Genomic DNA, 113,722 nt, shown 5'->3' with positions numbered 1-113,722 from the left:
ATAGGTGCGGACGGCGATCTTGGCGGGCGGCCCGGATACGCGACCGGTGCGCAGATCGAAACATGACTCGTGCAAAGGACATTCGACCGTGCAGTGCTCGACCCACCCATCCGCGAGGGACGCGTCCTGGTGTGTGCAGGTGTCATCGATCGCGAACAAGCCCTCGTCGGTATGGAATACCGCGATCGGCGTTCCGCCGTCCGGCCGCACGGTGGCCACCTCGCCGACCGGTAGGTCCGCGAGGCGTGCGACGAACAGTTCGGTCCCGGCGGCGGGGTGCTTCGCAAGGGATTCCATCAACCCTCCATGAGTTGCTTAGAGCGCAACAGATATCGCGATACGCAACAGTGTGCGACACGGCCGAGTCGGCGTCAAGCCCCCGAATAGCCCTGTTGACACGTGGTTTCCCGCGGTTGACAGCATGCCGTGACGGGTGGACTATTTGTTGCGTAATACGAATTCGTTGCGCTACTAGCAACAACGGAGGCACCCTTTGGCTCACCCGAAAGTCGTCATCATCGGAGCCGGGATCGTCGGGGCATCGCTGGCCGACGAAATGACCGCCCGTGGCTGGGCCGATATCACCGTGCTCGACCGGGGGCCGCTGTTCACGACCGGCGGATCCACCTCGCACGCACCGGGTTTGGTGTTCCAGACCAATCCGTCGAAGACGATGACCGAGTTCGCCCGCTACACCACCGAAAAGTTCGGCGCACTCGATCATCCGGCGGGACGCGCGTTCGATCCGGTCGGCGGACTGGAGGTGGCCACCACGCCGGAGCGCTGGCGGGATCTGCACCGCAAATTCGGCTGGGCGCAGTCGTGGGGTATCGCGGGGCGCCTGCTGGACGCGTCCGAATGTGCCGCTCTGTATCCACTGCTCGATGCCGACCATGTTATCGGCGGATTCCACACTCCCGCAGATGGTTTGGCGAAAGCGGTGCGTGCGGTCGAAGCGCAGGCGCGGTCCGCGATGGCCCGCGGCGCACGGTTCCTGCCCAACCAGGAGGTGCTCGGCATCGCCGAGAGCGGTGGGCGAGTGGCGGGAGTGCGGACGGCCGACGGCGTCATCGCCGCGGACATCGTCGTCTGTGCGGCCGGGTTCTGGGGTGCGGAGCTGGCGAAGCAAGTCGGGCTGGTGCTGCCGTTGGTGCCGATGGCGCATCAGTACGCCAAGACCGGATCGCTGGCGGCACTAGCGGACCGCGCCGCCGCAGCGCGCCTGCCGATCCTGCGCCATCAGGATCAGGACCTCTACTTTCGCGTACACGACGACCGGATCGGCATCGGCTACTACGGTCACCGGCCGATGCCGGTCGACATGTCGACCCTGGCATCGGCCACCGCGGGCGCGGCGATGCCGTCGATGCTGCCGTTCACCGATGCCGACTTCGCCCCTGCCTGGCGCGAGTCCATGGAATTGCTGCCCGCGCTGGGTGATTCGAAACCGGAGGAGGGATTCAACGGGATATTCTCCTTCACCCCCGACGGTTTCTCGATCATGGGCGAGCACCGGGATCTCGCGGGTTTCTGGGTTGCCGAGGCCGTGTGGGTCACCCATTCGGCCGGCGTCGCGAAAGCGACCGCCGAATGGATCATCGACGGTGCGCCGAGTACCGACGTGCACGAGTGCGATCTCTATCGCTTCGAAGACGTCGCGCGCAGCGGGCAATTCATCATGGAGACCAGTTCGCAGGCCTTCGTCGAGGTCTACGACATCATCCACCCACACCAATATCGCACCGCGTTGCGTGGTCTGCGCACCAGTCCCTTCTACGCCAGGCAACAGGAGTTGGGCGCGTTCTTTTTCGAGGGCGGCGGCTGGGAGCGGCCCGCGTGGTACGAGGCCAATGCCGCACTGACGCAACGAGTTCGCGACGAGGGATTACCGTTTCCGGACCGGGACGACTGGTCGAGTAAGTTTTGGTCGCCGATCTCCATCGCCGAGGCGCGCTGGACCAGGGAACGCGTCGCGATGTTCGATATGACACCGCTGACCCGATACGAGATGGCCGGTCCCGGCGCGCTCGACCTACTGCAGCGGCTCACCACGAACAACGTGGACAAGAGCGTCGGTTCGGTCACCTACACGCTGCTCCTCGACGAAACCGGCGGTATCCGTAGCGATCTCACCGTTGCCCGGCTCGGTGCGCAACGATTCCAAGTGGGTGCCAACGGGCCGATGGATTTCGACTGGTTCACCCGCCACCTGCCCGCCGACGGCTCGGTGACGCTGCGCGACATCACCGGCAGCACCTGCTGTGTCGGCGTCTGGGGGCCGAACGCGCGGGACCTGGTGCAGCCCTTGTGTTCCGACGATCTGGCGCATCAGTCGTTCAAGTACTTCCGCGCGCTGCGCACCTATCTCGGCCCCATTCCGGTCACCCTGCTGCGAGTGTCCTACGTCGGTGAACTCGGCTGGGAGATCTACACCACCGCCGAATACGGCAGCGCGCTGTGGGATCTGCTATGGGAAGCGGGCAGCGCCTACCAGGTCATCGCGGCGGGCCGCATCGCGTTCAACAGCCTGCGCATCGAAAAGGCCTACCGTAGTTGGGGAACCGACATGACCGCGGAACACCTGCCGGTGGCGGCGGGTCTCGACTTCGCGGTGCGGATGACCAAGCCCGATTTCGTCGGCAAGGCCGCGCTGGAACAGGCCGAGCCGCCGGCAAAGATCCTGCGCAGCATTGTCTTCGAGAGCCCATCGGCCGTTGTCCTAGGCAAAGAGCCGGTCTATGTTTACGGCCGGTACGGGGGATATGTGACCAGTGCGGGCTATTCGGCCACCATCGGACGCTGCATCGCCTACGCGTGGCTGCCCGCGTCCGTCGTCGTGGGCGACGCGGTCGAGGTCGAGTACCTCGGCGCCCGCCACATCGCGACCGTGCACGCCGAGCCGGTGGTCGATCCCGAGATGTCCAGGATCCGGAGGTAGTGACATGGCTACGGCGACAAAGGGATACGACGTCATCGTGATCGGCGTCGGCGGCATGGGCAGTGCCGCCGCCTATCATCTCGCGGCGCGCGGACAGCGGGTGCTCGGACTGGAGAAGTACACCCCCGCGCACAACCGCGGCTCGAGCCACGGCGGCTCCCGCATCATCCGCCAGTCGTATTTCGAAGACCCTGCCTACGTTCCGTTGTTGCTGCGCTCGTACGAGCTCTGGGCGAAGCTGGCCGCCGATGCCGACCGCGAAGTCGTCCGGCTCACCGGCGGCCTGTATCTCGGCCCGCCGGACAGCCTGACGGTCGCGGGCAGCCTGCGGGCGAGCCGGGAATGGTCACTGCCACATGTGGTCCTCGACGCTGCCGAGATCCGGCGACGCTTTCCGAATTTCACCCCCGCCGACGACGACATCGCGGTGTACGAGTCCAACGGCGGGTTCGCCCGACCGGAGCTGACGGTGCAGGCACACATCGACCTGGCACTGCGCGCCGGTGCGACGCTGTCGTTCGGCGAGGAGGTATTGGGCTGGGCCGAAACCGCTTCCGGCGTAACGGTGACGACCGCCAGGGCCACCTATCATGCGGAACAGCTCGTGATCTGCCCCGGAGCATGGGCGCCACAGTTGTTGGCGGACTTCGGAATTCCCATCACCATCGAACGTCAGGTGCTGTACTGGCTCGATCCGATCGGCGGCACCTCGGCCTTCGAGGACCAGCCGATCTACATCGCGGAGGACGACTCCGGCGCACAGATCTACGGCTTCCCCGCCATCGATGGCCCTGCGGGCGGCGTCAAGATGGCGTTCTTCCGCAAGGGCATCGTCTGCACCCCGGACACCGTCGATCGCGTCGTGCACCCACACGAGATCGAGGAAATGCGGGATAGGGTCGCCGCCCTGCTCCCGGCGCTGGCCGGTCCCTGCGTCCACACGGCCACCTGCATGTACTCCAACACCCCCGACGAGCACTTCGTCATCGCCCGCCACCCCGGCGGCACCCGCGTCACCATCGCCTGCGGCTTCTCCGGCCACGGCTTCAAGTTCGTCCCGGTGGTAGGGGAGATCCTGGCCGACCTGGTCATCGACGCGACCACCGAGCACCCCATCGCACTTTTCAACCCGCAGAGGCTGGTGACCAGTGAGAACAGCACCGCATAACGACGCCGGTGGTCCGACGGCGGACATGCCGGTGACGTCACCGGCCCTGATCCCGACTCTCGGCGGCAAGTGGTACGTCGACGACGGCATATTCGCGGCCGAACAGGAACAGCTCTTCGAGCGAATGTGGTTCTGCGCCATCAGAACCGGTGACCTCGGCCAGGCCGGTCAGTTCAAACGGGTGCAGGTCGGCCGCGAAAGCGTGCTGATCGTGCGCGGCCGCGACGGTGCGTTGCGCGCCTTCCTGAACATTTGCCGCCATCGCGGCGCGATGCTGTGCACCGAGGATCAGGGTCAGGTGCGCCGCAACCTGCAATGCCCGTACCACGCCTGGACCTACGGGCTCGACGGCAAGTTGCTCGCCGCACCCAATATGGCCGCGCTGAAGGACGCCACCGGAGCCGACATTGATCGGGTCGCCTACGGCCTGGTCCCGGTCGCCCTGCGGGAATGGCTCGGCTACGCCTGGGTCTGCCTGGCCGACGAGCCTCCGGTCTTCGAGCACGAGGTGATGGGCGCGGTCACCGAACGCCTCGGCGACCCGGCCGCGATCGACGCCTACGAGATCGACACCCTCGAGGTGGGCCGCCGAGTCGTCTACGACGTCGCCGCGAACTGGAAGCTCATCGTGGAGAACTTCATGGAGTGCTACCACTGCGCGACCATCCACCCTGAGCTCACCGAGGTATTGCCCGAATTCGCGCAGGGCCTGGCCGCACAGGTGTTCGTCGGCCACGGCGCGGAATTCGGCGCCGATATCGCCGGATTCACCGTCGACGGCTCGCCGGGTTTCGATCGGCTGCCTGGGGTTACGCCGGAACAGGACCGTCGCTACTTCGCCATCACCATCCGGCCGACGGTTTTCGTCAATCTGGTCCCGGACCACATTATTTTCCACCGGATGTTCCCCGTGTCCGCGGACCGCACTATCGTCGAGTGCGATTGGTTGTACACCAAGGATGTGATCGCCGCGGGACGAGATGTGTCCCGTTCTGTCGAATTGTTCCACCGGGTGAACGAGCAGGATTTCGCGGCATGCGAGCGAACGCAACCCACAATGTCGTCGCGCGCCTACCGTAAGGGCGGGGTGCTGGTGCCCGCCGAGCATCACATCGCGGAGTTCCACGAGTGGTTGTCCTGTCGTATCGGTGACGTGAGGTGACGTGAGATGAATGGTGATCCGGATCTGCTCATCGGCGGTCGATGGACGCATGCCGCCGACGGTGGGGTGCGGCAGATCATCGACCCGGCCCATGGCGCCGTCGTGGCGACGGTGGACGAGGCAACGCCGGACGACGCGCGCGACGCCGTTGCCGCCGCGCGCACGACCTTCGACGAGGGGAGCTGGGCGGCGACGCCGGTCGCCGAACGGTCGGCGTTGCTGTTGCGGATCGCCGACCTGCTTGCCCGCGACAAGGACCGGCTGGCCAGGCTGGAGACGGCCGACACCGGAAAGACGTTGGTGGAGAGCGAGATAGACATCGACGATGTCATCTCGGTGTTCCGCTATTACGCGAACGCGGTTGCGGTGCAGGCGGACCGGCTGATCGATGTGGGCGACCCGGCGGTGATCAGCCGGGTGGTGCGTGAGCCGATCGGGGTGTGCGTGCTCATCGCGCCGTGGAACTACCCGCTGCTGCAGATGTCGTGGAAGGTGGCGCCCGCGCTGGCCGCCGGCTGCACCATGGTGCTCAAGCCGAGCGAGGTGACCCCGCTGACCACGATCGAGTTCGCGCGGCTCGCCGAGGAGGCCGGGGTGCCCGCCGGGGTGCTCAACCTGGTACAGGGCAGCGGCGCGGTGCTCGGTACGGCGCTCACCGGCAACCCCGACGTCGACTTCATCTCGTTCACCGGCGGCCTGGCCACCGGCCGGACGATCAGCAGGGTCGCCGCCGAGCACGTCACCAAGGTGGCGGTGGAGCTCGGCGGCAAGAACCCGCACATCGTGTTCGCCGACGCCGACTGGGAAAGCGCCGTCGACCACGTGCTGACCGGCGTGTTCCTGCACTCCGGTCAGGTCTGCTCGGCGGGCACCCGGTTGATCGTCGAGGAATCCATCGCCGAGGACTTCGTGGCCGAGCTGGCCGGTCGCGCCGAACGGATCCGGGTCGGCCCCGGCCTCGACCCGGCAAGCGAGACCGGCCCCATGGTCTCCGAGGAACACCGCGCGAAGGTGGAAGCCTATGTCGCGCTGGGTATCTCGGAGGGCGCGAAACTGGTGACCGGCGGCACCCGGCCGAGTGACCCGGCCTTGCGGGACGGAAGTTACTACCTGCCAACGATTTTCGACAGGTGCGACCGATCGATGCGCATCGTGCAGGAGGAGACCTTCGGCCCGATCCTCACGGTGGAGCGATTCAGCACCGAGGCCGAGGCGATCCGGCTCGGCAACGACACCGAATACGGCCTCGCCGCCGGTGTGCGCACCTCGGATTCGGCCCGCGGCGAGCGGGTGGTGCGCGCGCTGCGGCACGGCACGGTATGGCTCAACGACTTCGGCTATTACACCGCCGGTGCGGAATGGGGCGGGTTCAAGAAGTCCGGCAACGGACGCGAACTCGGCCCCACCGGCCTGGCCGAATATCAAGAAATCAAACACATTTGGCACAACACGGCACCTAAGCCGGCGGAGTGGTTCAAGGGCGTCTGATCGTTTGTTACACAATCTCGGCCGGACAGCCCGTACGGCCGCCCGCGGAAGGCACGGTTAGCAATGGTGGTCAAAGAATCCGGCGTGTCCGACGACAGCGGAATGGAGGATTTCGGCTATAAGGAATCCCTGGACCGCAGTATCGGAAAATTCGCCAGCTTCGCGGCGGGGGTCAGCTATATCTCGATCCTCACCGGTACGTTTCAGCTGTTCTATTTCGGTTTCCACAGCGCGGGTCCCGCATATCTGTGGTCGTGGCCGATCGTTTTCGTCGGGCAGCTGGCCGTCGCACTGTGTTTCATGGAGCTCGCGGCGCGCTATCCGGTGGCCGGGTCGGTATACAACTGGTCCAAATCGCTCGGCAGCAGAATCGTCGGCTGGTCGTCGGGCTGGTTGATGCTGACCGCCTCGATCGTGACGCTGGCCGCGGTCGTGCTCGCGCTCCAGCTGAACCTGCCACGGTTGTGGAGCGGTTTCCAGATCATCGGGGACGGCAGTGGCGAATACGACTACGCCACCAACGCGGTGCTGCTCGGCACGATCATGATCGTGTTCACCACCACGATCAACGCGCTCGGCGTCCGGCTGATGGCGATGATCAACAGTGCCGGCGTCTTCATCGAGCTCATCGCCGCGGTACTGATCGCGATCATCCTGGCGGCCAACGCGACTCGCGGTCCGCAGGTGTTCTTCTCCACCCACGGCTACGGCGCGGGTGCGTCCGGCGGCTACCTCGGCGCGTTCCTGGTGGCCTCGCTCGCCTCCGGCTACGTGATGTACGGCTTCGACACCGCGAGTTCGCTCGGCGAGGAGACGGTGGAGCCGCGGCGCACCGCGCCAAAGGCCATCCTGCGCGCGGTGCTCGCGTCGTTCGTCATCGGCGGCGCGATCCTGGCCTTCGCGGTGATGGCGGCGCCCGATCTCGACGATCCGCAGATCGGTAGCTCCAGCGGTGGCCTGCAATACATTGTCGAACAGGTGATGTGGGGTCCGCTCGGCACGATCTTCCTGTGCTGCATCGTGATCGCGGTGACGGTGTGTTCGCTCGCCGTGCACACCGCCGCCATCCGGCTGACCTTCGCGATGGCCCGCGACAACGCGCTGCCCTTCGGCGAGAAGCTCGCTCGCGTGCACCCCAAGACCCAGACGCCGGTGGTGCCCGCCATCCTGATCGGGGTGCTCGCCGCGCTGATCCTGGTGGTCAATATCGGCCAGCCGAAGATCTTCACGGTGCTCACCTCGATCGCGATCATCATGATCTACCTGGCCTACCTGATGGTGACCGGGCCGATGCTGAAGAAGCGGTTCCAGGGTCAGTGGCCGCCGAAAGAGCTTGCGGCGGGCGGCTATTTCACGATGGGTCGCTGGGGGATGCTGGTCAATATCATCGCCGTGGTGTGGGGCGTCGGGATGGCGACGAACCTGGCCTGGCCGCGCGAATCCGTATATGGCACACCCTGGTACAACACCTGGGGCGCGTTCATCTACATCGGCGTGATCCTCGGCGCCGGGCTCGCCTGGTATGGGATCAAGGGACGCAAGCGAATCGGCACTCTGGCGTCACACGCAGTGGAGGTGCGCGGCAATGTCTGACACGGTGTTCGACTATGTGATCGCGGGCGGCGGGACGGCCGGGTGTGTGCTCGCCGCCCGGCTCAGCGAGGATCCGGGCGTCTCGGTGTGCCTGCTGGAGGCGGGCCCGTCCGATGTGGGTGATCGCGCCATCCTCGAACTCGCGCAGTGGATGCATCTGCTCGACTCCGGCTACGACTGGGACTATCCGGTCGAACCGCAGGAACGCGGGAACAGCTATCTGCGCCATGCCCGCGCGAAGGTGCTCGGCGGATGTTCCTCGCACAACTCGTGTATCGCGTTCTGGCCGCCCGCGGAGAATCTGGACGAGTGGGCGGCGCTCGGCGCGAAGGGCTGGGGCGCGGCCGACGTGCTGCCCTACGTCACCCGGCTGGAGAACAACGACGCGCCCGGCGATCAGCACAGTCGCAGCGGCCCGGTCCGGCTGCGCGACGTGCCGCCGGACGACCCGTGCGGCGTCGCGGTACTCGCGGCGGCAGCGGCGGTCGGATTGCCGACCGTGCAATTCAATCGAGGTGCCACCGTACGCAACGGGGCGGGCTGGTTCCAGATCAACGCGGCCGAGGACGGCACGCGCATGTCGACATCGCATGCCTACTTGCATCCCGTGCTGGATTCGCGCCCGAATCTGGAGGTGCGCACCGGCTGCTGGGTCAGCGAGATCCTGTTCGACGAGGCGCACGGCGCGACCGGTGTGCGGTATCAACGTCCCGATGGCATCGGCTATGACACGGCCTCCGCGCGGCGAGAGGTCATCGTCACCGCCGGAGCCATCGATACGCCGAAGTTGTTGCTGCTGTCCGGGATCGGGCCCGCCGACCACCTGCGCGAGATCGGCATTCCGGTGCTTGTCGACGCGCCCGGCGTGGGAGCAAACCTGGACGACCACGTGGAAGGGCTGGTGTTCTGGGACGCCGCCCGGCCCATGGTGCAGACCTCGACGCAGTGGTGGGAGATCGGCCTTTTCGCCACGACCGACGACGCATTGCGCGTGCCGGACGTGATGATGCACTACGGCAGCGTGCCGTTCGACATGAACACCCTGCGCCGCGGCTACCCGACCACCGACAACGGCTTCTGCCTGACGCCCAATGTCACACAGGGCCGCTCGCGCGGCACGGTCCGGTTGCGCAGTCGCGACTTCCGGGACCGGCCGAAGGTCGACCCCCGCTACTTCACCGACCCGGACGGTCACGACGAGCGGGTCATGCTCGCCGGCGTCCGGCTGGCCCGCAAGATCGCCGAGCAGGCACCGCTGCGGGAGTGGATCGCCGCGGAACTCGCGCCGGGACCGGACGCGACGACCGACGACGAGCTGATCAGCTATATCCACGCCACCCACAACACCGTCTACCACCCGGCCGCCACGGCACGAATGGGCGCGGTCGACGACCCGATGGCGGTGCTCGATCCCGAGCTGCGGGTGAAGGGAGTGTCGCGACTGCGGGTGGTGGACGCGTCCGCGATGCCGAAATTGCCCGCGGTGAACCCGAACATTACTGTCATGGCCATGGCCGAGAAATGCGCGGATCTCCTCCGGACCACGTGAGCCGCAGATGCCTGCGGAGGGCGAACTAGCGGCGTTCCTCGGCGGGCACGCACCGTTCCAGTCGATGTCGGCCGCCGAGCTCGACCGCCTCGCCGCGGCGTCGTCGCTGCACGACTTCGCGGGGGGCACGGTGATCAGCGACTACTCGACGCAGGTGCCCGACGACATCTGGATGGTGCGGACCGGCCGAGTCATCCTGCGTCGCAGCGGTCCTGACGCCGCCACGTCACCGCAGTCCGACGACGGCCGCACGCTCGACACCATCGAGGGCGGTGGGATCTTCGGCTATGTGCCGCTGCTGACCGGCGGCAGTGCCGAATTCGTCGCGCTGGCAGCCGAAACCAGCGTGCTGATCCGATTGCCCGGCGAGCTCGTCCGCACCCAGTTCGCGCAACCGGACGGGCTGGCGTTTCTGGCATCATCGGCGTGGAAGACGGTGTCCGGCAACCGAACCCCGATGGCGCAGGTGCTCGGCGCTCGTCCGGCGGGTGAACTCGTCACGGCGGCCGCGGTTTTCGTGACACCGGACACCAGCGTTCGCGACGCGGTGATCCGGATGACCGAGCGGCACATCTCGTCGGTGTTGATCCGGTTGCCCGACGGCGACTTCGGCATCTTCACCGATCAGGACCTGCGCGTGAAGGTGGTGGCGGCAGGGCTGTCGGTGGACGTGCCGATCGCGCAGGCGATGAGTGCGCCGGCCCGGCGGGTTAGCGCGGACCTACCCGCCGAGACCGTGCTGATGGAGATGCTGGAGGCCGGGCTGCGGCATATGCCGGTGGTCTCCCGGCGCGGCGAGGTACTCGGCGTGCTCGACGACTCTGAGCTGCTTGCGGCCTCGGCGCGGCAAAGCTTCGTGCTGCGCCGCGCGATCGGTGCGGCCACGAACGCGACCCAGCTGCAGCGAGCCGCTCGCGACATTCCGGGCACGACGGTCGATCTGTTCCGCAACGGGACCAAGGCGTCGGCGACGAGCGGCATTCTCTCCGTCGTCATCGACTCGGTGATCCGCAAGGCCCTCGAGCTGGCGCTCGCCGAATCCGCCGACGCGCCGAGCGTCGGGTTCGCCTGGTTGACCCTCGGCAGTATCGCCCGGCGCGAGGCGATGCCGTCCTCGGACGTGGACAGCGCGCTGTCCTGGGCCGACGAATTGTCCACCGCCAGTGACCAACTGCGGGCGATCGCCGAGCGGACGCACGCCATTCTGGACGCGTGCGGGTTACCCGCGGACAGCAACGGGGCGATCGCCGCGAAACCGAAATTCGCGCGGTCCCGGTCGGATTGGACGAAGGCGGCGGCACGCTGGCTGGATGATCCGCTGATCGATCGAGGATTGGTCATGTCGTCGCTGCTGATCGACGGGCGGGTGGTCTGGGGTGATCCCGCGCTGCACGCGGTGCCCGTTGCATTCGGCCGGATGCGGGCCGACTACCCGAACGCGTTGCGGCTGCAGTTGCTCGACGCGTTGTCCGGGCGGGTGCGGGCGCGGTCGCTGCGGGATGTGCTGGCCCGGCGCGGCGGCACGTTCGATCTGAAGAGTCACGCGCTGGTCCCCATCGTCAACCTCGCCCGGTGGGGCGGGCTGGCGGCCGGGGTGACCGCCGCGACGACGCCGGTGCGGTTGGCCGCCGCCGCGTCCGCCGGTGTCATCGCCGAGCGCGATGCGGCGGTGCTCACCGAGGTGTTCGTCATGCTGCAGCGCATGCGGATGGTGCATCAGGTCGAGCAACTGTCCGCGGGGCACCGGCCGGGCGATATCGTGCTGATGCCGGAATTGTCGCCGTTGAATCGGAGCCTGCTCAACGACGCGTTGCGCGAGATCGCGGCCGTGCAGCGACGCGTTCGAGGTATCGCGATCACCTCGGCTTAGAATGACGGCGTCATGGCGAAACAGGATGGTGAGGACACGAGCCGGACCGCTGCGGTGCAGTCGGTCGACCGCGCGTTGCTGGTGATGGAGATCATCGCCAAGCTGGGCCAGGCCGGCGTCACGGAGATCGCCGCCGAACTGGGTGTGCACAAATCTACCGTCTCCCGGCTGATCGCCGTGCTGGAATCGCGCGGTTACGTCGAGCAACTCTCCGACCGCGGCAAGTACCGGCTCGGCTTTTCCATCGTCCGGCTGGCCGGATCCACCAGCGCGCAGGTCGATCTCGTCGGACAGAGCCAGGACGCGTGCAACGCGCTGGCCGCCGAGACGGGGGAGACCACGAATATCGCTGTGCTGGACGGTAATCGGATCATCAACATCGTGGAGGCGGCAGGCACCGGCTCGATCGCGCTGCGGTCCTGGGTCGGGCAGAGTTGTCCGGCGCACGCCACCTCCAGCGGCAAGGTGCTGCTGTCCGGTCTCGAACCGGCGGCGCTGCGCAAGCAGGTCGGCCCGAAGTTGGAGGCATATACCGCCAACACCCTGACCAAGGTCGCTGATCTCGCGGCGCAGTTGGTGGCGGTCCGGGAGCACGGATGGGCAAGTGTGCGTGAGGAATTGGAGATCGGGCTGAACGCTGTCGCCGCCCCCGTCTTCGACAGTAGCGGGGTGATCGTTGCGGCACTGAGCGTTTCGGGGCCGTCCTATCGGCTCGGTCCCGAGCGCTTCGCGCCGACGGCCGAACTGGCGATCGCGAGTGCCGTGGACATCAGCCATCGGCTGGGCTACTTCGGTTGACCAGCTGGGGTACTGTTCGCCATTGACAACGTGCGCGAGCGCCGACGATACTGAGTCGCGTGTCGCGCAGTTGTTGCGCTATACGCAACAACTAGCTGTATCCGACAACTGAATAAGCCGCACACGCAGCGGGAGATCTCCATCCAGGCGATGGAGAGCCGAAGGAGCAACACCTCCCGGGAATCTCTCAGGCCCAGTACCGCCGCGCATAAGGCAACTCTGAAAAGTAGTGCACCACCACGCACTCGCCGACGGGGCAAACGCGTAACGCGTGAATCTCTCAGGCCCTAGGACAGAGCGGGAGGAGCCACACCCAACGCATCCGCGTCGACGAAAGGCTCCCCATGGCTGATCCTGGCTCTGCCCTCCGCACCGAACTCGACGTCTCGCTGCGCGAATTCGACCCGGTCGTCGCCGCGCTTGTCGATCAGGAGACCAACCGCCAGCAGCGCGGACTGGAAATGATCGCCTCGGAGAACTACGCGCCGCTCGCGGTGATGCAGGCCCAGGGCACGGTGCTCACCAACAAGTACGCCGAGGGCTACCCCGGACGCCGCTATTACGGCGGCTGCGAGTACGTGGACGAAATCGAAACGCTGGCCATCGAGCGGCTGCGCGCGCTGTTCGGCGCCGAATACGTCAACGTGCAACCACATTCGGGGGCGCAGGCGAACGCGGCGGTGATGCACGCGCTGCTGCGTGCCGGTGACGGCATCCTCGGGTTGGCGCTCGACCACGGTGGTCACCTCACCCACGGTATGCAGGCCAACTTCTCCGGGCGGCTGTATGACGTTGCGGCATACCATGTTCGGGCCGATGACCAGCTGGTCGACATGGCGGAGGTGGCGCGGCTCGCCCGCGAGCATCGGCCGAAACTGATCATCGCGGGCTGGTCGGCCTACCCTCGGCACCTCGACTTCGCCGAATTCCGGCGGATCGCCGACGAAGTCGGCGCGTACCTGATGGTCGACATGGCGCACTTCGCCGGACTGGTTGCGGCCGGGCTGCATCCCTCGCCGGTGCCGCACGCGCACGTCGTCACCTCGACCACCCACAAGACGCTGGGTGGCCCGCGCGGTGGATTCATCCTCGCCACAGCGGATTTGGGCAAGAAGCTGGATTCGGCGGTCTTTCCCGGGCAGCAGGGCGGACCGCTCGAGCATGTCATCGCCGCGAAGGCGGTCGCGTTCAAGATGGCGGCCGAACCGGCGTTCCGTGAGCGGCAGGAGAGCACGCTCATCGGCGCGCGCGTGCTCGCCGACCGGCTGCTGGCGCCGGACTGCCGGGCCGCGGGCATCGGCGTGGTCAGCGGCGGCACCGATGTGCACCTGGTGCTCGTCGACCTGCGCGCTGCCGAACTGGACGGCAAGCAGGCCGAGGATCTGCTGCAAACCTTGGGAATCACGGTCAACCGCAACGCGATTCCGTTCGATCCGCGTCCGCCGATGATCAGTTCCGGGCTGCGGATCGGCACGCCCGCGCTGGCCGCGCGCGGCTTCGACACCGCCGCGTTCGCCGAGGTCGCCGACATCATCGCGACAGCCCTGTGCGGTGCTGCGAACGCCGCGGCGCTGACCGCGCGGGTGGACGCGCTGGCCCAACGGTTCCCGCTGTACCTCGGGCTGCGGAATCCGGCGTGACGATCAGCGTCTTCGACCTGTTCCGGGTCGGTATCGGGCCGTCGAGTTCGCACACGGTGGGGCCGATGCGGGCCGCGGCCGCGTTCGTCGAGCGACTGAAGGACGCCGACGTGCTGCACGGCACGGCCGCGATCCGGGTTCAGCTGTACGGTTCGCTCGGCGCGACCGGGCGCGGCCACGGCACGGTCGATGCGGTGGTGGCCGGGTTGTCCGGTGCGCAACCGGAGACCATCGACCCGGACGCGTTGACCGCCACCGTCACCGCGGCGCGGGCCACCGGCCGGTTGTATCTCGGTGGCGTGCAGTCGATCGGGTTCGGCGTCGACAGCGACATCGAACTGCTCGGGCTCACGCGGTTGGCGTTCCACACCAACGGGATGCTGTTCAGCGCGCGCGATGCGGCGGGGCGGGTATTGCTCGAGCGCCAATACTTCTCGGTCGGTGGCGGTTTCGTCGTCGACGAGGAGCAAATCGACGGGCGCGCCGTCGAAGCGCCGGTCGCGGTCGCGTATCCGTTCCGTTCGGCCGACGAGCTGCTCGCGATCACCGCCGCGACCGGGCTGTCCATCAGCTCGGTGGTGCTGGCCAACGAAATGTCTTGGCGCAGTGCGGATCAGGTTCGCGCGGACCTGCTCGACATCTGGCATGTCATGCGGCGCTGCGTCGAACGCGGAATGTCGACGGGCGGAGTGCTGCCGGGCAGCCTGCGGGTGCGACGACGCGCCGCGACACTGTTCGAGCGCCTCGCTACCGAAGCCGAGGAGAACGATCCGCTGCGCGCGATGGAATGGGTCACGCTGTACGCGATGGCGGTCAACGAGGAGAACGCCGCGGGCGGCCGCGTCGTCACCGCGCCAACCAATGGCGCCGCGGGCATCATTCCCGCTGTGCTGCACTACATTCAGCGTTTCATCACCGGCAACGAGGACAGCGTCGTCGAATTCCTGCTGACCGCGGGCGCCATCGGCCAACTGATGAAGGAGAACGCGTCGATCTCCGGCGCCGAAGTCGGCTGCCAGGGCGAGGTCGGCTCCGCCTGCGCCATGGCCGCCGCCGGACTCGCCGCCGTGCTCGGCGGCACACCACAGCAGATCGAGAACGCCGCCGAAATCGGCATGGAACACAACCTAGGCTTAACCTGCGACCCCATCGGCGGCCTAGTCCAAATCCCCTGCATCGAACGCAACGGGATAGCCGCCGTCAAAGCAATCACCGCCGCCCGCATGGCAATCCGCGGCGACGGCATCCACCACGTATCCCTGGACCAGGTAATCCAAACCATGCGCGCCACCGGCGCCGACATGCTCGACAAATACAAGGAAACCTCCCGAGGCGGCCTAGCCGTAGCCGTCGTCGAATGCTGACCCCCGCAAATCAGCGGGTCGGAAAGCGGATTATTCGATCGTCGCCGGGGCGGATGTCGCCGCGGCCGTCGGTGTTGGAGGTGGTGAGCCACAGGGCGCCGTCCGGTGCGACCTGTACGGTGCGCAGCCTGCCGTAGCGGTCACGTAGTTGTGCGGAAGGCGTGCCGAGGGTGCCGTCTGCTTTCTGCGGGATAGTCCACAGTCGTTCGCCGCGTAATGCCGCGACATACAGCGTGTTCGCGGTGATCGCTAGGCCGGAGGGCGAGGCCTCGCTGGTGGGCCAGGTGATCAGCGGATTGGTGTACCGGCCGCCATGGGTGTCGCCTTTGCCCTCGACGACGGGCCAGCCGTAGTTGCGATTCGGCTGGATCAGATTGATTTCGTCATAGGTGTCCTGGCCGAATTCGGTCGCATAGAGTCGCCCGGTCGCATCCCACGCCAGGCCCTGCACGTTGCGGTGACCGAGGGTGTATACCGGGGAATTCGGGGTCGGGTTTCCGGGCGCGGGTTTCCCGTCGGCGTCCAGTCGGAGAATCTTGCCATTGGAACTCGCCGGATCTTGCGCTCGACTCGACTGTCCGGCGTCGCCGACTCCGACATAGAGCATGCCGTCCGGCCCGAAGGCGATCCGGCCGCCATTGTGAATAGTGGCCTTCGCGATTCCCTTGAAGATCACCTCCGGCTGCCCGTCGAGGCGAAATCGCACAATCCGATTGTCGCCGCTGGCGGTGAAATATGCGTAGACGTAACCATTTTCGGCGTACTTCGGCGATACCGCGATGCCGAGCAGTCCACCCTCGCCACGTGCCACCACGCCCGGGACCCGATAAGCCTGCGTGGGTTTGGCGCCGGGCGTCAGCCGCAAGATCACCCCGGTATCGCGCTGCGCGACCAGTGCGTCACCTCCCGGCAGGAACGTCAGCCCCCATGGCACGGCTATATCGCGAGCCAGCTCCTCGGGGGCGTTGAGGTCCGGGGCTCCAGCGGAAATGACCGGCTGCGCGAAAGAACTGGGCAAGGCAACGAAAACGGTTGCCGCTAAAGCGATCACGGCGGCACCGGCGAATCGTGCCGCACTCCGAAGTGCCGAAGTCATACCCAAGTAGACCCCCATCCAGGTGGTCAACTCGACTGGAGAACGACTGGGGAAGACGCCGCGAAGCCGGACGGGTCAATGCTTTCGTGGTTGCCCAGGCGCGGCCGCGTTTCAGGGCTGGGGGTCGGGGACGATTACGACTTTGCCGGTGACGGTGCCGGATTCGGCGAGGGCGAGGGCCTCCGCGGCCTGGCTCAGTGGGATTCGGGCGGCCACCTGGGCGCGCAGCGTGCCGTTGGCGGCGAGGTCGAGGACCTTGCCGAGGTCTTCGGCGAGGTGGTTGCGGAACCGGGTCAGGTTCCGCTTGCCCGCCCAGATGTTGTAGAAATGCGCGTTTCGCTTGTTGGGCAGCGCGTTCCACAGCATCAGCTGACCGAACAGCTTCAACACGGGCAGTCGCGAGTTGCCTTCGTCGTTCTTGGTCGAGGCGGTACCGTAGGCCACCAGCGTGCCGTGCGGCGCGAGCAACTCGAACGAATCGACGATGCCGGGGCCGCCCACGTGATCGAATACCGCGTCGACGCCCTGCGGCGCCAGCGCCCGAACCTGCTGTGCCACATCGCCGCGATAGTCGATCGGGCTGGCGCCGAGCGCCTCGACCACCTCCGCGTTGCGCGCCGAGGCCGAACCGATCACCCGGATACCGGCGGCCCGAGCCAGCTGCACCAAGGTCGAGCCGACGCCACCGTTGGCGCCGTGCACGAAAATGGTCTGACCCCGCTCGACCTTCGCGATCCGGTGCAGCAGCTGCCACGCCGTGATCCCGTTCACCACAAAGGTTTCCGCCTCGGCCGGATCGAGCGCCGACGGCACCGCGATGAGGTCCGCGGCGTCGAGCACGATGTGGCTGCTCCAGCCGCCGATCTTGGTCAAGGCGGCGACGCGACGCCCGATCAACGCCCGGTCGACCGCGGGGCCGATCTCGGTGACCGTCCCGACCAGGTCGTAGCCGGGCACGAAGGGGAACGCCGGCTGATCGTAGTACTTACCGCGACGCATCTGCTGCTCGGCGAACGAGACGCCGGAGGCTTCGACACGGACCAGGGCCTGGCCGGGTCCGAGGGCCGGCAGCTGACGCTGGGTGACCTGCAGGCCTTCGGGTGCTACCTGGCCGGGCAGGACGATCTCGACTGCGGTGGTGGTGCTCATCGGAACTCCTAGTGTGTGACTGGTCAGTCACTCTGTGGGTTGAAAAAGCGCCCTGCGGTCGGGGCTCGAAAGATCTAGTGCGGATGGCGCATGCCGTCGGTGAGGATGGCGGCCCAGTCGCCATCCTTTTTGTCCAGTTCGAGGGTGACGATGAGGTGGCAGAGCTGTCCGTAGGCCAGGAAACGTTGGACGGCACTGTCTTCGGCGCCGGAACGCGTCTTGGCGAAGTTCGTCACCCGGGCGAGTCCTCGGCGCATCGCGTCCGCGATCTCTGGGATATCCGCTGCCGACTGGGCGTGTACCTGCAGCATCAGCAGGCTCTTGTCCGCGATCAGCTGCGCATAAGCGCCGCCCATCGCATACAGGATCTCGTCCGGGCTCGCACCGTCGGCGCGGGCCGCGCCGGCCGACAGGGCCTGCTCGACCAGTTCGAAGCAGCGGTCGATGGCCGCGACGAACAGGGCGATCTTGCCCGGGAACAGCTTGAAGACGTAGGCGGGCGAGATCGTCGCCTTCGCGGCCACGTTGTTGATCGGCGTGCCGTGGTAGCCGGTGCGTGCGAACTCGGTGATCGCCGCATCGACGACCGCGTCCCGTCGAATCTCCGAGGTGGAGAGTGTCGCTCCGCGCTTTGTCATGTGAGTGACTGTACACTCACTCTTGAATCGCCGTCAACCGCCAGTATCGAATCCGCCCGGGAAGGGGCCGAATGTGCTGGTAGCGCAAGAATGTTCGGCCAAGGGTGGTTAGCGGGAGGCTCGTCCTCGATAGCCCCACACGGCCAGCAGCACCCCGGCGATCAGCACGATCGGGCCGATGATCGACCAGGTGACGGTGTCGCTCATAGGGCTGCCCGAGACGACGCCGAAGCCCTGCAACGACCAGAGGAGTCCGGCGAGTCCGATGATCACGCCGAGTGCGACGAGAATGGGGCTGCGCATAAGGCTGCCTTTCGTTGCGCCGCTCAGTCCATTGCCAGGATAGTCGGTGGATAGTGGAGAGGTGCCCATAGTGGAGAGTCCCGATCCCGAGCGCCTCGGCGCGCCAGTAGGGCGGCGGGTGGTGTTCGGACTGCTTGCCGCCGGTGCCGCCGGCGTGCTCGGCGGGACATATATACAGAAGGGGCTCTCGGCCGTGCTCGGCCCGATCGGCAACCGCGATCCGACCGGCCTGGTCGGACTTTTCCCGCTGGGCAACACCTTTCGCTTCTACTCCGTCACCGGCAGCGTCCCGAACCGCGACGCGAGCGACTATCGGCTCGACATCACCGGCCTGGTCGACGCGCCGCAAAGCTACACGCTCGGTGATCTGCGGGCGATGCCGCAGCAGGAACTGGTGCGCGACTTCCAATGCGTCACCGGGTGGCGGGTGCCCGAGGTGCGTTGGCGCGGTGTCCGGCTCGCCGATCTACTCGACGACGCCGGAGTGAGCGGTACCGCGAAGGCGGTGCGATTCACCTCCTTCGACGGCACGTACTCCGAAAGCCTCACGCTCGAGCAGGCCCGGCGCGCCGACGTGCTCGTCGCGCTGGAGATGCTCGACGCCCCGGTCACCCACGACCACGGCGGCCCGGTTCGCCTCTACGTGGCACCCATGTACGGCTACAAGAGCTGCAAGTGGCTCTCCGGAATCGAGCTGACCAAAGACGTCGTCCCCGGCTACTGGGAGCATCGGGGCTACTCCATCGACGGATGGGTCGGCCAGTCGAACGGGCGCGGCGATGATCCCACCGGCTGACCCGACCGAGCGCGACTTGCCTCGCTTCAGCCGCGCCGAGCGCTGGGTGCATTGGCTGACCGGTGTGCTGGTCCTGATCTGCATTCTCACCGCGGCGATCTTGTACAACGGCTCGCTCGCGGTCCTGGTCGGTAACCGCCACATCGTCGAAATCATCCACGTATATTGCGGTTTCGCGCTGCCCGTGCCGATCGTTGTCGGTCTGGCCTCCCGCGCTTACCGTGCCGACCTGTCCAGACTCAACCGCTTCACCCGCGCCGACTGGTTGTGGCTCCGTTTCAAGGGCCGCCGCCTGTCCGGGGAAGAGGTCGGCAAGTTCAACGCGGGCCAGAAACTCAACGCCGCGCTGAGCGCAGGATCGATCTTCGTACTCCTCGGCACCGGCGTGATCATGTTCTTCCCGGACTGGACCCGTCTGGCATGGCGTACCGGCGCGACATTGATGCACGACTGGTTCGCCCTTGCCTTCGGCATCCTGGTCGTCGGCCACCTCATGTACGCGCTGCGCGACGCGGAAGCGATGCGCGGCATGCTCACCGGGAAAGTCAGGCGGAGCTGGGCGGAGCAAGAGCACGTGCGGTGGGCGGACGAGGACGCCGAGTAACGCGGTCAGGATCTGGTGCCGGTGCGGCGGGAGCGGGCGTGGTGAGTGGCATCGCGGGTGAGGGTGAGGATGTGGTCGAGCAGGCCGGGGCTTACGCCCGCCGACGCGGTCGCGTACCGGGACGTGTCGGTGTAGGCGCCGCCCGCCATGAGATTGTGTTTGCCGCGAAAAGTTAGTAGCGCGTTCATGATTCGGATCGCGCCGTCCATCGCATCGGCGACCCTGGTGGCCGGTGGACCGGTGGGGCGGTCGAATTCGCGGACGAGTCGAGTGATCAGCGAGGGGGAGCCCTCGGTCTGCTCGAACAACCGGCGCCATTGGGGCAGGCCGTATTTCACGAGATCATGCTGGAAATAGCGAAGGTCGGCGTCGCCGCGGTCGGCGGACCACACGAGGTGGTCGATCAGGTACAGCGGAACGTGAACTGGTGCGGGGCCGTAATATTGGCGGTCGGCGACGGTCACGTCCGTCATGAACGGGCCCAGTTGGGCGGCATAGAATTCGACCGGGTCGACATTGCGATAGACGTCGTTCATCACCTCCGGCAAGGTCTCCAACTGGTCCGCTGCCGCGTGACAGATCTCGCCGAAGGCGGTGTCGCTCGGCCGTAATTCGGCCGATCCCGCGAGCATCGGAGCGATTTCATCGATCAGCAAGGTGCTGACGCGAACGGCATCGATCAGCACGTTCTCCTGACGGTCGCCGAGGAACATGCGCTGACGCTTGCCTGGCGGGTTCCAGACGCCGTAGTGCAGCACCGTGTCGCGCGGGACCATGTCCACCGAGAGCCCCCACGCCAGCAGCGTGTCGGTGGCTTCGGGTACCGCTTCGAGCGGCTCGACGCCGTGCCGCTGCAGCGACGAGAGGAACATCCCGGCATCCCGCATTGCCGCGAGCCGGTCGGGCACCTCCAGGAGTTCCACCTCGCGGGCACGCCACACCAATTGCCGAAACGACTTGGCGAGTTCGCGCACATCGGCGGCGGCGTTCATTGCGGGCAAGTTCGCCAGCAATGCGTCGGCGGACAGCGGATCTCGGTGCGCAACCTGGTGGCATGACGATTCATCGAGGCGTATCGAGCGAGCTCCGCTACTACCTGGATCAATGTGCGCGGACGGTCGTGACCGCTTTCTCAGGGCTGGCATCGGGTCCTATCTTGTTCTGCGAGTCAGCGTGCCTCGCAGGTGGTGGTGCTGGATGCCGTCACCGTCGTGCGGTCCGAAGCGATTGTGTAGCAAGGCAAACAAACATCCCATGAGTTGTCAATAATTGCTTGGGCAAACTTCTGGTAAACGAATTAGATGAAAGGTCTGGATATCCCCAGACGACTGGGGAAGTCGCGGTGGTTATGTTCGCTTGAACTGGACGTGTGACCATTAAGCGCGTTATCGGTTCACGTGAGCGGAGATGCCAATGCGCGGAGTCATGAGAACGGCGATGGCCGGCGCGCGATGGGCGGTGGGGGCCGCGGTGGCGGTGATCGGGTGCGCGGGCATGGTTGCGCTTCCGGCCCCGGCGCAGTCCGCTCCGGCGGGGCCTTCGATCAGCAGGCTTCAGGCCGAGGGGAGCTATCTCGTCGACGCGCTCGGGCGCAAGGTGTTGCTGCACGGGGTCAACAACGTCGACAAGCAGGCGCCGTATATCGAACCCGGCGATGGCTTCACGTTGACCGATGCGGACGCGACTCTGCTTGCGGGACATGGGTTCAATACCGTGCGCCTCGGTGTGAGTTTCGACGGGTTGATGCCGACGCGCGGCGTCGTCGACACGGCCTATCTCGATCGCATCGGCTCGGTGATCGATACGCTTGCGGCACATGGCATTTACACCTTGCTCGACAACCATCAGGACGGACTGTCGAAGATCTGGGGCGGCAACGGTTTCCCGGAATGGTCGCTGCGATCGCGCCCGGCCGTCTGGGAACCGAACCCAGGTTTTCCGCTGTACTACCTGATGCCGAGCATGAACCGGGGCTGGGATGAGGTGTGGGACAACAGCAATGGTGTGCTCGACTATCTCGGCACGGCGCTGGCGGCGCTGACCGCGAAGGTCAACGGGCGCGCAGGTGTGCTCGGCATCGAGCTGATGAACGAGCCGTGGCCCGGCTCGGCGTTCCACACCTGCTTCCCGAACGGTTGCCCCGGCTTCGACACCAAATATCAAGCGGCCATGCAAAAACTGACCGACGCGGTCCGCGCCCGCAATACCGGCATCCCGGTGTTCTGGGAGCCGAACGTGACCTGGAACGAGACCATGCCGTCGAACCTCGGCAAGAACCCGCCGATCACTTCACCCGGCATCGTCTTCGCCCCGCACGACTACTGCATCCCCAGCCAACTGGCGATCTACCTCGGCCTCCCCGAACAGCTACGCGGACTCTGCCCGGTGCAGCAGGACAAAACCTGGGGCAACATCGACGCCTTCACCCACCGAACCGGAATCCCCACTCTGGTCACCGAATTCGGTGATGGCGACGCCACAGTGCTACGCAACACCCTGGTCCGAGCCGACGAACGATTCATCGGCTGGCAATACTGGCACTACGCCTCCACCTTCGGACCGGGCGCCCCCAAACCCGACCCGTTCCTCGGCGACATCGGCCGCGACCTGGTCCGCACCTACCCCCGAGCCACCGCGGGCACCCCCGGCCGATTCGTCTTCGACTCCGCCACCGGCGATTTCGCCTACACCTACACCCCGAAACCCACTTCCGCCCCAACCGAAATCTACGTCTCCGACCTGCACTACCCGAACGGCTACGAGGTCCGCGTCGACGGCGGCACCGTCACCTCGGCCGCCGGAGCGCGAATAGTCACCGTCGAAGGCAACGGCTCCGCATCGGTCACCGTGCGTATCAACAGGCCAGGGTCGGCGGGAGCCAAGCTGGTCCCGTAGTCTCCGGCGGGATCCGGCGAGGGTGGCACGGTGGAACGACGGATCGCTCGCCACAGGGTGCGGTAGAAGTCGAGGTAGCTGCGTTCGACGTGGAGTGCGTGCTGGCGGACCTCGTCGTGGCGGGCGGGTAAATGGTTGAGGGGGACCGACATTGCGGCGTGGTGTTCGATGTGCAGGTTGTTGCCGTTGGTGAACCAGGTGCTCAGGCGGCTGCCGCGGATGGAGCGGGTGTTGCGGAGGACGTCGGTGGTGGCGGGGTCGCAGAGGAGGTGTTCAGGGAGTTCCACGAGGAAGTGCATCGGGACGGCGAACAGCAAGGGGAGCAGCCAGATTCGCAGGACGAGGTCGTGCTGGCCGGTTGCCGCGATGGCAATGACGGCAAGCAGGAGCGCGCCAAGGATCTGGTGTTCGGTGATGGCTCGGCGGCGCATGGTCACGCTGATGTCGCCGTGTTCGTAGCGCCAGCGTCCGGTCGAGGCACGCAGCACGTCGCGCAGGACAAAGACAATTCGCGCGTAGTCGAACATGCCGCGCAGCAGTAGCCCAATGGTGAGCGGCTTACGGGTATCGAAACCGAAGAACTCGGTGTCCCTTGGGGTTCCGAGGTATCGATGGTGCTGTAGGTGACGGACGCGATAGTTGGTGTACACCACCAACAGCGGCAGGCCGAGCGGCACGCCGACCAGTCGATGCGGCCACGCGGCGCGAAAAGCGGAGTGGTGCAATGCTTGATGCTGCAACTCGACGGCGTGGGTGTACATGGCCGCCAACAGCAGCACCCCGGCGATCAGCGCCAGCGGCTCCGGCCGCAGCGCGAGGACGACGCCGAGCGCGGTGAGCACGGCGAGTAGGGCCAGTTTGCCGAAGAAGACGCGCTCGTCGGCAGCGGTGGTCCGGGCGCGGGCGAACAGCAGGCCCGAAGCGGGGTGGGTCATCTGACCTTCTCGACTTGGCTCAGCGGCCGCTGAGCAGGACGACATGGGTACCGCTGAGGGCGGTGTCTCGGGCATGGCCGAGCAGTCCGGCGAGGGCGACGGCACCGGAGGGCGTCGGCCGGGCACCGTGCTCGGCCAGCAGATCCCGGGCGGCGAGCAGTTCGGTGTCGTCGGCCCCGAACACCGCGCCACCGGTCTCGGCCACCGCGGCCATCGCCTCGGGACCCTGCAGTGCGTGCCAATTGACCAGCGGCTGATTGTGATCGGTGGTGACGACGCCGTCGGCGGGCAGCATCTGGTATTCGCCGGGCCAACTGGTCACCACGGGATTGTTGGCGGCGGAACCGACGCCGTTGATCGGCACCGACCAGCCGAGAGCGCGCAGCTGCCGGTGCACCGCGATGATGGTGGTGCCGTTGCCGACCGGAATCCACAGTGCGGCAGGCGGTTCGGGCAGCGCGGTGCGCAGGGCGTGCACGACGACACCGTGCCCCTCGAATACCGCGTCCACGTACGGGCCGTCCACGTTTCCGTCGATCGAACCCTCGGCGCGGGCGAGGATGCGGGATTCGTCGACGGCGTCCTCATAGGTACCGGGAACCAGGTGCACGTCGGCGCCCGCCTCCCGCATGAACGCCCCGCCATCGCTCCATCCGGTGGGCAGCACGACGGTGCAGGCGATGTCGGCCGCGGCGCACGCCATGGCCATGGCGCGGCCGTAGTTGCCGCACGTCGCGATGACGACCCGCCGGTAGCCCTCGGCGAGAGCACGGGCGACGACCGCGCGGGCGGCCGGTTCCTTGTGACTGCCTGAGGCGTAACGGGTTTCGTCTTTGATCAGGATCCGAGTTCCTGGCACGAGCGCACCGGCGTCGATGAGCGGCGTGGCATACGCGTCGGTCGGCGCGGTGGTCGGGGGTGAGGCGGGCACGGTCGGCCTTTCAGCGGAGAAGTTGAGCGTCGGCAAGGCGTTGCAGGTCGTCGCGCGAGTCGATCTCGGCGGGTGGCAGGGCGTCGGGCAGGTGGTCTTCGAGCAGGCGCAGGTGGGTGTCGAGCCAGCCGCGCACCGCCCAGGCGAGTTGCAGCAGCCCGCTGAGGACCACGAGCAGCGCCAAGCCGCGGCCTGGACCGACCCCGATGAGCTGGCCGACGGTCCCGGCGAGCGGGCCGCCCGGCTCGAGCAGCGGCTGCACGTGGCGTTCCGCGAGCGGGCCGACCAGCAGGTAGCCGAGCGGCATGGTCAGCATCATCACGGTGATGAAGATGGACAGCACCCTGCCCTGCAGTTCGAAGCCGACCTTGGTCTGCACCACGGCAATCCAGTGCCCCTCGGCCAGCGATTCGCCGAACGTCAACAGGAACATGCCCGCGATCACGAAGGCGGGGGAGCTGCCGAGCCCGACGACGGTCATGCCGAGGCTGCCGATGCCCATGAAGATGATCAACCCGTTGGTCCGGCGCACGGTGCCGCCCCACAGGCCCATCACGAGACTTCCGGCGAGGCCGCCGAATCCGCCTGCGCCCAGGGCGATTCCGAGCACCGCAGGCGACTGCTCGAGCAGCAGCATCGGTGTGATGACGGCGAAGCCGAGGGTGTAGAACGCGTGGTCGATGACGAAAAAGCGCAGCGCGGCCCGCATGCCGGGACGGCGGGTGATGTAGCGCCAGCCATTGACGATCTCGCTGCGGAACGTCTCCTCCCGGCGGTGGAACATCAGATTCGGGAACCGGACCAGCAGCAGGGTCGCGACGCCGACGGTGAAAGTCAGCATGTCCAGCAGGATTACGCCCGCGATCCCGATCAGCCCGATCAGCCCGGCCCCGAGCATCGGCGCGAACACCAGCCCGACACCGACGCCGAGTTGGCTGATGCCGTTGGCGTGTCCGAGATATCGCTTGGGCACGAGTTGGGCGACGGCGGCGAGATAGGCGGGCCGTTGGAAGGCTCCCGCGATAGAGGTGACCGTGACGGCGAGAAATATCTGCCACAGTCGCAGACCGCCGGTAAACACCAGCGCCGCAAGGACACTCATCGCGAGGGCGGCGGCACCGTCGCTGATCAGCAGCACCCGGCGTCGATCCCAGCGGTCGGCGGCGGCCCCGGCGATCGGACTGACCAGGATGCCAGGCAAGAGTCCGATGGCGTTGACCACGGCGAAGTCGGTGATCGACCCGGTCTGCTGGAATACCCAGATGCTGAGCACCAGGGCACTGAGCCCGCTGCCGACCATGGAGATGAACTGACCGAGCGCGACAAGGGCGAACTTGGACAGGCTGGGTGGCGGCCCGGCGGCCGGAACAGGCACCGGTGCAACGGGTTCGCTGTCCCGCTCGGCGAAACCGACCAGCGCCTCAGCCAACGGTTCCGCGTGACTTTTCACGAAGAAGTGCCCGGCTCTCGGCAGCACGGCCAGCTCGAGCGGACCATCGCTGAAATGCCGCCACTCGTGATGGCGTTCCGTGTAGTGCTCGGTGACCCGGTCCTTGGCACCGACCACCGCAAGCACCGGAGTGCGCAGCGCAGGCCGTGGATCGGTATACGCGGCGGTGAAGTACTCCTCGGCGTCGCGGGCATCGTGGCGGACATTGCGCAGCACGAAAGCCTGCTGGTCCGCGTCCTCGATGTCGACGAAGCCACCCCGGCCGCGCAGATAGGTCAGGTATTCGCGATCGGAGGTGAGCCGGTCGGTCGGCACGAGCCGGTAGAACCAGTCGAAAAATCGGCCGGGCAGCCGCGCGGTGGGGAACCCCGCACCGAGTGCGACACCGATGAGCTCGATACCGGCGGCCTCGGCTTGCCTGGCAAGTTCAACCGTCGCCGCGACGCCGAGACAGTGCCCGTACAACAGAATCGGCCCGGCGATCGCGGGCAGTTCGGCCAGCACGCGCTCGGCGACCGCCGCGGCGGGCAGCAACTCCTCGTCCGGGCGGGCGCGATCGTGCCCGGGCAGTTCCACCGCGTAGAGCGCCCAGTGCGCCGGAAGCGCCTCGGCCAGTGGCTGATAGGCGATGGCGCTGCCACCGGAGTACGGCACCGCGACCACCGTAATGCCCTCGGCGGTGGCGTCGGAGTCGGTGAGCCGGTGCAACATTCGGCGTTCGGCGACCGCACCGGGGGAGCGCTCGGCGAGCAACGCGGCCAATCGCCGAACCGTCGGATGCTGGTAGAGCTCGATCAGCGCGGGCGCGGGCTCGATCCGCCGGATTACCTGCAGTGCCTTGAACGAATCACCGCCGAGCGCGAAAAACGTGTCGTCGATCCCGAATTCGCCGACGCCGAGCACATCGCTCCACACCGCCGCGATGTGCCGCTCGGTCGGGGTGCGCGGCGCGGGACCGGCACTCGATCCGAGGTCATCGGGCGGTGCCGGGAGCCGAGGGCGATCGAGCTTCGCGTTCGGTGTCAGCGGCAGGGCGGTCAACGTCAGGACGCGCGCGGGCACCATGTGCGTCGGCAACTCGGCGGCGAGTGCGTCGCGGATAGCCGCCTCGTCGGCGTCGGTGCCGTCGCGGGTGACGACGTAACCGATCAGCCGGGCGAGCCCCGATGGCGGCGGGTGCAGGGCGACCGCGCACGCGACCACCTCGGGCAATGCGCCGAGCGCCGCCTCGATCTCGCCGATCTCGACCCGGTAGCCGTTGACCTTCACCTGCCCGTCGAGCCTGCCGAGGAACTCGACCTGCCCGCCGAGCCGCCAGCGCGCGGCATCGCCGGTGCGATACATCCGCGCCCCGAGCTCGGGTGCGAACGGATCGGTGACGAACCGCTCGGCGGTCAGCTCGGGCCGCTCGTGATAGCCCGGCGTGACGCCGGCACCACCGAGGTACAGCTCGCCGACGATCCCGGCGGGCACCGGTTCGCGATGCTCGTCGAGGACGTAGACCCTGTTGTTGGCGAACGGGATTCCGATCGGCAGCGGGGCATTGCCGGGCAGGTGATCCACCGTCCCGGCGAACCACACGTTGTCGACGCTGACCTCGGTGACGCCGTACGCGTTGACGACCGAGTTCGCCGGCCCGACGAGGCGTTGCGCAAGCGCGTACTCGCGGACCCGCCACTCGTCACCGCCGCCGATGAGCACGCGGACGAAATCGAGCCGCTGCCCGATCTGTTCGACATGGGTCAGCAGCGTGCGCAATACCGCGGGGACCAGTTCGGTGCATTGCACGCCCTCGGACCGCATCAACTCATACAGGTCGGCGGGATCGAGCAGCGTCTCCCTCGGCACGATCACCAGTCGGCCCCCGGTGGTCAACGCGCGCAACGTCTCACCGACGAACATGTCGAACGAGAAGCTGGCCGCCTGCTGGTACGTCCACTCCGGGCGCAGCTCGTAGGCGTGCCGCCACATTCCCACCGCGTGCACCAGGTTGCCGTGGTTCACCACCACACCCTTGGGTTTGCCGGTGGAGCCGGAGGTGTAGATGAGATAGGCGGGGTCGTCCGCAGTGTTGCGCAGCGGGAGATCGTGGCTGTCAGAAGGGGTTTCGTCGGTCAGGTAGGCGTCGTCGATGACAAGTTTCGCGCCACAGTCGGCGAGCATGTAGTCGAGCCGGTCCCGCGGGTACGTCGGGTCGAGTGGCACGTACGCCGCACCGGCTTTGAGTACCGCCCACATCGCGGTGAACAGCTCGAAGCCGCGATCGAGGCGGATTGCCACCCGCTCCCGCGGCGCGACGCCGTCAGCACACAGCCGCCGGGCGAGCCGGTTGGCTCGCTGGTTCAGCTCGCCGTAGCTGATGGTGCTGTCGCGGAAGGTGAGCGCCGCAGCGTCCGGAGTTGTTGCGGCACAGTGCTCGAACAGCTGGTGAATGGTCGTCGCATCGATCTGGGGGTGAGCGCTGTCGTTCCATTCGTGCACGATCCGATGGCGTTCGGCCTCGGTGAGCAGCGGGAGCCGGGTGATCGGGACGACCGGGTTGTCGACGGCGGCGGTCAGCACGGTCAGCAGGTGGCCGAGCAACGCCGTTATCCGTGCGGCATCGAACAATTCGGTCGCGTAGTCGATGCTCAGTATCGCGCCATCAACCGGGAAATCCAGCCCGACAGCGAGATCCATCATCGTCGCCGCGGGTGCCAGTTCGCCCGCGTACCTGACGGAGGGATCGCCGAGCTCCGGAGTGTTGTGCACGGTCAGCATGACCGGGCTGAGCCGATTCCGGTTCCCACTGCCCGGACGGGCCAGTGCGGCAATCAGATCCGGCAAGGCCAGCTCTTGATGCTCCAGGTCGAGCAGCACCGCGTCGCGCGCTCGGTCGATGAGTTCGTCGAACGTCGGATCACCGGAAACGTCGCCGCGCATCGGCAAAATATTCAGCAGCGGACCGACCACCGCTTCCGAACCACTCGCGGTCCGGCAGGCGACCGGGGACAGCACGGTGATGTCGGTTCGGCGCGTGTAGCGCGACAGCACGGTCTGCACACTTGCCAGCAGTGCCATGAACAGGCTCGCTCGCCGACCTTGCGCGTAGGTCCGGAGTCGATCGAGCAGCTCGGGATCGACGCGGGCGCAAACCCGTGCCGCCGCGAAGGATCGGGCCACCGGCCGCGGCCGGTCGGCGGGCAGCTCCAGGTCGAGATCGGCGTCGTCGAAGCGTGCTTGCCAGTAGGCGGTCAACGACGGATCGGACTTCGCGACGGCGGCTCGGGCGACCAGATCCGGCAGCGGCGTCGCGGCGGGCAAGCCGCTGCCGCCGCCGGTGCGCGCGGCGCGATACAGCTGTGCGAGTTCGGCCCCGACGACGCCCGCCGACCAGCCGTCGAACGCGAGATGATGCACGACGAGCACCACCTCGGCGGCACCGACCAGGAATGCCCGGGCGATCGGACCGTGCCGCAGATCGATGCCGTCGGTGTCCGGCGCGGCTTCGATCAGCGGGATGGTCGCCGCGGCATCGATCACCATGCTCGGTTCCGAACCGTCGTCCGGGAAACGGGATCTGAGCATCGGATGGCGACGGGCGAGCTCGGCGAGCGCGCGGGTGAGCGGCGCGGCCTCGACTGGTTCGTTCCATCGATACCGGATACCGAGGGTGTGCGCGGGCAGCCCGGCGCACACCTGCTCGGCGGCCCAGAAGTCACGTTGCCACGGGCTCAGCGGCAGCGGCACGTTCTCCGGCAAGGCCGTGCTCGGACCCGCGTCCGTAGCGATACGCCGATCCAGCCGGGCCGCGACCGCGACCACCGTTGGCTCCGCGTACAACTCGCGCAAGGTGAGCTCGACACCGTGTTCATGGCGCAGCGCGGCACAAAGGCGCACGGCGCTGAGCGAATCGCCACCGAGAGTGAGGAAGTCGTCGTCCGCCCCGCTGACCGGAACGCCGAGCAGCGACTCCCACAGCGTCGCGATCGTCGCCTGGTCCGCTGTGCCCGTCCACGGCGGCTTGGTGTTTTCCACCATCGGCACCAGGGCGGCGCGATCGATCTTGCCCTGCGGGGTCAACGGAAACCGCACGTGCCGAACGAGTTCGGCGGGTACGAGGTAAGCGGGCAAGCTCGCCCGCAGAGACGTTCGCACCGCGGCCAGGTCGGTGTCGAGTGCGGTCAGCACGTGGCCGATCAGCACCGGCAACCCGGCCCGCTCATGGACCGACACGATGGCGTCATCGATGGCGGGCAGCGCCCGTAGGGCCGCCTCGATATCGCCCGGCTCGACCCGGAACCCGCGAATCTTTACCTGATCATCCAGCCTGCCAAGGTATTCCAGCTGACCGTCGCGCCACCGGACGCGATCGCCGGTCCGGTATTCCGTGCCGTCGGGTCCGGGCCGGAATCGTTCGGCGGTCAGTTCTGGCCGGTTCAGATAACCGTCGGCGACCATTCGGCCGCCGATCAGCAGTTCGCCGGTCGAGGCCGGATCGCCGTCGGCATCGATAACGCGACAGGTCACGCCGTCCAGCGGCGTGCCGATCGGTACCGCGTCGCCGACCCACCTGGTCAGGTCCGCGACTGTCGCGACGACGGTGGTTTCGGTGGGGCCGTAGGTGTTCAGCAGCCGCGTCGCCGCACCGGCCACCGACTGCCAGCGCCGCACCGCATCGGGTCGCGCCGCCTCGCCACCGATGATGGTCAGCCGGACCGTCGCGGGCAGCACGGCCTCGCCGTGATCGAGTGCGGCGACCAATTCGTGCCAGTATGCCGTCGGCAGGTCGAGCACGGTGACCCCGAGCGCCGCGCAGCGGTCGAGGAACAGATCCGGTCTGCTGATCATGTCGTCGTCCCGAATTACCACGGCCGCACCGCAACTCAGCGCCGGGAACAGCTCCTCGACGCTGGCATCGAAACTCAACGACGCGAACTGCAGCACCCGATCATCGGCACCGAGCCCGTACCGGTCGATCGCGGCCGCGCAGAAGCCCGCGAGCGCCCGCCGCGACACCAGCACACCCTTCGGCCGCCCGGTGGTCCCCGACGTGAAGATCACGTAGGCAATGCCGGGCTGCGCCGCGCCGGCCGCCAACGCGACCACACCGTCCGCGGTCAGCAGCGCGGCGGGCCGGGCATCGTCGATCATTGCCGCCAGCCGGGCCGCCGGATACGCCGGATCCAGCGGCACATACGCCGCTCCCGCGCGGAGCGTGCCCAGGATCGAGACCACGGCCGCCCGGCTACGGGCCAGCTGCACACCCACCCGGTCACCGGCTCGAACTCCGTTGGCGCGCAAGCACTCCGCGAAGTCGTCGGCCAGCTCGGCCAGCTCGGCATAGGTCAGCGTGCCGTCGCCATCGATGAGTGCCGCCGCTCCCGGCTGCCTATTCACCTGCTCAGCAAAGGACTCCCACATCCCGTCATTCACATCGGATCGGAATGCCTCACCGGCAGCACTCACCGGATCTCCTCGCCTCGGTCGAACTCCGGGGCAGATGTTATGGCCAGCGGGGGCGAGGCACGCGGCACCGAAGGCCGCGGTGATGTTTCGATGACGTCCGTTTCCGGAAAGGTCAGCGCGGGCGCCGCACCGATGATCGAACGATGACGGCGCAGGTCCGTGGTGCGCGGCACTCGATCGACTATTAATTCACACGTCATTCATTGGTCCGGTGCCGGATGTTAATCCCTTGGCGACCAACGGGATCGGCCGGTCGGTTCGGTACGGTGGTTGACGTGAGGCCTGCCGTCGGCGGCTCACGGGCGGGCGCGATCGATCCCGGTCGCGATTAGCAGGGAGGGCGGCATGGCCGACACTGAGGCGCAGGACCGGATCGAGACGGTGGGCGGGGACTTCTTCCGCGACCCGCAGGTGTATTACCGGCGCTGGCGTGAGCGGGGACCGGTGCTGCGGGTGCAGTTTTCCGAGGGCATGCCGCAGTGGGTGGTCATCGGATACGCCGAGGGCCGGGCGGTGCTCGCCGATCCTCGCCTGCACAAGAGCATCGCCGGGATCGTCGAGGTGATGCGCAAGAAAGATCCCTCGGTACCACAGGATTCGCTGGGAATGGCACTCAGCGGACACATGCTCAACTCGGATCCGCCCGACCACACCCGGCTGCGCAAGATGGTCAACAAGGCCTTCACCACTCGGCGGGTAGCGGCGCTGCGGCCGCGTATCGAAGAGATCACCGCCGGCCTGCTCGATCGGATGGCCGAGCACGACGAGGTCGATCTGCTGGCGGCTTTCGCGATTCCGTTGCCGGTCACCGTGATCTGTGAACTACTCGGCGTGCCCTTCGCGGACCGGGAGGACTTCCAGCGGTGGACGAAGGTGATGGTCGGGGTTGGCAGCGACCTGGCGGAGCGGACGCGCTGCACGGCCGAGATGTCGGAGTATCTGGCCGCGCTGGTGCAGACGAAACGGATCGATCCGGGCGATGATCTGCTCTCCGGGCTGACCCAAACGCGCGAGGACGGTGACCAGCTCACCGAGCAGGAACTGATCGCGATGGCGTTCCTGCTGCTGATCGCGGGCCACGAGACCACCGTGAACCTCATCGCCAACGGGACATATGCTTTGCTGCGCAACAAGTCTCAGTTCGACGCGCTACGCGATGACCCGGCGGGTGTGCCCGCCGCGGTGGAGGAATTCCTTCGCTTCGGCAGCCCCGTCGACTGGGCGACCGTGCGCTACACCACCGAACCGATCCTGGTCGGCGACACCGAAATCCCGGCCGACGAGTTCGTGTACGTCGCGCTCGCCGCCGCGAACCGCGACCCCGCCCGCTACCGCGACCCCGAGAACCTCGACCTCACCGGCGACACCGCAGGCCATCTGGCCTTCGGCCACGGCATCCACTTCTGCGTCGGTGCCCCACTGGCCCGCGTGGAAGCAGAAATAGCGTTTACCGCACTCCTGCAACGATTCCCGGAACTCTCGCTGGCGCCGCGCAGCGACCCGCTGCGCTGGCAACCCAGCCTGCTGATCCGCGGTCTCGTCGAGTTGCCTGTCCTGCTGCGTCAGGCCTGAGGCTCACGGCGGGGGCGTGACGGCCAGATACACACTGCTCCACAGTTGTGCCGCATTGGCTTCGGTCACGTCCCCCTCGGTGGCCCCGAAGGGCGCGATCCGGTATCGATCGTCCTCGAAACGCCAACTCCACAGCTCGGAGTTCGCCATCGACTCGGCGGCGTCGATCACCTGCCACAGACTGTGCTGGGCGGCCAGCAGGTGGTCCCGGACGGGCTGGGGTAGGTCGGTGCGGCCGAGTTGGCGCCCGAGACCGCTTGCGAGCGCGGCCTGTACCCAGGACCAGACCACGGTGCCGTGGTAGTCGTGGTTGGTGAATCGCGCCTGGAGGCCGGGGTCGGCGAAGACTGGATCGGCCACCACCAGCCCCGCCCCGGTCATCAGCCCGAGTGGGAACGGCCGGAACAGGGTGCCGACCTGCTTGTCGAGGGCCTCGGGTGGCGGGGAGCCGAACAGCAGGTCGAAGGTGTCGTCGGAATGCAGGATCGGAATGGGTGTGCCGTTGGCGTCGAGGGCGACGGCGGGGAACGTGACCGGGCCCTGGTCGAGCGCGGCGAGCGCGGCTTGGGCGGGTACACCGATCTTCGCGGAGTAGGAATCTATTGCCGCCCTTGCCTGTTCGGCGTCGCGGGTCACCGTGAACAGCCGAGGCGCTTCAGCACGCCAGGTCTTCGCCGCGGCGGCCGTGTCGGACAACTGGATTCGGTCGTCGGCGCTGAGGAACGGATCGAGTGCCCCGCTGTCGAGCAGCCGGGCGGTCGCTTCGAGGGCGGCGGGCGCGAGAATGGCGTTGACGTCGTAGGGATAGCGGCCGCCGCCGAGACCGATTCCGCTGTCCCGCCATTGGCCCGCGTCGTGCCCGTCCTGCAAGGCGATCAGGTTGCCGTACCGAGGGTCGTGTGCGAAAGCCGCTGTGCTCGAAGCTACGAGGCGCAGATTGCGGACAAGTTCCTGGCCGATCGACGAGTTGTCCAGGGGCGCGCGCAGGTAGGCGAAGGCCCGTTCGACGCCCGCTGGATCGTCGAGCAGATGGGCGGCGACAACCGGTGCAAGCAGGAAGTTTTCGTCGACCATGCTGTAGTCGAATATCGGTGCGTCGCTGAGTGTCCCGTTTTCGCGCTGATGGGTGAGCATCGCGAATTCCGAGACGGCCTCTTCATGGGCGACCTGCCCCTGCGGGCCTAGTCGGGCCAGCACGGAGCGAATACCTGCTTCGATCGCCTCGGGGGCAAGTACCGGCTTCAACAGCATCATCGATATCAGGGTGTCGCGGCCGAAATAGGTGTTGAAGCGCCATGATCCGGCGAGGAACTTTTCCCGGTAGCTGAGGAAGGTGAGAGTGTTCTTCGCGGCGTCCAGCTTTCGCTCCCGGCCGTTCAGCAGCGCGGTCCCGGATAGTGCGGTAAGGGGAGTGTCGCCGGTCGCCGCGGTGACGCGGAGCTTGATCCGGCCGTCCGCCCCGGCGGTGATCGTTCCCGCCGGTGTCACCGCGCCGTCGAGGACGTCGAGGCGGAGAAGATAGCCGGGCGCGCCGTCGAGGCGGTCTCGCGCCCACGTCACCGTGTTGCCCGAGGCTGCCGGTGCGACCACGAGTTCGGCGGGCACCAGTGCGTACTGGTCGTAGTCGCGTAGCACGCGGACGTTGGACAGCACCGCCTGCTTGGGCGTCAGACTCGGCGCGGTGATCGCGGCTTCGAACTCTATCCCGGACAGGGGGCGGTCGCGAGAGTCCCTGGCGGCCTTCGCTTTCGGCGGCGATTCGATCAGCCAATCGGCCGGTTCCGCGAGTGGTCCGAACCACACCCCGGTACCGCTGTTCCCGGCGGGGAAAGCCGTCAGGATGCGTGAATTTCGCCCCGAACGCAGCAGCAGGTGTGCCGCGGTGTCGCCGTCGCGGATCAGGTAGTTCTGATTCAGTCCCTCGTTCACCTCGAAGCGGAAAGCCGTGTCGTGTGCTTGCGCAGCGCATCCGCTGGCGAGGAGCAACAGCAACACGACACATAGGGCAGTACGTTCGAAGCGGGACGGAGTAGGGCGTTCGACGGTCTGTACTGCCGCGCCATGCCGCATGACATATCCCTTCCGCACGTACCGCACTCTGCTGGGACCGGTTCAAATTATCGCCGATCGGCGGCGGCCGTGGTGGAGTGTCGGGTATGACGGATGAGAAACGAACGGCGGGAGTCCTGGCCGGGATTGTGGTGGCGGACTTCGGTCGGATCCTGGCCGCGCCGTATCTGACGATGATGCTGGCCGATCTGGGGGCTGACGTCATAAAAGTGGAGCGGCCTGGAGCGGGGGATGACACTCGGGGTTGGGGGCCGCCATTCGCAGGTGGGCAAGCTACCTATTTTCAGTCGGTGAATCGGAACAAGACGTCGGTCGCCCTGGATTTGCGGAGTGAGGAGGGGCAGCGGTACGCGCGGGAGTTGGTGCGACGGGCCGACATCGTGGTGGAGAACTTTCGTCCGGGGACGATGGCAAAGTTCGGGCTGTCGTACGAGGAAGCGCGACGGATCAATCCGGGACTGATCTATTGCTCGTTGTCCGCGTTCGGCGGGGGCACGGGTGCCGAATTGCCGGGTTACGATCTGTTGATTCAGGCCGCGGGTGGGTTGATGAGCATTACGGGGGATGGGAAGCCGACGAAGACCGGGGTGGCGGTGGTCGATGTGCTCGCCGGACTGCACGCGGCGGTGGGAGTTCTTGCGGCGCTTCGGCATCGGGAGGCGACGGGCGAGGGACAGCTGGTCGAGGTGAATCTGCTGTCGAGTCTGCTTGCGGGCATGGTGAATCAGAGCACGGCCTACGCGCTGGCCGATGTCGTGCCGACCGCTCTCGGGAACCGGCATCCGTCCATCGCGCCGTACGAGGTCTTCGCCACTGCGGACCGGCCGCTGGCGGTCGCGGTGGGTAGCGATGGTCAATTCGTCTCGCTGTGCCGCGCCATCGGAGCCGAGCACCTGGTCGAGGATCCGCGATTCATCGACAACACCACGCGGGTCGCGCATGTCGAGGTGCTGGCGGTGGAACTCGGTGGCATCTTGACCACCAGGTCCGCGGCCGACTGGGCGGCGCTACTTACTCCGCTCGGAGTCCCGTGTGGGCCCGTCAACGACATGGCCGGAGCGTTCGCGCTGGCCGACAGTTTGGGGCTGCGGACGCGCATCCCCCCGGAGACCGGCTTGCCGCCGCTGGTCGCGAGCCCGATCACGTTGTCACGCAACCCCGTTCGCTATGCCAGTGCGCCACCCGAGCTGGGCTCGGGAACCGATCGGATCCGCGCCTGGCTGGACGAGGCATCCGCGGGATGATCGAACATCAAGCACTCGTGGGTGTTCCGCGGTTGGGAATCAGTGCGCGCTGACGGCGACCGGAAGACGGGTCGCCATCCGCTTCGCCAACAGGATCACCACGTGGGCACGCAGCATCCCGATCGTGCCCGCGCAGGTGTCCGCTCGAGCCATGGCCGCGTAGTCGTGCACGTTATCCGGATCGCTCAGGAGTTCATCGAGTTCCATTCCGGCCCTGGCTTGTTCGAGGGTGAGTGCCCGATCGGGCAGCCAGCTCAACCGCCACGCCGCGCGTCCTCGGTCGGTCACGCGGGAGGCACGTTCGGGACTTGCATCACTGGTGATCGACCACTCGGTGAAGTAGAGCGCCATGACAAACTCCTCTAGGCGGCATCGTCGAATTCGCAGCGCTGGTTCAGCTTTCGCGTGCGCTGTCGATAGACGGGAAGCTCGAGGCGAGCAGCCTTATTCGGTCTATCTCGTCGGTCTCGACAGGTTGTCGATCCCAGATCCAAGGTAGGACTTGCCGACGCGATCCACGACTCATGTGCCACATTCTAAAAGCGAGTTCAGATAGCGTTAACTGGCATATCACAACCGATCACGGCGCGATCACATGCGGATCATGGTCGACCAGGGCTGATGTGTGCAGTCGGCGTTGTAGGGGAGGTTGTGGTGGGCGTCCTTGCGCCGTCGCTGCTCATCAGCGAGCCTTGCCGGTCGATGGACGCGCGGGGAGTGTTGTCCGTCCTGGTGGCGAACTGGTGCCGATCTGAGTATTAGCCGTCAGGTGGCCAGGGCCATCGGAATAGTATGCCCGGTGGATGTATGTTTACGAATTTCCCGCCCGCTCTGAGCATTCCGGCCACCGAGATAAAGCGCAGAACGGAATAGAGTTCTCCGTCTCCAACGGCTATTTCATTCGGGGAGGGAGACAGACGCTCGATATCCGGGGCAGTGTTCGAGATCGCCGTCGCGGGAACAGGTGAGGAGCCAGTACAGGTAGTGGCGGGCGGTCTCGAGTTCGCGCATGCGGTTGTCGATGGCCGTGATGTGGGTGGTGACGGTGGCGCGCCAGTCGGGGGTACTGGATCGGGCGGTGAGCAAGGTGGCGATCTCGTCGAGGCTCATCAGGCCGGTGGTTTGCCATTGCTTGATCAGGGCGATGCGATAGAGCTGGTCCTGGTCGTAGCAGCGACGGCCACCACGGCGGTGCGTGGTGAGCAATCCCCGGCGTTCCCAGTAGTGCAGCGTGGACAGCGGGATATCGAAGTGGTCCACGACGGTGGCGATGGGTGTCAGCTGCGGCATTCTCCTAGTTGACCTCAACTCGGGTTGAACAGGCAAGGTAAGCCTTGGCTTTGTTAGATCAACCTGGAGGACGAGACATGCCACTAGAGCCGTATTCGATCACCGCGGCGGCCCGCGCATTACGTGCGGGGGAGACGTCGAGCGTCGCGCTCATCGAGTCCGCGATAGCGCAGGCCGACCGGCACGACAGCGAACTGGGGGTCTATCTCGCCCGGTTCGACGAGTCGGCCAGGCGGCAGGCGCGGCGAGCCGACGCGGAGCGGGCCCGCGGTCTCGAGCGCGGCGTGCTGCACGGCATTCCGGTCGCGGTGAAGGACACCATCGCGGTGGCCGACGGCGACACCACCGCGCAGAGTGTGGTGCATGACCGCGCGTGGGGCGCGGGTCGAGACGCGCCGGTGGTCGCGAGGTTGCGCGAGGCGGGCGCGATCATCACCGGCAAGACCACGACAATGGAGTTCGCCTGTGGCGTACCGGATTCGACCGAGCCCTTCCCGTTGCCGCGGAATCCGTGGGATCCGAGTCGGTGGGCGGGCGGCTCTAGTTCCGGCACGGCCAGCGGAATCGCCGCGGGACTGTTTCCCGCGGGCCTCGGCTCGGACACGGCGGGCAGCATTCGGATGCCCGCGGCGTTCTGCGGTGTCACGGGTCTGCTGCCGACCTTCGGCCGCGTACCGAAATCTGGTTGTGTGCCACTAGGTTACAGCGTGGACCGGGTCGGACCGCTGGCCCGTACCGCGGCGGACTGTGCGGCGCTGCTCGCGGTGATCGCAGGTCCGCACCCGAGCGACCCCGACAGTGCCATCGCGCCCGCCGACGGCCGATCGATCAATGAGTTCAAGGCCGGGCCGATGCTCTCCGGACTGCGTATCGGGGTGGTGCGTCAAGGGCATTTCCCCGCAGGCTCCGATCCTGGACTGGGTGACGTATTCGATTGCGCGATAGGCGTTTTCGTGAGCATTGGTGCCGACGTCGAAGAGATCGTCCTGCCGTACCTGGCGGAAACCATCATGGCGACGTTCGTGATCGTCACTTGTGAAGGGCTCGCCTACCATCGCGCCGTGCTGGCTGACCGATGGGACGACTATTTCGTGGCATCACGCGGATTGCTGGCCAAAGGCGCGTTGGTGTCGGGCGCCGATTATGTTCAGGCCCAACGGGTCCGGCGCGTCGCACAGGACGCGATCGGCGAGCTGTTCGGTCGGTTCGACGCGGTGGTCTGCCCGACGGCGTCCGTCGGTGCGCCGCGATTCGACGAACTGGTCGATGCGACAGGGTTCCAGGATGACGCAGGCTTGTTCGGGAAGTTGCATACCCCCTACTGGAACGGCCTCGGCAATCCGGTGCTGGCGCTACCGATGGGTTTGGGCGCGACCGGACTGCCGCTGTCGCTGCAGATCGCCGGGCCCGCGTTCGGCGAGGCGATGATCCTGCGGATCGGCGACGCCTTCCAGCAGCACACCGAATGGCACCGGCAACTGCCGCCTTGCTACCGGAGGGCGGCAGCGGTATGAACGAGTCGGACATCATCCGGACGCTGCTCGACGCCGCCGGTCTACCGGCGAGCAAGGCCGAAATAGCCGGGCTAGCAACAACGTATCTCGCATATCGGGCCGCTATCGACGCACTCTATGTCGTGCCCGCCGCACAATACGCCGACCCCGCGACGCGGTTTCACGCGGCGGCGCGGCTCGCGGAGTGGGGCCGATGAGCGCGTACGCAACAGCGGCGGATCGGGCGCGCGGCCGAATCGAACGGTGGGAACCGCGGCGGCTGGTGCTGATCCTGGCCTGCATCGGATCGTTCTCCGTCGTGCTGGACGCCACCATCGTTTCGGTTACCCTGCCTGATCTGCGTGCCGATCTGGGCTTCTCGCCTGCCGCGCTGCCATGGGCGGTGAATGCCTACACCCTCGCCTTCGCGGGTTGCCTGCTTTTCGGCGGGCGCTGCGCGGACGTCTTCGGCCGGCGCCGGATCATGCTCGTCGGGATGGGGATTTTCACCGTCGCCCGAGTGGCCGTCGGGCTCGCGGACGCACCGGCGTTCTTGCTTGCCGGGCGGGCGGCGCAGGGTGTTGGCGGCGCGCTGCTGATGCCGGTGACATTGTCCATGCTGACAACGACTTTCGTGGATCCGTCGGCTCGCGCCCGCGCGTTGGCCATGTGGAGCGCGGTGGGTGCCGCCGGTGCCGCGAGCGGTCCGGTGATCGGCGGCCTACTCACCCAGCTGGCTGGCTGGCGCTGGGTGTTCTTCGTGCTCGCGCCACTGGGCGTCATCGGCATGATCGGCGCGTTTCTCATACTGCCCCGGCAAGTTTCGGGGACCACCCGCTCGCGACTGGACATAGTCGGCGCGCTGCTGGTCACCGCGGGCATCACCGGTGTGGTGCTGGCGATCATGCGCTCGGCGGCCGTCGGCTGGACTGACCACGCCGTGCTCGGCTCCCTACTGGGCGGATTCGCGCTGATCGGCATCTTCGCGATCCACCAAACACGCTGGGCCGCAGACCCGATCCTGCCGTTCCGCATCTTCCGAATTCGCTCGGTCAGTAGCGCGAACGCGGTGATGTTCCTGTTCGGAACCGGCTTCCTCGCCAGCCCGGTACTGCTGTCACTGTATTTACAAGATGTGCAAGGCTATTCGCCCCTACTGGCGGGCGTTGGCTACCTGCCGGTCGGTGCGGCGATGATCGCTGGTTCACGATCAGCGGGCTGGTTGACGGTCAGACTGGGCGCACGCAATGCGACCATGTCGAGTTGTGTCATCGGCACTGTGGGCCTGCTCTGCACGGCCGCCTGCATCGCCCTCGACGCGTCATATCTATGGACGGTCCTATTCTCGGGCGGGATCCTCGGCTACGGCACCGCAGCCGCCTTCACTCCCCTCACCGTCGCCGCGACCGACGGAGTTCCCCCCGACCGCAGCGGCCTCGCCGCCGGAGTCCTCAACACCGTCCGCCAAACCAGCGGCGCAGTCGGTCTAGCCGCACTGAGCACAATAGCCCTAACCGCAGGCTACGCAGCAAGTTTCGCCGCCAGCGCCACCTGCCTAGCCGCCGCAACCCTCGCCGGAACAATCACCATGCCCCGCCACCCCCGCCCAGCCCAAAATGCCGTCGGATAGGTGTGTGCGGCGGCTTGTCAGCGCAAGTCAGTAATGAGGTGGAAGCGTTGGAGGACTACGGTGGTTTCGTCGGTGACGGTGAAGGTGTTGTCGTTCAGTGAGTTTCGCATTTCTGGGCTGTGCCAGTAGGTTTCGTGGACTGCTCGCCAGGCGGCGAGGGTGGTGAAACCTTCGCCCTCGTCGATGGCGTGGGCGAGGTCGACGTCGGCGAGTCGGGCTAGGCGGACGTGGGTTACTTCGATGATCGCGATCCGGCGGTCGTTCGAATCGACTACTGCCGCAAGTGAACCGACTTCTGGGAGTGGGTCGCCGCAGTGCTCGTAGTCGGCGAGTATGCCGGTGGTGGAGGTTTTGGATCCGTCGAGGATCGCGGCTACGAGCTGATCGCGTAGGGGGCCGGGGAATGCGAACTCGGCTTTTGGGAGGGCGCGCGGGTCGGTTGGCATGCGGTAACTCTATGGCGGTGTTGTTAATGGTCCGCGTTTTCGGGGGAGGAGACGTCGATTCGGCTGCTGATATTGCCGCGCAATGGCAGGAAAGTTCCGTCGCGGAGGGATTGTTCGATGTCTTCGAGAGAATGGCCTTTTGTTTCGGGGACGAAGAAGTAGACGAAGATCAGCGACAGTAGGTTGAAGACGGCGTACATGACGAAGGCGGGGCCTAGGCCGAGGGTGTCGATGGTGGTCAGTGCGGTGAGGGTGAGGATGAGGTTGGAGCCCCAGAGGGCGACGGCGTGCAGACTGGTCGCGCGGTCGCGGATGCTCAGCGGGTAGAGCTCGGAACCGAGTAGCCAGCCGACCACCTGTAGTCCGGCGGCGTTGCACGCCATGTACGCGAGCATCAAGGCGAGGGTGAGGAAGCGGTTCGGGTGCGCGGTGAGGATGAAGAGCAGGCCGAAGCCGAAGAGGAACAGGGTGGCGCCGGGAATGAGCGTCAGCATCAACCGGCGGCGGCCGACCTTGTCGACGAGGCGTTCGCCGACCGCGGTGAAGATCAGGTAGACGGCGGCGATGCCGAGGCCGGACCAGACGACCAGTCCGGTACTGAAACCCGCTGCGCTGCCGAGGATGGTGTGCGAGTAGTAGATCATCATCTCCAGCCCGGACAGCTGGGTGAAGGCGGCGATGCCGAGGCCCGCGACCAGGGCCGGGCGGGCCCAGCGCTGGGTCAGATTCGCCCAGCCGCCGCGGGACTGCTGCTGTTCCTGCTGGGAGATGGCCCAGATCTGCAGTGTTTCGTCGACGGCGGCCGAGCGGTTCGGGCGCATCCAGCGCAGCACCACCCTGGCCTTGCCGACCGTGCCGTTCTCGATGAGCCACCGTGGTGTCTCCGGCAGTTGCAGCATGGCCGCGGCCAGCACGAGTGCCGGGATCACCGCGATGCCGATCATCCAGCGCCAGTTGTCGCTCGCCTCGACGGTGTTTTCCGAGGCGGCGACCACGCTCACCAGGTTGGCGAGAAAGATGCCGACGCCGATCGCGATGTTGAAGAAGGTCACCATCGCGCCACGGCGGTGTGGTGGCGCGAGTTCGGCGATGTAGGTGGGCACGATCTGTGAGCAGGCGCCGACCGCGAGGCCGAGGAACAGCCGGCAGACGGTCATCATCCACGCGTCCACCGCGAGCGCGCAGGCGATGACACCCACCGCGAAGACGCAGGCGATGATGAAGATGGTCTTGCGGCGGCCAAGCGTTTTCGACAGCGAACCACCGACCAGCGCGCCGACCACCGCGCCGAGCAGGATCGCGGCGGTGAGGATCTCCTGCCGGGAGTGGTCGATGCCCCACTGCGCCGACATCTTGGGCAGCGCGCCGGAGATGATCCCGGTGTCGTAGCCGTAGAGCATGCCGCCGAGCGCGGCGAACAATGCCACGATGATGACATTGCGGTCGGCGTTCTGATTTTCGTCGGCCGTCGGTTTCTCGGGTGCCGAGACAACCATCTCGTAGCCATCGAGGTTGCGACGGCGCAGCCGCGGAATGAAACTCCTGCGTCTGGTTATCGTCGTATTCTCGGTGGGCATCGTTCCAGTTGATAGTGCTGGAAGAGGTCGCGCAAACTAAGCGGTCTTATTTGTGAACAGAATTACGTTCCGGTTTGAAAAGTTTGGTCGTGGCCGCACGGCCTGCTGATCGTGTCCGGCCTCGGCCATCGATCGGGCGGCGTCGGCGGCGCGCTCGAACGGGGAGGTCAGATCGTCGCCGACCAGCGGGATTCGGCCGACCTTGCGGCCGACATCGCCGAGGCTGTCGGCCATCCCGCTGCCCGCGCCCTCGAGCTTCTGGCCGGGAACGGCGAGCTTTTGCACGAGGTCGTGCAGCCAGAGCGCGGCCGTGATCGAGCCGTAAACCCACGCCGCCACCAGCAGATCCGTGACCAATTGTCGGGCGACGACGGGAGCCCGATCGGCGTAAATCTTCACGGGTTCAGAATGCTCGGTCCGTTGAGTGAAAACAGGGCTTTCGAGTTCGGCCGGAGCGGGCGAGGCTGTACCGGAATCTGCTACGCGCTGTGCGTCCGACGACGAGGAGTTCGCTGATGACCATTCGGTCGCTGGACGACGCGCTAGGTGCGGTCACCGACCTCGCGCCCATCGCGCGGCAGTACAGCCAGAAGGCCGAGGACGCCCGCGATCTTCCGGCCGAGGTGGTCGACGCCATCACGGCCGCTGGCCTGTGGAGCGTGTTCACGCCGACCGGCGCCGGCGGCAGCGGCCTGATCGGGCTCGACGAGGCATTCGAGATCATCCGGGCGGTCGCGTACGCGGACACCAGCACAGCGTGGAGCCTGTTCATCTGCGCGACGACACCGGCCATCGTGGCGTCGAAATTGCCCGCGGACGGCATTGCCGAGGTGTTGGCCGACGGGATCGGTCCGATGTCGCTCGTCTTCGGCCCGAACGGTCGCAGCAGTCCTGCCGAAGGCGGGGTGCGGGTGACCGGACGGTGGCCCTTCGCCAGCGGAATCGGTTACGCCGGTTGGGTTATGGCGAACACTGTGCTGCTCGACGAAGACGGCGCGCCGAAACCTGGCCTCGGGGGGTCGCCTGAACTCCTCTCGGTCGTGGTGCCCGCCGAGCAGGTGAGCATCATCGACGACTGGCATGTGGCGGGCCTACGCGGCACGGGCTCAATGAGTTTCGCGCTCGACGACGTCTATGTGCCCGCGCGCCGCACCTTTCCGTTCTTCGCGCCGAGTCGCCTCGCGGCGCCGAAGTATCGGCTCCCGCTGTTCAGTCTGCTCGCGCCGGGGTTCGCCGCTGTCGCGGTCGGCGCGGCCGAGCATGCCCTCGACGAGGTCCTTGCCGTGCTGCCGACTCGCGTCGGCCCGCCCAAGTTCCAGCCCGCGTCCGAAGACCCGGTCATCCAGCGAACGATCGGACGCGCACAAGCCGCGATCCGCGCCGCCCGCGAGTCGACGCGGGCCGTGTTCGACACCTACGTCGACCGGCGGCTGCGCGGCGAGGACCTGAGCGGGTTGCCGGTTGCCGAGCGGTCCGAGCTGCACCAGCAAGCCTTGTGGGCCGCCAGCACCTGCCGCGACACCGTCGACGAACTCTTCCGAATCGCCGGTGCGAGCGCGATTTACGAATCGAGCCCGATCCAGCGGATCTGGCGCGATATCAACGTGCTCAACCAGCATCTGTATCTGCGCGACATCCAGCACGAGAACGCGGGCAAGCTCGCCCTCGGTATCGAGGTGGTGAGCCCGACGATCTGAGTTGTCAGAGCGTGCCTCGGCGCGCCGATCGCCACAGGTCGACCTCGCCGTCGTCGTCGAGCAGGCGGTCGATGTCGGTGAGTTCGTCGGTGCTGAAGTCGAGGGTGCCCAGCGCCGCGACGTTCTGCTCGAGCTGCTCGGTGGTGGACGCGCCGATCACCAGCGAGGTGACCCGCTCGTCGCGCAGCGCCCAGGCCAGCGCCAGCTGGGCCAGCGTCTGCCCGCGCTTGTCGGCGATGGTGTTCAGCTTGCGCAGGCGCTCGATCATCTCGGGGGTGAGCAACTCGTTTTGGAACGACTTATCTTGCGCGGCACGTGATTCCGGCGGAATGCCGTCGAGGTACTTCGAGGTGAGCAGGCCTTGCGCGAGCGCGGTGAATCCGATGACGCCGAAACCTGCCTCGGTGGCGGCGTCGAGCAGGCCCTCGGTCTCGATCCAGCGGTTGAGCATCGAGTAGGACGGCTGGTGGATGAGCAGCGGGGTGCCGAGGTCGCGCAATAGTTTCGCCATCGTCAGCGCATCCGGTGCGGTGTACGAGGAAATCCCTACGTACAGCGCTTTGCCTTGGCGGACAGCGGTATTCAGCGCCGCCGCGGTTTCCTCCAGCGGCGTCGTCGGATCGAACCGGTGCGAGTAGAAGATGTCGACGTAGTCGAGTCCGAGCCGGGTCAGTGATTGGTCGAGGGAGGCGAGCACGTACTTGCGTGAGCCGCCGCCCTGTCCGTACGGCCCTGGCCACATGTCCCATCCGGCTTTGGTGGAGATGATGAGTTCGTCGCGATACGCCGCGAGATCCTCGCGCAGGATGCGCCCGGCATTGATCTCCGCCGATCCGTAGGGCGGGCCGTAGTTGTTCGCCAAGTCGAAGTGGGTGATGCCCAGATCGAAAGCACGCAGGGCGATTTCGCGGTGGATGAGGTAGGGGCGGTCGTCGCCGAAGTTGTGCCAGAAACCCAGCGAGAGCAGCGGCAGGTCGAGACCGGATCGGCCCGAGCGGCGGTAGTTCATCGTGCCCTCGTACCTGGTCGGTTCCGGAACGTATGTCATGCGGACCTCCTCGTCCTGGCGAAATCGGTTGTACGGACAGCTAATTCGGTCGGGGCGCCAGCAGATCCGCGACGAGAGTGTCCACCAGTCCGCGGGGGATGGGCGACCCCGTCAATGCGCGATAGACGATCGGGCCGACGAGCGCGTCGATGGTGGCGTCGGGGCTCAGTCGCGGGGTGATCGCACCGGCGTCGATGGCGCGCACGAGCAGATCGCGTTCCAGTGCGCGGCGTGGACCGAGGTAGCGCTCGTGAAAACTCTTGGCGGTGCCGGGATCATGCTGCGCCTGGGCGATGAGCGCGAGCAGGACCTTGCCTGCCGGGTCGTGGGTGACGAATCGCGCGAAGGCGCGGAGGTAGTCCCGGATGCCTTCCGCTGTCGGCGTTTCCGTCGGGATCGGTAGGTGTTTGCCGGTGTCCTCGATGAGCGTGTCCAGGAGAATCTCGACCTTCGAGGGCCACCAGCGGTAGATCGTCTGCTTGGCGACCCCGGCCCGCCGCGCGATGGCCTCGACGGTGAGCGCGGCGAAGCCGTGTTCGACGAGCAGATCGTCCGCGGCGTGCAGCACCGCCAGGCGGGCGGTCTCGTCGCGCCGGGGACCGGAGCGCGGCCGCTGCGAGGGGGTGCTCGTTGCTGGCATGCGACACACAATACCCATCGGCCGCTGCCATGCGATAGCCTAGACGCGACGTCTAGTCTAGAAAAAGTATTCGCACGTAGAAGGAGTTTTTGTGTCCGACACATCACAGCGCCGAGCCCTCGTCATCGGAGCCTCCCGTGGGCTGGGGCTGGTCCTCGCCAACGAACTCGCCGGCCGTGGTTGGCAGGTCATCGCCACGGCACGCCGGGGCGGCGGCGAGCTGCAAGCTAATGCCGAGGCATCGAACGGGCGGCTTCGGGTCGAGTCGCTGGAGATGACCAGCGTCGAAGAGGTGGCCGCGCTGCGCGAGCGGCTGGCGGGCACTCGACTCGATCTGCTCTTCGTCAACGCCGCCATCGATCGCGGCGATCTGCCGATCGGTGCGGTGCCGACCGACATGTTCACCGAAGTGATGATCACCAACGCGCTGAGCCCGCTGCGTGCCGTCGAGGCCTTACGCGATCTCGTCGCGCCCGGCGGCACCGTCGCGGTCATGTCCTCTGAGCAGGGCAGCATTTCGCAGAACACCGAGGAAGGATACGAGCTCTACAAGGCGAGCAAGGCCGCGCTCAACCAGCTGATGCGCAGTTACGCCACCCGCAACGCCGACGACGGGCAGACCAAGCTGCTCATCGACCCCGGCCACAACCAGACCCAGCTCGGCGGACCCGACGCGCCGCTCAGTCCCAAGGAGAGCATCCCGCTCGTCGTCGATGTCCTGGAAGCGCAGGCGGGCGCGCCCGGCCTGCAGTTCCTCGACCGCCACGGCGAGATCGTCCCCTGGTAATGCCCGCGCTCAGCTGAGGGTTCGTTCCCCAGTTATTCCTCAGTCGAGATGGCTGCTCAAATGTGGTTCCTTGGTTAGGAATTCGACAGACCGAAGATCGGCACGCGCCGTCCGGCGATCGAATTCGCGAACCACTCGAGGAGCTCCGTCATGCCCTTGTTACGACGCATGTTCGCAATCATGCTCGGCGCGTTCATTATTGCCGCGATGTCGGTCGGCGTCGGCTCGGCCGCGCCGACCGAGGAACGCGAAGTGTTCTCGCCGGACGGCACGATCAGCAGGGTTGTCACGCCGGTACCCGACGCGTCGCCTGCGCCGCGATCCGCGGTGCAGGCGGACGTGATCACGATCCAGCAGACCGGGCCGTCCAGTCAGCGGTTCGATCTGGTGTTCGTCGGTGACGGGTACACGTCGAGTCAGCTGGGCACCTACAAGCAGCACGCGATCAATCGATGGAACGAGATCACCCAGGTCGAGCCGTTCAAGACCTACAAGAACTCGTTCAACGTCTGGGCGGTCAACGTGGTGTCCCAGGAGTCCGGCGTCGACAACGATCCGCGCGGCACTATGCGAAATACCGCGCTGGACATGACTTTCTGGTGCGGCGGCACCGAACGCCTGCTGTGCGTCAACGAGACCAAGGCGTTGCAGTACGCCCGGTTGGCGCCCGAGGCCGACCAGGTGATCGCGCTGGCCAACACCACGAAGTACGGCGGCGCGGGCGGCGGGGTGGCGACGTCGTCCGGCGGGAACGCCCAGGCGGGACAGATCGTGCTGCACGAGCTCGGGCACTCCATTGGTGGCCTGGCCGACGAGTACGACTACCCCAACGATCGCTACACCGGGCGTGAGCCGCGCGAGGCCAACGCCTCGGTCTACACCAGCGCGCAGATGCGGCAGAACCACACCAAGTGGTACCAGTACCTGGGCAAACAGTCCCCGGACGGCGGTGTCGTCGGCACCTATGAGGGCGCGGTCTACTACAAGCGTGGCGTGTACCGGCCCACCGAGAACTCGTTGATGCGTTCACTCGGTCGTGAGTTCAACCTGATCGGCTTGGACGCGATGAAGGCCGCCATCGAGCGGAAGAGCCCGCCGACCCGACCCTGATCCCGCACCGGCAATTCCCCTGAGCCAGCAGCTATTTCGAGTCTCACACGGGAGTGCCTCGTGCTGAGCGGTGACAAGGAGAAGGCAATGGCATCCAGACAGCAGCAACACAGACGCGATCGGCGCGGGCCGCGCACCCGCGTGGTCCGGGCCGTCGGCTGGACGGTGTCGACCCTGCGGCGGCTACCGCGGCTAGCCCTGGTGGCGGTCGCCGCGGCGCTGCTGCTCTCCGGCGCGCCCGCGATGGCCGAACCGCAGACCGGACCCAGCTTCGCCGGCGGCGAGGCGCAACCGACGTTCAACCCGGCCGCGCCTGTCCGCCAAGACCTTTGGGTGCGCGCGCCGGTGGACAGCGACGCCGACGGCAAAGACGACGAGGTGCACGTTCAGGTGGTCCGCCCGGCCGGTGCCACCGGCAAGCTGCCGGTGGTGTACCAGGCGAGCCCGTACTTCTCCGGCGGCAACGATGTCACCAATCATGGTGTGGACGTGGAACTCTACGTGCCGGACGGCGCGGACGCGCGGCTGGCCCCGGCGCCCGGTGAACTGCGCGCGCGGGTAGCCGAGGACCTGCGGGTCGCGGGTATCACCCTCGACAAAGGCCAAATCACCTGGCAGTACGAGGATTACTTTCTGGCGCGCGGTTTCGCCGTGATGTATGGCGAGTCGCTCGGCACCGGCACCTCGACCGGCTGCCCGACCTCGGGCGGTCGCAACGAGACCATCGGCGCGCGGGCCCCGATCGACTGGCTCAACGGCCGGGCGAAAGCCCGTGACGCGCAAGGCAAGAACGTCGTGGCCAGCTGGGCCAGCGGCAAGGTCGGCATGATGGGCGTGTCCTACAACGGGACCCTGCCCAATGCCGTCGCCTCCACCGGTGTGCCCGGACTGGAAGCCATCGTGCCCATCGCCGCGATCAGCAACTGGTACGACTACTACCGGGCGGGCGGCGCGGTGGTCGCGCCGGGCACCTATCAGGGCGAGGATACCGACGTGCTGGCCAAGTACGTCTACACCAGGGCCGATCGGAACATCTGCACGCCGGTCATCGACAAGGTTGAGCATGACCAGGACCGGGTGGACGGTAATTACACCGCCTTCTGGAACGAGCGCAACTACGTCAACGACGTGAGCAAGGTGCACGCCGCCGTGCTGGCGGTGCACGGTCTCAACGACTTCAACGTCAAGACCAAGAACGTCGCCCAGTGGTATGAGGCGCTGAAGAAAGCCGGTGTGCCGCACAAGATCTGGCTGCACCAGTCGGGCCACACCGATCCGATCGGCCTGCGCAAGGACGAGTGGCTGCGCACGGTGAACCGGTGGTTCAGCAAGTATCTGCTCGGCCAGAACAACGGCATCGACAAGGAGCCGAAGGCCACCATTCAGCGCGAGGACAAGTCCTGGGTGAACGAGGCGGACTGGCCGGCCCCGGCCACCGCCGCCGCGACCGCGGTCTTCCAGCCCGGCGGCCGCAATGTCGGCGGGCTGGCCACGAGCGGAGCGGGCCGGGTTACCGAATCCCTCGATGACGACGCGACCAAACTGGCCGCCGACCTCGTCGCCGCGCCGAGCTCGCCGAACAGGCTGGCGTACTTCTCCAAGCCGACCACGACCGCCCTGCGGATCAGTGGCGCGGTCGACGTCGCGCTGAAGGCGACCTTCCAGCGTCCGGCGGCGAATGTGACCGCGCTGCTGGTGGATCGGTCTCCGGACGGCAGTTCCCGGATCGTCACCAGGGGCTGGGTTGACCCGCAGAATCGCGACTCGCTCAGCAAGACCAGCCCGATCATCCCGGGTAAGGAGTACGCGATCAACCTGTGCATGATGCCGCACGACTACGTGCTGGTGCGTGGACACAAACTGGGCGTGGTGGTGCTCTCCAGCGACAACGAGTTCACCCTGCGGCCCAAGCCGGGGCCAGGTTTCGGCGTGAACCTCGCCGAAACCAAGGTTTCGTTCCCGGTAGTTGGCGGGCAAGCCGCACTGACCGCCGCGATCGGCTGACCGGCCCGCGATCCGGTCACGCCCGAAAACCGTTGGGCGTGACCGGATCCGCGATAACTACTGCTTGGCCGCCAACACGATCAGGTCGCTGACCACGCCAGGCATGGCGACGCTGACCGCGTGCGAGGCGGGGACCTCGACGGTGTGTGCGGACGCGCGCTCGGCCATGAACTGCTGCGCCGCGATCGGAATGTTCTTGTCCTCGGTGGTGAGCAGCGCGAAGGCGGGGATCGTTCGCCATGCCGCCGCCGTTGCCGGTTCTTGTAGCGCGGCGAGCGCGACGGGCCGCTGGGTAACGGCCATCAGCTCGGCGGTGGCGACCGGGACGTCGGCGGCGAACTGGGCGGGGAATTCGCCCTGCCGGATATAGAGTTCCGTACCCGAATTGCCTTCCGGGAGCAGATAGTTCGCAGGCCGGGTGGTCGGCCCGAGCGTGGAACCGGGGAACTTGTCGGTCAATTCCAGCGCGCTTTCGCCCTCGGCGGGGATGAAGGCGGCGATGTAGACCAGCGCCTGCACCTTCGCCTTTGCCGCGGCGGCGACGGTGATGACGCTCCCGCCGTAGGAATGGCCGACGAGGACGCACGGACCGTCGATGTCATCGAGGACCGAGCCGATGTACGCGGCATCGCCGGCCAGACCGCGCAGCGGGTTGGCCGCGGCGACAACGGAATATCCCAGTGCGCGTAGCGTTTCGATGACGCCGTTCCAGCTGGTGGAATCGGCGAACGCGCCGTGCACAAGCACGATGGTCGGCGCGGTGGTTGGTTCGGTACTCACGAATGTTCCTCCGGTTCGGGGTGTTCGGGTCACGCGGGGTGCAAGGCGGCCCGCAGCACCGCAACGGCTTGTGCGACAGCGGCTTTGGCGGGCTGGGTGTCGTGCATCGAATTGACCATGACGAAGTCGTGGATGATGCCCCCGTAGCGCGCCTGGATCACGGGAACGCCCGCGGTGCGCAGCTTGGCGGCGAATGCCTCACCCTCGTCCCGCAGTACGTCGTTCTCGGCCGTGATGACCAGCGCGGGCGGCAGTCCCGACAGCTGCTCGGTGGTGGCGCGCAGCGGCGACGCGGTGATCTGTGCGCGATCTTCCGCGCTGGTGGTGTACTGATCCCAGAACCACCGCATCCCTTCGCGAGTCAGGAAGTACCCCTCGGCGAACCGCTCGTACGAGCCGGTGTCGAAGTTGGCGTCGGTCACGGGGTAGAACAGCACCTGCTGTACGAACGAGACGTCGCCGCGTTCCTTGGCCATCAGCGTGAGTGCGATGGCCATGTTCCCGCCGACCGAATCGCCCGCCACCGCAATGCGTGCCGGGTCGAGTGCCTTCGCGGCACCGTCGGTGCGCACCCACTGAGCGACGCGGTAGGACTGCTCGTTGGCCACCGGGAAACGCACGTCCGGCGAGCGGTCGTACTCGGGGAACACGACGGCCGCGTGCGCACCGATGGCGAGGTCGCGCACCAGGCGGTCATGGGTGTGCGCGTCGCCGAAAACCCAACCGGCACCGTGGGTGTAGACGATGACGGGCAGCGTCTCGGTGGCCCCCCGTGGCTTGACGATCCTGGCCCGCACCGAGCCGGTCGGCCCGCAGTCGATGGTGATCCACTCTTCGTCGATCTCGGGCTTGAAGATCGGCGAGTCCTGCACCGAATCCACCGCCTTGCGGCCCTCTTCCGGCGTCAGCTGGTAGAGGAACGGTGGCTCGGAGGTCGCGTCGACGAACTCTTGCGCCGCCGGCTCCAGTGCGATTCCGTGCGGGTTTCCGGTCATCAGCGTTCCTTTCGGTAGGGGAGGAGAGAGGAAGTGGTACAGCTCTTTTCGCGAGCTCAGGCCAGTTCGGCGAGTGCGTCGGTGATCACCGCGGCGACCTCGTCGGGGTGGGTCTGCATCGCCAGGTGCGGCGCGTCGATCTCGACGACCGACCGCAGTGCCGCGCGCTGGTAGCCGAACCGTTCGACGTCGGGGTTGATGGTGCGGTCCGCACTGGACACGATTCCCCAGCCCGGCTTGGTCTGCCAGGCCGCGGCCGTGGCGGGCTCGCCGAACGCGATGGCCGACAGCGGCCGCTGGGAGACCGCGAGCACCTGTGCCCGCGTCGCGTCGAGACCCGCGGCGAACACCTCGGGGAAGGCGGCGATGTCTACCGAGACGTCGGTCCCCGGCTCGCCGTCCGCGATCGGGTACGGCGTGTAGACGAGGTTGGCGGCCAGCTCGGAGTCCGGGAAACCGCCCTGCAGTTGGCCAAGGCTCTCGCCGACCGCAAGCACATAGCCCGAGACGAAGACCAGACCGACGACATTGTCGGCCACCCCGGCGACCGTGATGACCGCGCCGCCATAGGAGTGGCCCGCCAGCAGGACGGGTCCGTCGATCTGCTCGACGAAAGACCTGATGTACGCGGCGTCCGCGGCCAGGCTGCGGTTGGCGACCGGCGGTGCCAAAACACGGTGCCCCTTCGCGAGTAGCCGCTCGGTGACCGGGCCCCAACTGGCGGCGTCGGCGAACGCGCCGTGCACGAGAACAATGGTTGTCGCGGAAGACATAGAGTTCCTTTCTCGATCCTCGGGATCGATGGCGTTGTGCCACACTCAGTTTCCGGTGCGCGACCCATTCGGCGCCCCTCGCTACCGGCCGCAAAAGCCCCCGATCAGGACACGGCGGCGGCGATCGGTTCGAGCGCGGCGACCGACCCGGTGGAGCGAAAACGCTGCTGGTACTTGCGCGGTGAGATGCCGAGCCTGGCCACGAACGCGCGCCGCAACGCCTCGCTGCTGCCGTATCCGGCTGTCATCGCGGCCTCGGTGACGCTGTGTCCCGCGTGCAGCAAGTCCCTGGCGACGCCGAAGCGGATGAAGGCGACGTATTCGGCCGGCGAGCGTTCGAGCTCGGCGCGGAAGAGTCGCGTCAGATGCCGGACGCTGACCATGGCATGCGCGGCCAACGTCTGGACGGTGTGCGGGAACGCCGGATCCGCGCAGATCAGGTCGACCACCTTGCGAATCAGCGGGCTGCGTGGGACCGGTCCGCTCAGCGACGCCGAGAACTGTGATTGCCCGCCCGCGCGCTGCATGTACACCACGAGCAACTGCGCGATCCGGCGGGCGGCGTCGGCGCCGTAGTCCTCCTCGACAAGTGCCAGCGCGAGATCCACGCCCGCCGCGACACCTGCCGAGCTGTAGAGGTTCGCGTCGCGCACGAAGATCGCGTCCGGGTCGACCAGCACGGCAGGGTAGCGCCGCGCGAGGTCGGCGGCGAACTTCCAGTGCGTGGTCGCGCGCCTGCCGTCGAAGAGACCGAGCTCGGCGAGGACGAACGCGCCGCTGCAGATCGAGGCCAGCCTGCGGGTGTTCCAGGACAGGTGTCTGGCCGCGGCGATCAGCTCGGGTGTCACGAACTTCGCGGGCGGTAGTTCGCTGCCCGGCAGCACGACGGTGTCGAAGCGACCCGCGTCGGCGGCCGCGGCGCCCACCTCGATCCGCGCGCCGATCGAGGTCTGGACGGCCTGGCCGTCGGCCGAGACCAGGACTACCTCGTAGCCGGGCACGGTCTGGTTCGCCTCCACGAAAACCTCGGCCGGGCCGGCGAAGTCGAGCATCTTGACGCCGTCGAAGACCAGAATGCCGACCCGTCGGCGGGGCGGCTCTGTGGAGTTGGGGGCCATGTCAACCATTGTTATGGAGGCACGCCTCCATAACAAGTGATGTGGGCGATCTCGCACACGGATTGGTACGGTGAGCGCATGGGACGGCCACGACAGTTCGACGAATCGGGGCTGCTCGACGCCGCCACCGAGCTGTTCTGGTCGCAGGGTTTCGATGACACGTCCGTCGAGGACGTCTCGCGCGCGACCGGTGTCGGCAATGGCAGTGTGTACGCCGCCTATGGGAACAAGCAGGGGTTGTTTCTCGCGGTATTCGAACGCTACTGCGAGCGTCGGGCGCGGTTCGTGCGCGAGGTCGTCGGCTCCGCGCCGGGGTCGGCGCGTGCTGCCGTGCGCGCGCTCTTTCAGGCGATCATCGATGACTGTGCCGCGCAACCGAATCGGCGTGGCTGCCTGATGATCAACAGCATCGCGCAACTGGGCGCCAGGATGCCCGAAGTGGTCAGCATCGGCTCCAGGACCACGGCGGCCATGGAGCAGGGCGTGGCCGAACGGCTATATCCCGCAGCGTGTCTCGGCGGCAAGGTCGACGAGGGCGTACTGTCGGCGCACAGCGCGAACATCGTCGTGGTGGCGCAGGGTCTGATCCAATTGAGCCGCTTGGGTATTGAGCGGACCCGTTTGGCGGAGATCGCCGACATCTCGAGTCAGGCGCTACCGTCGGCCTGGGCCGACCGAGTCGCAGGCTGAGCACGGCAGGACCGCGCCGACGACGCGGTCATAGCCGTTGGTAGTGACCGGATCACCGGGGACGCAATGCGTTTACAGCTCCTTGGCCGCCTCGGCCAGCAGGATTCGGGACCGCTCCGGCGTTGCGGCCTGCACGGCGACCTTGTCCATCACCTCACGGTAGGTCTGCAGGTCTTCCTTGCGGTCGAGGTAGAGCGCGCTGGTCAGCTGCTCGAGGTAGACGATGTCGGGCAGTTCGCGTTCGGCGAAGCGGAGCATGGTGAACGAGCTGCCTGCCGCGGCGTGGCCGCCCGCGTCATACGGCAGCACCTGGATGGTCACGCCGGACTTGTGTGACATCTCGACCAGATGCTCGATCTGCTCGCGCAGCACCTGCCTGCCGCCGATCGGGCGGTGCAGCACCGCCTCGTCCAGCACCGCCCATAACCTGGGCCCGTCGGTGATGTCGAGAATCTGCTGGCGTTTGGTGCGCAGCTCGACCCGCCGGGTCGCCTCGGCGCTCTGGTGGCCGACCTCGATGAGCGCGTGGGTGTAGTCCTCGGTCTGCAACAGGCCCGGAACCAGTTGACCCTCAAACGTTCTGATCGTTTGCGCGGCGCCCTCGAGACCGAGGTAGGTCTCGAACCATGGTGGCAGCAGATCGTTGTAGCGGTGCCACCAGCCCGGCTGGTTGGCCTTGCGGGCCAGGTCGAGGAACATCTCGCGCTGATCGGGCTCGGTGACGCCGTAGAGGGTGAGCAGATCCAGGATGTCGCGATCCTTATAACCGGTGCGGCCGAGTTCGAGCCTGCTGATCTTGGCGTGCGAGCCACGGATGTGGTTGCCCGCCTCGACCGGCGTGATGCGCTTGAGCTCGCGCAACTTGCGGAGTTGACCACCGACCGCGATGCGCAACGCTGTCGGGCCGCGCTCCGCGACCCGCGAGTCGATACCCCTGATCCGGACCGGTTCCGTGACCATGACCTCTACTCCGCTTCTCGAAGACCGCCTGCGATATCGCGCCCGTCGCTGTGACGAACCACACCGCACCTCCCACGATGGTATCGCTCGACGGCCCCAGATCAACCGAACTTGCACCTGAGTGTGCAGATGTAGCTCATGTTTTGTCGGGGGTGCTGATCGGCGACGATTCGGTGCCGGTCGCGCCCGGCTGTCCCGTATCGATGAAACACGGAGCGCGCGAACGGGATTCGGTCAAGGAAACGGAGGAAAGTTTCCGATTGCGCCAAACCGAACTGGACGCACGCTATTTCCACCCGAGTAGACCGATGGCCGGACGTGTCGCGCGCGTGTTGTCATCCACAAGGCAGAGGTGGCGGCTGGGCGGCTCGCTCTAGGGTGAAGGTCCGTGGCCGGATGGCCGCCCTTGGGGCCGTCGACGATCACGGTCACCCCATCCCTGGACGTCCGGGACCGCCGGTTTGGACCAGCAACGTGCCTAGTCGATGTGCGGTGTCCGTCGCGGCGCGACGCGCGACCGCGATGGTGATCGCCGGTCCGGTGGGATCGGCGTAGTTCAACGGGACTTGGAACTCGCCGCAACGCGGGTCTGCTGAGGCGAGGCGGGTGCGGAGCTCGTCGTCCGGTCCGGTCCGGCAGTCGTGCCAGGTGATCGATTGGTTGCGGAGCTGGGTCGGCAGTGCGGTCGGTGTCTCGTTCGAGGCGGTACCGCAGGGGATACCGGTGCCCGAGTCGCACGAAGATTTAGCCCGGTGTTTGTTCGGCATATGCCACTTGTCGCCGATACTTGAATCAGCAAGAGGGAATACATAACTCGATCCATGGCGCGCAGCAGGGTGGGTGCGCGGAGCTATTCGGAAGGGATTTGTTCTTGATGCGAGGTAAAGCTGTATTGGTTGGCCTGTGTGCGGCCGCCGCGATCGTGCTTTCGGTGCCGCCCACCGCCAATGCGTGGGGGCCGCAGGGGCACAACACCACCGGTGCCATCGCCGACCTGCGGCTGAGTGCACCGGCCCGGGGCGAGGTGGCCCGCCTGCTGTCCGGCGAAGCGAACCCGACGCTGGCCGGTGTGTCGAACTGGGCCGACGAGGTGCGCAGCAACGATCCGGAGCTGGGGAAGATCTCGGCACCGTGGCATTACGTCAACATCGCCGAGAACGGTTGCGTCTACGACCCCGCGGTGAACGGCAACGATGGCCAGAACGTCATCGAGGCGCTGCGGCGGCAGACGGCGATCCTCGCCGACCGGTCCCGCGCGGACGCCGACCGGCGCCAGGCCCTGAAGTTCATCGTCCACTTCGTCGGCGACATCAATCAGCCGATGCACGCCGGGTACGCGCGCGACCGGGGTGGCAACGAGATCAAGGTCCAATATCTGGGCCGCAGCACCAACCTGCACTCGGTGTGGGACAGCCGAATGCTCGATACCCGCCACGCCACCGATGCCGACGAGGTGCAGCGACTGCTCGCGTTGCCCGCGCCCAACCTGCCACCCGCGCAGCCGGATAGCGATCCGATCCGATGGGCCCAGGACAGCTGCCGCATCATCGAAACTCCGGGCGTTTATCCGGACTCGGCCACCATCGGTGACGAGTACACCCGAAAGTTCTTGCCGGTAGCCGAAACCCAGCTCCGCCTCGCCGGGGAGTTGCTCGGTCAGCTGCTCAACACGGTGCTCGGCACGCCGACCGGATCCGCCGCCGGGTAACCGTCGCTCAGAATTGGTCAGCGAGAACGGGACCCGTGTACAGCAGCGCGTTGTCGCGGTCGTACACCCTGGCGGAGAAACGATCCAACGTCTCGTAATTCTCGCCGCGGTCGTCGCTCTCGAACATGAACGGCACCTCGTCCTCGGGTGCCGCGTAGGCTCTGCGCAGCTGGCTGAGCCTACGTTCGCTCGGCAGATCGATGGTCACGGCGTAGGTGTGCGCCACCACATCGGCCGCGAACACCGTGCCGTTCTCGCTGATCACTTCCAGTTTCCCGGCTTCCGGAGCGAGCACCCCGCACAGCCCCGACTCGATCACCGTGTTGACGGTGAAGGGCCGGTCGGCGAAGTCGCCGCCGAGCCCGCCGCCGGCGAAGGAGTCGAGGTGGCCTTCTTCGAAGATGAGCACCGCTCCGTCGCCGGAGTCGTGGTATGCCAGCAGGATCGAGTTGGCGACGGCGGTGTGCGCGCCGACGCGGGCGCCGGGATGCCAACCGGCGTGCGAAATCGCCTGTACCGGTAGGCCGTTGGCCTCAGCCATCTGGTACGCCTCGGCGAGGGTGCGGATCTCCGTCATCCAGTCGGTGCGCTGGTCGCGGGTGGTATGCCGATCTCGCGCGGCACGAAAAGCGTCGGTGAAGGCCTGCAGTTCGGCCATCATCAGCACGTCCTGGCTGGCCTCGATGACCAGGTCGGCCTCGTCGAGGTCTAGCTCGAGCTCCTTCGTCAACCGCGCCAATTCGGTGGCCGCGGCAACGCGTTTGGCCTCGGTGGACAGATACATGTCGGCTGTGGCCTGCAGCCGGACCATGATCTCCCGGAATTGTTCCTTCGCTTCGAGCCGCACTTCGCTTGATCTGGTCACAATGCTTCGGCTTCCTTTGCCACTCGACAAACCGACCCCGCCAGCCTGGCACGCGCACCTGCCGAACGCCGCTGGCGTACATAACCTCGCCGTCAGCGAGCCATCATTTCCCTGAGCCGCAACCGAATTCACGCAGGGTTCGGGCCGGTATCCGAGGCGAGCACGGCCAATTGGCGCAGCCGCTCGAGGTACCGGAGTTCCGCTTCTTCGGTGATGAGCGGCAAGACCTGGTCCAGTTCGGCGAGACGCTTGCGCAGCGTGCCGATGCGTTCGGTATCGAGGGAACCGCCGTTGTCATGCCAGACGGATACACAGCCTGCGATGGCCGCGTCGAGCAACGCCATCTCGACGCCCGCCGACCGCACGCTGTGCAGCCGGGCGGGGAAGGGCGTGCGCATGTGTTCCTGCCATAGACGGCCCATGACAGCTAGCTGCTCACTCATGTGGCTCATTCTCGTTGGTCGAATGCGTTGCCGCACAACATATCAGAGCCGGGTACCGTTATCCAGGGTGCGGTCCGATATGCGCGAATTCGCTCAGCGCTGGATCAGCTGCCAGAGGTGGCAGCCGATCTCGAGTAAGCCCGCCGCGGCGGCGCCGGTGATGAGCCCGCTGGCTGCCATGCGGAGCAGGTGCCGAGGGCGTCCGTCGCGTTGATTTCGTGGTCGTCGCGAGAACGGATCGATCATCGCGACCGATCCCGCGATACCGCCGTTTCGATGAATGTTTCGACGCGGGCCGTGCCGCGCGAGAAATCGGCTTCCACTGTCGGCCATTGGGTTTCGGTGGCAGTCTTCGCGTGCTGGAGTAGATATCCGCCGCTTTCGGTGCCCGAGTCTATTAGGTAATAGTCGATCCAGCAGCACAGTTGATGGTAGTCGTGGGGGTAGGTACCGAAATAGGTGGTTCGCCGCACCCGATCGGATATTCGAGCGAGTGGCTCGTGCGCGACGTCGGCACTGCCCAGGTTCGCCAAATCGGCTGCCGTGTTCAGGATGTCCTCGGTGTCGGTGAGGTAGTCGAACACGAATGCGGTCTGGACCGAGTTGGCGGCGAAATCACCGTCGAGCGACGGCAGGTGAACCTCGCAGCTGAGCACGCCGGGGAGCTCGGCATACCCGCGCACGGACGACCAGCCTGCCAGCGGTTCCGCCTGACCGACGAGGGCGGCGAGACTGCCCGGCGGCGGTGCGAGCCGGAACCCGGCACCGGCCGCGGCGAGTCGGGTCAGCAGTGGCGCCTCGGCGGTCTCGGTCATGATGTCCTCACTCTCACAGCACACAGGGGGCGAAGTGTTCGATCACCGCGAAAACGATCAGGAATCCGGCGGCGGCCGACAATCCGTAGACAACCGTGTCCAACCGATAACTCAGGTAGTCGGTATCGAGCTTCAGATTCCGGAACCTGAACGGTTTGCCATGTCGGCTCATCGCGTCACCTATCGAATAGGAAATGTTTGACACCAAGCGCGGCGTTCTTCCCGACTTCGGAACCGATGGCCGCGCCGATACCCGCGCCGATCGCGGTACCGACGGGTCCGGCCATCGACCCTACGGCTGCCCCGGCCAGCGCACCACCCAACGCGCCGCCGACTACCTCGCCGCCGATCACCGCACCGGCTTCGCCACCGTCATAGGTGCCGTTCTGGTAGCCGCTGACGCCGTCATAGACGCTCAGCCCTAGTCCGACGCCGAATCCGGCACGGCCGAGGCCCTTGAAGACCGTGCCCATGCGCTCGGCTTCCTCGGCTGTCGCCGGGACCCACGCGTGCTTGCCGGAGGGATCTACGGTCTCGACCATGCGAGTGCCGAATTCCTGAGTGCCTGCGGCGGCACCGGTAGCGGCTCTGCCCGCCCACGGGTCCTCGTCCTCGCTGCCTGGCGAGAATGTGGTCACCGTATCGGGGGTGGCGGGGACGGTGACCTGGGAGTGGTTGCCGTTGCCGTCGACACCGGTGTAGGTGTGCTCCGGCTGACCAGAGGTGAGCAGGCCTGGGCCGGAACTGGTTGTCGGAGTGGATTGTTGGGGTGCGAACGTGGTCACCGTATCGGGGGTGGCGGGGACGGTGACCTGGGAGTGGTTGCCGTTGCCGTCGACACCGGTGTAGGTGTGCGCCGGCTGACCGGAGGTGACCAGGCCGGGGCCGCTTTCGGAATCCGCGCGGACCTGCGTGACGTTCAGCAGACGCGAAGGCCGGAGTCCGCGCGGACGCATACCACCGGCCGCGAAGGCGGCCGCTCCGGCCAAGAGCAACAACGGGATTCGACCGTCGTTCCCGTGCCCGGCATCGGTGGTCGGCGGTAACTGTTCGGGTGCTGGACTGGGCGGCGGCGGGTCCGGCACGATTGCTGCTGGACTCGGCGTGGCCGCCGGGTGTTCCGGAGGTGGCACCGGGGACGGAGGCTGTGCGTCCGCTGGTGGTTCGGCCCGTATCGGCGCGGGTGCGGTCGCCCGATCGCCCGGCGATGGAGTTCCCGGCACGGCGACGATCGGCGCGCCGTTGCCGGACGGTAGTGGTGGGGGTGTCAGCGCGCCGGCTCGACTGCCGCCACCGCTGTTGATCGGGGGTTGGCCGGGCATCGCTGGCGCGGGCAGCGGTGCCGGCGTCGGCGGACCCGGAGGTGGTGTCGGCGGGAGCGAGGGGGTATCGACGCAGGGCCAGCCCGGGTGCATTTGCTGCCACTCCGCACACGGAACCGCGGCGGCCCTGGGCGTGGCGAAGGGGGCGAAGCCGATGCTGATGCCCGCCGCGGTGGCGGCGAGGGTGGCTCCGGTCAGCCGGTTGATCGTTCCTGGGCGGTTCATCGGCGGCTCCGGCGGGCCTTGACCTGTGCGTAGACGATGTCGGCGCCCCACCAGGTCAGGCGTCCGCTGATGGACATGTACAGGAAGAACGCCAGGTACACCAGGATCGCGCCGTAGTCGTCGGCCCAGCTCGGTATCCGGTCCAGGTGGGCGAAGGCGGCGATCAGCATGAACAGTCCGGCCAGCAGCGCCACCGGTGCCAGTGCGGCATTGTCTGATTCCGCCGCGGGGTTGGTCATACCGTTCGATCTCCTTCGAATGCCGCCGTCAGCGATGAAAAGCTGTGTGCGGGTGGTGGTTACAGCCAGATCGGGTCGCCGTAGGCGGTGGTGGTGTTGTCCGCGGTGGGGGTGGACATGGTCGCGGTGGCGAAGGAGCGCAACGAGACCGGGCCCATGCAGGCATCGACCTTGACTTCGACCTGATCCATGGCGATAGACGCGCGTCCGGAAGCCAACGCCTTCTTGCCGAATTCGACGGTCGCGATGGACCCGGGCTTGAGCGTGGTCGAAACATTGGGCGAGACCGAAGCATTCACGCCGAGGCTGACGCTGGGCGGGTAGGAGATGTTGAGCGAGGCGTTGGGGCCGACCGACATGCCGAGGCTCGTGGTAAGGCCGCTGGAAACGTCTATCTGGCAACCGATTTGATAGCCGAAGCTGACGACCGCGGCGTTGACGGGCTGGTTGCCTTTGCCGGTGACCTCGGCGACCGCCTTCAACGACACGAAACCTTCGCGGGTGAACATTGTCGCGGCCAGATTCGGGTAGCGGTCGAGGGTCTCGGCGGTCTTGGTGACCGTCAGTGTCCAGCCGTCATCGGTCGCGACCACCCGCGTCTTGTCCGCGACCGCGTCGGCTGAAGCAGTGCCCTGGCCATTAGCCAGCAATCCAGCGGTGATCGAGCATGTCCAGAGCACCGCAGCTACGCCGCTTCGCCGAAACGCAACCCAGCTCATCGAAATCCATCCTTGTCGCGTCGAGATACGGCTCTGAACCCGCCGGAGCGGGTTCTCCCATGAGGTAAGGAAAACGCATCAGCTATTACTTGGCAAACTATGGGCGTCTACCAAGGGTCGCCGTGATCGCTCGTTCACCATCTGGACACCTGACTTGTGCTGGCAGGGGCCGGTAGTCGAGGTTTCAATGATCGATTCGTGGCGTGCGTCACGCGGCGTCCGTTACCTGAAGGCGCGCGACCAAGGCCGCGGACGCGAGAACGGGCCCGTGGTGTCCACGGGCCCGTTGTCGATCGGACGGTTACTGCTTCGAGGTCACTACCGCGTAGAGATCGTCATACACCTTCGGCTTGGCCGGAGGCGGGGTGACCGAACGGGGTGCGCGCTTCGCGTTCGCGTCGAATGTCGCATCGGTCGGCTTGTAGGCGGGCTTGCCCTTATCGGTGAGCCAGGTCTTGAACAACGCGTTCGTGCTGCGGCCCGATACGGCGTTGGCCATGTCGATGAAGTCGGCGATCTTGGCATTGCCGTACTGGTATTTGGTCAGCCACTCCCGGATCAACCGGAAGAAGACATCGTCATCATTGAGCGCGCTGCGCAATGCCTGGATGGCCAATGCGCCTCGGGTGTACAACTCGGCGGGCAGGACGTCGGCTGGCCCCGGATCGGTCAGCACGACATTCCAATTGATCCTGGTCGAGGTGGCGTAGGCGTAGTCGGCGATTTCCGCCGCCGTGCCGGTGCCGTTCTTCTCCGACCACAGGTATTCCATGTAGCTGGCGAAGCCTTCGTTCAGCCAGCCGTCTTTCCAGGTGGCGACGGAGGTCGAGTCACCGAACCACTGGTGCGCGTTTTCGTGCACCACGACCGAATCGTTCTTGCCGCGCTTGAAGAATCCGTCGGTGTATGTCGGCCTGCTCTGGGTCTCCAGGGCGAAGCCACCCATCCGCGCGTCCACGATGCCGCCGGTCGCCTCGTACGGGTACGGGATGAGCGAGCTGGCCAGCCAGTCCACGATCTCCGGTGTCCGCTCGATGCTCGACTTGGCGTTGGCGCGAATGGTCGGGTCCAGGTCGGTCGCGTAGGCGTTGAGGTTCGGTCGCGCCGGGGTGCCCGCGTCCTGGCCGCTGCGCTCGTATTTGCCGATGGCGAGGAAGGTGGCGTAGGTCATCTGCGGCGCCTTGCTCAGCCAGTTGTGCCGCTTCCAGCCCGGAATCGTCTGGGTGACACTGGTTTCGACGCCGTTGGACAGGACGTCGCGATCCTCCGGCGCGAGTACCGACACCGCATAGGTCGCCTTGTCGGTCGGGTGGTCGTTGCTCGGGTACCACCATTCGGCGGAGAACGGCTCGTTGGAAATCAGTGCGCCGCCCGCGTTTTCGATCCAGTTACGGGCGCCTGCCGCATTCTGCACCCGGGACGGGATGTCGTTGTAGGCGACCACGGTGGTGAATTCGGCGCCAGGCGCCAGGTTCACCGGCACCGTAACGGCCAGCTTGTCTTTGCCGAGTGTGTATTTCGCGGGCTTGTTCTGGATAAGCACCGACTGCGTCTGGAGCAGGAAGTCGAAACCGATCGCCGTACCGGCCTTCAAATCCTGCTTGGCCTTGGCGGTGATCGTTGTGGTGCCGGAAAGCCTTCCGGAGGACGGATCGAATTTCAGATCAATGCTGTAGTTGGATACATCATATGCGGCGCTGCCGATATTCGGGAAATTGGGATCGCCGATTCCGGTCAGGGTCGCCGCGGCGGCTGTGCCTGCATTCGAAGCCAATGCGGCGACCACCAGCAGTGGAACAGCTCGTGCCGAGGTCGTGCGCAACAAGTGAAAACGTCTCATGGTATAAGAACTCCAATGTGTCAGACACAGGGGTAATTTCGAGCAGATACCAAGAGAATCACAGTGGAGTACCCCATCTCCAGTGGAGATCAACTGGGGATTTCGATCAGGTGAGTAGGCATTCCGCAATGGCGCGGAAATTCTGCGCAGAATGCCTAGTTGTGCTGTCTCGGAGGTGCTTTCACCTGATCATCCGGGCCGGGTGGGGAGGCTGAGACGCTGACGTATGCAACTGAGCTTTTCGTCGATGGTTCGTCGATCCGCCGACGGCTTGACTAGGAGCATGACAACAACGAAGAACGAAACCATCCTCGTCACCGCGGGCACCGGCAAGGTGGGCCGCCGAGTGGCAGAACAGTTGGCCACCAAGGGATTCCCCGTTCATATCGGCTCCCGTTCGGCGCAGCTCGGGTTCGATTGGGAGGATCGGAGCACCTGGGCTCCCGTGCTCGACGGTGTGCGAGCCGCGTTCGTGATGTACACCCCGGATATCGGGGATCCTCGTGCGGCAGAGACGATTCGGGCGTTCAGCGAACTGGCCGTTGCGAACGGCGTCGCGCGGCTGGTGCTGCTGTCCGCTCGCGGTGAGGACCAGGCCGCCGCTGCCGAGGCTGCGGTGCGCGAGAGCGGCGCCGAATGGACCGTGCTGCGGGCCGCGTGGTTCAACCAGAACTTCGACGAGGGCGTTTTCACCGATATGGTGCTCGGCGGTGCGGTTGCCTTCCCTGCGGGACAGGTGCTGGAGCCTTTCGTCGACTCCACCGATCTCGCCGAGGTCGCGGCGCTGGCGCTCACCGAGGACGGGCACGCGGGCCAGAACTACGAACTGACCGGCCCCCGGCTGCTGACCTTCGGCGACGCGGTCGAGGCGATCGCCAAGGAGACCGGGCGGGAGGTGCACTACATTCCGGTGACCGGTGCGGAATTCGGCGCGGTGCTGGAAGCCGAGTTCGGCATGCCTGCCGAGGAGGTGGCGGGCATGCTCGACATCTTCGCGACCCTGCTGGACGGCCGCAACGCCAAGGTGACGAATACCGTTCGCCGCCTGCTCGGCCGGGAACCGATCGACTTCGCCGACTACGTGCACGACGCCGTCGCGGCAGGCGCTTGGGCATAGCCGGGTGTGGTCCGACGTTCCGAAACAGAAGGCCAGGTCCGGCTTTCAGACCTGGCCTTCGTTATCGGATCAGGCGAACGTCACCTGCGCCGTGACGGTCAGGGTCGACAGGCCATCGGTCCGGCAACCCGCGTTGGGTCGCGCATCCCGCGCCGCCACCGTGATCGCGTCACCCTTCAACTGCCCGCCGGTGACGGCGGCGTTGAACGCCAACCCGGTGAACGGATCGGGATCGATCCGCCAGCCGAACGCGCTGTCGCCGCCGGACACCCAGGCGATCGTGCCGTTTCCCTTCGCGGTGACAAGCAATCCGCACGGATTGAAGCCACCGGCGGTGGCCGTCGCCGACCCGGTGCCGGTCAACTTGCCGGTGCGCAGGTCAGCGTGCTGACCATTGCGCGAGGCGCAGTTGCTGAGATCGCCGCTGATCGACACATTCGCGCCGCCACCAGCCCGCAGCGGGGGAGCGAGGGTGAGCTTGAAAGTCGCCGAGCAACTGAGGTCCCCATCGGCGGCCTGAGCCGGTGCCGCCGGAAGGAAAGCAAGGGCCGCGGCGAGCGGTGCCGCCGCGGTCATCATGGTCAGAATTCGAAAGCGTCGCCGTACCATCTTCGTACCTCCTACTACTGTGCTGTTCACACGCTGTTCAGGGGACGAGCAAGCCCCCGCCGCCATGTCTCTGCGCCGAGGGCGAGCCCACGATACGATTTCTGCACCGCCAATACCGAAACCCGTTGCCCCCCACTGCGTGACGTGCGCTAACGCGCAACTGGGGAAGCAGCTCGCCGAGGGTTAGACCGGGACGCCGCCGTAGGTTCTGCGGTGTTTGGCTTCGAGGAAGGACAGGACGCCGAAGGCCATGAGGCCCAAGGAGATCAGGATGAGCAGCCAGGGGCCGAAGGGCTTTGTGACGAAGTCGCGCAGGACCGCGTCGATGCCCTTGGCTTCGGCGGGGTCGTAGTTCAGGCCGGCGATGACGGCGGCGAGGCCGATGCTGAGCACGATCGCGCCGCGGGCGAGATAGCCGATCCGGCCGAGCCAGATGACGGCTTCGCGGGCGCCGTGCGTCATCCAGCCCATCCGCAGGTCCTCGGCGAACCGCAGGCTGAGGCCGAGCATGGTCTGCCAGATGCCGAAGGCGATGATGGCGAGGCCGATCAGCAGCACGACGATCTGCCCGCCGTCCCAGCTCAGGATGCGGGCGGTCAGGTCGCGCGCGATGGCGTCGCTCGGCTTCGGTGTCCGGCCGTGCACGACGTAGCGGAAGGTGCCCAAAAAGGCGAGGGCATAGACGATTCCGGAGATCACGGCATAGAGCCGGTGTCCGGCCGAATACGTCCGCCGGGCGCCGGCGATTTGGGTGACTCGCCAGACGACCAAGGCGGCGAAGCCGAACACCAGGATCCACAGCAGCAGGTAGCCGAGGGGTTTGGTCGCGATCGCGGCCAGCGCGCCGCCGCCGTCCGGCTCGTGCTCGGCGGTACCGATCGCCAGCATGAAGCCGATGATGCCGATGGTGAGGTAGGCGATGCCGCGCGCGATGAAGCCGAATCGCGCGGCCGTTTCCAGCCCGCTCGAGGTCGTTGACCTGCGCCGGCGATAGTCGCCGGCTCGTCGGCCCCAGCCGGACCGGCCGCCGCGCCTCGTGCCGACTCGGTCGTGTCGTCGATTACTGGTCGCGTTACGGAAGATACTCATGGTTGTTCCTCATCTCTTCAACGGCCGTAATGCCCACTTCCCGCCGATTGACACCGGGCGCGAAAATTCAGATCTACTGCGGGCCGGGCAAAGTCGGCGCCGGGCGTCGAGACCAGGTGGATCGGCGGGCGGGATCAACTGGCGGCACGACTGGGGAACGCCGGCACCGGCCGAATGGCGCTGATCGGAACGGGTTGTGACGCAGGACATATCGGGATGCGCCGACTGGAGGAGGAATTGGTCGGACGAATCGCTTACCGTTTAGGGCGTTATGAACCTTTTCGCGACAGTCGTGCACCTGGTCGCCAGGCTGCATGTGGATCTCGGCCGGTTGGCCGCGCAGCTGTGTAGCTGACGCGCGCTCAGCTCACCAGATCCTCTGATTGTCTTGGATGGTTCCCTTGTCTTCACCTAGTTCGCGCAGCCGTGTCCTGAACCCGGCGCGCTGGTCGTTCGGCGTCCAGATCCTGCTCGGTTTAGTGGTCGGTATCGCCGCTGGTTTTATTGCCCGCGCCACCGGCTCGGCCTGGCTCACCAGCACGTTGACCCAAGTCGGCGGCATATTCGTGCAGCTGCTGAAGCTGGCGGTGCCGCCGCTGGTGTTCACCGCGGTGCTGGTGAGCGTCGCCGGGCTGCGGCATGTCACCAACGCGGCCCGGTTGGCCGGACGCACCCTGCTGTGGTTCCTCGGCACCGCGTTGATCGCGGTGGCGGTCGGCATCGTGCTCGGGCTCGTCACCAATCCCGGTCGCGGTGTCGAGCTGACCCTGGTCGGCGCCAAGGCGCCGGACTCGAAGGGCGGCTGGACCGACTTCCTCACCGGCATCATCCCGACCAACGTCGTCGGTGCCTTCACCAATGGCAATGTGCTGCAACTGGTGTTCCTCGGCGCGGTGCTCGGGGTGGCGGCGCTCGAGCTCGGCGATCGGGCCAAACCTTTTCTGACACTGGCGGAGTCGGTGCTGGAGCTGGTGCAGAAAGCGCTCTGGTGGGTTATCCGGCTCGCGCCGATCGGCACCGCCGGGCTCATCGGCAAGGCGATCGCCAGCTACGGCTGGAACCTGCTGCGGCCGTTGGCGACCTTCACGATCGCGGTCTACGTGGGTTGCCTCATCGTGCTGGTCGTCGTCTACCCGATCCTGCTGCGCGTTGTCGGTGGCGTGAACCCGATCCGCTTCTACGCGAAGGCTTGGCCCGCAGTGGAATTGGCTTTCGTGTCCCGTTCGTCGATCGGCACAATGCCGCTGACCCAGCGGATGGTCATCGAACGGCTCGGTGTGCCAAGGGAATACGCGTCGTTCGCGGTTCCGTTCGGGGCCACCACGAAAATGGACGGTTGCGCGGCGGTGTATCCCGCGCTGGCCGCCATCTTCGTCGCGCAGATCACCGGTACCCACCTCGACATTCGCGACTACCTGTTGATCGCCTTCGTCTCCGTGGTCGGCTCCGCGGCGACCGCCGGGCTCACCGGTGCGATCGTGATGCTCACCCTGACCTTGTCCACGCTGGGCCTGCCGCTGGCCGGGGCCGGCTTGCTGCTGGCCATCGACCCGATCCTGGACATGATCCGCACCGCGACGAATGTCGCGGGCCAGATGGTGGTCCCGGTCTTGGTGGCCAAGCGGGAGGGCATCCTCGACCAGGAGGTCTTCGACCAGCCCGCCGCACCCTTGACCGCAGCCGAACCCGAACCGGAGCAAGAGCCGCGAGAGGTGCCCGCCGCGGCATGATGACGCCGCCGTGGAAACGTGCTCAACCGACCTGTCGACCGGTGTCGGCGGGGTGGTAGGAGCGGGCGACCAGGGCGGAGCGGAGATACCAGAGCCCGGAGGGTTGGGAGGGGTCGAAGCCGGTGAGCTGGCCGATGCGCTTGAGTCGGTAGTCGACGGTGTTGGTGTGTACGTGCAGGGCGCGGGCGGTGCGTTGGCGGTTGAGGTTGTTGCTGATGTGCAGCTGGAGGGTTTCCAGTAGTTCCGCGTGCTCGTCGAGCGGGGTGAGCACAGCACCGAGGTATTCGCGGCCGGGGCCGGGCCGGGTGAGCTGGTATTCGAGGGCGAGTTCGTCGAAGCGGTACAGGCCGGTGACGCAGTGCAGCCGGTGCACCATGTCGAGCAGTTCGTGCGCCTGATCGACGGCACCGGGGATCTGTTCGGGTGTGGCCTCCATCAACGTTGCGGTGATGCCGACCTGGGCGGCGTGCGAGAGTCCCTCGATCAGCGCGTCCAGCTCGTCGTCGCGCTGCTGGTCGGCGGGCAGCAGGATGGTTCCGCCATCGATGCTGAGCAGCGACAGGGCGTTGCCGCCGCAGCGGGTGGCCAGCTCGGCTTGGGTGCGGCGCAGCTTGCGGCGCGCGACGACCTGGGTGTTGAGGGCCGGGTTGAGTTCGTCGCGGTGGCGTGGAATCGACACGGCCAGCACCACATAGGACTCGGCGATGGAGATACCGCATTCGCGCGCCATCGTCGAGGTCGGCCGCCCGCCGAGCAGCGCGGAGGTGAGGGTGTGCACCGCGGTGTGGTGCTCGCTGACCGCGGCACGCAATTCCCGGAAGTAGGCGCGGGAGATGGCGGAGGTGAGCGTGTGCAGTATCTCGATGTTCGTCTTGGAGCCGTCGACGAAGCTGTCGAAGTCCTTGACCGTCAGATTCGAGACGACGAGGTCCATGCCCATCTTGAAGCCGGCGTGAATGGCGTTGTGGATCGCGTCGATCGGCACGCCCTCGCGCGCCCACCCGGCGGCGGCCTCCTCGAGCTGTTCGACCTTCGCCGGGATGTTCTTGCCGTCCAGCATGCTGGCGGCGAGTTCGAGACAGACTCGGGTGATCGTGGTGACGTCGCCGTAGATCGCCTCGCCGGGCAGCGTTCCGCACGCCACGACGTTCTCGACGAAGTGGCCGACCATTTGCCGGGACAGGGCCCGTACGTCGCGTAAGGGAGTGGACATCGGTTTCCCGGAGATCGTCAGGTTCGGCCGGATCGGGCTGTCGACAGCCATGACAACTCCTTTGTCAGCATTAGCTATATAGCAGGTTCACACTAGCTATGCGGTTGCCGTTTGCGGTGTTTACCTGCCAATTTGTGAGAAGAGGACGGGGCGGCCCTTCGGTAGCTGTGATCGATCACAATGCGGTCTGTGCGGTGCGGCCGATATCGACTAGTATAAGTGCGAACTTATACAAGGAGGATGTCAATGCCCCTGCTCACCCACCCTGCCGCTATCGCCGGGCTTGTCGTGCGCGAGGTCCGCACCGGATCCCGCGACGGCGCGCCGACCAGGATCGCCATCGCCCGCCGGACCTACGGCACCGACCAGGCCGACCTGTGGGACGCGCTGACCAATGCCGAGCGGATACCGCGATGGTTCCTGCCGGTGAGTGGCGAGCTGAAAGTGGGTGGCCACTTCCAGACCGAGGGCAACGCGGGTGGAGTTGTGCAGGAGTGCGACGTGCCGGAGCGGTTCGCGATCACCTGGGAAATGGGCCCGCAGCTGTCGTGGGTGACGATCACCCTGACCGCCAATGACGAAGGCACGCAACTGGAATTGGCCCATGAGGCGCCCGTCGTTCCCGAATTCTGGGATCAGTACGGTCCCGGCGCGGTCGGTGTCGGCTGGGACCTCGGCCTGATGGCGCTCGGCCTGCACCTGGCGACCGGTGCCGCGGTGGACTCGGCCGAAGGGCTGGCCTTTCCGGCGACGCCTGAGGGGCTGGTGTTCGTCGAAACGGCGGCGCGCGGCTGGGCGGACGCGGCCGTCGCCGACGGTGACGAGCCGGGCGCGGCGCACGCGGCCGCGCAGCGAACGATCACCTTCTACACGGTCGAGTCCGAGGACGGCCCGCAGTCCTGATGACGGCTTCTCGCGAGAATATCTTCGAGGCGCTCGGCGATCCGGTTCGCCGATACATCCTCGAGCTGGTGGCGAACGGCGAGCAGTCGGCGGGCGCGGTTGTCGCTGCCGTGCAACGATTTACGAGCATCTCGCAGCCTGGTGTCTCGCAACATCTGAAGGTGCTTCGCGACGCCGGGCTGGTGCGTGTCCGTGCCGAAGGAACTCGGCGCGTCTACGCCCTCGATTCCGAAGGGGTGGGGGAGGCACAGTCTTGGCTGGCCGCGCTGGTCGACCCGCTGGCGCCGTTCGCTCAGCCGCTCGATGCCCTGGCGACCGAGGTCGCACGCGGCCAACGGGCTCGCCGGGCGGCCAAGCCGGGCCGTTCCGAGGAGTCCACCGGCGACGCTCGCCCCGCCTGAGTCCTCATCCGACCGAAGCGCCCTGCACCCTGTCTCGGCGTATGAAGGGCGCCTTCGGTCGGGTGTGTGCGTGTCGAGGAGGCTAGGGTGCGGTCGCTGGGAGTTCTGTGGTGTCGGGCTCGCCACGTCGGACGACGATGACGCCGCCGAGAATTAGTGCGCCGCCGAGTAATTGGATGACGCGAGGGGCCTCGCCGAGTAGTGCCCAGGCGAAGAGGAGTGCGGCGAGGACTTCGAAGAGGGCGACGAAGGAAGCGAGCCGGGAGCCGAGCAGGCGGGTGGCTGCGATGCCGGAGACGTAGGCCACGGCGGCGGTCACGATGCCGAGCGCCAGGATCGGCGGCCACCACGGGACGGTGAAGTGCTGGAAGACGACCGGGTTTGTCGTCGCGTGCAGCGGGACGATGCCGACCGCGCCCGCGGCGAGCAGGGCGAGTCCGCCGATGAGGAGTCCGCCCGCGGCCAGCACGGTGCCCGGCAGCGAGCCGTCACCGTGCGCCGAGAGCACGAAGTAGCCGGCTGCGCCGATCATCGCGGCGAGCGCCCAGGCGATGCCGACCCAGCTGGTGGACAGGCCCGAGCGCAGGTCGATGACCAGGAACAAACCGGTGATCCCGAGTGCGGCACCGGCGACCGTCGCGGCCCCGGGGCGTTCGCGATACCGCACCCACAGCCAGCCGACCACGGCTATCGGAGCGGTGTATTCGATGAGCAACGCAACGCCGACCGCCATGTGGGCGACCGCGTTGAAGTACGCCAGTTGGGTACCGGCGACGGCGACCAGTCCGTACGCGGTGATCAGGGATGCGTTGCGGCGCAACAGTTGCCAATCGCCGCGCAGCTGCCGCACCGCGATCGGCATGACCACGACGGCGGCCACCAGCACGCGGACCGCCACGACCGCCGCGGCGCTCCAGCCCGCGTTCATCAGGCCGCGGGCCAGCGAACCGGAGAGTCCAAACGACGACGCGGACAGCACCGCGAGGATCAGCCCGGAGCGGAGTCGCTGAGCGGCAATGTCATGGGTCATCGTAGCCATGGGTAATGACGCTATGGCCGGGATTGTAATATGTCAACATGATTTTTGCTCATGACACCGAGGAGTCGCTGGTGGCTGCGGTTGAGCTGGTCAATTCGGCGGAGGAGCCGGACACGCTGACCGAAACCGACCAGCTCGCAGCGTTTTTCGGCAAGCACGGCTACACCGGCGTGCACACCGGGGACGCCGACGAGCTCGCCGCGGTGCGTGCGCTGCGTGCGCCGCTGCGCCGAATGTTCACCAGCGATCGCGACACGACGACGCGGCTGGTGAACGAGACCCTGGCGCGCCATCGCGCGGTGCCGCAACTCGTCCGGCACGGCGACGTCGACTATCACATTCACGCGGTGCCGCCGGAGGCGCCATTCCCGGTGCGGATCGCGGTGGAGACGGCGATGGCGTTGATCGACCTGATCCGCACCGATGAGCTGAACCGATTGTCCATCTGCGCGGACAGTACGTGCGAGGGCATCGTGCTCGACCTGTCCCGCAACCGATCCCGCCGCTATTGCAGCACCGCATGCGGAAACCGCAATGCCGTGGCGGCCTACCGGGCCAGGAAGAAATGAGCGCGCGAGCGGCGGAATGGAACGCTAGAATAGGCGTTTCGTACCGAAATAGATAGTGTGCTGATCTCACATTGCGCGATCGGAACACCCGTTTTACTGTCAATTTGCACGCCAAGCTGGATGACCAGGGGAGATCCCGGGCGAACGCCCGGGTCCGTTGTCGACCAAAGGCGGTAATTCATTGACCGGCGACCGATCGATGTTCCGGACGTGGTGGCGCGACCCGGTCGATTACCGCGGTCTGGTCGAGACGTTCGAATCGCACGGTGCGCTCGGTCGATTCAAATTCATGCTGGGTGCCGGTGGGCTGGTGATGCTGCTGATCGCGGTGCTCGCCTCGGTGGCGCAGGGTGATGTCGCCGGGTGGGTCGGCGACGTGCAGGGCGGCGTCGAGGCGACCGTCGCCGGGTTGTGGACGTTGCGCTGGTGGTTTTTACCGTGGCCACGCGAAACCGAGTCGATCATCTGGATCGTGCTTTTCGATATCGACACCACCGCCAACGATTTGCTGGTGCACGATCGCGTCGTCGGAGTTCTGGGTGTTGTGCTGCTGACGGCGATGGGCGCGTACGTCACTGTGTTCCACGGTCCGAGGGTCCTGGCATTGCATGTCGGGTGGACCATACTGACGAGCATCGTGCTCGCGTTTCTGATGTTCCGCGGCGAGTTGGCCGATGCCACCCGCAGTCAGCAGGCGGATCGGAGCCGTGAAGACCTCGCCCTCGGCATCGCGGTCGTTCTCGTCATGCTCGTCGTGGTGGGCGTGATGCTGCCGTTCGTGCAGTTCTGTCATTGGCTGCTGCGGGCGGATGCCCAGTCGGACCCGCTGACCGGACTGTTGAACCGCCGCGGCCTCGATACCTACCTGTCCTCGCACATCGTGCATTGCCGTCGCGAGTCGGCCTACGTGGCGACGCTGGACATGGACCGATTCAAAGCCGTCAACGACACGTTCGGTCATCCGTTCGGCGACGAGGTGCTGACGCGGACGGCGCAGCGATTACGCGAGGCGGTGGAATCCGACGCGCTCATCGCGCGCACCGGCGGCGAGGAGTTCGTGATCGTCGGCTGTCTGCGCGAAGACGCCGCCGCTGTCGGCGAACGGCTGCGCGGTGCGATCGAGTCCATGCCCGATCTGCCGGTGGCGATCACCGCCAGCGTCGGCATCGCGGTCCTCGAGGGGACGCGTTCCGACAACCCCTACGACCTGGCCGCCTACCGCCGACTGCTGCGTCGCTCCGATTCGGCGATGTACCGGGCGAAGCGCCGAGGTGGCAACGCCGTCGCGATCGCGGGCAAGGACGAGCCGCCCCCGGCCCGCCCGCGGCGCAAACCCTCCGGTGTACCCGAGATCCACCCTGCGGCGACCACCGACGAGATCGGATTGCCCAGCGCCTCGCCCGGACCACATAGTTGACCTGAACCGCAGTGAGCAGTGTCATGGTGCCGGGCAGGCCGGTGCGGCGTAAGTTCGTTAATTAGCGAAATGCCGAAGGGTGGTGGGTGTGCTCGACGAGTGCAAAGCGCTGGCGAACGAGACCCGGTTGCGCGTGCTGGAGTGGCTCAAGGAGCCGGACGTGCACTTCCCGCAGCGTGGGGAGACCGCCGAACTCGGTGTGTGCGCCGGACTCATCCAGCAGAAGGCGGGTACTTCGGCGTCGACCATCTCGGCGCACCTGGCGATCCTGCAACGAGCGGGATTCCTCACCGGTACCCGGCGCGGGCAGTGGATCTACTACCGCCGCGACGACGCCCGCATCCGCGCCTTCACCGAACAACTGCATCGCGTTCTCTGACCTACGAAAGGCAACGTCCTATGTCGACTGCTCTGTCCATCCTCGACCTGGCGGTGATCGCGCCAGGTCAGTCCGCGCGCGACAGCTTCGGCAACAGCGTCGCCCTGGCGCAGGCCGCCGAACGCAGCGGCTACCGGCGCGTCTGGTACGCCGAGCACCACAACATGGGCTCGATCGCGTCCAGTGCCACGAGCGTTCTGATCGGGCATATCGCGGCGCACACCGACACCATCCGGCTCGGCTCCGGCGGCATCATGCTGCCCAACCACTCGCCGCTGGTGATCGCGGAACAGTTCGGCACCCTGGAGACGCTGTTCCCCGGGCGCATCGACCTCGGGCTGGGACGGGCGCCGGGCAGCGACCAGAAGACCATGCTCGCGCTGCGCCGCAACCCGTCCTCGGCGGACTCGTTCCCGCAGGACGTGCTGGAGTTGCAGGGGTATCTGACCGGGCAGTCGCGGATTTCCGGCGTACAGGCCGTGCCGCGGGCGGAAGGGGTTGTGCCGCTGTACATCCTGGGCTCCTCGCTGTTCGGTGCCCAGCTCGCCGCTCAGCTCGGGCTGCCGTACGCCTTCGCGTCGCACTTCGCACCGGATGCGCTGCACCAGGCGGTCGCCGTCTACCGCGACGGCTTCCAGCCGTCCGAGCAGTTGGCCGAGCCGTACGTGATGGCCGCGGTCAATGTGTTCGCCGCCGATGACCGCGAGGATGCGTTGGCGCAGAAGGCGATTGCCTGGCGCAACCGGGCACGGATGTTCATCAAGCGTGGCGCCGCCGATGTCGACTACAGCGATGCGGAGATCGACGCGTTCCTTGCCTCGCCGAACGGCCGTCAGCTCGCGTCGATGACCCAGTACACCGCGGTCGGCACACCCGCCGAAGTCGTTGCCTACCTTGACGATTTCGCCGCGGACATTCAGGCCGACGAGCTCATCCTCGCCCACCAGGCCACGCGGATCGACGACCGGGTGCGCTCGGTCGAGCTCACCGGCGCCGCCATGGCGGCCGCTGTGCACGTCGGCTAGCCACCTGGTCAATTCGGGCGCGGCGGTCGCTTCTTGGTCGCCTCGGCCGTGCCTTGATGGGTGACGATGATGAGCATGACGAGCAGGATCACGATCTCGAGGGTATTGAAGGCGAGCGGGTTTGTGCCCGAAGCGGTCTCGTCTTCGGCGGCGGCGGGAGGCGTTGCCGCGACGACGAATCGCCCTGGCCCAGCGGCCGATTCGGCATCGGCGCCGGCGATGGGTGCGGCCACCGGCAGGAACGGGAACGGCAGCGCGGGCAGTATCGACGGCGGGATCAAGAGCGGGAAGGTGGGGACGGGCGGGGTCGGCACGGTGGAGAGGGCGAGCAGGCAGGTCAGGACCGCGCTGCCGGTGACCGCGCTGCCGACGGCGGCGCTGCCGAGGGCTGAGCCGCTCGAGCCGAAGCCGGGTGGGATCACCGCGGAACCGGCGGAGCCGACCACCGCCCACCACGGCGGGGCGAGCATGCCCGGTCCGATCAGGCCGGAGCCTGCGGCCGAGCCGAGGAACAGCAGCGCGCCACCGGCTACGGCGCTGCCCGCGCACGCTGTCATGACGCTGCCGCTGTCGAGGCCGAGTGCGGCGGGGCCGACGGCGGCTGGTGTTGCCGAGGTCGGAGTTTCGCCGGTCTCGTTGTCGGCGGAGCTGCCGATATCGAGCTTTCCGCTCGCGGTGGGCGGTTTCGGCGGTTCGAGAGCCAGCAACCCGCGGTCGGATGTGCTGCCGGAGGAGACGTCCGGTATGAACGCGCTCCCGGTCGAGGCATCCGGCGTGATTGCGCTGCCGGTCGAAACATTGGGCGGCACGGCGCTTTCGGCGGGGACGTCCGGCGTGGCGGTGTCTTCGGCCGGGGCGCCTTGCGGCGGGGTCTTTCCGGTCGGGACATCTGGCGGAGGCTCGTTTCCGGCGGGGGCGTTTGGTGGCGGCGCGTTTCGCGCGGGGGTGTCCGCCTGGGGTGCCTTTCCGTAAGGAATCCCCAGCGAGTCGGCGGGGCCGGTCGAAACATTTTGTGGCACTGAACCTTCGGTCGAGACGTCGGACATGTCCGAGGGGGCAGTGCTTTCGGTCGTGACATCGGCGGTGGGTGGCGGCCCCAGGATCATCTCTTCGGCGGCGGATCGCCCGCCGAAGAACACTGCCGCAGGCACGCACGCGCTCACCACAACCAATCCTCGTGCGCCCCTTGTCATTCGCGGCGCGGCGCCACCGGACCTGATCCGCGGTAGTCTCATTCGTTGTGGGTCGCGGGTCCGGGCGTGCTCTGCTCGTACTGCGACTGGGCATAGGTGAACGCGTCTGTCGGGATGCCCAGAGCTCCGGAGAACGGTCGCTCCAGGTCGTGGATGGCCAGCAGTGACGAGCCGATCACGACGCCGAGTAACGCGGTCATCGCGAGGCTGCGCCGGGTGACCAGCATGCCGGTCAGCACTGGGTTCAGCAACACCAGGACCGCACCGAAACACAGTGCGATGTAAAGGAATTGGGGGATAGTGCGGGAGGCGTCGATGGCGCGATCGTGGCGCGCCTGGGTCACCCGGTCGATACCGGCCAGCGCGCGGACCCGCGCCTCGATGACGACCGGATCCTGCGACCGCACCGATATCACGGCGTCGCGCAGTGCGTCGAGTGCCTTCCCGGTGGACTCGTCGAGCCGGCTGTCGCGCTCCATCACCGGCCACTCCTTGGTGAGGACGTCGTCGGTGTAGGCGATGATCTTGTCGTGGATTCGTTGCTGGTCGGGTCCCGGCATCGCGTGGATGGCCAAGTGGGTATCGACGAGCCCCTTCGACTCGGTGATGGTGTGGTTGTACGCGTTCTGGTTCTGGTTCCAGCAGGCCACGAAGACGAACGCGAGCACCGCGGTGAAGATCGTCTTGGCCAGGTCCAGCGCGAGGTGGCTGGACGATTCGTCGCTACTCTGCCGCCACGATTTCGGGCGAACCCGGTCCCCGATAACCAAAAATCCCACCGCGATCACGGCGGCACAGATCCCGACGAGCAATTCCTGAGCCATCTCGGTCCACTTTCCCGGGCAAAGTCGGTACAACTGATTTCCGAGTGCATGGTTGATCGGCCGAGGCAACCCCGGCATTGGCATATTAGAACAGCAACGATCGAAGATTAGCCCTGGTCACGCGTCCGTAGTTGGCGACGTTACCGAAGTGTGATCATCTATCGATAAGCGAAGCGAATTTGCAGCAAATAGAAGTTCTCAGGCGATCTATTTTGAGGAACTTCGGCTTGGGTGCACTGTCCAGAGCGAGGTATGCCGGTGCGCGAGGACCGCTTCGGCGCGCGGTCAGGTGAGGGGGCGGCAGTCGGCGACCAAGGCGGTGGTGTTGTCTGTTCCGCCCGCCCGCAGTGCGCTGTCCACCAGGGTGTCGACAGCGATCGCCGGCGACTGCTCGTCGGCGAGTATCGCCTTGATGGCGGCCATGTCCAGGCGCTTGTGCACGCCATCGGTGCTCAGCAGCAGCCTGCCGGTACTGGACCCGGTGGCCGCGGTGCCGATGTCGGCGGGGCGCACCGTGCGGGCCGAGGTGAAGACGATGTGGTCGAGGCGCGGCGGCGGGCCGAGGCCGCGGGCTCGCCAGTACTCGGCGACGGTGTGGTCGGTGGTGATCTGGTGCAGGACGCGCCCGTTCCAGCGATAGGCGCGGCAGTCGCCGACCCAGGCGATGTCGCATGGTCCGTCGGGCTTGCCCGCGGACGGCAGCACGGCGACCACGAGGACGCTGTCCGCCTCGGCTTGCGGGAACTGGCGCAGTAGTTCCCGTTGGGCGGCAAGGATTCCCGCGTGCGCTCCGGCGCGAGCGCCGATGCGGGCGGCGACCTCCGCGGCGGTGCGTGACGCCCTGGCGGCGGCCAGGTGGTCGCCGATGCCGTCGGCGACGACGAACGCGGTGCGCCCGGTGCCCGGATCGGTAACGGCCGCTGCGGCATCGGCGTTGAGCGAGCGAGAACCGCGCCTGCTCAACGACTCCCAGGTGGTGCCGGTGAGGCGCACTACTTCGGGATCGGGGCCATCGGTGACGGGTGCCGAGCACATGGCCTGACCTCCTTGTCGGGACCGTCGCGTGCCGATCGGCACTATTCCAGTAAACCGCCCGAAGCCGTGCCGTCGGCAACGGTTTGCCGTGCAGTTCCTGTGAAGGTCATTACGGTTTGGTCTCTTGCCGCGATGGCGACAACGGCACGGCGAGTTGGGCTTTGATCCGCTCATAGGTCGGCAGCGTCTCGTACCGATGCACGGATTTGTCCCCGACGAAGAGATCATTCGAGAGGCGCCGATAGGCGGCGAGGTCTTCGGTGATCAGCACCGCCACGTAATCCCACTGGCCCACAACGGAATAGCACTGCTGGACGGCGGGTTCGGCGAGCATGCGGTCGCAGAAGGCGAGGTAGTGATCGGTGTCGTCCTCGGTCAGTTCGACGAGCACCACGGTGGTCAAACCCATGCCGACGGCGCGCGGGTCGATCACGGCGACCTCCGCGGTGATCACCGCGCCGGTGCGGAGCCGGGTGAGCCTGCGCTGAACGGCGCTGGGGGAGAGGCCGACTCGGTCGCCGAGTTCGTGCAGGGGCCGGGTCGCGTCGACCTGTACTAGCTCGAGTAGCCGGTGGTCGATGTCATCTAACGGTAGAACGCTCACGCAAGATTCTTGCGTGCGAGCGGGAAAACTGTCAATCGCATTCGGTGGTCTTGCTTCTAGTGTTCAGCTCATGAACGATCTGGTCGATATCGAGGTGCTCCGGCAGCGGGTTGGCATCAAGTGGGCGCGGGCCGGGGCGGACGTGCTGCCGGGCTGGATAGCGGACATGGACTTTCCGGTGCCGGACCCGGTGCGCGCGGTGTTGCGGCGGGCCGCCGACGGTGACCTCGGTTACCCGGCGTGGGACGACCGGCCCGATCGCAACCCCCTGCAGGAGGCCTTCGCGAATCGAATGCGTGACCGGTACGACTTCACGATCGATCCGGATGACGTGTACGTCTTCACCGAGCTCATTCAGGTGCTGCAGATCGTGCTGCAACTCATGACCCGGCCGGGCGACGCGGTCGCCGTGCACACGCCCGCCTACCCGCCGTTCTTGCGGACACTGGAGGTGACGGGACGGCGGCTGGTCCCGATTCCGATGATCGCCGGGGACGATGGTTGGCGCTTCGACGTCGACCGGATGGCCGAGGATATCGACCGGAACGATTGTCGCGCCCTGATTCTGGTGAATCCGAACAACCCGACGGGGCACATGTTCGATCCAGACGAGCTATCGGCCATCGCGGAGATCGCCTGTCGGCATGATCTTTTCGTGGTCTCCGACGAAATCCACTCCGAGCTCACGCACGAACGGCGCAGGCACATTCCGATCGCTTCGCTCGGCCCCGAAATCGCCGGGCGCACAGTCACGCTCAACTCCGCGAGCAAGGCCTTCAATCTGGCGGGCCTGCGGTGCTGCGTCGCCCACGTCGGGGACCGCAGGGTCCGTGCGGCATTGGACGCGCAACCACCGCTGATATACGGACAGGTCAGCGCGCTGAGTGTGCTCGCGACCTGTACCGCGTGGCAGGAAGGTGCGGCGTGGCTGGCGGCGACCAGGCAGACGCTGACCAGCAATCGCGACCTCGTCGCCAAGTCGTTGCCGCCCGGCATCCGTTTCCACCGCCCCGAGGCGGGCTACCTGGCGTGGCTCGATTGCCGTGCGCTCGAGCTGGACCAGGATCCCGCGCCCTTCTTCCTGGAACACGCGAAAGTCCGGCTCCTGCCCGGCCCCGACTTCGGCCCCGGCGGTACCGGGTTCACGCGCCTCAACTTCGCGACCTTCCCACCCGTCCTCGAGGACATGCTCGGGCGGCTGCGCGACGCGGTGCGCAACCGCTAACCGGCGCAAGTCATTCGGGCACGACCACAACGTCGGTGCCGTCGAGGACGTCGAGGGGTCGTCGCCGGAGGCACAGACGTCACCGTCCGAGGGTGGCGGAAGGCGGTGCATGGCAGTTCGGTGTTGTGATCACCGTGATGCTGACCCCTGCGGACTCGGCGATCGGCGACGTACGCTGTGTCGTCCCGGTCGCACTGTGCGTCGCGGCGGGAGGGAGTGGACGGCGCGGGTCGGCACAGGTGGTAGGAAAGGGTACGTGTCCACAACTGTCGAAGGATCAGTCCCCAACAGCAGCTCTCATGCCGTCGACGAGGTGGTGGACCTGGTCAGCGCGCTGATCCGGTTCGATACCTCCAACACCGGCGAGCTGGCCACCACCAAGGGGGAGCGCGAGTGCGCGGAATGGGTGGCCGAGCAACTGCACCAGGCCGGATATACGACCGAGTATGTGGAGTCGGGCGCGCCGGGGCGCGGGAATGTGTTCGCGCGGCTGAAGGGTGCCGATTCGAGCCGGGGCGCGCTGATGATGCACGGGCACCTCGATGTGGTGCCCGCCGAGGCGGCCGACTGGAGTGTGCACCCGTTCTCGGGCGCGGTGCGCGATGGCTACGTCTGGGGGCGCGGCGCCATCGACATGAAGGACATGGTCGGCATGATGCTGGCGATCGCCCGCCAGTTCAAGCTCGAGGGCACGGTGCCGCCGCGCGATATCGTGTTCGCCTTCCTGGCCGACGAGGAGAACGGCGGCAAGTGGGGGTCGCAGTGGCTGGTTGACAACCGGCCGGACCTGTTCGAGGGGATCACCGAGGCGGTCGGCGAGGTCGGCGGTTTCTCGCTGACGGTGCCCCGGCCGGACGGCACCGAGCGCAGGCTGTATCTGGTGGAGACGGCCGAGAAGGGGCTCGGCTGGATGCGGTTGCGCGCCAAGGCCCGTGCGGGTCACGGCTCGTTCCTGCACGAGGACAACGCGGTCACCATTCTGGCCGCCGCGGTCGCGCGGCTCGGCAAACACACCTTCCCCGTGGTGATGTCGGATTCGGTGACCGAGTTCCTGGCCGCCGTCTCCGAGGAGACCGGGCTGGAGTTCGATCCGGCCAGCCCCGACATCGAGGGCCAGCTGGCCAAGCTCGGCACCATCTCCCGCATTATCGGTGCGACACTGCGTGATACGGCGAATCCGACCATGCTGCAGGCCGGGTACAAGGCGAACGTGATTCCGCAGACCGCGGAGGCGGTGATCGACTGCCGGGTGGTGCCCGGTCGGCAGGCGGCGTTCGAGCGCGAGGTGGACGAGCTGATCGGCCCGGACGTCGAGCGCGAGTGGATCACCAAACTCGACTCGTACGAAACAACATTCGACGGTCACCTGGTCGACGCGATGAACGACGCGATCCTCGCGCACGATCCGCAGGGCCGTACCGTGCCCTACATGCTCTCCGGCGGCACCGACGCGAAGGCCTTCGCCCGCTTGGGTATTCGCTGCTTCGGTTTCGCGCCGCTGCAGCTGCCGCCGGAACTCGACTTCACCGCGCTGTTCCACGGTGTCGACGAACGAGTTCCGGTGCAAGCGCTCGAATTCGGCACCCGGGTGCTGGAACACTTCCTGCTGAACAGCTGACGAAAGGACAATCCGTGCCCGACTATTCCTACAATCCCTACGAGGCGCTGCCGCAGCTGCCGTCGTTCACGCTGACCTCCGACGATGTCACCGACGGTCAGCCGCTCGGCAACGATCAGGTCAGCGGTGTCTTCGGCGCGGGCGGCAAGGACATCTCGCCGCAACTGTCCTGGTCCGGATTCCCTACGGAGACAAAAAGTTTCGCGGTGACCGTGTACGACCCGGACGCGCCGACGGCGGCCGGGTTCTGGCACTGGGCGATCGCCGACATTCCGCTGGGCGCGACCTCGCTGCCCAGCGGCGCGGGCAGCGGCGAAGAGGGCGGGGCGCTGCCGACCGGGGCGGTCTCGCTGCGCAACGACGCCGGGTTCGCCGGATTCGTCGGCGCGGCACCGCCGCCCGGACACGGCTACCACCGCTACTTCATCGTGGTGCACGCGGTGGACGTGGAAAGCCTCGGATTCGACGACTCCGCCACGCCCGCCTACCTCGGCTTCAACCTGTTCTCGCACGCCATCGCCCGCGCGACCATTATCGGCACCTACGAGCAGAAGTAGACCCGTCCGACCGAAGGCCACCTTCAGCACGCCAGACCGACCGAAGGTGCCCTTCACTCGATGCGGGCTTGCCGACCGAAGGCGACCTTCATCCGTTCAGACGGGGTGAAGGGCGCCTTCGGTCGGTTATTTGACGGTGATGACTGTGGCCGACGGTTCTTTCGCGTACAGGGCGGCGATTTCGGGGGCGTATTTGGCGGCGATGGGGCGGCGCTTGAGGGACATCTTCGGGGTCAGTTCGTCGCCGCCCGGCTCCCAGGCGGCGCCGAGGATGGTGAAGCGCTTGATCTGTTCCACGCGGGACAGTTTGACGTTGCCCGCCTGTACCGCGGCGAGTACCTCGTCGACGATCTCCTTCCGGGCCGCCAGCGTTGCCACGTCGGCGTCGGTGGCGTCGAATTCCTTGGCGCGCAACGCCGCAACGTCTGGGTCGAGCACGATGAGCGCGGCGATGTATGGCTTGGCGTCGCCGAGCGCGACGACCTGACCGACCAGCGAGGAGACGGCCTTCACCGCGTTCTCGACATTGCTCGGCGCGATGTTCTTACCCGCCTCGCTGATGATGAGTTCCTTCTTGCGGTCCACGATGCGCAGGTAGCCGTCGGGGTCGAGGGTGCCGATGTCGCCGGTGTGCAGCCAGCCGTCGTCGTCGATCGCCTCGGCCGTCTGCTCCGGCATGTTCCGGTAGCCGCGGGTCACGATGGGCCCGCGCACCAGGACTTCACCGTCGGCGTCCAGGCGCAGTTCCATGCCGTCGACCGGGCGGCCGACCGAGCCGGGGCGCGGCTTGGTCTTCTCGGTGAAGGTGCCGACACCGGTGGTTTCCGACATGCCCCACACCTCGCTCATCGGGAAGCCTAGGCCGAGAAAGTATTCGAGGGTTTCCGCCGGGATCGGCGCGGCACCGGAGGCGGGCACGTGCAGTTCGGCCAAGCCCATCGCGTGCCGCAGCTTCGACAGCACCAGCGCGTCGGCCAGTTTGTGTCGCACGGCGAGGATCGGGCTGCGGCCCTTGCCCGCGAGATCGGCTCGGGCAGCGGCCATTCCGGTCTCGATGGCCCAGGAGGCGAGCGCCTTCTTCACCCCGCTCGGCTCGGCGGCGAGCTTGGCCTCGATGCCCACCTTGATCTTCTGCCACACCCGGGGCACGCCGAAGAAGGTGGTCGGGCGGGCGTCGGGCAATGCGGCGGCGACCTCGCGCGGGTCCGGCACGGTGGTCACCTGGACGCCGGTGGTCAGGTTCATCGCATGGCAGGAGATGCGGTCGGCGACGTGCGCGGCGGGCAGGTAGGACACCGCCCTGTCGTCGAGGCCGACCGGCAGCGGACCGTTGACCAGCGCGATCACCTGAGCCAGCACGTTGCGGTGGGTCACCTCGACGCCCTTGGACGGGCCCGTGGTGCCCGAGGTGTAGATCAGGGTGGCCAGGTCGTCGGGCTGGACCGCGCGCCAGGTCGCGTCGAAATCGAAGTCGGCGGCCGGGTTCGCCTCGACCTCGTCGAGGCTGATGGTGCCCGCGGCGGGTCCGTCGACCAGGACGATGTGTGCGAGATCGATACCGGCGCCGGTGACCTTGTCCAGGAAAACCTGTTCTGTCACAACGACTTTGTTCGCCGCGTCGGTGAACAGGTGGGCGATCTGCTCGGACGAGCTGGTGTTGTAGATCGAGAACGGGGTGGCGCCCAGGTGCAGCGCGGCGGTGTCGACCAGGTTGAACTCGGGCCGGTTGGTGAGCATGATGCCGACGGTGTCGCCGCGCCCGACGCCGAGTTCGGCCAGGCCCGCCGCGATCGCGCGCACCCGCTCGCCGTATTGCCGCCAGGTGATCTGCAGCGTCGCGCCGACCGTCCGCAACGCCACCTGCTCGGGCCGGACCGTCAAGGTTTCCTGGAACGCCTCCGGCACCGTGTAGACCGTTTTGCCCGATTTGTGCGAATAGCCGATGTCTGTCGTCGTCATATCCCTGTTCCTGATATCCATGCAATGAACCGCGCCTGACGGCGGCCGCACGCGGGCGGTTCGAGACCCGAGGGGTCATGCGCGCCAGGAGTGGCGCGGCTCACTCATGGTAGCCAGACGCTGGGCCGGCGACCGGCGTTAGCCGCAACTTACCGGCCGTCCCACCACCGCCGCATGGCGAACCATCCGCTGCGCAGCCACAGCCGAATCGCGGCCAGATCAGCCAGGCGGCCATCGTTTCTGGGGAGCGTGTGCCCGACGAGTCGTTTCGCCTCGAGGTAAGCCCGCGCCCGCGTGCTGCGCGGCCGCGTGTGCAGGGAGCGCACGGTTACCTTGATCCCGGCCGCCCGTACGGCGCGCACTTTATCGGGATTGTTCGTCATGAGCCGGACCGACTTCAGCCCGAGCCGCTCGAGTGCCGCGACCGCCTGCTCGTAGCGCCGCGCGTCCTCGGGCAGGCCGAGCATCGCATAGCTGCGGAAGGTATCCACCTGATGGCCCTGGCTGGTCCGCAGGCCGCGCGCCTTGTTGACCAGCCCGGCGCCGCGACCCTCCTGCTCGAGGTAGATCAGAATTCCGCTGCCCGCCGCCTGAATGAAGTCCATGGCCTTCTCGAGCGCGGGGCCGCAATCGCAGTCGTCGGTCTGTAACGCGTCGCCGTACAAGCAGCGGGAATGGATTCGGACGAGGCAGCCGTCGGTCGGCTCACCGAAGATCAGCACATGTCCGCCGTCGTGCTCCGCGGGTAGCTCCATGACCCGGACTCGCAGATCGTGGCCCCTGCGAAGCAAGCGGTGCCCGGTTTCGGCGAGATCCCATTCAGCAGTGGTCAAGTGCTTCCTCCGGGGCCTGGATCTTCTGGTCATTTCGGGGCTGCGCCAGCGGTAACGGGAAAAGCGTTGCGGGGATTGCGCTTACGGTTCGTGCCGCGTCCGGGCGTTTTCGCAACGCCCAACCGCTCGCCACCGCGACCGCGACAAGGGCGCCCACTGCCGCGATCCCGGCTTGACCGACAACGGCGAGCAGGACGAGCAGCACTGCGATCGTGGACACCGCGACGAATTCGCGGCTCGGCAGCGGGCGCACGGGACGAGGTATCGGCAGGGCAGGTGTTTCCGGCAGTGTGCGCCAGGGCAGTCCGGTACTCGGGATGGTGTGCCCGCGGTGCACGCGTTTGGCTTCCAAATAGGCGAGGGCCCGTTCGCTGCGGACCGGCGTGATCAGCGGCGCGACAACGACTGTGAGGTCTGCGGCCTCCAGCGCTTCGACCTTGGCTGGGTTGTTGGTGAGCAGGGTAACCGAACTCAATCCGAGACCGAGCAGCCCGCGCGCCGCCACCATATAGGTTCTGGCGTCGACGGGATATCCCAATTCCCGGTAGCTGGTGAAGCTGTCGGTGTGGCAGAGTTCGCTGTGCCGATAGCCGCGCGCCTTCGCGATGAGCCCGGCGCCGCGGCCCTCCTGCTCGAGATAGACCAGGACGCCGGAGCGCGCGGCCTGAATGCGATCGAGCGCGACACTGAGCTCGGGGCCGCAATCGCAATCGTCGGAGCCGAGCACCTCGCCGTAGAGGCACCGCGAATGGATCCGAACCAGGCAGCCGTCGGCGATGTCACCGAAGACCAACAGGTGGCCTCGTTCGCCGGCGTCATCGAGCTCGAGCACCCTGACCCGCAGATCATTCGCCTTACGCGTGAACCGGTGATCGGTGTCGGCAAGGTGGGCCAGGGATATGGTCAATGCTCCTCCGAAGTAAGTCTGACGATGCGGTCGATCTCGCTGACCGGTGGCATGGCTCCGGGTACGTCCCCGAACGACTGCGTAGCCACCATCGCCGCGGTCGCCCAGATGTAGTCGTCTTCGTCGGCCGGTCGGCGGGTCGAGACGAGACGGTATACCAGGGCAGCCGCGAAGGCAGCTTGCGCACCGGGGGAATCTTCCATCGCCGCGGGGAAGGCCGGGATCTGACTGTTGACTCGATCCGACCAGACCGTGCACCGGAAGTCCTCGGTCGCGCAGATCGAGCGCACGCCGAGCGCGCGTAATCGTTGCGCGGTGTCGCCGGTGGACGCGGCGGCGACCTCGGGGACCATGGCGGCGAGATCCTTGCTGGTGCCCGCGAGGTAGTCGACGACGCCGAGGTACTGGTACAGGTATTGCGGCAGATCGATCGGGGGTGACGGATGGACCATGAGCAGTGGCCGCCAATCCAGCCGCCGGACCAGTGCCATGACCTGCTCGATGACGGTGATCGGCTGTTCGAAGGTCAGTAGCACGGCATCCGAGGCAGCGATGGCCGCGCGGATCCGGGCGCTGCGTAAGTCTTGCGCGCTCAACCGGATTCGGTCGTCGCGGCAGCCGATGAGACCCGCCGCGCCCGTGCTGGTGATCATCACCGCGGTCACCGGGGTCGGTGCGTCGGGAACGACCTTGACCAGATCGGTGTCGACGTTTTCCGAGCGCAGGTAGTCGAGGACATGCCTGCCCTCGTCGTCGTCACCCACCGCCGAGATCAGCCGGACCTGCAGTCCGAGTCTGGCGGCGGCGACCGCGCGGTTGAGGCCCTTGCCGCCCGGATGCTTTTCGAAGCTGTTTCCTGGGGTGGAGGTGCCCGCCTCAGGAATGTGATCGACGAAGTAGAGATGGTCGATCACGGCGTCGCCGAAAACCGTCACTACACCCGGAGCTGTTGCTGAGGCACGAGATTCGGTCGAGGGCTGCGACTGGATCACGGCCGCGGGGTGCACCGATCCCGCGTCGTAGACCGACTCGTTCACCAGCAGCCCGGCCAGGGCGGTGAACGCGCGCCGTTCGGGCGTGGCCCGCAACGACCGGACCGATGGTGCGAGCGGGATCCGTTCGGCGCGAAGCGTTTCGTGCAGCAACCGCCAGTGCTCGGTGAGGTATTCCCGGCGCTCGCCGAGGTCGGCGGCGTAGAGGCGATCGAGATCCACTGCGGCGGTTTCGGTCTCGCGGAGCAGGCCCAGTGACAGTTCCGCGTCGGCGATCAATCGGTTGGTCGGCTCCAGCTGTGCCGCGAGATCCTTGACCACCGGCAGCACGGCCTCCTCCGGCGCGATGCCGTGGCGCCGCGCATGCTGGCGCACCGCAAGCAGATCGAGCAGCGGAGCGACGTCGATCTCGGTGGTGCGCAGGCGATCCGAGCTGAGGCCGGAGCGCTTGCACAGCCGCGTGAGGATATTGCGCACGGCAACCACTCCCGAGTCCTGCGGGACCATGACCGGTGTCAACCTCTCTGGTCGTCGTTATCTAGGGCCGCGCTGACGATAGCCGAAGAACGGCGTTTAGCCAGCCGACGAACTGTCAATTACCAAACTACAACGGCAATTGACGGTCAGATACGGCAAATGCCACACTGGGTTTGGCGGGATACCGCTTCCCAGCCACCTCGGAGGGGACTCGGAGATGAAAGTTGTTCTCCTGATCAGGCAGGGTCGGCGGCGAAGGCCGCACCGGCACACCGGATCCGACGCCGACCTCGAGCCGAACCTGGTCGCGGCCTAGGCGAGCCACGTGCGTTCGCCGGCCATCGCGCCCCAAGCCAGCCCCAGCCGTCGCTCGCACCGCTTCATCGAGGAAGCGCCGCATCGGTCCGACCGCGCTTCGCCGGTCGGCCGAGCTCAGCACACCCGAATGCGGGTCGGCGACGACTCCTCCCCGGTGGAGACAGCCGTGACGATCTACGAGAACAGCCGGTCGATGACGAGTAGCAGCACCCCGGAATGGGCATGGCGGGTGGCGGGTCGCGCGGAACCGGCATGGCGCCTGAGCTGGTTACCGCACCGGCTCAGCCACGAACAGGCCAGGGCGGGAATGGAATTGGATGAGCTGCTGGGCCGTCAAGACCTCGCCGCGGACCCCTCGACGCAGGAACAGGCCGATGCGCTGGCCGACATCCTGGGAACCACGGTGCAGCAGGCCACCCTGTTGCTGCACCAGCGAATGCACGACAGGAGGCATTCGTGATCAAGCTCCATCTGTTACACCGGAGGCAGCTATGACTGTGCACACCACCGCATGGACGATGACCAGCGATATCACCCCGGAGTCGGCGTACCGCGAAGCCGGGAACTCGAATGCGTGGCGGTTGAGCTGGCTGCCGGATCGCCTGTTGACCCAGGCGCAGGCCCGGCTGGGCATGGAACTCGACGAGTTGCTGAGCAACCCGCACGCGGTGTACGACCAGCGGGCTCAGGCCCGTGCCGATACCTGCGCCGAGCTGTTGGGCGTGTCCTGGACAGAAGCGCTGCTACTGCTGGCCAATCGGATGGCGCAACGGCTGCAGCACGGTCAGCGCGCCGAGGGGGAGGCCGCGCCGCCGGGGCGGACGCCCCGATCGCAGTCGATGCGCATGCACGTCATCGAACCGCCGTACGCGCATAGCTGACGATCAGGCGGCAGTTGGTCACTCCTGGTTGTCGGATCGTGCTGGGAGCCGGGCGATCCGATCGATCTCGCTGACCGGTGGCATGGCGCCGGACACATCGCCGAAGGACTGGGTTGCCGCCATGGCGGCGGTAGCCCATTCGAAGTCCGCGCGATCGGCTGGGCGCCCCGCGGTCACGAGACGATAGGCGAAGGCGGCGCTGAACGCCGCATAGGACCCCGGCGAGTCCGCCAGTACGGCCGCGAAGGAGCGTGGCACGTCGAGATTCAGCGCCGCCGATCGGACGCTGCATTCGAATCGTTCGACGGCGCAGACACTTCCGACGCCCTGCGCGAGCAGCTGGGGCGCGACATCGATATCGAAGTCGGCGACCGACGGGTGCGGTGGGCGGGCCGGCTCGGCCACCAATTCGGCCAGCTCCCTGCGGGTTCCGATCAGATAGTCGATTCGGCCGAAGTACTTGGAGATGTATTGCGGTGAGTTCGTCGACGGCGTCGCCTGCACCAGTAGCCGCGGACGGGTACGGCCTCTGCGGATCACTCCCAATGCCTGGTCGATGACGGCAATCGGTGGCTCGAAGGTGAGCAGCACCGCGTCGGCCGAGGTCAGCGCCGATCGGGCGGCGGCGGTGCGCAGGTCGTCGCGGCTCAATCGCACGGCGTCATCACTGTCGCTGATGATGCCGGTGGCGCCGCTGCTGGCGATGATGACGGCCACCACCGGGGTGGATTCGCCATCCACTGTCTTGACCAGATCGGTGTCGATGCCTTGACGGTTCAGGTATCGGATGATGCGCCGACCCGCGACGTCACCGCCGACCGCACTGATCAGCCGCACCCGCAAACCCAGACGGGCGGCCGCGACGGCACGATTGAGGCCTTTGCCGCCGAAGTGTTCCTCGAAACGTCCGTGTGCCGTGCCGCCTTCGGCAGGCAGTCGGTCGGTGCGGTAGATGTGATCGATGACCGCGTCGCCCACGACGGTGAGCACGCCTTGATCCCGCGAGACCATGCGCCGCCCCCTCGCGTGGGTTGTGTGGTTGTGCCCCAATCAGAATAAGCCGCGGTGCGCGAGTTCGGCCGCGTTCCCGCACCATTCGCGGGTGGGGTAGAACGCGCTCAGGCGTTGGCGGTGTGCTCGGCGCCGATGGCGTCGGCGATGTTCTGATACCCGTTGGCGCGCAAGCGTTGTGCGAGACCGCGGTGGATCTTGCGGGTCCAGAAGGGGCCGCCGTAGATGAAGCCGGTGTAGCCCTGCAGCAGGGTGGCGCCCGCGCGCACGCGTTCCCAGGCCTGGTCGGCGGTTTCGATGCCGCCGACGGAGATGAGCACGAGGCGGTCGCCGACGCGGCGGTAGAGGCGGCGCAGCACGTCGAGGGAGCGGTCGGCGACGGGGGCGCCGGACAGGCCGCCCGCGCCCATCGCGGTGACCTCGTCGGCGGGGGTGCGCAGGCCGTCGCGGCGAATAGTGGTGTTGGTGGCGACGATTCCGGCCAGGCCGAGTTCCACGGCGAGGTCGGCCACGGCGTCGATATCGTCGTCGGACAGGTCGGGGGCGATCTTCACCAGGACCGGCACCTGGACGCTGTCGAGCACCGCCCGCAGCAGCGGACGCAGCGATTCCACGGCCTGCAGGTCGCGCAGGCCGGGGGTGTTGGGGGAGCTCACGTTGACGACGACGAAGTCGGCGAGCGGGCCGAGCAGGGCCGCGCTTATCGCGTAATCGTCTGCGGCATCGGCGGGTTCGACGATTTTGGTCTTGCCGATATTGGCGCCGATCGGCACGTCGCCGCGGCGGCCGCGCAGATACTCGGCGGCGGCCGCGGAACCGAAGTTGTTGAAGCCCATGCGGTTGATCAGGGCGTGGTCGGCGGGCAGCCGGAAAAGTCGCGGCGCGGGATTGCCCGGCTGAGCCTGTGCCGTGACGGTGCCGATCTCGGCGAAACCGAATCCTAGTGGCGCCCAGGTGTCGACGCCGTCGGCGTTTTTGTCGAATCCGGCGGCCAGGCCGACCGGCGCCGGGAAGTCGATACCGAAAGCGGTGTTGCGCAGGACGGGATCGTCGGTGACCAGGATTCTGGTCATGACCCAGCGGGTGGGCGCGAAGCGGGCGGCCAAGCGCATGGTCGCGAAGGCCAGGTGGTGGATGCGTTCCGGCGGAACCAGAAACATCAGGCGTAATAATAGGGCGTACATCAGCTCACATTCCCGGTTCGGGCTGGGGTAGTGCGGTTTTTCGGCGGCGCAGCAGCACCCGGCGGCTACCGTCGGTATAGGCCCGCACGCGGGACAGTTCCCAGCCGCCGAACTCGGCCTGGATGGCCAGCCGCATGGACGCGGTCACCCTGGTCACCTCGGGTGGCAGCCGCAGCGGCACGTATTCGTAATCGTCACTGGTGGTTTCCCAGCCTGCGGGCAGCGCGTTGCGCCGCGCTCGCTGCTCGCGTGGTGATGCGGGTTCGTCGTCTGCGCGCGGTGCCGGAGTCATCAGTGGCCTCTCTTCCGATCGTCCGCGCGGATCCGCTGCAGACCGCCGTCGGCCGCGGATCCCACGAACATGTCACCGGTGCGCTGATCGATGGTTACCGAGTTCGGTTGCCGCACCGTCGGGTAGCGGCCCACTTCCGTCGGTATACCTGTCGACAGATCGAATCCGACGACTTCGTTGCTCTGCGTGCACGTCACCCACACGGTGTCGGACCGCTGATCGTAGGCAAGCGCGTAAGGCGAAGAGTTTACCGGGAATCGCTGACGCAGGACGAGAGGTCCGGCGCTGAAGACCAAGAGTTCGTCGCCCGTGCTGTCGGTGACGATGATCCTGCCGAAGTGGTCGGAGATCATGTTGGTTGCGCCGTCGCCCGCGCGCAAGGCCAGGCCGAGGTCGTTCTTACCGAGCTCGATCTCGGTGACGGAGGTCTGCCTGCGGTCCAGGACGGACACGTGATCGGGGGTGAGGGCGAGCGCGTCGGCGGAGGCGAGGCCGGTGACGGTGCGGGTGATCTTGCCCTCGGCGGAGAGGGTACGGACCTTGCCGTCGGCGGTGCCGACGAGCAGCGTGTCGTCGTCGCGGCGCTGGACGGATCTGGCGTCGCCGTCGAACGGGACTTCGCTGAGGGTGGCGGCGGTCACGTCGACGCGGAGGATGCGGTCGGGCGCGGGGATCAGGAGTTCGCCGGGCTTGCCCTGCGCGAGGCCTGCGCCGTGGGCGGGCAGGGGCAGGGTGCGCACGCCGGAGTTCGGGACATCGGTGCGCGTGGCCGGGTCGATCAGGTAGAGGGTGTTCGTCGCGCCTGCGTCGAGCGCGGCGATCTGTCCGGTGCTTTGCTCGGCGAGCATCGCGCGGACGGGGGCGAGCCCGGTGACGTTGCCCGCGGGCGGCGTGCTGGCGCTGGGTGAGATCGCGGCGGTCGCCGGATCTCTGGTGGGCAGCTTGTCACTGTCGGGGCTGTTGCCGCAGCCGGCCAGCAGTGCCAGCGCCGCCACCGCGATGGGTACTCGACGAAGGGGGCTGCGGTGGGTAACCACGGAAGGACCCGCGAATGCCGCCAATCGAACCCAGCCGCGAGGGCGCATCCACCGAACTCCTTCTACCGACCGCTACCGACGATTCACCACAACTCCATCATCTGACCATGATGGCGCAACATCACGGCGTACCGGGGTGGCGGCGGGGGGAGAATGTCGGTGATGCGCGTTACGGTTGAGCTCAAACAGTGTCCAAATCAGGGAGATCCGGTTGAAAGCCGACCATTCGTCGGGATTTGCCATCGATGACATAACCGTTGGCCCGTTCGCTCACGGGTTCGGCACCACCGGCGACGGCCGGCCGTTCGCGTTCCGCACGGTCCGGGCCAGCCTGACGCTGGAGATCTACCGGGCCGATCTGGTGAGTGACGTGCCGGGTCCGGAGGATGTCGTCGCGGTCGCCGAGGTCAGGGTCACCGACATCGATCTCGACGACGAACGCAGTGTCGTCGCCTTGGTGCGCGACATGATCCCCGACGCGGTGCCCGTCGACGCGGCGCCGGATCGCGAAGTAACCACCGTGCGGGCACTGCTGGGACGCATCAGTTCCGTAATTGATGGTATGTAGATGGTGATGCCATACACATTTCTCGCCCGCACCGTGCTGACCGCGTCCGGCCTCCTCCTGGTGGCCGCGAGCGCGGCGTGCAGCACCGGATCGGACGAGGCGGCCGTCGACGCCGCTCGTTCGTCGGCCAACGCGTCGCTGTCCGCCTCGATCACCACCTCCTCGATCGCCGCGCATCCGCCGCTGCCGTCTGCCACCCAGCTGGACTCACAGATCAAACGGGCGCTGGACCCTGGCCTGCCGGACAGCGAACGCACCGACCTCATCGAGGACGGCGACGCGTTCCGGACCGCGATCCCCGATATGTACAAGGCGCTGCAAGACAATCCGCGCGCCGTCTACGGGGTCACCGATCCGGTGTTCGACAACCACGACGGCACGCTCACCGCGACGATGCGGCTGGACAAGGACGGTAGCGGGACCGCGGTGCGCACGACCGTCGTGCATTTCGTGCTGCTCGACGGCAAGTGGAAGATCTCGCGCACCGACCTGTGCGGGATCCTGCGTTCCGCCGATTACCGCACGCCGGCCTGCGGCTGACGTGACGGGAGTGCGGAGTTCGCGCGTAGGTGGCTCGCGGGCACCGCAGGACGGTTCGATGGTGCATTCCGGGCTGTTGCGGTGGGGCCGGTTCGTGTATCGGCATCGGTTTCTGGTGCTCGGGGTGTTCGCGCTGGTAGTGCTCGCGTCCGGTTGGTACGGGCGCGATCTGGCGGGGCGGCTGACGCAGGAGGGCTGGTTCGACGAGTCCAGCGAGTCGGTGGCGGCGTCCAAGATCGCCGACACGACCTTCGGGCGCGATACCGACAGCGATCTGATCCTGCTGTACACCGCGCCATCGGGGACGACCGTCGATGACCCCGCGGTTCGGTCCGCGGTGACGGGCGCGTTGAACGGGCTGCTCACGCGTTACCCGGACAACATTCTGAAGATCGACAGCTACTGGGACAGCCCGTTCGCGGCGAACGCCACCGATGCCTCGCATACGCACGCGTTCGCCAGCGTCGGCCTGCGCGGCGAGGGCACCGCGACCGTCGAGAACTACTCCGCGATCAAGGATCATCTCGGCGCCGGGAGCGCAGGCGGTGGGCCCGGCGGGACCACCGTGCAACTGGCCGGACTGCAGCCGGTGCTGGCCGGACTCAATACCGGCATGCAGAACGACATCCACCGTGCGGAGATCATCGCGATGCCGTTGGTGGCGATACTGCTGTACTTCGTGTTCGGCGGGGTGGTCGGCGCGTTGCTTCCGGTGTTGATCGGCGGCATGACGATCATGGGGACCGCGGGCATCATGCGGGTGCTCACCGGGTTCATCGATGTGAACGTATTCGCCAGTACCGTCATGACTTTGGTGAGTCTCGGGTTGGCCATCGACTACGGGTTGTTCACCGTCACGCGGTTTCGGGAAGAGCTCGCCGCGGGGCGCAGCGTGGAGGAGGCGACCGCGCGCACGGTGGCGACCGCGGGGCGCACCGTGTTGTTCTCGGCGGCGATCATCGCGGTCAGTCTCGGTGCGCTGTTCATCTTTCCGAACGGGGTGCTGCGGTCGGTGCCGTATGGCGGCATCAGTTCGGTGCTGCTTGCCGCGTTGCTGTCGGTGACCGCGCTGCCCGCCGCGTTGAGTATCGCGGGGCGGCGGATCGATCTGCTGGGGTGGAAGCGGTTCTCGCGCAGCAAGACCGAGGCGCAGATCGATGCCGGGTTCTTCTCGCGGCTCGCGCAGTGGTCGATGCGGCGGCCGTTGGCGGTGGCGGTGCCGATCGTTCTTGCCCTGCTTGCGTTGAGTATTCCGTTCCGGCACATCGAGTTCGGTGGGATCAGCGAGAAGTATCTCGGTGCGGAGAACCCGGCCAGGGTGGCGCAGGAGCGATTCGATGAGCTGTTCCCGAGTTTCCGTACCGAACCGCTGAAACTTGTTGTGCGCGGTGCTGATCCGCAGCAGCTCAGTGACATTCGGTACGAGGCGAGCCGAATTCCCGGGCTCACCGGACGATTCGAGCCATCCGTGCCGACCAAGAACGGCATCAATGTGCTGCAGGCCGGGCTCACGGACAAGCAGGATTCCGACCGGGTGATCTCGGCGTTGCGGGCGATTCCGGAACCGGCGGGGGTGGACGTCATGGTGGCCGGGGTGCCCGCGCTGGAACGCGACAGCATCAACGGATTGCTGCACAGGCTGCCGATACTGGTGGCGATTCTCGCGGCGGCGGCGTTGACGCTGATGTATGCGGCATTCCGGTCGATTGTGCTGGCGGTCAAGGCGGTTGCGATGAGCGCGTTGAGTCTGGTGTCGACGCTGGGGGTGCTCACGTGGGTCTTCGTAGAGGGGCACGGTGCGGGGTTCTTCCACTTCACGCCTGGCCCGTTGATGTTCGCGGTCCTCGCGCTGATCGTGACCGTGGTGTTCGGCCTGTCCACCGACTATGAGGTGTTCCTGCTGTCCCGGGTGGCCGAGGCACGCGCGGGCGGCGCCGAACCACGCGAGGCGATCCGCTATGGCATTGCCCACACCGGCGGCGTAATCACCTCCGCCGCAGCCATTCTGATCGTCGTCACCGGCGCGTTCGGCTTCTCCGACCTGGTTTTGATGAAATACATCGCCTACGGCATGATCGCCGCGCTGATCCTGGACGCCACCGTCATCCGGATGCTGCTGACCCCCGCGGTATTGAAACTGATCTGGCGCTGACCTGTTCGGGGACCGAGGTCAGCGACGGACAGGCAGGACCAGTTGGGCGCCGGTGACGGGGTGGTTCAGGACTTCGACGGGGTGTTGGTAGACGCGGGTGAGGAGATCGGTGGTGAGGACCTCACGGGGTGGGCCGTCGGCGGCGATGCGGCCGGATTCGAGGACGGCGACGCGGTCGGCGTAGGCGGCGGCGATGCCGAGGTCGTGCAGGACGACGACCACCGCGGCACCCGCTTGGGCGCGGGTGGTGGCCAGGCGGAGGACGGCCTCCTGATGACCGAGGTCGAGGGCCGCGGTGGGTTCGTCGAGGAGCAGGGTGCCGGTGTCCTGGGCGAGCACGCGGGCCAAGGCGACGCGGGCGCGTTCACCCCCGGACAGGGTGGGAAACGACCGGGCGGCAAGGTGTGTCACGTCGGCGGCGGCCATGGTGGCGGCGATGCGTTCGTCATCGAGTTCGCGTCGCTCGGTGCGCAACCACGGTGCCCGGCCCATCGCGATGACTTCGCGAGCGGTGAACGGGAAACCGACGGTGTGGGTTTGGGGGAGGACCGCACGACGCCGTGCCATATCCAGCGGCGACCAATGAGTCAGCGCCTGCCCCTCGAGCTCAACTGCCCCTTCGACGGGCGTCAGCTCCCCGGCCAGCGCCGCGAGCAACGTGGACTTGCCCGCCCCATTGGGCCCGACCAGCGCGACGATCTCACCCGCGACCACATCGAAGTCAACCGCCTCGAGCACCCGCCGTTGCGCGGACTTCGCCCCCCGCCGATCCACACTCACCCCGCGCGCCCGCAACGTCACCGCGCCCTTCTCCGGCGCAACAGGCAATTCATGTGTCCGCGCGAACACCTGCCGAACCCCGCTCACACGCCACTCCTAGAACGCCAAGGCCTTTGGCTGCCACGGCACCTCATGCCCACCCTCCCGCACGTGCCCGGGTGCGGCGGAGCAGCCAGAAGAAGAACGGCCCGCCGATCAGCGAGGTGAGCATGCCGAGGGGGAGGTCGGCGTTGTGGACCAGCGAGCGAGCGGCGACGTCGGCGGCGAGCAGGACGACGGCGCCGAGAATCGCGCTGAGCGGGATGAGGACGCGGTGGGCGGGGCCGACGAGCATCCGGACCAGGTGCGGGACGATGAGGCCGACGAACATGACGATGCCGGTGAACGCGACGCCCGCGGTGGCGAGGATGGCGACGACCAGAATGACGTTGCGGCGCAGTCGTTCCACGTCGACGCCGAGGTGGCGGGCGGAGGCTTCGCCGAGGGCGAGCAGGTCCAGGCGCGGGGCGATGACGATGGCGGCGGTGACGCCGAGGGCGGTGAGGATGGCCACGATGGTGACCGAATCCCAGGTGGCGCCGTTGAGCGAACCCAACTGCCAGAACACGATCTGGTCGCGCGCGGCCGGGTTGGCGACGAACAACAGGAACGCGAGCAATCCGCCCGCGAACGCGTTGATCGCGACACCGGTGAGCACGAGGGTGACCACCTCGGTCCGCCCGTTGGAGCGGGCGAGCAGATACACCAGCAGCGTGGTGGCCAGCCCGGCGGCGAACGCGGCCGCGGCCACCGACCAGGCGGCGACGAACGTTCCGCCGACCACGATGACGGTGCCCGCGCCGACCGCGGCACCGGCGGAAACACCGATAACGCCGGGCTCGGCAAGCGGATTGGCAAATACCCCCTGCAACAACCCACCCGCGGTCGCGAGCGCAGCGCCGACCAGCATGGCCAGCAGCACCCGCGGGAACCGCACCTGCCACAGCGTCACCTCGCCGGCGGGGTGCGCGGGCAGCGGCCCCCAGTCCAGCCCGATCCGGTGCAGCACACTGCCCGCAACCTCGGCGGGGGTGGTCGGCACCTGCCCGATCGCGGCGGAGGCCAGCGCGAGCGCGATCAACCCGATGATGGCGACCGTGAACACCAGTGCCGTGCGCGAACGTCCGCGCGATTTCGGCGCGGGCGGCACGGTCGGCGAAACGGCTGGTTCGGACTTGGCGACAACGGATTCGGTCATGCGAGCCGCCGGGTCATGCGGGCTTGGTGCCGTACACGGCCTCGCTCAGGGCGGTGATCACCCGGCCGGTGTTGGGTCCGTAGCTCAGGATCACCTGGTCCGACATGTCGACGACCCGCTTGTTGCGCCCGGCCGGAGTCTGCGCGATACCCGGCACTTTTTCGAGTCCGTCTACTCCGCCAACGGATTTCAACCCGTCCGACATGACCAGCAGCAGATCAGGCGCGGCAGCGATCATGGCCTCGCTGGTGATCGTGATGAACGGCTCGGACAGCGCGGCGCCCGCGTCCTGCCCGCCGAGTGCGGCAATCAGCGAATCCGCCCCGGAGCCGGGCCCGGCAAGCATGGTGATGGCGGTGCTGCGCAGATACAGGAACGCCATCTTCAGTGCCGGATCTTGTTTGGGCACAGCGGCGATGGCGGCGTCGATCTCGGCGCGGGTGCGCTGCCCGAGTGCCTTGCCTTGCTCGGGTACGCCCAAAGCGGTTGCCACGGCCTCGATTTGGGGGACGACACCGTCCATGGTGCGCTTCGGATCGGCGAAGACGACATTCACCCCTGCCGCGCGCAACTGCTCACGCAACTGCGGCGTCACCGTAACGTCGTCGGTCAGGAACACCGAAGGGCGCAGCGCCAGTAGGGCTTCCAGATTCAACGCGCCGTTGCCGCCCGCCACGTTCGGCACGTCGCGAATGGCGGGGATGGCGACGGAGCTGCGGCCGATCAGCTTGGATCCGAGGCCCAGCGCGTACACGATCTGCGAGAGGGTGCCGTAGCGATCGACCGCGATAATGCGGCTCGCATCGGTGATGGTGACGTCCGCGCCGTCGAACGAGCGCACGGTGACCGGCAGTACCGGCGTCGGTTCCGGTCCGATCGGCACCGGATCGAGGTCGGTCAGCGTCGCGGTGGCCGGCCCGCGCTGTCCGGCGCCGATCGTCGCGGTGTCCGTTCCGCACGCGGCCGAGACCACGACCAGCGTCACCGCGAACACCGCGAGTACGCAATGCGACCAGCCGGATCGGACACCCGCGTCCCGCTGCGTTCGGACGGACGGGTCGCCGGACGTCGCATGCTTCATGTAGGTAAGCCTAAGACGTGCCGCACGGCGACCGGCATCGGGTCGACGGCGACCGCGGCGCTCCGGCGTCTTGTCGTCGCGCGAATCCCGGCCGTTCGGGTAAACGGCAGTGCTCATTCGATACGAGCGCTCACATCGTCCAGCGCCGCGGCGATCGCCCGCGGCAGCTCGAGCGCCTCGGCGGCGAGCACCCCGGTGAGCTGCCCGATATCGCGAGCTCCGACGATCATGCTGGCCACGCCGGGACGATCGCGGATCCAGGCCAATGCGACGGCTAACGGCGAAGTACCTAACCCGTCCGCGGCGGTGACCAGTGCGTCGACCACCCTGGTCGCGCGTTCGTCGAGACTGTCGCGGATGTCCGCGGCCGTCGACTCGTCCGCGCCCCGTGAATCCGCGGGCACGCCATCGCGATACTTGCCGGTGAGAATCCCGCCGGCGAGCGGCGCCGAGGCGATCACCCCGACTCCGTGATGCAGCGCGGCGGGCACGTAATCGGTCTCCGCGTCCCGAGCCAGCAGCGAGTACGGCGTCTGCGCGACGCTGATCGCAGTGATGGCGGCCAGACTCGCCAGCTGCCACGCGCCGAATCCGCGCACGCCCGCGTATCGGACCTTCCCGGACCGCACCGCCTGTTCGAGGGTGGCCGCGACCTCGTCGAGCGGGGTCCGCGGATCCCACACCGCGACATTCCAGATGTCGAGGTGGTCGGTACCGAATTCGAGCAACGTCCGATCGAGCTGGCGCAGCAGCGCGCGCCGCGAGGTATCGATAGCGGTCTTGGCCGTCGCGTCCGGCACGGCGGGACCGGCGGGCGCGGGCGTGACCCGCGGCGCGAGACCAGCGCACCCACTGAGCACCAGATCATCACGGGACACCAGATCGCCGAGCAGTTCGGCCAGGATCCGCTGCGCGCCGCCACCGGCATACGCGGGGGAGGTGTCGACGAGCGTGCCGCCCGCCTCGACGAACGCCACCAGCTGCACGGCGGCCTCGTCGGCATCCGTATGCGAACCCCAGGTATGGGTCGCAAGACCTATCCGGGACACCCGTAGGCCGCTGCGGCCGACCGTCCGTTGTTCCATCACCGTGTCCGCGCAATCGTCACGGCGCCAAGCCTAGAGCGTGCACCGGTGTCCGGACGCCTACCCGCACAGTGGCTCGCGCGTCGTTCTCGATACCGGTGCGAGCATGCCGGTACGGCCGCGACACTGTACTGTCGCTGCGGGATTGCGCCGGTGCTCACCCGCCTGCGACCCACCTATTGACCAATTGCCCAGTCGGAACGGTTATTTCGGGCAAGAACACGTGGAGGCGGCCATGCGACACCAGGAGACCGTGTGATGGGCGAGTCGATGACCTGGATACAGGCGCTCGTCCTCGGCCTGGTGCAGGGGCTCACCGAGTTCCTGCCGATCTCGTCGTCGGCGCATCTGCGGATCGTGTCGGGGGTGTTCTTCGGCGACGACGCGGGTGCTTCGTTCACCGCGGTGACCCAGCTCGGCACCGAGGCCGCCGTCCTGGTGTATTTCGCCAAGGACATCTGGCGGATCCTGCAGGCCTGGTTCGGCACTGTGCTCGGCAAGCTGTCGTCGCGGCAGACGGTACCGATCACCGATCAGGTGACGACGCGGCTGCCCGTGGTCACCATGGGGCAGGCCGACCGCTACTTCGATGAGGAGCGGCAGCGCGAGCTGGACTACCGGGTCGGCTGGTATGTGATCATCGCCACCATCCCGATCGGCGTGCTCGGCTTCTTGCTCAAGGACGTGATCCGCACCGCGGCTCGCAACCTGTGGCTGATCTCGTTCATGCTGATCGCGTTCGCGCTGGTCATCGCGGCGGCGGAGTATTACGGACGCAAGCTGCGCCCGCTCGAGCAGCTCACGACCCGTGATGGGCTGGTGATGGGTTTCGCGCAGTGCCTCGCGCTGATTCCGGGTGTGTCGCGTTCGGGTGCCACCTCGTCGGCTGGTCTGTTTCTCGGGCTGACTCGTGAAGCGTCCGTGCGGTTTTCGTTCCTGCTCGCGATTCCGGCGGTGACGGCGTCGGGGCTGTTCAGCATTCCGGACGCGTTCAAACCGGCGGGCGAGGGGCTCAATGCCAGCGGCGCGCAGTTGATCGTGGCGACGTTGCTCGCGTTCGTGGTCGGCTACGCGTCGGTGGCGTGGCTGCTCAAGTTTGTTGCCAAGCATTCGCTGGACTGGTTCGTCGGCTACCGCATCGTGCTCGGACTGACCGTGATGGGACTGCTGGCGACGGGTGTCGTGTCCGCCACATGAACTCTGCATCGCGTAGCGAGTCCATGGCCGGGCTTAGGCTGACTATATGACGGTGATTCTGCTCCGCCACGGAGTCTCGACCTCGAACACCGCCCACACGCTGGCCGGTCGGAGCACCGGCGTCGAGCTGACCGAGCGCGGCAACGATCAGGCCAAGGCCGTCGCCGACCGGCTCGCCGGGCTGCCGATCGAACGCATCGTGCACTCTCCGCTGTTGCGCTGTCAGCGAACGGTGGCGCCGCTCGCGGAGAAATTGGGGCTGGAACCGGTCTTCGACGACCGGCTGATCGAGGTCGATTACGGCGAATGGACCGGGCGTCCGATCGCCGAATTGCTCAGCGAGCCGCTGTGGAAAGTGGTGCAGCGGCACGCTTCCGGCGCGGTATTCCCGGGCGGCGAGGGGCTGGCGCAGGTGCAGACTCGCGCCGTCGCCGCGCTGCGCGAGCACGATCGGGCGCTGGCCGAACAGCACGGGCACGACGTGCTCTGGGTGGCCTGCACCCACGGTGACGTCATCAAATCCGTGCTGGCCGACGCGTTGGGCATCCATTTGGACGGATTCCAGCGGATCGTCGTAGAGCCCGCCTCGATCAGCGTTGTCCGATACACGCCGACCGCGCCCTATGTGTGGCGACTCAACGACACCGGCACCGACCTGTCCGCGTTGTCGAATCAGCCACGCCCCATTCGCGATTCCGGCTCCGATAAACAAGACGCCGAGGTCGATACCTCCGGACCGGTTCCCGGCGGCGAGCTGGGTAGTGCGGGGAGTGAGGATAATGGGAATGCGGAGCGCTGAGATTCCTTGTACACGGATAGTTGGCGTTGTATCCCAGCGCCGTGGGTAGTCGATCAGGGTCACGTATCAGGAGGTGCATGTGTCACGCGCAATCCATGTATTCCGCACCCCCGATCGTTTCGTCGCCGGGACCGTCGGTGAGCCGGGCGATCGTTCGTTCTATCTGCAGGCCATAGAGGAACCGCGGGTTGTCAGTGTGTTGCTGGAGAAGCAACAGGTGAAGGTGCTCGCCGACCGGATGGGTTTGCTGTTGGACGAGGTTGCTCGCCGGTTCGGTGCCGAGGTGCCGCCGCAGGCCGAGGACATCGGCGACACCGCGCCGCTGGTGACGCCGGTCGACGCGGAGTTCCGGGTCGGCACCATGGGGCTCGGCTGGGATGCCGACGCGAATGCCGTGGTTGTCGAGTTGCTGGCGATCACAGAGACCGAGGTCGACGAGTCGGTGGTGCTCGACGACACCGAGGAGGGTCCGGACGCGGTCCGCGTGTTCCTGACCCCGATCCAGGCGCGGGAGTTCGCGCTGCGGTCCACCAGGGTGATCGCGGCGGGGCGGCCGCCGTGCCCGCTGTGCGGGGAACCGCTGTCGTCGCGGGGGCACATGTGCGTGCGCACCAACGGGTACAAGCGCGGCGATATCTTCGGCGCGGCCGAGCTAGAGGAGTGATCGGTGACGCGGGCCGGGGACCGGTTCCACAGCGGCGAGCTGACGGTGATCGGGCGGATCAGCATTGCCAGTAACGTGACCCTGGTTTGCGACATTCTCGATGACGGTGCGGCGCCGCTGCGGGTGGTCTACAAGCCGGTGCGGGGTGAACGGCCGTTGTGGGACTTTCCGGACGGCACGCTCGCCGGGCGTGAAGTGGCGTCCTATGAGATTTCCGCCGCGGTGGGGTGGGGGGTGATTCCGGAGACGATCCTGCGGGACGGGCCCTATGGCATCGGGATGGTGCAGCGCTGGGTCGAAGGGGTGGACAACCACACCGAGCAGGGCGATCGGCTCGACCTGGTCGATCTGGTCTCGCCTGGCGCGGTGCCCGACGGATTCCGTGAGGTGTTGCGGGCGCAGGATCCGGCGGGTAACGAGGTGTCGCTCATTCACGCCGACGATCCGCGGTTGCAGCGGATGGCCGTGCTGGATGTGTTGCTGAACAACGCTGACCGCAAAGGCGGGCACGCGTTGGAAGGTGTGGACGGACAGGTGTACGGGGTCGATCACGGCATCTGTTTGCACACCGAGCACAAATTGCGCACTGTGCTATGGGGGTGGGCAGGCCAGCCGCTCAGTGACGCGCTGGTCGCCGATATCACCGCGTTCGCCAAGGAACTGCCGGGTCCGGTCGCGGACGTGCTGTCCGAGCACATCACCGACGCCGAGATCGAGGCGTTGGTCGACCGTACGCAGGAGCTGGTCGACGATCCGGTGATGCCGACACCGCGTACGGCCCGGCCGATTCCGTGGCCCGCCTTCTGAATTCAGTTGGCGCCGAGGCGGTTCTCGGCAGTGCCTGCGAACCTGCACGCTGTGCCGATCCACGGGTGATTCTTGCCTCGGGTCGGCATTGGCCGGGCGGGCGCGAACTCAGAAGGCATGCGGGCCGAAGCGACCCCAAGCGACGAACACGGCAATGGCGAGATAAACCAGATTCACCAGTACGAATTTCCATCCGCCATCGCGCAGGTGGGTGATCATCGCACCGATCATCAACACCACCCAGCAGGCCGCGGTGATCGGTACCAAGACCGGTGCGACATCGAGGACCGCAGGCAGGATCAGGCCGATCGCGGCCAGTATCTCGACGATCCCAAGGGCCTTGATGTACTGGGCACCGACGCGGCCGGTCCACTCACCGCCCGGAGCCGCGGCCAGTTTCGCCCTCGGCACGAACGTCTTGGTGACGCCGCCGGTCAGCGCGATCGCCGCCAACAGTCCGGCAGCGATCCACAGCGCGAGGTTCATGAGGTTCTCCTTCAAGTGCGGGCGGCTCTACGTCGCCAGGGGTATCCGAACTGACACGCCGACGAACTGCTGATCGTCCGAACGGCGTTGCCCGATGGACTCACCAGGCGGACATAAGATGCCGACGTCCCGACCCCTGTGACACCCCGCCCGCGTGACGTACGCCATAGCGCCCGCCACCGCACACCCCTCGATTTCCCGCGCAGGCAATCGCATGCAATTCGCTGTGCGAGAAGTCAGAAGCTGGGCGTGTGGTGCCGCCGCACCTCTTGGATGGCCCCGCTGTCGGGACGTGCGCTCGCTGCCTTGCAATATTTCAGCGAGTGACGTTGCGGCACTTGCTCGATCGGCGCGGTACCGCCCGTGTGCGACAGATTCGGCAGCGCGTGCACGACTGCATCGGATGCCGATCGTGGCGATGGCACTGTCGGTCGACTCGGGATTTCCCATTGCCCTCGTGCGGCCGGGACGCTACCGTCAGCGGTTGGTTCGGTGGCGCGCGGTGCCGTGTGGCGGCTTCCCCGGACAGCTGATTCTGCGAGAGCGAAAACCTTGACATCCCATGATTTGCCGGAAAACGCAGGTCGGGAGCGGCAGGTCAGGGGCTTACGGCGGGCTCTGGACCGGGGCGGGGGGCGATGATCTCGACCACACCTTTACCCTCGAATCATGCAGTCCTGGTCCGATACCGCCCTACCCACCATCCCCGGAGCAGGGCCACCGTTGCGGTTGTACGACACCGCCGACCGTCAGGTGCGGCCGGTGACACCCGGTGCCACCGCCACCATGTACGTCTGCGGGATCACCCCCTATGACGCGACTCATCTCGGTCACGCCGCCACCTACCTGACCTTCGATCTGGTCAACCGGGCGTTGCACGACGCGGGCCACGAGGTGCACTACGTGCAAAACGTGACCGACGTGGACGACCCGCTGTTCGAGCGGGCCGAGCGCGACGGCCTGGATTGGCGCGAGCTCGGCACCCGCGAAATCAACCTGTTCCGCGAGGACATGTCGGCGCTGCGCATCGTGCCGCCGCGCGAGTACGTCGGCGCCATCGAATCCGTCGACGAGGTCATCGAATTCGTGCAGAAGCTGCTCGCCTCGGGCGCGGCGTACATCGTCGACGACGCGGAGTTCCCCGACGTGTACTTCCGTGCCGATGCCACCGAGCAGTTCGGCTACGAATCCGGCTACGACCGCGCCACCATGGAGCGGCTGTTCGCCGAACGCGGCGGCGACCCCGACCGCGCAGGCAAGCGCGACACCATCGACGCACTGCTGTGGCGTGCCGAGCGTCCCGGCGAGCCGTCCTGGCCCGCCCCGTTCGGTGCCGGACGTCCGGGCTGGCACATCGAGTGTTCGGCGATCGCCCTCAACCGGATCGGCCCCGAGTTCGACATTCAGGGCGGCGGCAGCGATCTGATCTACCCGCACCACGAGTACTCCGCCGCGCACGCCGAGTCGCTCATCGCGGGCCGCCGCTTCGCCCGCCACTACGTGCACGCCGGTCTGATCGGCTTGGACGGCGAGAAGATGTCGAAGTCCAAGGGCAACCTCGTACTGGTCTCCACGCTGCGCCGCAACGGCGTCGACCCGGCCGCCATCCGCCTCGGCCTGCTGGCCGGCCACTACCGCCAGGACCGCATGTGGACCGACGCGGTACTGGAGCAGGCCAAGGCGCGTCTCGACCGGTGGCGCCGCGCCACCACCCTGGCGTCCGGCCCGGCCGCCACCGACACCATCGCCCGCCTCCGTCAGCACCTGAGCGACGACCTGGACACCCCGAAAGCCCTGGACGCCGTGGACAATTGGGCCCGCCAGGCACTCGACTACGGCGGTTCCGACCCCGAAGCCCCGTCCGCTGTCGCCGCCGCGGTAGACACCCTGCTCGGCATCAGCCTGTAGTTCGCTTCGCGGTGGACCACGTGGGCGGTGGGTGATCAGCGAGAGTCGTTCGTCGGCTGGCGTATCTGGTCTGCGCGATGTGATCGACTCGGGGGCACCTGCTGGTTCGGCTGAACCGGTTGCCGGGGTCGATGTTCCGTGATGTGGTACTGCGATGTGCAACATTCGTGGGCGGGGTTCCATCGCGCGGCGGACGATGCTGGGTGGTGCGCTCGGTGCGGGGGTGCTGTTGGTCGCGGGGCGGTTGACCGCGTCCGCCGAGCCCGGTGCGCCGCAGACCGTGGCCGCTCGGCAGCGGTTCTTCGGAGTCGACACCGTCGACGCGGCGACCGGTACGGTGCGGGCGGATCGGGTGGTGCTGGCGTGGGTGGGGTGCACGACCTATGCGATGGCCATCGGCGGGTCGGTGTTCCTGCTCGACGCGTGGGTGCCTCGGCTGACCAGTACCGGATACGTGCCTGCCACGCCGCAGGATCTGGCGGACCTCGCGCCCGAGGCGATCTTCATCGGGCACGGGCATTTCGATCACGCGGGTGATGCGGGACGGATCGCGCAGGCGTCCGGCGCGGTGGTCTACGGGACCGCCGACCACGGTGTGAATATCAGTGCGCAGGTGCGCGATCCAGGATTTCGGACCGTCGCCCTCGGTGACGCGAATGCGCTACCGGGGGAGCGGCACGACTTCACCGTCGGTGCGGTCGAGGTGACCGCGATCCGGCACCTGCACTCCGCGCCCACCGCGCCCGAACGTCCCGGCGGCTCGTCCTCGTTCTTTCCGATGCCGGAATTGTGTGCCCTGGTCCAGCATCCGCCGACCCTCGCCGGTTTCTTGCAAAGCGTCCCGCGCTTGAACGACCCCGAGGGCGGATCCCTGCTCTACCAATTCCGCGTCCCCGGTTTTTCGGTGGTCTGGCACGACTCCACCGGCCCACTCACCGAAAAGGCGCCGAACGTCTTCGACATCTTCGCCGCCCTACCCCCGACCGACCTGCACATCGGTGCCGTCCAAGGCTTCAACCAAATCACCAACGGCCTTCGCGACCCCCGCCGGTATATCGAAGCCATCGCCCCCACCCTGTTCGTCCCCACCCATCACGACAACTGGCTCCCCGGCATCACCGCGGGAGCCGCCAACTACGACCCACCCCTGCGCGACGAGCTCACCCGCATCCCCGCCCCTCAACGCCCCGAACTGCGTTCCCTCCACGACCCCACCGACTACGTCCGCCCCGACCGCCTCACCTTCGCCTTGTAGTCCGCGAACGAACTACCGACCCGCCTGGCAAACCCGCATCGGCTGCACGAATCCCGCGTGGTGGCACTGGCAGTCGGGTGCGGCGCGTCCTGACCAGTAACGGGTTCATGGCGTGCATGCCGCCGCGATGGAGACACTGTTCTCGTACAAGTGGTGGCGGGTGATGCGGCCGTCCTCGACGGTCAGGCGCAACGCGAAGGGTCCCTTGAACGGTTTGCCGGTGGTACGTACCGTGCCCGAAAGATGTCCGAAGACAACGGCATCCGCGCCGTCGACCAAGAAAGTATCGATGCTGGCGTGGGCGTCCTCCGGAACGACATGTGCCATCAGCTCCGCGAACTGCGCCCCACATTCGGCCGCGGTCCGGCGCGGCCTGATCCACGGCACGACGGGGTTCTCGGCGAGCAGCCAGTCGACCTCGTCGGCGAACAAGGCGGTGATCTTCTCGGTGTCGCCGTCGGCGCGGGCGGTGAGGAAGGCCTCGACCGTGGTTCGGGTGGCGTCTGCTGTGGTGGTCACGTATCCTCCTGCGGGCATTGCCGGACTGCTTGCCCGAACGACAGTCGCAGGGCGTTGGGCGCGCGTCGATTACCTCGGAGGTAAGGGCGCGGTGCGGAAATGCTTGGGAGGCATACTTATACAGCGCCTACCCGTCGACTGGGGCGGTCGGCTGGTGGACTTCGGAGGTCGGCTCGGGGGAGTAGAGGCGGTCTATGTCAGGGGCGTATTTGGTGGCGATGGGGGTGCGGCGGAGTTTCATGGTAAGGGTGATCTCGTCGCCGCCGGGTTCCCAGAAGGTGGGCAGGACGGTGAAGCGTTTGATCTGTTCTACCCGGGACAGTTTGGTGTTTCCTGCCGCGACGCCGCGCGCGATTTCGGCGATCACGCCGGGGTCGGCGGCGAGTGCGGCGGCGGAGGCGTCGGGCAAACCATGTTGGGCCGCATAGGGTTCGGCGGTCTCGGCGTCGATGACGATGAGGGCGGTATTGAAGGGGCGGCGGTCGCCGATGGTGGCGATGGCGCCGATCAGTGGCGTGGCGGCCTTGATGGCGTTCTCGATGTTGGCCGGGGACATGTTCTTTCCGGCGGAGTTGATGATGAGTTCCTTTTTGCGGTCCACGACGCGCAGGTAGCCGTCGGCGTCCTGGGTGAGGATGTCGCCGGTGTGCAGCCAGCCGTCGGCGTCGACGGCTTCGGCGGTCTTGACCGGTTCGGCGCGGTAGCAGCGCATGATCGACGGGCCGCGGATCAGGAATTCACCATCGTCGGCGATGGTGGCTTCGAGGCCAGGCAGCAGCCTGCCGACCGTGCCGAGCCTGGCCTCGTGCGGCGGGCTGACGGTGGCGATGCAGGTCACCTCGGACATGCCCCAGACCTCGGAGATGGGGATGCCGAGGCCGAAGAAGAAGCCGAGCGTCTCCGGCGGGATCGGCGCGGCACCCGACATCGCCCACTTCACTTGGTCCAGGCCGAGTTTCGCGCGCAGCGTGGACAGCACCGCGGCATCGGCCTTCGCCCATTCGGCGGCGAGCGCGTCGTCCATCGGTTCGCCGGACAGTTCCGCGGCGGCCTTGCGCGCGGCGACGCTGAGACCCCATTGCAGCGCCGAGCGGGTGGCCTCGTCGGGTTCGTTGGCGACCGCGAATTCCAGTGCGGCCTTGAACTTTTCCCACACGCGGGGGACCGCGCCCCAGATGGTCGGCCTGGCGTCGAGCAGCGCGCCGAGCAGTTGGTTGCGATCGGGCACGACCGTGAGTTGCGTGCCGAAGATCTCCTGCAGGTACAGGGCGGTGAATCGGTCGGCCATGTGCGCGGTCGGCAGATACGACGTCTGCCGGTCACCGAATTCGACGGGCAGCACCGTGGCGAAGGCGTACGCGTCGAACAGGAGGTTGGCGTGCGTGAGCTCGACGCCTTTCGGATTGCCGGTGGTTCCGGAGGTGTAGCACAGAGTCACCACGTCGTCCGGCTGGACCGCGCGCCAACTCGCCTCGAAGTCGAAGTCACTGCGCCCCAACGATTTCAGCTCCTCGACGCTGAGTGTCCCGTCCGGCGCTCCGTCGAGGCAGACGATGGTCTCGATCGGCACCCCGCACGACCGGATCCGGTCCACATACTGTGCCTCGCAGATCACCACCCGATTACCCGCGTTGCCGAACACATAGTTCAACTGCTCGGGCACAAGCGTGTTGTACACGGAAAACGAAGTGGCACCGGCATGCTGCGCACCCACCTCGAGCGGATAGAACTCGACCCGATTGGCCATCATCAACGCCACCGTGTCGCCGCGTCCGACGCCGAGCGCACTCAACCCCGCCGCGATCTCCCGCACCTGCGCGGCATAGTCCCGCCAGGTCAAACTTTGCGTGCCGCCGATCGACCGGACCGCAACCGCGTCGGGCTCGATGGACGCAACACGCTGAAACGCGGCACAGGAGGTATTCGGTTCGGACATGACGCTAACCCCGTTCAGAACAGCTTTCCATCTCTCTGAGACGGTAAAGGCAGCGAAAGCGACACGGGGATGTTTCTGTCGTTTTCCGCACGGTTGCGCTGTCGCCATCAACGGGACCTCTGAGGCTTGCCGCAGTCAGGTTCCGCGCGCCCACGGGCGGTAGTCCGGCTGCGGTGATGCCCGCGGCAGTGTCGGCCGGGAGGTTCCGCGGTGCCCCGCGCAACTGCTCGTCGTAGGTCGCGAGCAAGCTGGTGATGTCTGCCACGACTGCACAGTACGGGCCCGTGACAACTGGTTTTCGCGCTACTGCGTCGGCGGTTTGCATTAGACACCTACCCCGTAGGGGTATATGGTCGAGCGTGCCGACGGCGCGCGTCGACTCGATCGAGCCTTTCCGAACGAGGAGTGAGGTACGTGAACCACGACCAGCAGCACCGCAACCCACCACGCCGTACCGCCGTCCTCGACGTGCGCGGCGTCCGCTGGGCCAGCCAAGCCAATGTCGTCACCGCCGTACTCCGCCGCAGGCCGGGCGTGCTCGACGTAGCCGCCAACCCGGCCGCCCAGACCGCCACGGTCGCCTACGATCCCACCCGCACCTCGGTCGCCGAACTCGCCGGCTGGGTCCGCGACTGCGGCTACCACTGCGCAGGCCGCTCGGTCCCCACCCACCTCTGCGATCCGCTCCTCGAGCCGCACAGCGACGGTCACGCGGATACGGCAACGACCCCAGGTGATCGTGTGCACGCCGCCGATCCCGGCGGTGAAGTTGGACAGGGCGATCACCCTGCACGCGGCGCTCACGCTGAGCACGGCGGTCACGCTGGGCGCGGCGGTCACGCTGAACACGGCGGTCATGTCGGGCAGGTCGGCGACGCTGGGCGCGGCGGTCACGCTGGACTCGGCGGTCATGCCGGGCAGGGTGACCATGCCGGGCAGGGTGACCATGCCGGGCAGGGTGACCATGCCGGGCAGGGTGACCATGCCGGGCAGGGTGACCATGCCGGGCAGGGCGACCACGCCGGGCAGGGCGATCACGCTGGACACGGCGGTCATGTTGGGCAGGTCGGCGACGCTGAGCACGGCGATCACGCCGGGCAGGGCGGCCACGCTGAGCAGGGCGGCCACGCTGGGCACGGCGGCCACGCTGGGCACGGCGGCCACGCTGGACTCGGCGGTCATGTTGGGCAGGTCGGCGAAGCCGGGCAGGGTGACCACGCTGGGCACAGCGATCACGCCGGGCATGCGGGCCATGCTGGGATGTCGATGGCGGACATGGCTGCTGATATGCGGAATCGGTTTGTGGTGGCGGCGGTGTTCGCGGTGCTGGTGATGTTGTGGTCGCCGATGGCTACCGACATGTTCGGGGTGCATCTGCCGGTGCCGTTCGGGATGCGGCAGGACATTTGGGCGCTGGTGCTGAGTTTGCCGGTGATCTTTTATTCGTCGGCGATCTTCTTCACCGGTGCGGTGGCGGCGTTGCGGGCGCGCACGTTGGACATGATGGTGTTGGTCGCGGTGGGGATCGGGGCGGGCTGGCTGTATTCGCTGGCGATCACGCTGACCGGCGGCGGCGAGGTGTTCTACGAGGCCTCGACGATGCTGGCAACCTTTGTGCTGCTTGGTCATTGGTTCGAGATGCGGGCTCGCGGCGGAGCCAACGACGCCATTCGCGCGCTGCTGGATCTGGCGCCGCCCAAGGCGGAGGTGATTCGCGACGGTGTGCCGGTGGAGGTGCCCACCGCCGAGGTGGTGGTCGGTGACCTGCTGTTGGTGCGGCCGGGCGCGAAGATCGCCGTCGACGGTGTGGTGGCGGAGGGCGACAGCGAGGTCGACGAGTCGATGGTGACCGGCGAGAGCATGCCGGTGCACAAGGAACCGGGCTCGACCGTCATCGGTGCGTCGTTGAATACCAACGGCACGCTGCGGGTGCAGGCCACCAAGGTCGGTGCGGATACCGCGCTGGCACAGATCGTGGAATTAGTTCAGCAGGCACAGAATTCGAAGGCGCCGGGCCAGAAGCTGGCCGACCGCGCGGCCTTCTGGTTGGTGCTGGTCGCATTGTTCGGCGGCGCACTGACCTTCGTTGTGTGGCTGCTCGTCGGCGCCTCGTTCGCCAAGGCGATGCTGTTCGCGATCACCGTCGTGGTGATCACCTGCCCCGACGCCCTCGGCCTCGCGACACCGACCGCGATCATGGTCGGCACCGGCCTCGGCGCGAAACGCGGTGTGCTGTTCAAGAACGCGCTCGCTCTGGAATCCGCCGCCCGCATCCAGACAGTAGTTATGGACAAGACCGGCACCCTGACCAAGGGCGAACCGGAGGTCACCGATGTGGTTACCGCCGAAGGATATTCAGCCGACGATGTCCTCCGCTTAGTCGCCGCCGTCGAACGTGAATCCGAACACCCCCTGGCCGCCGCAATCGTCCGGCACTCCGAAACCCTCGGCGCTGTCGATGAGGCGAGTGTCTCCGCTGACGGGTCCGCAAACGCGGTGAGTCGCAGCTCCGTCGGTATCGCGAATCTGTCTGCCGACAAGTTCGAGAACGTCCCCGGTCATGGCGCTATCGCCGAGATCGACGGCCACCGTGTCGTTGTCGGCAACCGGCGGTTGTTCGAGCGGGAGCGGATCGACGTCGGATCGCTTGCGGCGCACCGTGATCGGCTGGCCGACTCCGGTCACACCGCCGTCCTTGCCGCGATCGATGGCACCGCCGTCGCGGTGATCGCCCTCGCCGACGCACCGCGCGACACCTCCGCCGCCGCGGTCGCCGAACTGCACGAACTCGGTATCGAAGTGGTGATGTTGACCGGCGACAACCGCGCCACCGCCGAACGCATCGCCGCCGATCTCGGCATCGATACCGTCATCGCCGAGGTCCTGCCCGGTGACAAGGCCGCGAAAATCGCTGAGCTGCAACGTGCTGGCCGCAGGGTCGCCATGGTCGGCGACGGTGTCAACGATGCCCCCGCATTGGCGGGCGCGGATCTTGGCATCGCCATCGGCGCGGGCACCGACGTCGCCATCGAAACCGCCGACCTCGTGCTGATGCGCTCGGACCCACTCGACGTCCCCACCGCCCTGCGCATCGGCCGCGGCACCCTGCGCAAGATGCACCAAAACCTCGCCTGGGCCGTCGGCTACAACACCATCGCCCTGCCGATAGCCGCAGGCGTCTTCGTCCCTGCCTTCGGCTTCACCCTGCGTCCGGAGATCGCCGCCATGTCGATGTCGGGTTCCAGCATCATCGTCGCCTTGAACGCGGTGTCCCTCAAACGCCTCCGCCTTCCTGGCCAGACCAAGACCGGCAACTGATGTGCGGGCAGTGAGCCCGCCGTGAAGCCGTAATCGCTCCCCGGTAACGAGCTCATGCTGTACATGTCTGAGACACTGACCTAGATTCGGTGAGCATGAACACGATTGAGCTCACCGCACCGGATGGACGGCTCGAGGCGATCCTGGCGCGGCCATCCGGGGAGGGGCCGTGGCCGGGGGTCGTGGTGATCCACGATGGGGTGGGGTTCAGCGCGGATCTGCGGCGGACCGTGCGGATGCTGGCCGATTACGGATATCTGACGATCGCGCCGAATCTGTTCTCGCGCGGCCGGGTGCGCTGCATCCGGACGATCTATCGCGCGCTGGTGTTCACCGGCGACGGGCCGCCGGTGCGTGACATCGTGGCGGCGCGCGACCGGCTCGTCGCCGAACCCGATTGCACCGGCCGCACCGCCGTGATCGGGTTTTGCATGGGCGGCGGGTTCGCGCTGCTGGTCGCGCCGAAGGGTTTCGACGCGTCCGCGCCGTTCTATCCGTCGCTGTACGGCGACTACCGCGCGATGCTCGACGGCGCCTGCCCGGTGGTCGCCAGCTATGCCCAACGCGACCCGATCCTGATCGGCGCGCCACGCAAACTGGACGAGGCGTTGACCGACCTCGGCGTGGACCACGACATCAAGGTCTATCCGAAGGTCACCCACGCCTTCGCCAACGTCACCCCCGTCGACCCGCTACTGCGCGTCACCGGTCTCGGATACAACGAGGACGCGTCCCGCGACGCCTGGCAGCGCATCTTCAGCTTCTTCGACACCCACCTCACCGGCACCGAAAACCCCTGACCCAGCCGCTCTCTCGAACCCCCGCGGCATTGTCGAACTTACTGATCGCCCTCGCCCACAGAAACAACCTCGAGCTGGGCGCAGACGCCATCGGCAACGCTCGCCGTCAAGATCATGGGGAACTGATGCTTTCGTCTTCTCGGGCGGATTCACGCGGTCGATGCAACAGTGGGTGGTTTGGTGAGTATGTCATTGAGGATGTGGATGGGTGTGCGGAAGCCGTGACGTTTGCGGGGG

General features: G+C 66.9%; 102 protein-coding genes, 2 pseudogenes and 1 riboswitch (1 of these 105 cut by a window edge). Of the genes and pseudogenes, 49 read left to right on the top strand and 55 right to left on the bottom strand.

Annotated features, from left to right (window positions below; genetic code table 11):
* Positions 1-297: the 5' portion of a bifunctional 3-phenylpropionate/cinnamic acid dioxygenase ferredoxin subunit gene (locus ACIA8C_RS07680; protein WP_397132047.1), read on the bottom strand. The gene continues 51 nt to the left of window position 1, outside the view; the window shows 297 of its 348 coding nt (coding positions 1-297); its start codon is at positions 295-297; the stop codon falls past the left edge of the window.
* 196 nt (positions 298-493) lie between these two features.
* On the opposite strand from ACIA8C_RS07680, the gene ACIA8C_RS07675 reads away from it, so the two are divergent.
* From ACIA8C_RS07675 to ACIA8C_RS07630, 10 genes are all read left to right on the top strand, one after another.
* Complete coding sequence (locus tag ACIA8C_RS07675; RefSeq protein ID WP_397132045.1) at positions 494-2,938, top strand: FAD-dependent oxidoreductase; 2,445 nt, start codon at positions 494-496, stop codon at positions 2,936-2,938.
* A 4-nt stretch (positions 2,939-2,942) separates the two neighbouring features.
* Positions 2,943-4,106, top strand: coding sequence for an N-methyl-L-tryptophan oxidase (gene solA, locus ACIA8C_RS07670; RefSeq protein WP_397132043.1), 1,164 nt, complete (start codon positions 2,943-2,945; stop codon positions 4,104-4,106).
* Positions 4,107-4,131: 25 nt separating this feature from the next.
* Entirely contained in the window at positions 4,132-5,268 is a 1,137-nt protein-coding gene (locus ACIA8C_RS07665) for an aromatic ring-hydroxylating dioxygenase subunit alpha (RefSeq protein WP_397132809.1), read from the top strand.
* 6 nt (positions 5,269-5,274) lie between these two features.
* Positions 5,275-6,756 (top strand): aldehyde dehydrogenase family protein, encoded by a 1,482-nt coding sequence (locus tag ACIA8C_RS07660; protein WP_397132041.1) that lies wholly within the window; start codon positions 5,275-5,277, stop codon positions 6,754-6,756.
* A 63-nt stretch (positions 6,757-6,819) separates the two neighbouring features.
* Positions 6,820-8,349 carry an APC family permease gene (locus ACIA8C_RS07655; protein ID WP_397132039.1) on the top strand — a complete coding sequence of 510 codons (1,530 nt, stop codon included), beginning with the start codon at positions 6,820-6,822 and terminating at the stop codon, positions 8,347-8,349.
* Positions 8,342-9,898 (top strand): GMC family oxidoreductase, encoded by a 1,557-nt coding sequence (locus ACIA8C_RS07650; protein WP_397132037.1) that lies wholly within the window; start codon positions 8,342-8,344, stop codon positions 9,896-9,898. The genes ACIA8C_RS07655 and ACIA8C_RS07650 overlap by 8 nt, the downstream gene beginning before the upstream one ends.
* Positions 9,899-9,905: 7 nt before the next feature.
* Positions 9,906-11,768 (top strand): putative nucleotidyltransferase substrate binding domain-containing protein, encoded by a 1,863-nt coding sequence (locus ACIA8C_RS07645; RefSeq protein ID WP_397132035.1) that lies wholly within the window; start codon positions 9,906-9,908, stop codon positions 11,766-11,768.
* Positions 11,769-11,780: 12 nt separating this feature from the next.
* Positions 11,781-12,566 carry an IclR family transcriptional regulator gene (locus ACIA8C_RS07640; protein WP_397132033.1) on the top strand — a complete coding sequence of 262 codons (786 nt, stop codon included), beginning with the start codon at positions 11,781-11,783 and terminating at the stop codon, positions 12,564-12,566.
* A gap of 209 nt (positions 12,567-12,775) precedes the next feature.
* A riboswitch (glycine riboswitch) is annotated at positions 12,776-12,872 on the top strand.
* Positions 12,873-12,910: 38 nt separating this feature from the next.
* On the top strand, positions 12,911-14,206 hold the full coding sequence (gene glyA / locus ACIA8C_RS07635) for a serine hydroxymethyltransferase (protein ID WP_397132031.1): 1,296 nt from the start codon (positions 12,911-12,913) through the stop codon (positions 14,204-14,206).
* Entirely contained in the window at positions 14,203-15,570 is a 1,368-nt protein-coding gene (locus tag ACIA8C_RS07630) for an L-serine ammonia-lyase (RefSeq protein WP_397132029.1), read from the top strand. The genes glyA and ACIA8C_RS07630 overlap by 4 nt, the downstream gene beginning before the upstream one ends.
* Before the next feature lie 10 nt (positions 15,571-15,580).
* Here the strand turns inward: ACIA8C_RS07630 and ACIA8C_RS07625 are convergent, their stop codons facing one another.
* The 4 genes from ACIA8C_RS07625 to ACIA8C_RS07610 form a co-directional block, all read right to left on the bottom strand.
* Positions 15,581-16,666 (bottom strand): PQQ-dependent sugar dehydrogenase, encoded by a 1,086-nt coding sequence (locus tag ACIA8C_RS07625; protein ID WP_397132027.1) that lies wholly within the window; start codon positions 16,664-16,666, stop codon positions 15,581-15,583.
* A gap of 111 nt (positions 16,667-16,777) precedes the next feature.
* Positions 16,778-17,815, bottom strand: a complete 1,038-nt coding sequence (locus ACIA8C_RS07620) for a medium chain dehydrogenase/reductase family protein (protein WP_397132025.1) — start codon at positions 17,813-17,815, stop codon at positions 16,778-16,780.
* A 74-nt stretch (positions 17,816-17,889) separates the two neighbouring features.
* The gene (locus ACIA8C_RS07615) at positions 17,890-18,453 is read right to left on the bottom strand and encodes a TetR/AcrR family transcriptional regulator (RefSeq protein ID WP_397132023.1); all 564 of its coding nucleotides are present in this window, start codon (positions 18,451-18,453) and stop codon (positions 17,890-17,892) included.
* A 108-nt stretch (positions 18,454-18,561) separates the two neighbouring features.
* Positions 18,562-18,756: a hypothetical protein gene (locus ACIA8C_RS07610; protein ID WP_396993887.1), complete on the bottom strand. Its 195-nt coding sequence runs from the start codon at positions 18,754-18,756 to the stop codon at positions 18,562-18,564.
* A gap of 61 nt (positions 18,757-18,817) precedes the next feature.
* Between ACIA8C_RS07610 and ACIA8C_RS07605 the strand changes: the two genes are divergently transcribed.
* Both ACIA8C_RS07605 and ACIA8C_RS07600 read left to right on the top strand, forming a co-directional pair.
* The gene (locus ACIA8C_RS07605; protein WP_397132021.1) at positions 18,818-19,552 is read left to right on the top strand and encodes a molybdopterin-dependent oxidoreductase; all 735 of its coding nucleotides are present in this window, start codon (positions 18,818-18,820) and stop codon (positions 19,550-19,552) included.
* On the top strand, positions 19,536-20,156 hold the full coding sequence (locus ACIA8C_RS07600; protein ID WP_397132019.1) for a cytochrome b/b6 domain-containing protein: 621 nt from the start codon (positions 19,536-19,538) through the stop codon (positions 20,154-20,156). Before ACIA8C_RS07605 ends, ACIA8C_RS07600 begins: the two co-directional genes overlap by 17 nt.
* 5 nt (positions 20,157-20,161) lie before the next feature.
* Here the strand turns inward: ACIA8C_RS07600 and ACIA8C_RS07595 are convergent, their stop codons facing one another.
* Positions 20,162-21,148, bottom strand: a complete 987-nt coding sequence (locus ACIA8C_RS07595) for a monodechloroaminopyrrolnitrin synthase PrnB family protein (protein WP_397132017.1) — start codon at positions 21,146-21,148, stop codon at positions 20,162-20,164.
* A gap of 445 nt (positions 21,149-21,593) precedes the next feature.
* On the opposite strand from ACIA8C_RS07595, the gene ACIA8C_RS07590 reads away from it, so the two are divergent.
* Positions 21,594-23,051 (top strand): cellulase family glycosylhydrolase, encoded by a 1,458-nt coding sequence (locus ACIA8C_RS07590; protein ID WP_397132015.1) that lies wholly within the window; start codon positions 21,594-21,596, stop codon positions 23,049-23,051.
* 104 nt (positions 23,052-23,155) lie between these two features.
* Here the strand turns inward: ACIA8C_RS07590 and ACIA8C_RS07585 are convergent.
* The 3 genes and pseudogenes from ACIA8C_RS07585 to ACIA8C_RS07575 form a co-directional block, all read right to left on the bottom strand.
* Positions 23,156-23,986 (bottom strand): annotated as a pseudogene (locus ACIA8C_RS07585) (fatty acid desaturase family protein); the annotation flags it as partial.
* A gap of 19 nt (positions 23,987-24,005) precedes the next feature.
* Positions 24,006-24,917 carry a pyridoxal-phosphate dependent enzyme gene (locus ACIA8C_RS07580; protein WP_397132013.1) on the bottom strand — a complete coding sequence of 304 codons (912 nt, stop codon included), beginning with the start codon at positions 24,915-24,917 and terminating at the stop codon, positions 24,006-24,008.
* 10 nt (positions 24,918-24,927) lie between these two features.
* The gene (locus tag ACIA8C_RS07575) at positions 24,928-31,815 is read right to left on the bottom strand and encodes an amino acid adenylation domain-containing protein (RefSeq protein WP_397132011.1); all 6,888 of its coding nucleotides are present in this window, start codon (positions 31,813-31,815) and stop codon (positions 24,928-24,930) included.
* Between the two features lie 345 nt (positions 31,816-32,160).
* Between ACIA8C_RS07575 and ACIA8C_RS07570 the strand changes: the two genes are divergently transcribed.
* Complete coding sequence (locus ACIA8C_RS07570; RefSeq protein WP_397132009.1) at positions 32,161-33,387, top strand: cytochrome P450; 1,227 nt, start codon at positions 32,161-32,163, stop codon at positions 33,385-33,387.
* Between the two features lie 3 nt (positions 33,388-33,390).
* Here ACIA8C_RS07570 and ACIA8C_RS07565 read toward each other — a convergent pair whose 3' ends face one another.
* The gene (locus tag ACIA8C_RS07565) at positions 33,391-35,382 is read right to left on the bottom strand and encodes a hypothetical protein (RefSeq protein WP_397132007.1); all 1,992 of its coding nucleotides are present in this window, start codon (positions 35,380-35,382) and stop codon (positions 33,391-33,393) included.
* 161 nt (positions 35,383-35,543) lie between these two features.
* Here ACIA8C_RS07565 and ACIA8C_RS07560 point away from each other — a divergent pair, with 161 nt between their 5' ends.
* Complete coding sequence (locus tag ACIA8C_RS07560; protein WP_397132005.1) at positions 35,544-36,701, top strand: CaiB/BaiF CoA transferase family protein; 1,158 nt, start codon at positions 35,544-35,546, stop codon at positions 36,699-36,701.
* Between the two features lie 39 nt (positions 36,702-36,740).
* On the opposite strand, the gene ACIA8C_RS07555 is transcribed toward ACIA8C_RS07560, so the two are convergent.
* Complete coding sequence (locus ACIA8C_RS07555; RefSeq protein ID WP_397132003.1) at positions 36,741-37,052, bottom strand: hypothetical protein; 312 nt, start codon at positions 37,050-37,052, stop codon at positions 36,741-36,743.
* A 546-nt stretch (positions 37,053-37,598) separates the two neighbouring features.
* Positions 37,599-37,991: a MerR family transcriptional regulator gene (locus ACIA8C_RS07550; RefSeq protein WP_397132001.1), complete on the bottom strand. Its 393-nt coding sequence runs from the start codon at positions 37,989-37,991 to the stop codon at positions 37,599-37,601.
* Between the two features lie 77 nt (positions 37,992-38,068).
* On the opposite strand from ACIA8C_RS07550, the gene ACIA8C_RS07545 reads away from it, so the two are divergent.
* Genes ACIA8C_RS07545 through ACIA8C_RS07535 form a run of 3 tightly spaced genes read left to right on the top strand, consistent with a single transcriptional unit; the run spans position 38,069 to position 41,114 of the window.
* Entirely contained in the window at positions 38,069-39,505 is a 1,437-nt protein-coding gene (locus tag ACIA8C_RS07545; RefSeq protein WP_397131999.1) for an amidase, read from the top strand.
* Positions 39,502-39,702, top strand: coding sequence for a hypothetical protein (locus ACIA8C_RS07540; RefSeq protein ID WP_397131997.1), 201 nt, complete (start codon positions 39,502-39,504; stop codon positions 39,700-39,702). Before ACIA8C_RS07545 ends, ACIA8C_RS07540 begins: the two co-directional genes overlap by 4 nt.
* Positions 39,699-41,114, top strand: a complete 1,416-nt coding sequence (locus tag ACIA8C_RS07535) for a DHA2 family efflux MFS transporter permease subunit (RefSeq protein WP_397131995.1) — start codon at positions 39,699-39,701, stop codon at positions 41,112-41,114. The genes ACIA8C_RS07540 and ACIA8C_RS07535 overlap by 4 nt, the downstream gene beginning before the upstream one ends.
* A 17-nt stretch (positions 41,115-41,131) precedes the next feature.
* Here the strand turns inward: ACIA8C_RS07535 and ACIA8C_RS07530 are convergent, their stop codons facing one another.
* Genes ACIA8C_RS07530 through ACIA8C_RS07520 form a run of 3 tightly spaced genes read right to left on the bottom strand, consistent with a single transcriptional unit; the run spans position 41,132 to position 43,536 of the window.
* Positions 41,132-41,560, bottom strand: a complete 429-nt coding sequence (locus tag ACIA8C_RS07530) for an ASCH domain-containing protein (protein WP_397131993.1) — start codon at positions 41,558-41,560, stop codon at positions 41,132-41,134.
* Positions 41,561-41,583: 23 nt separating this feature from the next.
* The gene (locus ACIA8C_RS07525; protein ID WP_397131991.1) at positions 41,584-43,137 is read right to left on the bottom strand and encodes a sugar porter family MFS transporter; all 1,554 of its coding nucleotides are present in this window, start codon (positions 43,135-43,137) and stop codon (positions 41,584-41,586) included.
* Between the two features lie 36 nt (positions 43,138-43,173).
* The gene (locus tag ACIA8C_RS07520; RefSeq protein ID WP_397131989.1) at positions 43,174-43,536 is read right to left on the bottom strand and encodes a hypothetical protein; all 363 of its coding nucleotides are present in this window, start codon (positions 43,534-43,536) and stop codon (positions 43,174-43,176) included.
* A gap of 116 nt (positions 43,537-43,652) precedes the next feature.
* On the opposite strand from ACIA8C_RS07520, the gene ACIA8C_RS07515 reads away from it, so the two are divergent.
* Positions 43,653-44,834, top strand: a complete 1,182-nt coding sequence (locus tag ACIA8C_RS07515) for an acyl-CoA dehydrogenase family protein (RefSeq protein ID WP_397131987.1) — start codon at positions 43,653-43,655, stop codon at positions 44,832-44,834.
* 4 nt (positions 44,835-44,838) lie between these two features.
* On the opposite strand, the gene mgrA is transcribed toward ACIA8C_RS07515, so the two are convergent.
* Both mgrA and ACIA8C_RS07505 read right to left on the bottom strand, forming a co-directional pair.
* Complete coding sequence (gene mgrA / locus ACIA8C_RS07510) at positions 44,839-45,882, bottom strand: L-glyceraldehyde 3-phosphate reductase (protein ID WP_397131985.1); 1,044 nt, start codon at positions 45,880-45,882, stop codon at positions 44,839-44,841.
* A 40-nt stretch (positions 45,883-45,922) separates the two neighbouring features.
* Positions 45,923-46,522: a TetR/AcrR family transcriptional regulator gene (locus ACIA8C_RS07505; protein ID WP_397131983.1), complete on the bottom strand. Its 600-nt coding sequence runs from the start codon at positions 46,520-46,522 to the stop codon at positions 45,923-45,925.
* Positions 46,523-46,613: 91 nt separating this feature from the next.
* On the opposite strand from ACIA8C_RS07505, the gene ACIA8C_RS07500 reads away from it, so the two are divergent.
* The 3 genes from ACIA8C_RS07500 (at position 46,614) to ACIA8C_RS07490 (ending at position 50,423) form a co-directional block, all read left to right on the top strand.
* Positions 46,614-47,309, top strand: a complete 696-nt coding sequence (locus ACIA8C_RS07500; RefSeq protein WP_397131981.1) for an SDR family NAD(P)-dependent oxidoreductase — start codon at positions 46,614-46,616, stop codon at positions 47,307-47,309.
* Between the two features lie 150 nt (positions 47,310-47,459).
* Complete coding sequence (locus ACIA8C_RS07495; RefSeq protein ID WP_397131979.1) at positions 47,460-48,419, top strand: M64 family metallopeptidase; 960 nt, start codon at positions 47,460-47,462, stop codon at positions 48,417-48,419.
* An 87-nt stretch (positions 48,420-48,506) separates the two neighbouring features.
* Positions 48,507-50,423: a Xaa-Pro dipeptidyl-peptidase gene (locus ACIA8C_RS07490; protein WP_397131977.1), complete on the top strand. Its 1,917-nt coding sequence runs from the start codon at positions 48,507-48,509 to the stop codon at positions 50,421-50,423.
* Between the two features lie 57 nt (positions 50,424-50,480).
* Here the strand turns inward: ACIA8C_RS07490 and ACIA8C_RS07485 are convergent, their stop codons facing one another.
* The 4 genes from ACIA8C_RS07485 to ACIA8C_RS07470 form a co-directional block, all read right to left on the bottom strand.
* Positions 50,481-51,203 carry an alpha/beta hydrolase gene (locus tag ACIA8C_RS07485; protein ID WP_397131975.1) on the bottom strand — a complete coding sequence of 241 codons (723 nt, stop codon included), beginning with the start codon at positions 51,201-51,203 and terminating at the stop codon, positions 50,481-50,483.
* 29 nt (positions 51,204-51,232) lie between these two features.
* Positions 51,233-52,198, bottom strand: a complete 966-nt coding sequence (locus ACIA8C_RS07480) for an alpha/beta hydrolase (protein ID WP_397131973.1) — start codon at positions 52,196-52,198, stop codon at positions 51,233-51,235.
* Positions 52,199-52,254: 56 nt separating this feature from the next.
* Positions 52,255-52,971: an alpha/beta fold hydrolase gene (locus tag ACIA8C_RS07475; RefSeq protein WP_397131971.1), complete on the bottom strand. Its 717-nt coding sequence runs from the start codon at positions 52,969-52,971 to the stop codon at positions 52,255-52,257.
* Positions 52,972-53,075: 104 nt separating this feature from the next.
* Positions 53,076-54,089 carry a GlxA family transcriptional regulator gene (locus tag ACIA8C_RS07470; protein ID WP_397131969.1) on the bottom strand — a complete coding sequence of 338 codons (1,014 nt, stop codon included), beginning with the start codon at positions 54,087-54,089 and terminating at the stop codon, positions 53,076-53,078.
* 78 nt (positions 54,090-54,167) lie between these two features.
* Between ACIA8C_RS07470 and ACIA8C_RS07465 the strand changes: the two genes are divergently transcribed.
* Positions 54,168-54,779 carry a TetR/AcrR family transcriptional regulator gene (locus ACIA8C_RS07465; RefSeq protein WP_397131967.1) on the top strand — a complete coding sequence of 204 codons (612 nt, stop codon included), beginning with the start codon at positions 54,168-54,170 and terminating at the stop codon, positions 54,777-54,779.
* Between the two features lie 72 nt (positions 54,780-54,851).
* Here ACIA8C_RS07465 and ACIA8C_RS07460 read toward each other — a convergent pair whose 3' ends face one another.
* Positions 54,852-55,739, bottom strand: a complete 888-nt coding sequence (locus ACIA8C_RS07460; RefSeq protein WP_397131965.1) for a helix-turn-helix domain-containing protein — start codon at positions 55,737-55,739, stop codon at positions 54,852-54,854.
* A 428-nt stretch (positions 55,740-56,167) separates the two neighbouring features.
* On the bottom strand, positions 56,168-56,506 hold the full coding sequence (locus ACIA8C_RS07455) for a hypothetical protein (RefSeq protein WP_397131963.1): 339 nt from the start codon (positions 56,504-56,506) through the stop codon (positions 56,168-56,170).
* 107 nt (positions 56,507-56,613) lie between these two features.
* Here ACIA8C_RS07455 and ACIA8C_RS07450 point away from each other — a divergent pair, with 107 nt between their 5' ends.
* Complete coding sequence (locus tag ACIA8C_RS07450; RefSeq protein WP_397131961.1) at positions 56,614-57,447, top strand: S1/P1 nuclease; 834 nt, start codon at positions 56,614-56,616, stop codon at positions 57,445-57,447.
* Positions 57,448-57,454: 7 nt separating this feature from the next.
* Here ACIA8C_RS07450 and ACIA8C_RS07445 read toward each other — a convergent pair whose 3' ends face one another.
* From ACIA8C_RS07445 to ACIA8C_RS07405, 9 genes are all read right to left on the bottom strand, one after another.
* Positions 57,455-58,312, bottom strand: coding sequence for a hypothetical protein (locus ACIA8C_RS07445; protein ID WP_397131959.1), 858 nt, complete (start codon positions 58,310-58,312; stop codon positions 57,455-57,457).
* 128 nt (positions 58,313-58,440) lie between these two features.
* Complete coding sequence (locus ACIA8C_RS07440; protein ID WP_397131957.1) at positions 58,441-58,755, bottom strand: hypothetical protein; 315 nt, start codon at positions 58,753-58,755, stop codon at positions 58,441-58,443.
* A gap of 93 nt (positions 58,756-58,848) precedes the next feature.
* A complete protein-coding gene (locus tag ACIA8C_RS07435) occupies positions 58,849-59,001 on the bottom strand; it encodes a hypothetical protein (RefSeq protein WP_397131955.1) in 153 nt (50 codons plus the stop codon).
* A complete protein-coding gene (locus ACIA8C_RS07430) occupies positions 58,998-59,570 on the bottom strand; it encodes a hypothetical protein (protein ID WP_397131953.1) in 573 nt (190 codons plus the stop codon). The genes ACIA8C_RS07435 and ACIA8C_RS07430 overlap by 4 nt, the downstream gene beginning before the upstream one ends.
* 13 nt (positions 59,571-59,583) lie before the next feature.
* Entirely contained in the window at positions 59,584-59,742 is a 159-nt protein-coding gene (locus ACIA8C_RS07425; protein WP_396993845.1) for a hypothetical protein, read from the bottom strand.
* A 4-nt stretch (positions 59,743-59,746) separates the two neighbouring features.
* The gene (locus tag ACIA8C_RS07420) at positions 59,747-61,117 is read right to left on the bottom strand and encodes a hypothetical protein (protein WP_397131951.1); all 1,371 of its coding nucleotides are present in this window, start codon (positions 61,115-61,117) and stop codon (positions 59,747-59,749) included.
* Entirely contained in the window at positions 61,114-61,356 is a 243-nt protein-coding gene (locus tag ACIA8C_RS07415; RefSeq protein WP_397131949.1) for a hypothetical protein, read from the bottom strand. The genes ACIA8C_RS07420 and ACIA8C_RS07415 overlap by 4 nt, the downstream gene beginning before the upstream one ends.
* Positions 61,357-61,415: 59 nt before the next feature.
* Entirely contained in the window at positions 61,416-62,075 is a 660-nt protein-coding gene (locus ACIA8C_RS07410) for an MspA family porin (protein WP_397131947.1), read from the bottom strand.
* A gap of 301 nt (positions 62,076-62,376) precedes the next feature.
* The gene (locus ACIA8C_RS07405) at positions 62,377-63,915 is read right to left on the bottom strand and encodes a M1 family metallopeptidase (RefSeq protein ID WP_397131945.1); all 1,539 of its coding nucleotides are present in this window, start codon (positions 63,913-63,915) and stop codon (positions 62,377-62,379) included.
* Positions 63,916-64,198: 283 nt separating this feature from the next.
* On the opposite strand from ACIA8C_RS07405, the gene ACIA8C_RS07400 reads away from it, so the two are divergent.
* A complete protein-coding gene (locus ACIA8C_RS07400) occupies positions 64,199-65,032 on the top strand; it encodes an NAD(P)H-binding protein (protein WP_397131943.1) in 834 nt (277 codons plus the stop codon).
* Positions 65,033-65,101: 69 nt separating this feature from the next.
* On the opposite strand, the gene ACIA8C_RS07395 is transcribed toward ACIA8C_RS07400, so the two are convergent.
* Both ACIA8C_RS07395 and ACIA8C_RS07390 read right to left on the bottom strand, forming a co-directional pair.
* Positions 65,102-65,611 (bottom strand): hypothetical protein, encoded by a 510-nt coding sequence (locus ACIA8C_RS07395; protein ID WP_397131941.1) that lies wholly within the window; start codon positions 65,609-65,611, stop codon positions 65,102-65,104.
* Between the two features lie 213 nt (positions 65,612-65,824).
* The gene (locus tag ACIA8C_RS07390; RefSeq protein ID WP_397131939.1) at positions 65,825-66,730 is read right to left on the bottom strand and encodes a DUF1206 domain-containing protein; all 906 of its coding nucleotides are present in this window, start codon (positions 66,728-66,730) and stop codon (positions 65,825-65,827) included.
* Positions 66,731-67,122: 392 nt separating this feature from the next.
* Between ACIA8C_RS07390 and ACIA8C_RS07385 the strand changes: the two genes are divergently transcribed.
* Positions 67,123-68,460 carry a dicarboxylate/amino acid:cation symporter gene (locus ACIA8C_RS07385; RefSeq protein WP_397131937.1) on the top strand — a complete coding sequence of 446 codons (1,338 nt, stop codon included), beginning with the start codon at positions 67,123-67,125 and terminating at the stop codon, positions 68,458-68,460.
* 22 nt (positions 68,461-68,482) lie between these two features.
* Here ACIA8C_RS07385 and ACIA8C_RS07380 read toward each other — a convergent pair whose 3' ends face one another.
* Positions 68,483-69,724 (bottom strand): PucR family transcriptional regulator, encoded by a 1,242-nt coding sequence (locus ACIA8C_RS07380; RefSeq protein WP_397131935.1) that lies wholly within the window; start codon positions 69,722-69,724, stop codon positions 68,483-68,485.
* Between the two features lie 195 nt (positions 69,725-69,919).
* On the opposite strand from ACIA8C_RS07380, the gene ACIA8C_RS07375 reads away from it, so the two are divergent.
* The gene (locus tag ACIA8C_RS07375; RefSeq protein ID WP_397131933.1) at positions 69,920-70,576 is read left to right on the top strand and encodes an SRPBCC family protein; all 657 of its coding nucleotides are present in this window, start codon (positions 69,920-69,922) and stop codon (positions 70,574-70,576) included.
* Positions 70,576-70,977 (top strand): ArsR/SmtB family transcription factor, encoded by a 402-nt coding sequence (locus ACIA8C_RS07370; protein ID WP_397131931.1) that lies wholly within the window; start codon positions 70,576-70,578, stop codon positions 70,975-70,977. The genes ACIA8C_RS07375 and ACIA8C_RS07370 overlap by 1 nt, the downstream gene beginning before the upstream one ends.
* An 82-nt stretch (positions 70,978-71,059) precedes the next feature.
* Here ACIA8C_RS07370 and ACIA8C_RS07365 read toward each other — a convergent pair whose 3' ends face one another.
* The gene (locus ACIA8C_RS07365; RefSeq protein WP_397131929.1) at positions 71,060-72,016 is read right to left on the bottom strand and encodes an EamA family transporter; all 957 of its coding nucleotides are present in this window, start codon (positions 72,014-72,016) and stop codon (positions 71,060-71,062) included.
* Positions 72,017-72,054: 38 nt separating this feature from the next.
* Here ACIA8C_RS07365 and ACIA8C_RS07360 point away from each other — a divergent pair, with 38 nt between their 5' ends.
* The 4 genes from ACIA8C_RS07360 (at position 72,055) to ACIA8C_RS07345 (ending at position 75,406) form a co-directional block, all read left to right on the top strand.
* Entirely contained in the window at positions 72,055-72,585 is a 531-nt protein-coding gene (locus tag ACIA8C_RS07360) for a CGNR zinc finger domain-containing protein (RefSeq protein WP_397131927.1), read from the top strand.
* A gap of 181 nt (positions 72,586-72,766) precedes the next feature.
* On the top strand, positions 72,767-74,002 hold the full coding sequence (locus ACIA8C_RS07355; RefSeq protein ID WP_397131925.1) for a diguanylate cyclase domain-containing protein: 1,236 nt from the start codon (positions 72,767-72,769) through the stop codon (positions 74,000-74,002).
* Positions 74,003-74,090: 88 nt separating this feature from the next.
* The gene (locus tag ACIA8C_RS07350) at positions 74,091-74,381 is read left to right on the top strand and encodes an ArsR/SmtB family transcription factor (RefSeq protein WP_397131923.1); all 291 of its coding nucleotides are present in this window, start codon (positions 74,091-74,093) and stop codon (positions 74,379-74,381) included.
* A gap of 20 nt (positions 74,382-74,401) precedes the next feature.
* Entirely contained in the window at positions 74,402-75,406 is a 1,005-nt protein-coding gene (locus tag ACIA8C_RS07345) for an LLM class flavin-dependent oxidoreductase (protein WP_397131921.1), read from the top strand.
* Positions 75,407-75,414: 8 nt separating this feature from the next.
* On the opposite strand, the gene ACIA8C_RS07340 is transcribed toward ACIA8C_RS07345, so the two are convergent.
* From ACIA8C_RS07340 to ACIA8C_RS07325, 4 genes are all read right to left on the bottom strand, one after another.
* A complete protein-coding gene (locus ACIA8C_RS07340; RefSeq protein WP_397131919.1) occupies positions 75,415-76,557 on the bottom strand; it encodes a hypothetical protein in 1,143 nt (380 codons plus the stop codon).
* An 80-nt stretch (positions 76,558-76,637) separates the two neighbouring features.
* On the bottom strand, positions 76,638-77,423 hold the full coding sequence (locus ACIA8C_RS07335; protein ID WP_397131917.1) for a hypothetical protein: 786 nt from the start codon (positions 77,421-77,423) through the stop codon (positions 76,638-76,640).
* 285 nt (positions 77,424-77,708) lie between these two features.
* Positions 77,709-78,458 carry a PP2C family protein-serine/threonine phosphatase gene (locus ACIA8C_RS07330; protein WP_397131915.1) on the bottom strand — a complete coding sequence of 250 codons (750 nt, stop codon included), beginning with the start codon at positions 78,456-78,458 and terminating at the stop codon, positions 77,709-77,711.
* A 109-nt stretch (positions 78,459-78,567) separates the two neighbouring features.
* On the bottom strand, positions 78,568-79,062 hold the full coding sequence (locus tag ACIA8C_RS07325) for an Lrp/AsnC family transcriptional regulator (RefSeq protein WP_397131913.1): 495 nt from the start codon (positions 79,060-79,062) through the stop codon (positions 78,568-78,570).
* 70 nt (positions 79,063-79,132) lie between these two features.
* Here ACIA8C_RS07325 and ACIA8C_RS07320 point away from each other — a divergent pair, with 70 nt between their 5' ends.
* The 3 genes from ACIA8C_RS07320 to ACIA8C_RS07310 all read left to right on the top strand — a co-directional run bounded on the left by ACIA8C_RS07320 (position 79,133) and on the right by ACIA8C_RS07310 (position 82,462).
* Complete coding sequence (locus ACIA8C_RS07320; protein ID WP_397131911.1) at positions 79,133-80,287, top strand: MalY/PatB family protein; 1,155 nt, start codon at positions 79,133-79,135, stop codon at positions 80,285-80,287.
* 256 nt (positions 80,288-80,543) lie between these two features.
* Positions 80,544-81,905, top strand: a complete 1,362-nt coding sequence (locus ACIA8C_RS07315) for a M20/M25/M40 family metallo-hydrolase (protein WP_397131909.1) — start codon at positions 80,544-80,546, stop codon at positions 81,903-81,905.
* Between the two features lie 14 nt (positions 81,906-81,919).
* Entirely contained in the window at positions 81,920-82,462 is a 543-nt protein-coding gene (locus tag ACIA8C_RS07310; protein WP_397131907.1) for a YbhB/YbcL family Raf kinase inhibitor-like protein, read from the top strand.
* A gap of 126 nt (positions 82,463-82,588) precedes the next feature.
* Here ACIA8C_RS07310 and ACIA8C_RS07305 read toward each other — a convergent pair whose 3' ends face one another.
* The 4 genes from ACIA8C_RS07305 to ACIA8C_RS07290 form a co-directional block, all read right to left on the bottom strand.
* On the bottom strand, positions 82,589-84,421 hold the full coding sequence (locus ACIA8C_RS07305) for an AMP-dependent synthetase/ligase (protein WP_397131905.1): 1,833 nt from the start codon (positions 84,419-84,421) through the stop codon (positions 82,589-82,591).
* A gap of 149 nt (positions 84,422-84,570) precedes the next feature.
* On the bottom strand, positions 84,571-85,254 hold the full coding sequence (gene ribA / locus ACIA8C_RS07300) for a GTP cyclohydrolase II RibA (RefSeq protein ID WP_397131903.1): 684 nt from the start codon (positions 85,252-85,254) through the stop codon (positions 84,571-84,573).
* Positions 85,241-86,161 carry a GTP cyclohydrolase gene (locus ACIA8C_RS07295; protein ID WP_397131902.1) on the bottom strand — a complete coding sequence of 307 codons (921 nt, stop codon included), beginning with the start codon at positions 86,159-86,161 and terminating at the stop codon, positions 85,241-85,243. The genes ribA and ACIA8C_RS07295 overlap by 14 nt, the downstream gene beginning before the upstream one ends.
* Entirely contained in the window at positions 86,158-87,660 is a 1,503-nt protein-coding gene (locus tag ACIA8C_RS07290) for a carbohydrate kinase family protein (RefSeq protein ID WP_397131900.1), read from the bottom strand. The genes ACIA8C_RS07295 and ACIA8C_RS07290 overlap by 4 nt, the downstream gene beginning before the upstream one ends.
* 295 nt (positions 87,661-87,955) lie before the next feature.
* On the opposite strand from ACIA8C_RS07290, the gene ACIA8C_RS07285 reads away from it, so the two are divergent.
* Positions 87,956-88,408 carry a hypothetical protein gene (locus ACIA8C_RS07285; protein WP_397131898.1) on the top strand — a complete coding sequence of 151 codons (453 nt, stop codon included), beginning with the start codon at positions 87,956-87,958 and terminating at the stop codon, positions 88,406-88,408.
* A 31-nt stretch (positions 88,409-88,439) separates the two neighbouring features.
* Positions 88,440-88,829, top strand: coding sequence for a hypothetical protein (locus ACIA8C_RS07280; protein WP_397131896.1), 390 nt, complete (start codon positions 88,440-88,442; stop codon positions 88,827-88,829).
* Between the two features lie 18 nt (positions 88,830-88,847).
* Here ACIA8C_RS07280 and ACIA8C_RS07275 read toward each other — a convergent pair whose 3' ends face one another.
* From ACIA8C_RS07275 to ACIA8C_RS07260, 4 genes are all read right to left on the bottom strand, one after another.
* Positions 88,848-89,840 carry a PfkB family carbohydrate kinase gene (locus tag ACIA8C_RS07275; protein WP_397131894.1) on the bottom strand — a complete coding sequence of 331 codons (993 nt, stop codon included), beginning with the start codon at positions 89,838-89,840 and terminating at the stop codon, positions 88,848-88,850.
* Between the two features lie 107 nt (positions 89,841-89,947).
* Positions 89,948-91,024: a quinone-dependent dihydroorotate dehydrogenase gene (locus ACIA8C_RS07270; protein ID WP_397131892.1), complete on the bottom strand. Its 1,077-nt coding sequence runs from the start codon at positions 91,022-91,024 to the stop codon at positions 89,948-89,950.
* A 4-nt stretch (positions 91,025-91,028) separates the two neighbouring features.
* Positions 91,029-91,316: a DUF5703 family protein gene (locus tag ACIA8C_RS07265; protein ID WP_397131890.1), complete on the bottom strand. Its 288-nt coding sequence runs from the start codon at positions 91,314-91,316 to the stop codon at positions 91,029-91,031.
* On the bottom strand, positions 91,316-92,401 hold the full coding sequence (locus tag ACIA8C_RS07260) for a YncE family protein (RefSeq protein ID WP_397131888.1): 1,086 nt from the start codon (positions 92,399-92,401) through the stop codon (positions 91,316-91,318). The genes ACIA8C_RS07265 and ACIA8C_RS07260 overlap by 1 nt, the downstream gene beginning before the upstream one ends.
* Before the next feature lie 163 nt (positions 92,402-92,564).
* Between ACIA8C_RS07260 and ACIA8C_RS07255 the strand changes: the two genes are divergently transcribed.
* Genes ACIA8C_RS07255 through ACIA8C_RS07245 form a run of 3 tightly spaced genes read left to right on the top strand, consistent with a single transcriptional unit; the run spans position 92,565 to position 95,613 of the window.
* Complete coding sequence (locus ACIA8C_RS07255) at positions 92,565-92,921, top strand: hypothetical protein (RefSeq protein ID WP_397131886.1); 357 nt, start codon at positions 92,565-92,567, stop codon at positions 92,919-92,921.
* Positions 92,922-93,461 carry a hypothetical protein gene (locus tag ACIA8C_RS07250; protein ID WP_397131884.1) on the top strand — a complete coding sequence of 180 codons (540 nt, stop codon included), beginning with the start codon at positions 92,922-92,924 and terminating at the stop codon, positions 93,459-93,461.
* A gap of 58 nt (positions 93,462-93,519) precedes the next feature.
* The gene (locus ACIA8C_RS07245) at positions 93,520-95,613 is read left to right on the top strand and encodes an MMPL family transporter (protein ID WP_397131882.1); all 2,094 of its coding nucleotides are present in this window, start codon (positions 93,520-93,522) and stop codon (positions 95,611-95,613) included.
* Between the two features lie 18 nt (positions 95,614-95,631).
* On the opposite strand, the gene ACIA8C_RS07240 is transcribed toward ACIA8C_RS07245, so the two are convergent.
* The 4 genes from ACIA8C_RS07240 to ACIA8C_RS07225 form a co-directional block, all read right to left on the bottom strand.
* Positions 95,632-96,480, bottom strand: coding sequence for a heme ABC transporter ATP-binding protein (locus tag ACIA8C_RS07240; protein ID WP_397131880.1), 849 nt, complete (start codon positions 96,478-96,480; stop codon positions 95,632-95,634).
* A 43-nt stretch (positions 96,481-96,523) separates the two neighbouring features.
* Positions 96,524-97,630, bottom strand: a complete 1,107-nt coding sequence (locus ACIA8C_RS07235; protein ID WP_397131878.1) for a FecCD family ABC transporter permease — start codon at positions 97,628-97,630, stop codon at positions 96,524-96,526.
* Positions 97,631-97,643: 13 nt separating this feature from the next.
* Positions 97,644-98,711: a hemin ABC transporter substrate-binding protein gene (locus ACIA8C_RS07230; protein WP_397131876.1), complete on the bottom strand. Its 1,068-nt coding sequence runs from the start codon at positions 98,709-98,711 to the stop codon at positions 97,644-97,646.
* Positions 98,712-98,824: 113 nt separating this feature from the next.
* Positions 98,825-99,796: an aldo/keto reductase gene (locus ACIA8C_RS07225; protein ID WP_397131874.1), complete on the bottom strand. Its 972-nt coding sequence runs from the start codon at positions 99,794-99,796 to the stop codon at positions 98,825-98,827.
* Between the two features lie 258 nt (positions 99,797-100,054).
* Between ACIA8C_RS07225 and ACIA8C_RS07220 the strand changes: the two genes are divergently transcribed.
* The 4 genes from ACIA8C_RS07220 (at position 100,055) to ACIA8C_RS07205 (ending at position 103,263) form a co-directional block, all read left to right on the top strand.
* Positions 100,055-100,993 (top strand): undecaprenyl-diphosphate phosphatase, encoded by a 939-nt coding sequence (locus ACIA8C_RS07220; protein WP_397131872.1) that lies wholly within the window; start codon positions 100,055-100,057, stop codon positions 100,991-100,993.
* Positions 100,994-101,039: 46 nt separating this feature from the next.
* Entirely contained in the window at positions 101,040-101,792 is a 753-nt protein-coding gene (locus tag ACIA8C_RS07215) for a histidine phosphatase family protein (RefSeq protein WP_397131870.1), read from the top strand.
* Positions 101,793-101,871: 79 nt separating this feature from the next.
* Positions 101,872-102,456 carry a DUF3090 domain-containing protein gene (locus ACIA8C_RS07210; protein WP_040735411.1) on the top strand — a complete coding sequence of 195 codons (585 nt, stop codon included), beginning with the start codon at positions 101,872-101,874 and terminating at the stop codon, positions 102,454-102,456.
* A gap of 3 nt (positions 102,457-102,459) precedes the next feature.
* Complete coding sequence (locus ACIA8C_RS07205) at positions 102,460-103,263, top strand: SCO1664 family protein (protein WP_397131868.1); 804 nt, start codon at positions 102,460-102,462, stop codon at positions 103,261-103,263.
* Positions 103,264-103,371: 108 nt separating this feature from the next.
* Here ACIA8C_RS07205 and ACIA8C_RS07200 read toward each other — a convergent pair whose 3' ends face one another.
* Entirely contained in the window at positions 103,372-103,749 is a 378-nt protein-coding gene (locus tag ACIA8C_RS07200) for a DoxX family protein (protein WP_397131866.1), read from the bottom strand.
* Positions 103,750-104,418: 669 nt separating this feature from the next.
* Here ACIA8C_RS07200 and mshC point away from each other — a divergent pair.
* Entirely contained in the window at positions 104,419-105,657 is a 1,239-nt protein-coding gene (gene mshC, locus ACIA8C_RS07195; protein WP_397131864.1) for a cysteine--1-D-myo-inosityl 2-amino-2-deoxy-alpha-D-glucopyranoside ligase, read from the top strand.
* A gap of 154 nt (positions 105,658-105,811) precedes the next feature.
* Positions 105,812-106,912, top strand: coding sequence for an MBL fold metallo-hydrolase (locus ACIA8C_RS07190; RefSeq protein ID WP_397131862.1), 1,101 nt, complete (start codon positions 105,812-105,814; stop codon positions 106,910-106,912).
* A 105-nt stretch (positions 106,913-107,017) separates the two neighbouring features.
* Here ACIA8C_RS07190 and ACIA8C_RS07185 read toward each other — a convergent pair whose 3' ends face one another.
* Both ACIA8C_RS07185 and fadD11 read right to left on the bottom strand, forming a co-directional pair.
* Positions 107,018-107,431, bottom strand: coding sequence for a nuclear transport factor 2 family protein (locus ACIA8C_RS07185; RefSeq protein WP_397131860.1), 414 nt, complete (start codon positions 107,429-107,431; stop codon positions 107,018-107,020).
* 127 nt (positions 107,432-107,558) lie between these two features.
* Complete coding sequence (gene fadD11, locus ACIA8C_RS07180) at positions 107,559-109,367, bottom strand: fatty acid--CoA ligase FadD11 (RefSeq protein WP_397131858.1); 1,809 nt, start codon at positions 109,365-109,367, stop codon at positions 107,559-107,561.
* Between the two features lie 405 nt (positions 109,368-109,772).
* On the opposite strand from fadD11, the pseudogene ACIA8C_RS07175 reads away from it, so the two are divergent.
* The 3 genes and pseudogenes from ACIA8C_RS07175 to ACIA8C_RS07165 all read left to right on the top strand — a co-directional run.
* Positions 109,773-109,952: pseudogene (locus ACIA8C_RS07175) on the top strand (heavy-metal-associated domain-containing protein); the annotation flags it as partial.
* 702 nt (positions 109,953-110,654) lie between these two features.
* A complete protein-coding gene (locus ACIA8C_RS07170) occupies positions 110,655-112,685 on the top strand; it encodes a copper-translocating P-type ATPase (RefSeq protein ID WP_397132807.1) in 2,031 nt (676 codons plus the stop codon).
* 95 nt (positions 112,686-112,780) lie between these two features.
* Positions 112,781-113,485, top strand: a complete 705-nt coding sequence (locus ACIA8C_RS07165) for a dienelactone hydrolase family protein (RefSeq protein WP_397131856.1) — start codon at positions 112,781-112,783, stop codon at positions 113,483-113,485.
* The last annotated feature ends 237 nt before the right edge of the window (positions 113,486-113,722 follow it).

Origin of the sequence: Nocardia sp. NPDC051321 (assembly GCF_044455225.1) — a bacterium.
Taxonomy (GTDB): Bacteria; Actinomycetota; Actinomycetes; order Mycobacteriales; family Mycobacteriaceae; genus Nocardia.
Note: the sequence above shows the minus strand (reverse complement) of the source record. Positions and strands in the feature narration are given on the sequence as shown.

Excerpts from the sequence above, each read along its gene's own strand:
- solA (WP_397132043.1), top strand. The coding sequence starts at position 2,943 with ATGGCTACGGCGACAAAGGGATACGACGTCATCGTGATCGGCGTCGGC.
- ACIA8C_RS07665 (WP_397132809.1), top strand. The coding sequence starts at position 4,132 with ATGCCGGTGACGTCACCGGCCCTGATCCCGACTCTCGGCGGCAAGTGG.
- ACIA8C_RS07660 (WP_397132041.1), top strand. The coding sequence starts at position 5,275 with ATGAATGGTGATCCGGATCTGCTCATCGGCGGTCGATGGACGCATGCC.
- ACIA8C_RS07655 (WP_397132039.1), top strand. The coding sequence starts at position 6,820 with ATGGTGGTCAAAGAATCCGGCGTGTCCGACGACAGCGGAATGGAGGAT.
- ACIA8C_RS07650 (WP_397132037.1), top strand. The coding sequence starts at position 8,342 with ATGTCTGACACGGTGTTCGACTATGTGATCGCGGGCGGCGGGACGGCC.
- ACIA8C_RS07645 (WP_397132035.1), top strand. The coding sequence starts at position 9,906 with ATGCCTGCGGAGGGCGAACTAGCGGCGTTCCTCGGCGGGCACGCACCG.
- ACIA8C_RS07640 (WP_397132033.1), top strand. The coding sequence starts at position 11,781 with ATGGCGAAACAGGATGGTGAGGACACGAGCCGGACCGCTGCGGTGCAG.
- glyA (WP_397132031.1), top strand. The coding sequence starts at position 12,911 with ATGGCTGATCCTGGCTCTGCCCTCCGCACCGAACTCGACGTCTCGCTG.
- ACIA8C_RS07625 (WP_397132027.1), bottom strand. The coding sequence starts at position 16,666 with ATGACTTCGGCACTTCGGAGTGCGGCACGATTCGCCGGTGCCGCCGTG.
- ACIA8C_RS07620 (WP_397132025.1), bottom strand. The coding sequence starts at position 17,815 with ATGAGCACCACCACCGCAGTCGAGATCGTCCTGCCCGGCCAGGTAGCA.
- ACIA8C_RS07615 (WP_397132023.1), bottom strand. The coding sequence starts at position 18,453 with ATGACAAAGCGCGGAGCGACACTCTCCACCTCGGAGATTCGACGGGAC.
- ACIA8C_RS07610 (WP_396993887.1), bottom strand. The coding sequence starts at position 18,756 with ATGCGCAGCCCCATTCTCGTCGCACTCGGCGTGATCATCGGACTCGCC.
- ACIA8C_RS07600 (WP_397132019.1), top strand. The coding sequence starts at position 19,536 with ATGATCCCACCGGCTGACCCGACCGAGCGCGACTTGCCTCGCTTCAGC.
- ACIA8C_RS07595 (WP_397132017.1), bottom strand. The coding sequence starts at position 21,148 with ATGAACGCCGCCGCCGATGTGCGCGAACTCGCCAAGTCGTTTCGGCAA.
- ACIA8C_RS07590 (WP_397132015.1), top strand. The coding sequence starts at position 21,594 with ATGGCCGGCGCGCGATGGGCGGTGGGGGCCGCGGTGGCGGTGATCGGG.
- ACIA8C_RS07570 (WP_397132009.1), top strand. The coding sequence starts at position 32,161 with ATGGCCGACACTGAGGCGCAGGACCGGATCGAGACGGTGGGCGGGGAC.
- ACIA8C_RS07560 (WP_397132005.1), top strand. The coding sequence starts at position 35,544 with ATGACGGATGAGAAACGAACGGCGGGAGTCCTGGCCGGGATTGTGGTG.
- ACIA8C_RS07555 (WP_397132003.1), bottom strand. The coding sequence starts at position 37,052 with ATGGCGCTCTACTTCACCGAGTGGTCGATCACCAGTGATGCAAGTCCC.
- ACIA8C_RS07550 (WP_397132001.1), bottom strand. The coding sequence starts at position 37,991 with ATGCCGCAGCTGACACCCATCGCCACCGTCGTGGACCACTTCGATATC.
- ACIA8C_RS07545 (WP_397131999.1), top strand. The coding sequence starts at position 38,069 with ATGCCACTAGAGCCGTATTCGATCACCGCGGCGGCCCGCGCATTACGT.
- ACIA8C_RS07540 (WP_397131997.1), top strand. The coding sequence starts at position 39,502 with ATGAACGAGTCGGACATCATCCGGACGCTGCTCGACGCCGCCGGTCTA.
- ACIA8C_RS07535 (WP_397131995.1), top strand. The coding sequence starts at position 39,699 with ATGAGCGCGTACGCAACAGCGGCGGATCGGGCGCGCGGCCGAATCGAA.
- ACIA8C_RS07530 (WP_397131993.1), bottom strand. The coding sequence starts at position 41,560 with ATGCCAACCGACCCGCGCGCCCTCCCAAAAGCCGAGTTCGCATTCCCC.
- ACIA8C_RS07525 (WP_397131991.1), bottom strand. The coding sequence starts at position 43,137 with ATGCCCACCGAGAATACGACGATAACCAGACGCAGGAGTTTCATTCCG.
- ACIA8C_RS07515 (WP_397131987.1), top strand. The coding sequence starts at position 43,653 with ATGACCATTCGGTCGCTGGACGACGCGCTAGGTGCGGTCACCGACCTC.
- mgrA (WP_397131985.1), bottom strand. The coding sequence starts at position 45,882 with ATGACATACGTTCCGGAACCGACCAGGTACGAGGGCACGATGAACTAC.
- ACIA8C_RS07505 (WP_397131983.1), bottom strand. The coding sequence starts at position 46,522 with ATGCCAGCAACGAGCACCCCCTCGCAGCGGCCGCGCTCCGGTCCCCGG.
- ACIA8C_RS07495 (WP_397131979.1), top strand. The coding sequence starts at position 47,460 with ATGCCCTTGTTACGACGCATGTTCGCAATCATGCTCGGCGCGTTCATT.
- ACIA8C_RS07490 (WP_397131977.1), top strand. The coding sequence starts at position 48,507 with ATGGCATCCAGACAGCAGCAACACAGACGCGATCGGCGCGGGCCGCGC.
- ACIA8C_RS07480 (WP_397131973.1), bottom strand. The coding sequence starts at position 52,198 with ATGACCGGAAACCCGCACGGAATCGCACTGGAGCCGGCGGCGCAAGAG.
- ACIA8C_RS07475 (WP_397131971.1), bottom strand. The coding sequence starts at position 52,971 with ATGTCTTCCGCGACAACCATTGTTCTCGTGCACGGCGCGTTCGCCGAC.
- ACIA8C_RS07470 (WP_397131969.1), bottom strand. The coding sequence starts at position 54,089 with ATGGCCCCCAACTCCACAGAGCCGCCCCGCCGACGGGTCGGCATTCTG.
- ACIA8C_RS07465 (WP_397131967.1), top strand. The coding sequence starts at position 54,168 with ATGGGACGGCCACGACAGTTCGACGAATCGGGGCTGCTCGACGCCGCC.
- ACIA8C_RS07460 (WP_397131965.1), bottom strand. The coding sequence starts at position 55,739 with ATGGTCACGGAACCGGTCCGGATCAGGGGTATCGACTCGCGGGTCGCG.
- ACIA8C_RS07455 (WP_397131963.1), bottom strand. The coding sequence starts at position 56,506 with ATGCCGAACAAACACCGGGCTAAATCTTCGTGCGACTCGGGCACCGGT.
- ACIA8C_RS07450 (WP_397131961.1), top strand. The coding sequence starts at position 56,614 with ATGCGAGGTAAAGCTGTATTGGTTGGCCTGTGTGCGGCCGCCGCGATC.
- ACIA8C_RS07440 (WP_397131957.1), bottom strand. The coding sequence starts at position 58,755 with ATGAGTGAGCAGCTAGCTGTCATGGGCCGTCTATGGCAGGAACACATG.
- ACIA8C_RS07435 (WP_397131955.1), bottom strand. The coding sequence starts at position 59,001 with ATGATCGATCCGTTCTCGCGACGACCACGAAATCAACGCGACGGACGC.
- ACIA8C_RS07430 (WP_397131953.1), bottom strand. The coding sequence starts at position 59,570 with ATGACCGAGACCGCCGAGGCGCCACTGCTGACCCGACTCGCCGCGGCC.
- ACIA8C_RS07425 (WP_396993845.1), bottom strand. The coding sequence starts at position 59,742 with ATGAGCCGACATGGCAAACCGTTCAGGTTCCGGAATCTGAAGCTCGAT.
- ACIA8C_RS07420 (WP_397131951.1), bottom strand. The coding sequence starts at position 61,117 with ATGAACCGCCCAGGAACGATCAACCGGCTGACCGGAGCCACCCTCGCC.
- ACIA8C_RS07415 (WP_397131949.1), bottom strand. The coding sequence starts at position 61,356 with ATGACCAACCCCGCGGCGGAATCAGACAATGCCGCACTGGCACCGGTG.
- ACIA8C_RS07410 (WP_397131947.1), bottom strand. The coding sequence starts at position 62,075 with ATGAGCTGGGTTGCGTTTCGGCGAAGCGGCGTAGCTGCGGTGCTCTGG.
- ACIA8C_RS07405 (WP_397131945.1), bottom strand. The coding sequence starts at position 63,915 with ATGAGACGTTTTCACTTGTTGCGCACGACCTCGGCACGAGCTGTTCCA.
- ACIA8C_RS07400 (WP_397131943.1), top strand. The coding sequence starts at position 64,199 with ATGACAACAACGAAGAACGAAACCATCCTCGTCACCGCGGGCACCGGC.
- ACIA8C_RS07395 (WP_397131941.1), bottom strand. The coding sequence starts at position 65,611 with ATGATGACCGCGGCGGCACCGCTCGCCGCGGCCCTTGCTTTCCTTCCG.
- ACIA8C_RS07390 (WP_397131939.1), bottom strand. The coding sequence starts at position 66,730 with ATGAGTATCTTCCGTAACGCGACCAGTAATCGACGACACGACCGAGTC.
- ACIA8C_RS07385 (WP_397131937.1), top strand. The coding sequence starts at position 67,123 with ATGGTTCCCTTGTCTTCACCTAGTTCGCGCAGCCGTGTCCTGAACCCG.
- ACIA8C_RS07380 (WP_397131935.1), bottom strand. The coding sequence starts at position 69,724 with ATGGCTGTCGACAGCCCGATCCGGCCGAACCTGACGATCTCCGGGAAA.
- ACIA8C_RS07375 (WP_397131933.1), top strand. The coding sequence starts at position 69,920 with ATGCCCCTGCTCACCCACCCTGCCGCTATCGCCGGGCTTGTCGTGCGC.
- ACIA8C_RS07370 (WP_397131931.1), top strand. The coding sequence starts at position 70,576 with ATGACGGCTTCTCGCGAGAATATCTTCGAGGCGCTCGGCGATCCGGTT.
- ACIA8C_RS07365 (WP_397131929.1), bottom strand. The coding sequence starts at position 72,016 with ATGGCTACGATGACCCATGACATTGCCGCTCAGCGACTCCGCTCCGGG.
- ACIA8C_RS07360 (WP_397131927.1), top strand. The coding sequence starts at position 72,055 with ATGATTTTTGCTCATGACACCGAGGAGTCGCTGGTGGCTGCGGTTGAG.
- ACIA8C_RS07345 (WP_397131921.1), top strand. The coding sequence starts at position 74,402 with ATGTCGACTGCTCTGTCCATCCTCGACCTGGCGGTGATCGCGCCAGGT.
- ACIA8C_RS07335 (WP_397131917.1), bottom strand. The coding sequence starts at position 77,423 with ATGGCTCAGGAATTGCTCGTCGGGATCTGTGCCGCCGTGATCGCGGTG.
- ACIA8C_RS07330 (WP_397131915.1), bottom strand. The coding sequence starts at position 78,458 with ATGTGCTCGGCACCCGTCACCGATGGCCCCGATCCCGAAGTAGTGCGC.
- ACIA8C_RS07320 (WP_397131911.1), top strand. The coding sequence starts at position 79,133 with ATGAACGATCTGGTCGATATCGAGGTGCTCCGGCAGCGGGTTGGCATC.
- ACIA8C_RS07305 (WP_397131905.1), bottom strand. The coding sequence starts at position 84,421 with ATGACGACGACAGACATCGGCTATTCGCACAAATCGGGCAAAACGGTC.
- ACIA8C_RS07290 (WP_397131900.1), bottom strand. The coding sequence starts at position 87,660 with ATGGTCCCGCAGGACTCGGGAGTGGTTGCCGTGCGCAATATCCTCACG.
- ACIA8C_RS07280 (WP_397131896.1), top strand. The coding sequence starts at position 88,440 with ATGACTGTGCACACCACCGCATGGACGATGACCAGCGATATCACCCCG.
- ACIA8C_RS07275 (WP_397131894.1), bottom strand. The coding sequence starts at position 89,840 with ATGGTCTCGCGGGATCAAGGCGTGCTCACCGTCGTGGGCGACGCGGTC.
- ACIA8C_RS07270 (WP_397131892.1), bottom strand. The coding sequence starts at position 91,024 with ATGTACGCCCTATTATTACGCCTGATGTTTCTGGTTCCGCCGGAACGC.
- ACIA8C_RS07265 (WP_397131890.1), bottom strand. The coding sequence starts at position 91,316 with ATGACTCCGGCACCGCGCGCAGACGACGAACCCGCATCACCACGCGAG.
- ACIA8C_RS07260 (WP_397131888.1), bottom strand. The coding sequence starts at position 92,401 with ATGCGCCCTCGCGGCTGGGTTCGATTGGCGGCATTCGCGGGTCCTTCC.
- ACIA8C_RS07250 (WP_397131884.1), top strand. The coding sequence starts at position 92,922 with ATGGTGATGCCATACACATTTCTCGCCCGCACCGTGCTGACCGCGTCC.
- ACIA8C_RS07245 (WP_397131882.1), top strand. The coding sequence starts at position 93,520 with ATGGTGCATTCCGGGCTGTTGCGGTGGGGCCGGTTCGTGTATCGGCAT.
- ACIA8C_RS07235 (WP_397131878.1), bottom strand. The coding sequence starts at position 97,630 with ATGACCGAATCCGTTGTCGCCAAGTCCGAACCAGCCGTTTCGCCGACC.
- ACIA8C_RS07230 (WP_397131876.1), bottom strand. The coding sequence starts at position 98,711 with ATGAAGCATGCGACGTCCGGCGACCCGTCCGTCCGAACGCAGCGGGAC.
- ACIA8C_RS07225 (WP_397131874.1), bottom strand. The coding sequence starts at position 99,796 with ATGGAACAACGGACGGTCGGCCGCAGCGGCCTACGGGTGTCCCGGATA.
- ACIA8C_RS07220 (WP_397131872.1), top strand. The coding sequence starts at position 100,055 with ATGGGCGAGTCGATGACCTGGATACAGGCGCTCGTCCTCGGCCTGGTG.
- ACIA8C_RS07215 (WP_397131870.1), top strand. The coding sequence starts at position 101,040 with ATGACGGTGATTCTGCTCCGCCACGGAGTCTCGACCTCGAACACCGCC.
- ACIA8C_RS07200 (WP_397131866.1), bottom strand. The coding sequence starts at position 103,749 with ATGAACCTCGCGCTGTGGATCGCTGCCGGACTGTTGGCGGCGATCGCG.
- mshC (WP_397131864.1), top strand. The coding sequence starts at position 104,419 with ATGCAGTCCTGGTCCGATACCGCCCTACCCACCATCCCCGGAGCAGGG.
- ACIA8C_RS07190 (WP_397131862.1), top strand. The coding sequence starts at position 105,812 with ATGTGCAACATTCGTGGGCGGGGTTCCATCGCGCGGCGGACGATGCTG.
- fadD11 (WP_397131858.1), bottom strand. The coding sequence starts at position 109,367 with ATGTCCGAACCGAATACCTCCTGTGCCGCGTTTCAGCGTGTTGCGTCC.
- ACIA8C_RS07170 (WP_397132807.1), top strand. The coding sequence starts at position 110,655 with ATGCGGAATCGGTTTGTGGTGGCGGCGGTGTTCGCGGTGCTGGTGATG.
- ACIA8C_RS07165 (WP_397131856.1), top strand. The coding sequence starts at position 112,781 with ATGAACACGATTGAGCTCACCGCACCGGATGGACGGCTCGAGGCGATC.